This window comes from Aeromonas sp. FDAARGOS 1416 (assembly GCF_019048085.1).
GTDB lineage: Bacteria > Pseudomonadota > Gammaproteobacteria > Enterobacterales > Aeromonadaceae > Aeromonas > Aeromonas veronii.
This window is the reverse complement of record NZ_CP077301.1, coordinates 3,063,071-3,174,775: the sequence shown is the minus strand read 5'-3', so window position 1 is coordinate 3,174,775 and position 111,705 is coordinate 3,063,071. Positions and strand designations below refer to the sequence as shown.

Here is a 111,705-nt window from a genome sequence, read left to right as displayed (position 1 = left end):
TGACGCCTAACCCAACCCATGATTACTATATATCGTTGGACAAGGCTGACATTCAAAACAGACCTGGTTTTACTACCAAGGCATTTGAGTGGAATTTGAGAGGGCAATACTCAGGTATCGTTACCTGCCCAGATAGAAGCATTCCACAATCTCCAGTGTACTATAAAGCAACAATGACGGATGGCTTGCCTCAAGTTGGTGATGGTTTTGTAAAACTGAATGACTTTTTGGATATGAAAGTCGAAATTTGGATAGCCGGTTGGAAGAAAAAATTTGTTACAGCCCCATTTCCGAATGAAAGTAACGATTACCCAAATTACTCTTGTACTAAAGGGAAAGAGACAAGAATAAATAATTTCGAAAGCGGTAGCCGTGGAAAGGTAACTTTTCGCGTGAGAAAACAAATAATTAATGGTGTGCAAATTTCAGATCGTCAAGTGGTAGAAATGTATGGCCGTTTGGGGTCTACCACTACAGATTTTAATAATTTGCCAATGTCTCGAATTACGATTACATCTGCAATATTATATGTTCCTGAAGAGTGTGTGATTAATGGTGGGCAGACTATTGAAGTAGAGTTTGGTGATTTGCCGGGATCAGGATTGGATGGAAATAACTTTGAAAAGACGGTTCCTCTGACATTTCAATGCCGTGGTGGTGTTTTCGAAGGGGATGCTTTGAAGATCAATCTTGGTATTTCTGGAAAACCAACCTCTTTCAGTCAAGACTATCTGCGGACAACTCGGGATGGCTATCAAGGTGGAAATGTTATTTCCGATTTAGGGATAAAATTCAAACAGCTGGATGGTTCTCAGCTGAAATTGAATACCTTCTATCCGGTTTCCATGCAGGGAAATATCGGTGACTGGGGCTTTATCGCGGCACCGGTAACCCCGGCAGGTGCAGATATTCCGGCAGGTGATTTCTATGCGACAGCCACCATCGTTGCCGAGTTCCAGTGAGGATTTGTAATATGTTGCGGACATTGTGGATAGGTTTGGCGCTTTGCCCGATGCTGGCCGTGACGGCGGCTCCTCGTGCCAGCAATGACCTGGAATTGCTTGGCAATACGGTTCATCTCCATGGCAGGATCATCGATCAGCCATGTGTGGTTTCTCCTGAATCCCTTGATCAGGAGGTCGAGATGGGGGTAGTTGACGTGAAGGAACTCTATGCCAACGGAGTCGGACAGCTAGTGCCGTTCTTCATTCGTCTGACCAATTGCAAGCCGGGTATTTTCCGCATGGCCAAGGTGACCTTTACTGGCTCGCAGGATACCGAACTCAGCGGCGGATTGGCATTCACGGCCGGGATTGCCAGGGGGGCAGGCATCCGCCTGTATGACGTGGCTCAATCACCTCTGAATTTGGGTAGTGCCTCCCGCGGCTATCTGCTAGGTGGTGCGGCAGATAATGAGCTGCAATTTTTTGCCAGAGTCGAAGGACATCCTGCGGCATTGACCGCCAAGAACATCCAGCCTGGCGACTATTCTGCTGTCGCCAATTTCATCGTTGCTTATGAATAAACTCAGAAGTCGTTGCGCTGGATGACTTTTGTATTGCCATGGCTGGGCCAGGTGATGACGCCACCTAGATAACTGGAAAGGTAAATACCTCCGGGCAATTGAATGAACTTAGCTTTTTGTTTGGGGGGCGTTAGCGCCGCGACCAGAGTGGCGACCATAGCGTTATTGGTCAGCGCCTGTTGGTCAATGAAATTGACAATGGTATTTTTTATCTCGACCGAAATATCGCCATTATCCCGCTCCAGATCCCCGACGGAATCCAGATTGAACAGCGTCTTTCCCTGATTGTCAGTGGCTATCACGGTGGCCACCACTATCTCTCTGTTCATGGTCACAATATATTTACTTTTTCTGGTCATCTCTACCCAGTTGTCCGGTGCCAGACAATTTCTGTGATATCTGACAGTGGTATCAGGATTATTGTAATAGTTGTTGGAAACATTGTCTCCCTGCTGGTTCATGGTTGTGATGACACATTGTACTTCTTCAGCCACAGGGTGACCGCTACGCAGCAGAAAGATATTCGCAGAAAGTTTTTTACTGTCATTGTCGATGGAAAAATAGCTGATGGCTTCTTTTCCGACCAGAATTGAAACTTGCTTATCAGTCTTGCGTGAAATACGTTGTATCAAGGGTGTCAGCGAATCTATTTTGACATTCAGCGTTTTTTCGGTATCGCTGGTCATATAGAGAGAGGTTTGGCTGAGATTGATAGTGCGCAGCGTATTTGCTGTCGCATAGTTATAAATGACGAGGGCCAGTGAAGTCAGCGAGACCAGCAGCAATGCAAACAGCAAAATACGCTTTGGGCTGAAATATCGGTCATATTTGCGGCGAGTATATTGCCGCCTGGCTTGAGGTTCAGGAGAAGGCGTCGGCGCATGAATTTCTTCCGCTGGTGCTGGTTCTTCAGTTTCCCCTGCGAGCTCAATTGGAGCACAAAACATATAGCCAACCCGTGGGATGGTATCGATCGCATCCATCAAGCCGAAGGATTCCAGCTTTCTTCTCAACGAGAGTATCTGCCGGTTCAAATTGGTATCGGTATTGTCCTGATTTGGCCACAAGGCATCCTGCAGTTTGCTTCTTGGAATGACAGAGCCTGCCTCATCACACAGCATTTCGAGTAGCTCCGCTTCCTTGTTGCTGAGCTTGATGTCCTTGTCCCCTTTCGAGAGCCGGAAAATTGCAGCGGAGAAAAATATATCCTCTGCAATTTTATAAATTCTGTTACTCATGTGTGACTCGCCTTACTGCCAAGGAGAGCATTTTACCACCATGCAGTCTTTGTTCAAATAATGATAAATCGTCAATTTCCTTTGTTATCAAATGGTTGTTTTTCCGCTTAAATGCATGGTGGGGTATATGGTACTACAGCCAATTAATTTGGTTCAAAAAATGTGCAAAAAAAGGCCGTTTATGTAATCGTTCTCACTTATTCAGACTGAGGAGGAGGATTTTGATACCACCAGCATTTTATTTTGAGTCATATGTGTATTTGGATGGCTCCGTGGTGTCAGTTTTTGTCGCATGAATAATTATTGCGACCTAATAATATTCTGAAATTGTTTTCGCTGTGGTTTGAGATTGCCGCCAAGATCGGGCCAGGGGAGCCAGTGGTCGGGCACCATAAAGCCGGGCAGGGTGCTGCGGATCCAGGCTGCCAGCTCGGGGTAGGGAACCGGCTCGCCGTGCCAGTCGATAAAGGCGGCGGGGCGTTGCCCCCACTCGTCGCTCGGTACCGGCACCACCAGCGCCTGGGCGACAGCGGGATGATCTACCAGTCGCTGCTCGATGGTTTCGGGCTGGATGTTTTCGCCACCCGAGATGAAGAGGTTATCGAGCCGTCCCTCTACCAGCAGCTCCCCTGCCGCAGTGAACCTCCCCTTGTCGCGAGTATGAAACCAGCCTTCGTCATCGAGCGGCAGTTCCAGCTCGCCATCTCGGTAGTAACCGGCAAACAGGGTGGCGCCGCGCACGCAGATCTCCTGCTCCCTGATGCACACTTCCCGTCCCGGTAGCGGTTTGCCAACTACGCCTGTATCGCCGGGTATAGCGGTGCAGACCTGACTGCCCATCTCGGAGAGACCATAACTCACCTTGGGTTCGAGCCCCATGGCGCAGAGGCGGCTCACCAGCGGTTGCGGGATGGCGGCACCGCCGAGCAGCAACTCGCGCAGGCGGGTACGGGCGGGATCAAAACCCTCTGCCAGCAGGCGCCAGAGCTGGGTTGGCACCAACGAGAGGTGAGTGATGGGCTGGCACTCCAGCCGCTCCTTGAGGGAGCGTTCACGTTGATCCAGCACCAACGTGGCGCCCGCCAGAAAGACCCGAAACAGGATGGCGTAGCCGCCCACATGGAACAGCGGCAGGGAGAGTAGCCAGCCGCAGGCCTCATCGAGGGGAATGAGGGTGGCAGAGCCGCGTGCCGAGGCCAGGTGGTTGCAGAGCCGGTGCACCACCGCTTTCGGCGTGCCGCTGGAGCCCGAGGTGAGGATCATATTGTTAAGCTGGGTCGATTCCAGCGGCCATGTTTCCTCGCTTGCCGGCAGTTCGTGCGTGAAGTCGAGGCACAAGGGTTGCCAGTTGCCTGCCGGGATCTCCCCTGCCGACCAGAAGGCATCGGCATCGAGTTGCACCGCCAGCTCGCGCTGCTTTTCGAGAGGAAAGGCGGGGTTGAGCGGGCAGAACACCACGCCGCTGCGCACGCAGGCCCACGCCAGCAGCACATCTTCCAGCGCCCCGCGCACCACCGCTGTCAGATGATCGCCACGACGCACTCCGGCTTGTTCCAGCTGTTGGCACAGGCTGTTGAGGCGGGCATCGAGCTGGCGATAACTGAGGGGGGAGACTGCGTGGATGGCAATGCGGTTCGGGGCTGTGATTGCCCGGTGGCGTACCGGGCAAGGTGTCTGTTCGGATGAGCGGGAGGGGTCAATCACGGTAATACAGTTGCTCCAGTCGGCTAAGATCCGGTTTGCCATCCTCCCCCAGCAGATTGCCCGCCATCCAGCGGCGGGTATCCAGCCCCGGCGCCTGTTCCGGCGCCCACTCGCCTGCCAGATGAAAGAGCTGGTTCAGGCCCAGATCCGATTCGAAGCAGGAGGAGATGATCACCTTGAGCCGCAGTTCGCGGGCGCGGGCGATCAGCGCTTCGCAGTTGGCCAGCGAACCGAGCAGGGTAGGCTTGAGCACCAGCGCGCGCAGTTGCGGGATCGGCTCCCACGGCTTGCCCTGCGCCAGCAGTTCGTCCAGCGCCACCGGCATGCCGGTGCGGTTGGCGACAAAGGCGATGTCGGCAAAGTCGGCGCAGGGGTCTTCCAGATACTCGATGCGATTCGGGTCGAGGTGGCCACAGAAGGTCCACGCCTCCTCGCGAGTCCAGCCCTGGTTGGCGTCCAGCACCAGCTTGAGGGAGGGGAGGCGATCGCACAGCAGGCGGATCAGCGCCAGCTCGTCACGCATCGGGTAGCGCGCCACCTTCAGCTTGGCCTTGCCGGGCGTGCGGTGCAGCCACTCTTTCCAGTTGCGCAGCAGCTCCTGGGGGGAGCCTTGAATGAGGGGATAGGGCTCCGGCAGCGGGTTGCGCTGCTCGGGCCATGTCCGGCGCGCGCAGTCGAGGCCAAATTGCACCGACGGCAGCACGGGGTTCGGGGTGTCGCCGGCGGCCAGTGCTGCCAGCGTGGCGAGGGCTTCTGCCTCTGCCTGTTGCAGGCTCTCTTTCGAGAAGCCGGGCAGGGGGGCAATTTCCCCCCAGCCGTCGTTGATGTGCACCAACAGCCCCTCTCGCGCCACCTCCACCTTGCCGTGAAAGGTCAGTGGCTGGGTAAAAGGCAGTTGATAGCGATACAGGGCTAGTGTCATCAGGGGTTCCGCTTGTATTTGGAGAAGTCGGGGCGACGCTTTTCGTTGAAGGCGTTGCGGCCTTCCTGACCCTCTTCGGTCATGTAGAACAGCATGGTGGCATTGCCCGCCAGCTCCTGCAAGCCCGCCTGACCATCACAGTCAGCGTTGAGCGCCGCTTTCAGGCAACGCAGCGCCATCGGGCTGTTTTGCAGCATTTCGCGGCACCAGCGCACGGTTTCACGCTCCAGATCCGCCAGCGGCACAACGGTGTTGACCAGACCCATGTCGAGGGCTTGCTGGGCATCGTACATGCGGCAGAGGAACCAGATTTCGCGGGCCTTCTTCTGGCCGACGATACGAGCCATGTAAGAGGCGCCCCAACCGCCGTCGAAGGAGCCCACTTTCGGGCCGGTCTGGCCAAACTGGGCGTTGTCGGCGGCGATGGTCAGGTCACACATCATGTGCAGCACGTGGCCACCACCGACCGCGTAACCGGCCACCATGGCAACCACAGGTTTCGGGCAGGTGCGGATGTCGCGCTGGAAGTCGAGTACGTTGAGGTGGTGAGTCCCCTCGTCATCCCGGTATCCACCGTAGTCGCCACGGATCTTCTGGTCGCCGCCGGCGCAGAAGGCTTTCTCGCCAAAACCGGTCAGGATGATAGTGCCGATCTGATCGTCATAACGGGCATCGGCCAGCGCCTGCAGCATCTCTTTGACGGTGCGGGGGCGGAAGGCGTTGCGCACCTGGGGACGGTTGATGGTGATCTTGGCAATGCCATCGTTGGACTTGTGATAGAGGATGTCCTCGTAACCGGCGGAGCAATCTTGCCATTCAACAGGTGCATACAGTTCAGCTTCCGTCATTGCTTCAATCATGACTCGTCTCTTCTTGTTGGTTGACCCACTCCGCGAGGAGTCGGGCAAAGTTATCAGGCTGATGGGCGTGCAGATTATGGCCGCCATCCAGCACCAAGTGGTTGATTCTGCGATTTTGGTTCGCCAGCTGGCAAGCCAGCTGATGGAATTTGTGATCCCGCTTGCCACTCACATAAGTAACCGGCAGCTGGCTCGCCATGAGCCAAGGGGCGAGATCCGGCTGCTTGCCGAGCGAAGTGGCGCGTAGCATGGTGGCGATGCCCTGACCGTCGTTGCCAAGGCGGCGGGCGATCTGGCTGGCTCGGGCCGCATCGTCAAGATCGGCAAACACCCCTTGCCGGTACCAGTCAGCCAGCACGTCAGCCAGGGGCTCACGCTCAAAGCGCTGCGCCCACTGTTCATCGTGCTGGATGCGGGCGGCCCGCTCATTGTCTGGTAGCCCCGGGTGGCAGTTCTCCAGCAGCAGCCCCCGCAGCTCGGCGGGCTCGCGGCTGGCGTGATAGAGGGCCAGTCGCCCACCCAGCGAGTAGCCCGCCAGCAGATAGCGTTCAATGTTGCGGCTGGCCAGCTCGGTGACCAGCCACTGGTGGCTCTGCTCAAAGTCGCTGACGTTGAGAGCGCTATGCTGACCATGACCCGGCAGATCGAGGGCGATGCAGCGGATGGCGGGCAGCCGGTCGATCACCGGTTGCCAGTCGCCGCTATCCCCCAGCAGGCCGTGCAGCAGCACCAGTGTCACATTGGCATCTTTATTCGCCACGGATGGCGGCCCCCAGCGCCTTGAGATCATCGGCCACCTGCTCGCTCGGTACCCGGATCTCGATCAAGGTAACGCCATGTTGGAGGGCGGCGCGGTAATCGCGTTCGAACTCGGGCAGGGTGGTCGGCGCCCGATAGGCGAGACCAAACATGGCGGCGGCATGTTCAAAGCTGAGACCGTGGGGCAGCCGGTAGTAGCTCTCCAGCAGCTCCCCTTCGGTGGGCACCGGCAACATACGAAAGATGCTGCCGCCATCGTTGTTGAGCAGGATCACCACCAGCGGTCGGCTCGCCTTGCTGAGCAGGGCCAGGCTGTTGAGATCGTGCAGGGCGCTGAGATCGCCAAGCAGCAGGGTGGTGGGCTCATCGCTGCCTTGCTCGACCGATTGGGCAAACCCGTAGGCGGTGGCGATCAGGCCGTCGATGCCGGAGGCACCTCGGTTGGTCATCACCCGGCTCGGCCCCTTGCCCGTTTCGCCGAGCATATCCATCAGTCGAGCAGGCATGCTGTTGCCGACAAACAGTTGGCCTTCGATCAGGCGGTTGAGGCGATGGCAGACCCCGAGCTCGGAGAAGTGCTCGCAGGCAGCGGCGATCTGCTGACTGGCATTGTGTTGCAGCTTGGCCAATGTGTGCCAAGGGTCTTGTATGGTGGCCGGATGGGCCGCAGCGAAAGCGCTGGCGCTGCAGAGCAGCCGGTTGCGCAGCCGGTAGTCGGGATCGAGCCGCGCCGGTTGCGGATCCACCAGCCAGTAATCCTGCCATGAATGGTGTTTGATGAACTGGCCGAGCCGCTTGGAGACAAGCCGCGCGCCAAATTGCAGCAGCACCTCGGCGCGGCCCAGCTCGGCGACGAATTCAGGGTCGTTGAGCGCCATATCCATGTGGATGAGGTTGCGGCTATCGAAGCGGATCTGGCTCTGCAGATCTGCCAGTAGCGGCCAGCCGAGTTGTTCCGCCAGTGTGGCGGCGATCTGTGCCTGCTTCGGGTCGGTAATGCGACCAGCCACAACGATGCCGCGCTGTTGCCGAAAGTTTTCCCACTCCGCCTGAGGAGAGCAGGTCGGTTCGCTCTGTTGCCACGGACTCCAGGGTGTCTGCGAGTTGAGCCAGTCACCGAGGGGGGCCAGATAGTCGGAGAAATCCTGATAGTGCTCGCCCGGGTAGAGGGGCTCGGGGTACATGCAGTTGAAGTGCACCACCCCGGGGGTGAGCGCCTGTTTGGCCAGCGCCTGATCCACCGAGCTCAGCACAAACGCCGCCGGAATGGTCGGGGTGGGGCTCGGCAGGTTCTGCTGATAGACGGGGTAGCGGCCGAAGATCCCCTGCTGGTCGATGGCCTGGTTGGCCCCGTTGTCGATGAGCTCGGGCGGCCGGTCGGCCGAGAGAATAATCAGTGGCACGCCGGTGAGCTGGGCCTCAGCCACCGCGGGCCAGAGGTTGGCTACCGCGGTACCCGAGGTCATGATCACCGCCACCGGCCGGTTGCTCCCCTTGGCCAGCCCCAGCGCCATAAAGCCGAGACCGCGCTCGTCAAAGTGCAGGTGACGACGAAAGCCCGAATGGGCCGCGGCGGCCATGGTCAGCGGCGCAGAGCGGGAGCCGGGGGCCAGCGCGATGTCGCGCACCCCGAGGCGAAAGAGCTCCTCCAGCAAGAGGGAGGACCAGACGTGATTGAAGGTGGCGTGCTGGCTCGAAAACGGGGGGCAGGCAAACTCTTCGCTGGCAGGCTCTTTACGGGTGGGCATAGGGGCTCTCGTAGCGTGAAAAGGGTGAATGACTATCCCAGCAGGGAGAGCACATTGGCGATCTTGTTGTCGAGTTCGGCCCACTCGGCGACAGGCTCGGAACCGGCGACAATGCCGGCACCGGCAAACAGGGTGACGCTGCCCGGCTGAATGCGGGCGCTGCGAATGGCGACCGAGAACTCGGACGTCTCCCGACTCAGCATGCCGCAGGCTCCGGCGTACCAGCCCCGATCGTAGGGTTCGAACTCGCGGATAAAGGCGAGCGCTGCCTCGCGCGGAGCGCCGCCCACAGCGGGAGTCGGGTGGAGGGCGTCGAGCAGCTGCCAGTCGCAGACCCCGGGCTTGAGCTCGGCTTCGATATCGCACTTGAGGTGTTGCAGCAGCCGCAGTTTCAGAATGCGCGGCTCGGTCAGGGTGGCATCGTGGGTCAGTGGCGCCAGTCGGCTGAGGATGTCGGCGTGTACCAGCCGGTTCTCCAGCCGGTTCTTGCTGTCGGCCAGCAGCTCGGCGGCAAGTTGGGCATCGACCTCTTCATCACCGGAGCGGCGAATGGTGCCCGCCAGCGCCTCGGTAAAGAGGTGGCGATCTTCCCGGCGGTAGAGCCGCTCGGGAGAACAGGCGATAAAGGCCTGCTCGGGGGAGAATTGAAAACCGAAGTGGAAGCAGTCCTGGGCGTGGCGGGCCCACTGGTCGAGCATGGCCCAGGGATTGATATCCGCATCATGGTTCGGACTGGTCAGCACGCTCTCCCGCGATAGCACCACCTTGGGAGTGTGCGCCTGAAAATCGGGGGCGGTGACGCGCTCCACCAGTGTCTGCCACTGGGCGTGGCCGGGGCAATCCTGTCGCTGCCAAGGCTGCTTTTGCAGGGCGGGCAGCGGGGCTTCCGGGCGCAGGGCATCGAGGGCGGCGTCGGCCGCCTGCAGTTCGGCCTCGAGATTGTTTTCATCCAGCCAGAGGTTGAGGCAGAGACTGACGCACTCGCCACGGCGCACCAGCTCGATGCGGGGCAGCACGAAACGGCAGGGGCCAAACCCTTGCCAGCCGGACTGGGCCGGATCAAACGCCAGTCCGCCATAGTAGCGAGGGCTGTCGTCATGATGCTGGTTGGCTGTGTTAGTGCACACCTGCTTGATGGCGTGCGGCTCGGTCAGTTCATGGATGGCGCCAAGCGCGACATACTCGGGACGAGCCTCTCCACGGGCCTGCCAGTAGATGCGGGGATAGAGGGTTTGCGCCGCGAGCCAGCCCAGAAAGGAGCGGATTTCGATCGCCACTCGCAACCGTACGAAGCCGCTGACGTTGCTGTGACGCAGGGCGTCCAGTTGTTGCTTGATATGGGTCTGAGCCAACATGGATTCTTGTCTGAGCCGGGTAGTAACGAGCGATCCGGTAGCTGGATGCCGTAGGTTTATGCCAAAGGGCGATGATTTCCTATATATTATCTGCCCATTCGTCCATGTAAATCGCCCGCGGGAGCTTCACTCTCCGGGGCCAAGTATACCCAAATCCGGTTCGATAACCCTTAACACGATCAATATCCGATTGTTTGGCCATCACAAAATGACAAATACCTTCTCTGTTTGGTTGCTGGCGGCGCGTTTGCGAACACTGCCGCTCGCCTGCTCTTCCATCCTGCTGGGCTCGGGGCTGGCTGCCAGTCGTGGCGCCTTCGATGGCACCATCATGGCGCTCTCCCTGCTGACCGCCATCCTGCTGCAGATCCTCTCCAATCTGGCCAACGATTACGGCGATGCGGTCTCCGGCGCTGACAACGGTGAGCGGATCGGCCCGCAGCGGGCAGTGGTCTCCGGCCTTATCACCAAAAAGCAGATGTGCGTGGCGATGGGGCTGACAGCACTGGCGGCGGTGGCCAGTGGCCTGCTGCTGCTGGGCTGTGCCTTCGGTGGCCAGTGGCTGCAGATTTTGGCGTTTGTGGTGCTGGGTGGCGCAGCGATTGTCGCGGCGGTGACCTACACGGTCGGCAAGACTCCCTACGGCTATCGCGGGTTTGGCGATATCTCGGTGTTCCTCTTCTTCGGTCTGCTGGGGGTGCTCGGCTCCTACTACCTCTTCACCAAGACGCTGGAGTGGGATCTGCTGCTGCCTGCCACCGCTTGTGGTCTGCTGGCCACCGCCGTGCTCAATATCAACAATGTGCGCGATATCGAGACCGACGCCGCCAGCGGCAAGATCACCCTGGCAGTGCGCCTTGGCCGCAACCGCGCCATCGCTTATCACTGGGTACTGTTGGGGGCGGCGTTGCTGGCAACCATCGCCTTTATCCTGATCCAGCCCGCCAGCTTCTGGCCGTGGATCTTCTTGCCCGCCATGAAGCCGCTCAGCGATGCGGCCAAGACTCTTCGCGAAAGCTACGATGGCGAGGTGCTGACCGGTTCCCTCAAGAAGACCGCCATCAGCGCGTTTCTGTTCAGCCTGCTGCTCTCCATCGGGTTGGCGCTCTCCTGACAGCTGGTCGCAGCTCGCCAAGGCGAACAATAAAAAGGGCTCCCGAGATGGGAGCCCTTTTTGGTTTTGGCCGGTTTAGCTGGCTCGAGCCACTTTGAGCGTGCGGCGGGAGAAGAGCAGGTTATCCAGCAGCCAGATGGCGACCATGGAGGTGCCCACCAGCGGGATGGCGATCCCCAGCAGGATCAGCAGGGCGATGGCACCGCGCATTGACGGGAGTTTGGCAGGCAGCGGCGGTGCGGCGAGACGGCCCTGCGGACGACGGCACCACCAGATCCACAGACCACTCATGGCGCTGGCCAGCACCATCAGGCAGATAAGCAGCATGGCGAGCTGGTGGGGCCAGCCGTAGAGCTTGCCCATGTGCAGCATGACGCCACTCTCCACCGTCTTGGCGACCGGGCCGTAATCCTGCCAGCGCACATCGGCCAGCACCTTGCCGCTGTATTGATCGATATGCAGGGTGGCATCGTTGCGTGGATCGTCGGCAAACAGGGCGATGGTGTAGACGCCGGTGTCGCCGACCGGCGGGGTGATGCTGTAACCCGGTTGGACTCCGCGCTCATGGGCGATCTCGACCACCTGTTGCAGCGCAATGCGCTGGCGTGCCATCACCACTCCCTCGTGCTCGCCATGGTTCATGGCACCGTGATCGTGCCCCTCATCAACAGGCTGCGAGCTGGGCATGGGGGTGTTCTCCACCGCCCAGGGAACGGTCTGCTCATGGGCTTGATTCAGGCTGCGGGCCAGCGGTGCCGATTTGGGCACCTCGTTCCACATGGCGGCGGGGAAGCGGTTCCAGACCGCGGCAAATTGGTTACCCCAGAAGCCGGTCCAGGTCATGCCGCTCAGCAGCAATAGCAGCAGGAAACCGGCGCCCCAGAAGCCGACTACGGCGTGCAGATCCCTCCACCAGAGGCGGCCACGCTGGCTGACTCTGGGCCAGAGGATGCCGCCCACCCCGGGCCCCTTGCGTGGCCACCAGAGGTAGAGACCGCTCAGCAGCAGTACCAGCCCCCAGCCTGCAGCCAGTTCGATCAGCCGATCCCCCGTGGTGCCGAGCAGCAGGTCGGCGTGCAGGGAGCGAGCCACCGCTTGTAGATTCCACTTGTTGTCCATGGTGCCGAGCAGGGCGCCGCTGGCGGGATCCATAAACAGGGTCAGCTCGCGATCCCCCTGATTGACGATGAACTGAGCGCTCAGGTCGGGAGCGGCATGCGGCAGGTACTTACGCAGGCTGGCATCGGGCATGGTCATCATCGCCTTGGCCAGCAGTTGGTCGGCACTCAGGGTCTGGCTGGCGGGGGCGACCTTCATCAGCTCGGGGTACATCAGGTTGTCGAGCTGGGGTTTGAACAGATAGACGATCCCGGTCAGTGACAGCAGGATCAGGAAAGGGGCGACAAAGAGACCGGCGTAGAAGTGCCAGCGCCAGATCCGTTGGTAATGACTCGAGTCCCTGTTTTTCATTGCACATCCTTGTTGGGGTGCCAAACCTTTCGGCTGGTGGAATGTTTGTGGCGGCGCGGATAATAACAGTAACGTTTCGTTAACTGCAATCACACATCTCGAGACCGATTCAGTGCGGGATGTCGGTAACATGAGGTGCCGACGGTTTGCTGGATAGGATGACCACACTTTGGGGAAAGCCTGTTTGCTGCTGGACTTTTCCTTATAAATTATTACCTTGTGGTAACAATTTGCAGGCGATGGTGGTGGTAACGGAATGGGAGCAGTCATGCAGCCACATGGGCAATTTGACATGGAGCGCAGGGGTCAGATGCTGATCTGCCGCCCGAGTGGTCCCTTCAATCTGGCAGGCGCCATGGCCTATGAGGCGCGCTTTCGTCACGAACTGGTCGGTCTGATGGATGGCCCCTGGGGGATTGTCGAGGTCGCGACCGAGTTTGAAGCGGCCGGGCCCGAGGTGCTGGCCCGTTTTCGTCGCCAGTTTGGCTGGTGTGCCGAGAGTGGCTGTCAGTTTCTGGCGGTGGTTTTCGTAGGGGGCTTCAAGCGCTATCTGGCGGATAACATCTTCACGGGATTGCCCTTTCGGGCGGTACGTTACTTCGAGCAGGAGGCAGTGGCCATCCAGTGGCTGGGGGAGCAGCTCAACACCGCTCCCTGTGAACCTGCGAGCGCTTGACGATCCCGCCCACCGCTTGGGCGGGCTTCACTCCAGCTTGATAAACCACTTGTCCCGTTCGTCGACGCAGTCGGGTTCACCCATTTCGAATTCGCGGCAGATCAGCGGTCGCACCTCGTAGATACGGCACATCATGGTGTTGCGGTCGAGGGCGGCGCACCAGCCATCGTCCAGCCGGCGCATGACTGGTATCTCGCCATCCCGTTCCAGTACATAACGGTCCGGCACGCCGGTATCGGTAAAGAGCATCACTTCGAGGCGGCAGCAGCAGGCTTCGCAGTTCTGGCAGCTCACTTCGGTTTGGATTGCTTGGGTCATGGTGCCTGTCTTGCCGCATGGCGGCATCGGAGATATGAAACAGGCGCCTGTCAGGCGCCTGTGGTCTGGCTAACGGCTTGCAAAAAACCTTAGCCCAGTTTGCGGGCGCGATAGCTGCGACCCTTGATCTTGCCTTCCTGCAACCGCTTGAGGGCGGCGCTCGCCACGCTGCGCTTCACGGCGACGTAGGAGTACTGCTCGGAGATCTGGATCTTGCCCACATCGGCGCCGGCAATGCCGCCTTCACCGGTCAGGGCACCCAGAATGTCGCCGGCCCGCACCTTGGTCTTGCGGCCTGCATCGATGGAGAGGGTCACCATCTGCGGGGCGATCGGCTTGATGTCGCGACCGATGCTGTCGAGATCACCCAGCGGCATCGGAGCCTGCTGGTACTCTTCGATAAAGTTGACGCGCTGGGCCTCGTTCGGCTGATAGAGGCTCAGGGCCAGACCCTGCTGGCCGGCGCGGCCGGTACGGCCGATGCGGTGCACGTGCACTTCCGGGTCATAGGTGAGCTCGTAGTTGATGACGGCGCCCAACTCTTTGATGTCGAGGCCGCGGGCCGCCACATCGGTGGCCACCAGAATGGTGGCGCTGCCGTTGGCAAAGCGCACCAGCACCTGATCCCGCTCGCGCTGCTCCAGATCGCCGTTCAGTGCCAGCGCCGAGAAGCCCTTGGCGGCCAGGTGGTCGGCCACGTCGTTACAGGCGCGCTTGGTGTTGCAGAACACCACGCAGGAGCTTGGCTGGTAGTGGCTCAGCAACCAGGTGAGGGCGTCGAGGCGCTGACCGGCAGGCACTTCGTAAAGCTTCTGTTCGATGGCGCTCCCCTCGTGCAGGGACTCCACGCTCACCTCGACCGGATTGCGCTGCACGCCGCGGCTCATCTGGGCGATCCCTTCCGGATAGGTCGCGGAGAAGAGCAGGGTCTGACGCTGCTGGGGGGCATAGCTGATGACCCGGTTGATATCTTCGCCAAAGCCCATGTCCAGCATGCGATCTGCTTCATCCAGCACCAGCGTCTTGAGGCCGGATAGCTCCAGCGTGCCTTGCTCCAGATGCTTGAGAATACGACCCGGGGTGCCGACGGCGATGTGGGCACCAAAGCTCAGGGTGGCGGACTGCGGTGCGGTCGGGGTGCCGCCGCACAGGGTGACCAGCTTGACGTTGGGCAGGGCGCGCGCCAGACGACGGATCTCCTGAGCCACCTGATCCGCCAGTTCGCGGGTCGGGCAGAGCACCAGCGCCTGCACTTCGAGGCGGTTGACGTTGAGCTTGGCCAGTAGGCCGAGGCCGAAGGCGGCGGTCTTGCCGCTGCCGGTTTTTGCCTTGGCGATCAGGTCTTTGCCATCGAGCACCAGGGGCAGGCTCTGGGCCTGGATCGGGGTCATCTGCAGGTAACCCAGGCTGGTGAGGTTCTCTTGCAGGGCGGGGGAGAGATTGAGGCTGCTAAATTCGCTGTTGTTCACAAAAGGACTCTATTTCGGAGAAAACGGGGATGCGCGAGCGCTAAGGCCGCGCATCATACCAGAATGTGGCACCGGATGTGGCGGATTTTTGAACGGCTGGCCACGAGGGGCCATTAAAGGTTCATTTGTTGCCAAACCGATCGCGGACGATCACCGACAATGCGATAAGGACTATTTTTCAAACACTCATCTAATTATTTATCATGGATAAACGTTTTCTATTTTCAGTGTTTTAATATAATGATTGGGAAATATTTCACGAACGGTTACTGCGCCACATGGAATGTTGCAAAAATGCTGATGAAATATTTTCAAAGAACATGAAAACGGCGCCAATCTTACTCAATGTGATGTTTTTAAAGGAATTTATATTTTGCATGTTGCGCGATTAATATCAGTTCATTGCACAATTAATTTAAAAACGTTTGTATTATCCCGCCTCCATAATATTGCGCGGGATTGTGATGGTTATCTGATTTTTAAATGTGCAAATGTCTATGATGGCGCCGGTCAAAAATTACAATTTACTCAGGTGCTACAGGTATGGAATACGTTCACTTTGTGCTCGGACTGGTGATGGTCCTCGCTCTCTCTCTGCTGGCTAACCGCCACAACTGGAAACAGATCAAGCTGCGTTATATCGGCCAACTGCTGGTGGTCGAACTGGCGCTGGCCTGGTTCATGCTGAACTCCGAAGTGGGTCTGGCGGTGGTAGGTGGCTTCGCGGCCGGCTTCACCAAGTTGATGGAGTTTGCCAAACAGGGTACCGACTTCGTGTTCGGTGGTCTGGTCAACGAAGGGGCCTTCTCCTTCTTCCTGATGGTGCTGATGCCCATCGTCTTCATCTCCGTGCTGATCGGTATTCTGCAGTACATCCGCCTGCTGCCGCTGGTGATCCGCGGTATCGGTACCGTGCTGGCCAAGATCAATGGCATGGGCAAGCTGGAGTCTTTCAACGCCATCAGCTCGATGATCGTCGGTCAGTCCGAGAACTTCATTGCCCTCAAGAACATCCTGCCGCACCTGAACGAGAAGCAGATGTACACCCTGGCGGCGACGGCCATGTCTACCGTCTCCATGTCCATCGTCGGTGCCTACATGCAGCTGATCGAGCCGCGCTACGTGGTTGCCGCGCTGGTGCTCAACATGTTCAGTACCTTCGTGGTGCTCTCTCTGATCAACCCCTACGAGCCGGATAACTCCGTGACCGACATCAAGGCCATTGCCGAAGGTGACGAGCACCACACCCCGAAGAAAGAGAACTTCTTCGAGATGCTGGGTGAGTACATCATGGCCGGTTTCACCGTTGCCGTGATCGTGGGTGCCATGCTGGTGGGCTTCATCGCCCTGATTGCCCTGATCAACTACCTGTTCGAGATGGCATTTGGCGTGAACTTCCAGTTCGTCATGGGCTACCTCTTCTATCCGATCGCCTGGATCCTGGGCATCCCGAGTGGTGAAGCGCTGCAAGCGGGCTCCATCATGGCGACCAAGCTGGTAACCAACGAGTTCGTGGCGATGATGGATCTGGGCAAGGTGGCTGCCGAGCTCTCTCCGCGCACCGTCGGCATCCTCTCCATCTTCATGGTCTCCTTCGCCAACTTCAGTTCCATCGGCATCATCGCCGGTGCGGTAAAAGCGCTGAACGAAGAGAAGGGCAACATGGTTTCCCGCTTCGGTCTGAAGCTGGTCTACGGTTCCACCCTGGTCAGCCTGCTCTCTGCTGTTATCGCAGGCATCATGATCTGATCCCCTGGCGGCACCCGCCACGGTTTGGGCCCCTGACCTCGTCAGGGGCTTTTTGTTTCTGGCTTACAGCCGCCAGCCGCACCACCAGCCAGCGACCAGCAAGGTGAGAGTGCAAAAGCCGGTTTCGATGGCGCCGCCGCTGCGCAGCGGCCAGCCCGGCAGGCGGTAACGGCGTTTGATGGGCCAGAAGAGCGGAATGCCCGCCGCGGTGAGCCAGTCCCCCAGCAGATGGCTGAGGTAGCCGACGATAAGCGCATCCTTGACCCCCATGGGCAGGGTGCTCGGCGGCAGGCTCTGGTTCAGCCCCCAGACGGCAGCGGCGACTGCCAGCAGACTGTGGGTGAAGCCGCGATGGCCGAACAGCCGCGACAGAGGTTTCGAGATCCACGGTAGTCGTTGCCCCAGCACCGATTTGGGGTGGTCGAGGTCGGGCAACAGGGCGCTGGCCAGCGCGGCAGGGATGGTCTGCCACAGGCTGGCATCGGCCAGTGTCGGAGTGAGCTGCAGTTTATGGGCGATCAGGGTGCAGGTTACGGAGAAGAGCAGGTGCCCTTGGGCGGTCATGATGATTACGGCGTGGACAAGATGGCGGCGCATCTTACCAGCCTGACGGTTGTGGTCAGCTCTTATTTTAAAAATCAGGATGTTACGGCGAAAAAGCGCCCAAGCAGGGCGCCTTTAGGGTCTCTTTACAGCTTGCCTTTGACCAGCCACTTGTCGAGGGCGTTGGCGAAGCGCTGTTTGTCGGCGGCATTGAAGGGGGCCGGGCCGCCGGTCTGCACGCCAGCTGAGCGCAGCTCTTCCATAAAGTTGCGCATGCCTAGCCGCGCCTTGATGGTCTCGCGGGTGTAGATCTCGCCACGGGGATTGAGCGCCTCGCCACCGGCATCGATCACCCAGGAGGCGAGGGGGATGTCGCCGGTGATCACCAGATCGCCGGGCTGAACCTGCTTGGCGATGACATGATCTGCCACATCGAATCCCTTCTCCACCTGCTGGGTTTTGATGAAGGGCGAGGGGGGCACCCGCAATCCCTGATTGGCCACCAGGGTAGTGACGACCTGGGCGCGGTGGGCGGCGCGGTAGAGGATCTCCTTGACCGGAATGGGGCTGGCATCGGCATCAACCCAGATGGGCATGGCATGGTTTCCTGTAGTGAAAGCGGATAGAAAACGAGAGCGGCCATGTTAACACAGGCCTCCCCTTCCAGGCGCGGGGCTGAGTCGGCCCCGCCTTTGGTGTAAGCTGGGGCCAGCACATGAAACGAGAAGGAGACGAGATGGATCGGGTGCCCGGTGAAGTGATTTATGCCCTGACCCTGGATGGCAAGGGTGGCATGGCGCCGCTGATGGCGGGAAGCGAAGTCCCGGCGGCGCATCCCGGCTGGCTGCATCTGGATTACGGCAATCCCGATTCGGCGCGCTGGCTGTTGCAGACACCCTTGCTCAGCGAGGCGGCCAGGGAGTCGCTGCTCGGCCAGAGCAATCGTCCCAAGCTGGTGCGGATGGGGGAGACGGTGCTGCTGATCCTGCGTGGCATCAACCACAACAAGGATCACAGGCCCGAAGAGATGGTGGCGCTGCGTATCTTCATCACCCCGGATCTCATCATCAGCAGCCGTCGTCGTCCGCTGCTCTCAGAACAGGATGTGTTCAACCAGCTCAAGCTGGGGGGCGGCGCCGATACCCCGGCCGACTGGCTGGTGGAGATCTGCGATGCCCTGACCGATCGGGCGGGGGAGTTTGTCGAGGAGCTGCACGACAAGATCCTCGATCTGGAGGAGATGGTGCTGATGCGCGACATGCCCGCCAATGGCCGCTTGGCGCTGATCCGCAAGCAGCTCATCATGATCCGCCGCTACCTCTCCCCCCAGCGGGATCTGGTGGCGCGGCTGGCCAACGAGAAGATCAGCTGGCTGGATGAGGATGATCGCCGTCGTCTGCTCGATATTGCCGATCGGCTGCGGCGCTGGCTCGATGACCTCGATGCCGGGGTGGCGCGCACCGCTGTGCTGGCAGACGAGATCAACAATCTGATGGCGGAGGCGACCAACCGCCGCGCCTACCAGATGTCGGTGATGGCACTGCTCTTTTTACCTGCCAGCTTCCTGACCGGCCTGTTTGGCATCAACCTCGGCGGTATCCCCGGGGCCGAGAACCCGACCGCCTTCTGGGTCTTTTGCGGATCCTTGGTGGCGCTGGCAAGCGGGCTGGCTATCTGGCTCAAGCATCGGCGCTGGTGGTAAGGAGGCATAACCCATGTGGCAATCAATTGGCCTGACCCTGCTGCTGTTGCTGGGGCATACCCTGATCCGGCGGCTGATTCACAAGAGCCTGCTGGCGCTCGGTCAGAGCAGGCAGGTGAGCGAGAACCGGGTGCTCTACGTGGCCCATGTGTTCCACTTCCTGCTCGGCTGCGCCACCTTGCTGGTGCTGGCCGGGGTGTGGGGGCTCGACTTCTCCCGACTGGTGGTGCTCGCCTCCTCCTTCTTTGCGGTACTGGGGGTCGCCATGGTCGCCCAGTGGTCGATCCTCTCCAACATCACCGCCAGCATCACCATCTTCTTCGCCTTCCCCTACAAGATTGGCGACCGGATCCGCATCCTCGACAAGGATGATTCGGTCACCGGCGTCATCACCGAGATCGGCCTCTTCTATGTGCGGGTGCGGGATGACAACGGCGATCTGGTCACCTATCCGGCCAACCTGATCCTGCAAAAGCCGGTCAGGAAGCTGGAGGGCAAGGTGGCGGAACCGCTGCAACCGGAATAACAAAAGGCTCCCTCGGGAGCCTTTTTACTGTGCTGTGGGTGGCGCTAGCGTTCGAAGAAGCGGTAGAGGTGCTCCACCTGAACCGGGCAGTCGGCCACCTGATGCAGATGTTCGCGGGCCTGCTCGACGGTGCCGAAACTGACCGGGCAGCCGAGGGTGTCGGTCAGCTCGTAGAGGGCGCCATCCTTGCCTCTGAATTCGATGCTCCAGCCGGGGATGGCCACGTCGTGGAGGATTTCGGCCTCTTGCAGGATCTGTTGCTGATAGAGCTTACGAAGTTCACTGACTGTCATGATGCTCTCCTGTGGGGAATATCCAGCTCCAGTCTATGCCTGCCCTTTATGTGCGGCAACAGTGGTGCGGCAACGGGATCATCCCCGCAGGACCTCCCATGCCCAGCGGATGCGGACAAAGCTCTCGGCATTGCCGCCCCGATCCGGATGGTGCTGCAGTGCCAGCTCCCGCCAGCGGCGGCGGATTGCCTCCTGACTCTCCCCTTCATTCAGGTCAAACAGTGCCAGCGCCTCGGCTTTGTGCCCCTCACCGTCATAAGCGCGCCAGAAGCGGTTGAGCAGGGCCTCAACTTCGGCACGGTCGGTCTGCCAGAACACCTGCCAGTCGAGATAGTAGCTACGCAGATTTTCGCCAAGGGCAAAGCCGTGGTTGGCCTCCTGGTTCCCGGCCAGCGGTTCGAGCCGGATATCCAGAGTGCTGATCACCAGCCACCAACCCTCTTCATAAAGCTCGGCTTGCAACTGGTAGAGGGCGTTCATGATCAGGAAGTTGACCCGAAACAGCTGCAACTGCTCGTCGTCGGCCAGCCGGGGGATCGCCCCCTGCTGGCGCAGAGCCGCCATCAGTTCATGCACCTTGTAGCTGCCCGCCGCCTGTTGCAGCAGCACCAGCAGAGGGGCGATCAGCGGATTGTGGTTGGCCTCGCTCATTCGGTACCCTGCTCTCTGGGCGGCTGCAGGGCGATCAGCAGCTCACCCGCCTGCGGGGTGACGGGGCCGGTGACGATCTGGGGCTTGCCCTTGCCATCCATGATGAACAGCGGGATGGCGCCGGGATTGGCGGTCTGATACTGGGCCCAGTCGAACGCCTCGCTCAGGCGGGTCGCCTTGAGCTGGCCACCCCGGCTCAACAGGCCGCTCAGCCGGGCATAGTTGATGTCGGGGCCGAACAGGTTCTGGCGAGCGCGAAAGGTGGCGCTCTCCCGGTTGGCCTTGCCGTGCTGCTCGCTGGAGCGCAGGGAGTAGACCTGCTCCTCGCCGTAGAGGTGGGCGAAGTGCAGCACCCCGAGGGCGTTGTTGTGGCGGTTGGGGGAGAGTGCCAGCACGGTACTGATGCTGGTAAGCGGCAGGTGCAGCTCGGCATGTTCCGACTGGGGGTTGCCGAAATAGCAGGGGAGGTTGCTCATCCGCGCCTGTTTGCAGAACTCCCAGGCGGGATCGCAGAGCTGTACCGGCACCCCCTGATCCGCCAGCGCCCGGCCGATGGCCCGCGCCACCGAGTTGGCCCCTATGATGAGCCAGGTATTGGGGGCGCTCTGGCGCATCTTGAGCAGGCTGGCCAGCGGTGCCGAGGTAAGGCTCTGCAACACCACGGTGGAGATGATTACCGCAAATACCAGCGGCACCAGCTTGTCGGCATCGGGGATCTCGGCCTGATGCAGGCTGATGGCGAACGAGGCGCTGACTGCCGCCGCAACGATACCGCGCGGGGCGATCCAGCTCAGCAGGGCGCGAGCCCGCCAGGAGAGATCCGAGCCCCAGGTCGAGACCAGGATGCAGAGCGGTCGTGCCACAAACTGCACCACGCACAGCAGTACCAGCACCATGGGGCCGAGCTGCCAGAGCTGGGCCAGATCGAGGCGTGCCGCCAGCAGGATAAACAGGCTGGATATGAGGATGACGGCGAGATCTTCCTTGAATGCCAGTACCTCCTCCAGATCCAGCCCCTCCTGATTGGCGAGCCAGATGCCGAACACGGTCACCGCCAGCAGGCCGGATTCGTGACTGAGCCAGTTGGAGAGGCTGAAGGTGACCAGCACCAGCGCCAGCACGCCGAACTTGTGCAGGCTGACCGGCAGCCAGTCCTTGCGGATCAGCAGTGTGGTGAGCCAGCCTGCCACCACCCCGATCAGGGAACCGACCAGCACTGTCTTGCCCAGCGCCAGCAGGGTGTGACTGAGCAGATCGCCCTGACTGCCGAGGCGTACCGCCTCGAACACCAGTACCGCAAACAGGGCACCGATGGGATCTATGACTATCCCCTCCCAGCGCAGTATGCGGTCCACTTCCCGGGTGGGGCGGATCACGTTGAGCATGGGGGCGATCACGGTAGGGCCCGTTACCACCAGTACCGCGCCGAGCATGGTGGCGACCCGCCAGTCCAGTCCCAGCAGGAAGTAACTGGCGCTGCCGATGACGGCGAAGCTGACCAGCATGCCGGTGGAGCAGAGGTTGCGCACCACCTTGCCGATCCCCTTGAGCTCGGCCAGATGGAGGGTCAGCGCCCCCTCGAACAGGATGATAGCCACCGACAGGGAGACCAGCGGGAACAGCAGATCCCCGAGCAGGGCATCGGGATCGAGCAGTCCACTGACCGGGCCCAGGGTCAGGCCGGTGAGCAGCAGAAACAGGATGGCGGGTACCCGCAGCGACCAGGCAAGCCATTGGGCCAGCACGGAGACCAGGGCGATCCCGGCCAGAGAGAGGGCAATCATGCAGACCTCGATTCAGGCAGTGAGTATGGAGCTAGTGTAGTGGCTAAGTTGGTCAGATTGACACCCGAAGGAGCGTGCGTCATGGCCGGTATGGGGAGATGTGCGACAGTCGGCGTCATGGTGGCTGGCGCTGGTGTAAAGGGCGCCAGCCAGACGCCAACCGTGGTGACGGGGTGGCCTCGGGGCCGGATTAGATGGGGCTCTCCTTGTGGAGTTCGCCGACACAGTCGGCCAGCGCCAGTACCAGTGCGGAGCGCACCATCTGATCGAGCCGGTTGAGCTGCATCTGGTAGAAGGCCCAATCCTCTTCGCTGGCGGGGGGCTCCAGCTTCATCATGCCGCCCTGATTGACCCCGTGCAGGCGGTCGAGCAGATCGCGGATCGGCTTGTCGCTGAAGCGGTAATCCTTGGGGTCGCGCACCAGAAAGTCGCGGATCTTGATATAGGCTTCGATATCCTGATAGCGCTCGAGTGAGATGAGGCCGAGGGCGAAGATGAGCTTGAGGCGCACCTCCAGCTGGCCAAGGGGGCCGCTCTGGTTGAGCAGGGGTTCGATGGCGTATTTGACGGCATACTCCTCCTGACGGAACGCGCGTCGCATCAGGGAGTCGACCGCCTCTTCCAGGATGGTCACGGCTTCGAGAAAGAAGCCGCGGGGGCCATCCTGCTCGTTCAGTCGTTCCAGTACTTCATCTTCCTGGTGTGTGGTCATAGGTGCATTGGGTCCAGCTGACAGGGAGAGAGTCAGCCTCTCTCCCGGTTTTTATCATATGGGGCACATTCCCTTGCCATTCAAGCGCTTGGCGCGCTATCAGTGGTGGCTGAATGCGCCGCAAGCAGGGTTATTACAGGGTTTCGTAACGGGCGACGATGGCGCGAACCACTTCGCTCTCTGCATCAAGTCCGGTGACGCGGGCCAGCGCTTTGGCCGGGCCAAGCTCCGCCAGCAGGGCTTGCAGCTCCACCGCCTGCGGGTCATCGGCATTGCGATAGTGGAGCGCCGCGGCGATCCCCTCCTGCAACTGATCGCTCGGCAGGCCGTACTCCAGGGTGCCGAGCAGCGGCTTCACCAGTCGATCCCCCGCCGCCAGCTTGCGCAGTGGCTGACGGCCGACCCGGTCAATCTCGTCCACCAGATAGGGGTTGGCGAAGCGGGCCAGGATCTTCTCGATATAGGCGGCGTGCAGGCGCGGGTCGAAGCCATAGCGTTTTACCAGCACGGCACCGCTCTCCTCCATGGCGCGGCGTACCTTGCTGCGGATCACCGGATCCTCGATCGCCTCGCGCACTGTGCGGTAGCCCCTCAGCTTGCCGAGATAGGCGGTGACGATGTGGCCGGTGTTGAGGGTGAACAGCTTGCGCTCGACGAAGGCCATCAGGTTGTCGGTGGGCTCCATGCCCGCCACCTGTGGCAGTTCCCCCTTGAACTGGGTCTGGTCGACGATCCACTCGCTGAAGCTCTCTACCGTCACTTCCAGCGGGTCATCGTTGGCAGCCGCGGCGGGCGGCACGATGCGATCCACCGCCGAGTCGACGAAGCCGATACAGGATTCGAGCGTGGCATGATACGCGACCGGCAGGTACTTGAGTACCTCCCGCTTGAGGTGGCTGGTGCCGCGCACCATGTTTTCGCAGGCGATGACGTTGAGCGGGGTCAGGTTGCCGGCATCGAAACGGGCCTGCAGCCCCTTGGCCAGGGTGCTGGCAATCTTGTCCAGAATGTTGGGGCCTACAGCCGTGGTGACCAGATCGGCGGTGATGATGCGGGCGATCACCTCGTGACCGGCGGAACTGACCGCCGCCACGTTGCGCACCACGTCCAGCTTCTGATCCGCCCCTACTACATGGACCTTGTACTCCTGGCGGTGGTTGAGCTGGTCGATCAGGGTGTCGTTGACGTCGGCGAAGGTGACCTGATGGCTGGCATCCGCCAGCACTTTGCCGATAAAGCCGCGACCGATGTTACCAGCACCAAAATGCAATGTTTTCATGATATTAACCTCTTGAACCAAAGACGATGAAAGATGATTACGCAGCCTGTTCGGCACCCAGCAGATCCAGGAAGGCCTGGGGATCCGTGGTGCTGGCCAGCCGGTCGATGAGACCGGGTTCATCCAGTGCATTGGTCAGGCGGGTTATCACCTGCATGTGTTCGTCGTTGCGAGCGGCGATACCGATCACCAGCCGCGCCACCTCATCGGCAGCTTCGCCAAAGGCGACCCCGGCCGGGTACTGGCAGATGACGATGCCGGTACGCTTCACAAACTCCTTGGCGGCGATGGTGCCGTGGGGCACGGCGATGGATTCGCCGAGGTAGGTGGAGACCAGCTGTTCACGTTCCAGCATGGCGTTGACGTAGTCGGGCGCCACGTAGCCGCGCTCCGCCAGTAGTCGGCCTGCGGTCAGGATGGCGGCCTCCTTGTTGTCTGCTTTCAGTCCCAGATGCACGTCATGACGGCTCAGGGTGAACACTTCGGCCGCTTGCGGCTCATAGCTGTCGTCGTTGGCGGCCACCAGCAGCTGCGGGTTGGCGACATCATCGTTGGCGGCTTGAGTCAGACGCTGTACCAGCTCCTGATAGAGGCCGTTGTCGAGGAAGTTGGTGAGCGAGATATGGTGGGCATGTGGCGCATGGCGACGGGCCCGCTCGGTCAAATCCTTGTGGGTGATGACCCAGTCCACCTGATCGTCGAGCTGATCGATGGCGCGGTTGGTGACGCTGATGTCGAGCCCGGCGGCCTGTACCCGCTTGCGCAGCATGCCGGCGCCCATGGCGCTGGAACCCATGCCCGCATCGCAGGCGACCACGATATTGCGCACTGCCATCAGCTCGCCGCCCGGTTTCTTGGTCGCTGCGGTCTCGGGCTTGCCGCCCTTCATGGCTTTCATCTTGCGAGTGGCTTCACCGAGAGCATCGGCCTCATCGGCTTCCGGCTGCTGGGCGCGGACGAACACGGCGGCGACCAGGAAGGAGACCAGAGTGGCGCTGATGATGGAGAGGGCGACCCCGATCAGGGAGGCTTTCGGCGTCATCAACAGCACGGCGAAAATGGAGCCCGGTGAGGCAGGGGAGACCAGACCAGCATTGAACAGGGTCAGGGTAAAGACCCCGGTCATGCCGCCGGCGATCACAGCCAGAATGAGGCGCGGGTTCATCAGCACATACGGGAAGTAGATCTCGTGGATGCCGCCGAAGAAGTGAATGATGGAGGCACCTGCAGCGGACTGCTTGGCGGCACCGCGGCCGAACACCATGTAGGCCAGCAGCACGCCCATGCCCGGGCCCGGGTTTGCTTCAATCAGGAAGAAGATAGAGCTGCCGTGCTCGGTCGCCTGCTGGATCCCCAGCGGCGAGAAGATGCCGTGGTTGATAGCGTTGTTGAGGAACAGGATCTTGGCCGGCTCGACAAAGATGGAGGTGAGCGGCAGCATGTGGTTATCCACCAGGAAGCCGACGCCACCGGCCAGCACGCCGGAGAGCACCTTGACGAAGGGGCCGATCACGAAGAAGGCGAGGATTGCCAGCAGCATGCCGATGAGGCCGGCGGAGAAGTTGTTGACCAGCATCTCGAAGCCGCTCTTGACGCGACCTTCCATCGCCTTGTCGAAGCGCTTGATGGCCCAGCCACCGAGCGGGCCGACCATCATGGCACCCATGAACATGGGGATATCGGTTCCCACGATGACACCCATGGTGGTGATGGCACCGACCACGCCGCCGCGCTCACCGCCCATCAGTTTGCCGCCGGTGTAGCCGATCAGCAGCGGCAGCAGGTAGGTGATCATGGGGCCGACCAGCTTGGCCAAGGTTTCATTGGGCAGCCAGCCGGTGGGAATGAAGAGGGCGGTGATAAAGCCCCAGGCGATAAAGGCGCCTATGTTGGGCATGACCATATTGGACAGGAAGCGTCCAAAATTCTGTATCTTGACTTTGGTATCCGGTGATAACATGTCGGGACCCCGTTTTAAGCCTGTTTGATTAAAAGTGGTAGTCGGGATGGCCGGTTTTGCCGAACCGCCATCCCGGTCGTCTAAGCAACTTCAATCTACCAGCTTGCGATCAAATTAGGCTGAAAACGGGGTGTCTTGTGATCGAGCTCTCAGATACCCAGCCATACCCCCTCCATAACCAGTGATCCACATCACATACCCATGCTGTAATTCGGCTACATTTCGATCTTTCCTGTTTTGCATGGTCATTTTTTGTGACTTAAATCACTAAAGTTACTTTGTGTCCCTCTTGTGGGATGGTGATTGGCGTCACAAATTCGACTTTTGTATTCGAATGGGACAAATTACTCAGTCACTCATCAGCGGGTGGTGACGATGGATCTATCGAAACACTCCATTGCTTATCAATGAATCAATAAATTTGTAACCCGCTTTCAGTTTTTACGGTTGGTGATGAGGGCTCTTTTGCGGCTGATTGATGGGAATGGGCGCCAACATGCAGGATGTGATTGCGCGGCCGACGTTCGGGGCGCTTGCTTGCCGCGCAGGCCAGACAGCAGATAAAAACAAACCGCCAGCAGGCGGTTTGTCGGTTTTTGCGATCTGGCCCCTGTCGAGGCGGCGGCTCAGTAGAAGCCGGCATCCTCGGGAGAGGGGCGGGTCTTGAAGCGGCGATGGAGCCACATGTACTGCTCCGGCGCCTTGCGCACGGCGGCTTCAATCTCGCGGTTGGCGCGGGCGGCATCAACCATGTCATCCCCGCTGGGGTAGTCGGCGAGCGGCGCGCCGATATGCAGGGTGTAACCCTCGCTGGTGCGGATGTTGTAGCAAGGCAGGGTGACGGTATTCTTCACCCGCGCCAAGGTGGCGGTGCCGGTGATGGTGGCGGCCTGCTCTACCGCGAAGTAGGGCACGAACACGCTGGCGTGGCTGCCGTAGTCGTGATCCGGCGCGTACCAGAGGGCGTCGCCGTTGCGCAGCGCCTTGATCATCCCCTTCACATCCATCCGGTCTACCAGATATTTGTTGGAGGCACAGCGCCCGTGGTACTGGGCATACTCCAGCACCGGGTTGGTGTTGGGGCGATAGACACCGACCCCGGGGCGCACCAGCCCGAAACAGCGGGCGTTGAGTTCAAGCGTCAGGAAGTGGCAGGAGAGCAGCAGCATGCCCTGACCTTTTTCCATGGCGGCGATGACGTGTTCTTCCCCTTCCACCTTCATCAGGTTGCGCATCCGCCAGTCTGGCCAGAACCAGGCGATCCCCACCTCGAACACGGCGCAGCCCACGCTCTCGAAGTTTGCCTTAAGCAGTTTCTCCCGCTCATCCCGGGTCAGTTCGGGCATCGCCAGCTCCAGATTGCGACGGGCAATCTTGACCCGGGACTTCAATATCCTGGCAGCGAGACGACCGAGCTGACGGCCCAGCCACATCTGGCTACGCCACGGCAGCAGGGTCAGCAGCCAGAGCAGGCCGAGGCCGAACCAGCTGGCCCAGTAACGGGGATGAAACAGGCGGGGCTCCAGGCGGGGAGCGTTGTCATGGGCCATGGCTAATCTCTTGTTCGCAAACACAATCGGGGGATTCTAGCCGAAAAGGGGGGGCGGGGGCGAATGGCTGTGTGCTGGTCAGAGGGGCTGCTTGTGTCTTGTCCGTGTGGCGCGAAGGGTAACTATGGGTTTCCTGCCGCGTTCTTAATGGAAACCACAGGTTTGCTTTTTCTCCCTCAAATAAAAGAGTGTGATAAAATCGGCGACTGATTTTTCAGGTTTTGAGAGTCGATACAGATGAAGATCACCCTGCCCGATTTTGAAAAAGCCCGCGTTCTGGTCGTTGGCGATGTCATGTTGGACCGTTACTGGCATGGCCCCACCGGCCGGATCTCCCCCGAGGCACCGGTGCCCGTGGTCAAGGTTGAACACATTGAGGAGCGTCCGGGCGGTGCCGCCAACGTTGCCCTCAACTCCGCCGCCCTTGGCGCTCATGCCGTGCTGCTTGGCCTGACCGGTCAGGATGAAGCGGCCGATGCGCTGGCAGGTCAGATGGCTGGCGTCAAGGTGGCCTGTGATTTCGTTCGTCTGGCCGACTTCCCGACTATCACCAAGCTGCGCGTGCTGTCGCGCAACCAGCAACTGCTGCGCCTCGATTTCGAAGAGGGGTTCCACGCTGTCGACTCCACCCTGCTGGTGAGCAAGGTCGAGCAGGCGCTGCCCAACAGCGACGTGATGATCCTCTCCGACTACGGCAAGGGGGCCCTCAACGATGTGCCCGGCATGATCCAGCGCGCCCGCGCCGCCGGCATTCCGGTGCTGGTCGATCCTAAGGGAACCGACTTCGAGAAGTATCGCGGCGCCACTCTGCTGACCCCCAACATGTCCGAGTTCGAGGCTGTAGTGGGCAAGGTGAAGAGCGAAGAGGAGCTGGTCGCCAAGGGGCTGGATCTGGTCAAGCGCTTCGAGCTGGATGCCCTGCTGGTCACCCGTTCCGAGAACGGCATGACCCTGATCCGCGAAGGTCAGCCGGAGCTGCATCTGCCGGCTCAGGCCCACGAGGTTTATGATGTGACCGGTGCCGGTGATACCGTGATCTCTACCCTGGCCACCTCGCTGGCCGCAGGCAAGAGCCTGGACGAAGCCTGTGCGCTGGCCAATACCGCCGCCGGTATCGTGGTCGGCAAGCTGGGTACCTCTACCGTCAGTCCGGTCGAGTTGGCCAACGCCCTCTACACCGAGCAGGAGACAGGCTTCGGCGTCATGTCTGAAGCCCAGCTGAAAGTGGCAGTTCGTGCCGCCCGTCTGCGTGGCGAGAAAGTGGTGATGACCAACGGCTGCTTCGACATCCTGCATGCCGGCCATGTCTCCTATCTGGCCAACGCGGGCAAGCTGGGGGATCGCCTGATCGTGGCGGTCAACACCGACGAGTCGGTTCGCCGTCTGAAAGGGCCGGGTCGTCCGGTCAACCCGACCGAGCGCCGCATGGCCGTACTGGCTGCGCTGGGCGCGGTGGATTGGGTTGTGCCCTTCTCCGAGGATACCCCGCAGCGCCTGATCGCCGAGATCCTGCCGGATCTGCTGGTCAAGGGCGGCGATTACAAGCCGGAAGATATTGCCGGTTACGCCGAGGTGACTGCCAACGGCGGCGAGGTACGCGTCCTCAACTTCGAGGATGGCTGCTCCACCACCGACATCATCAAGACGATCCGCGAGCGCGGCTAACGCGCTGCTGGCCCCGCAATCTGGCGGGGCTCGCTATCGGCGGCTGCAAGCCGGCAGAAATACGGATAACAAAAAGGCGACCTTGCGGTCGCCTTTTTCATGTCCGATAGCGGCTATCAGCCTTTGGCTTTTGCCGTGGCAGGCATCAGACCCTGGTTCACTTCCACCAGGTCCTGCGCTTCCAGAATACCGGCAGCCTGTTTCAGGCTCAGGATATTGAGAATGTAGTTGTATCGGGCTTCGGAGAGCTTCTGCTTGGCCTCGTACAGCTTGCGAGTGGAGTCCAGCACGTCGACGATGGTACGGGTACCCACTTCGTAACCGGCTTCGGTCGCCTTCAGGGCGCTGTCGGCGGAGACCACAGACTGGCTGTAGGCGCGCACCGAGCCGATGCTGGCGTTCACGTTGTTGTAGGAGGAGCGCACTGTGCTCTGCACCGAGCGGAAGTTCTTCTCAAGCAGTTCGCTGGCCGCTACGTAGTTGTATTGAGCCTGCTTCACCTTGGAGCTGGTGGCGCCACCGCTGTAGATGGGCAGCTTGAAGGTCAGACCGATATTGGCCTGATTGTCATTGCCGCCCGGCATGCTATCCAGCTTGTAATCGGTATTGCTGGTTTGCAGTCCGGCATCCAGATCCAGCGTCGGCTCATGGCCGGTCTTGGCCAGATCGATCTGCTCCTTGGCAATGTCCTTGCTGATGCGGGCACTGTGCAGTTGCAGGTTCTTGTCCAGCGCCAGCTCCAGCCACTTGTCGGAACCGAAGGCAGTCTTTTGCGGGCTGAAGCGATCGGTGTTGAGGATGTCCAGGTTGCGGTGATCAACACCGGTCAGCTCGCGCAGGGTCTCGTAGCTGTTGTCCAGCGAGTTTTCTGCATTGATCTCGTCAGCCAGCGCCTGGTCGCGAGAGGCTTCTGCTTCATGGACGTCGGTGATGGCGGTCAGGCCCACTTCGAAACGCTGCTGGGTTTGCTCCAGCTGACGCTCTACCGCAACCTTGTTGGCACGGACGAACTCCAGGGTATCCATCGCCTTGAGCACATCAAAGTAGGCTTTGGCGGTGCGCACCATCAGGTTCTGGATTTCGAGGTTGTAGGCGACATCTGACTGAGTGGCCTGCTTCTCGCTGATATCCAGATTGACCCAGTTACTGCGACGATAGAGGGATTGCGACAGCGTCACTTCACCCTTGGCGTTGGTATTGCTCTGGGTATCGTTCTTGTTTTGCAGATAATTGAGCCCGGCACCCAGATCGATCTGGGGCAGCAGAGGGGCGCGGGATTCGTTGATCTTCTCGAAGGCCTGGTCGCGAACGGCTTTGGACTGCAGCAACTGCGGGTCTTTGATCTGGGCTTGCTGGTAGATGTCGAGCAGGTTTTCGGCATGGGCACCGGCACTGACGCCCAGCAACACCATGACTGACAAAAGTGTTCTTTTCATAGATCGTTTTAACCTTATGTAGTAACCCAAACTGGTTGCTGGAGAGGCAAATATTGTCACCGACCAAGCTTGATTGCAGCTTAATCACTCTACTATAAGCAAAATTTAATGCTAAGAGTCTCAGGTCCGGTGACGGGAACGTCAAGAACCGGACGCAGTTTTCTCCCCGCGCGCCTAGCCAAATGGTCTGCGGCTGCTAAAATCCACCCCTCATTACCATGGCACGCCGAGTGAATGAACGTTCATTCATGTTCCTCGGATTTTATGGTCAAACTGATACAAGTCAAGCTGACGGGAGCCCCGGATGTCGCAGCAACCCTTGCCGCAAGATCGGCATTACGCCGCCGATGATGTGAAAATCATTGAAAAATCAGCTGGATATAACGGCTTCTTCAAGGTGAATGTCTATCGTTTGCAGCATCGGTTATTTGCTGGCGGCTGGAATCAGCCCATCGTGCGCGAGCTGTTCGAGCGGGGCCATGCTGCCGCGCTGCTGCCCTATGATCCGGTACGCGACCAGATCGTGCTGGTGGAGCAGTTCCGTATCGGCGCCATGGAGACCAGTCCGACCCCCTGGCTGCTGGAGCTGGTGGCCGGCATTATCGACGAAGGGGAGACCGCCGAGGCGGTGGTGCGCCGCGAAGCGGTGGAAGAGGCCGGGATCGAGGTGGCCCGCTGCGAGCATGCCATCAGCTATCTGGTGAGCCCGGGCGGCAGTACTGAACGGATCGAGGTCTTTGTGGGCGAGGTGGATGCCTGCAAGGCCGAGGGGCTGCACGGTCTGGCGGATGAGGGCGAGGATATCAGGGTGCACGTGGTGAGCCGCGAACAGGCCTATGCCTGGCTGAAAGAGGGGCGCATCGACAATGCGGCCTCGGTCATTGCCCTGCAGTGGCTGGCCCTCAACCATGGCGAGCTGCGCGCCCGCTGGCTGGCGGATCGCTGAGGTGGCGCTGACCCTGCAACAGAGCAGGCGCTATGTGCCTGATCTGATGTCCTTGCAGCGTACCTGCGAGGTCAATTACATGGCGTTGATGAAACTGCTGCCGCCAGATGGGGAAGTCGGGGCCGAGCGCCGCTATCGGGTCGGCAACGATCTGCAGTTCCAGCTCACCATCATTGGCGAGAGTCGCTTCACCAATCAGGTGATCCTGAGCCAGCACAACCCCGAATTGCCCGAATATTTACAAGCTCAGATAGAGATTCGTTTGTATCATGATGTGCGGATGGCGGAAGTGTGTGCAGCGCAACAGATTTCCCGTTTGCAACCACGTTATGATTATCCCAATAAAAAGATGCACCAGCGGGACGAAAAGGAGCAGGTAAATCTGTTTCTGGCCGAATGGCTAAAATTTTGTCTCAGACATGGTACCAGCCCGATCAATATCTCCAGTTGAACAAATAAAAAGAAGCGTGATTTTGGAAACAGAGCTCCCCCAGGCGCAGGACGGCAGTGTGCGCCTGTTGCAAATTACCGACACCCACCTCTTCGCGAGTGCCGAAGGGCGGCTGTTGGCTGTGCGCACCGCAGAGAGTCTGGCCGCCGTGCTGGAACAGGTGCAGGCCAATGAACACCCCTACGAGGTGATTCTGGCGACCGGCGATCTGTCGCAGGATCACAGCCCGGAATCCTATCAGCGTTTCGCCTCCATGATGGCGCCCCTGGGCCGCCCCATCTACTGGCTGCCGGGCAATCACGATGACAGCCCGCTGATGACCGAATATCTCCATGCCGCCGGGATCAGCGAATCCAAACAGCTGGTGGGCGACCACTGGCAGGTGATCCTGCTCGACACCCAGGTGCGCGGCAAACCCCACGGCATGATTGGCGATCACCAGCTGGCCGCCCTCGACCGTGCTCTGCGCCAATATCCTGATCGCCACGCCCTTATCACCCTGCACCATCAGGCGGTGCCGGTGGGCTGCGCCTGGCTGGATCAGCATAATCTCAAGAATGCCGATGATCTGTTTGCCGTGCTGGCTCGTCATCCGCAGCAGAAGACCATCCTGTTTGGCCACGTCCATCAGGAGTTTGACGAGGTGCACCGCGGGGTGCGGCTGATTGCCAGCCCCTCCACCTGCATCCAGTTCAAACCGCTATCCGACGGCTTCGCGCTGGATGAATCCGGCCCGGGCTGGCGCTATCTCACCCTCTATCCGGATGGGCGGGTGGCCAGCGAGGTGTGGCGCCTGCCGGTGGGGCAGTTTGTGCCCGACCCCAACGCCACCGGTTATTGAGGAGAGCATTGCATGAAGTCGGTTCTCCTTTATCTGCACGGTTTCAACTCCTCACCGGGCTCCGCCAAGGCGCAGCAGATGGCTGCCTGGGTGGCCGCCAATCGGCCCGACATTGAGGTGGTCATTCCAGCCCAGCCCAATACGCCAGCGGCGGCTTGGGCGGCTATCGAGCAGACCATTGCCGACCTGCAGCGTCGTTATGGTAGTGAATTCAAGCTCGGCGCCGTGGGTAGTTCCCTCGGCGGCTTTATGGCGACCCGGGTGAGCGAGCGGTACGGCTGCCGCGCTGCGCTGATCAATCCGGCGGTGCGCCCCCACGAGCTGCTCTGTGACTACCTCGGCCCCCAGACCAATCCCTATACGGGTGAGCAGTACGAACTGCGGCCTGAACATATGGATGAGCTGCGGGCACTGGCGGTACCGGTGACGGTGCCGGAGCGACTCTGGATCCTGCAACAGCAGGGGGATGAGGTGCTCGACTATCGCAAGGCGCTGGATGAATACCGCTTTGCCCGCCTCTCGCTGGAGTGCGGCGGCAACCACGCCTTTGTGGCGTTCGAGCGCTACCCCGCCCAGATCATCCGTTTCCTCGGGTTATAGTCAGGTTTGAGTCAATAAGGGCGGTCTCGCCCTGCTTGTTCTTCTCCAGATCAAGCTTTCGGTGCGGGGAGTTTGTTCTACCCCCGCCTAGCAGTTAAGATTCCCTCCAAACGTCAATTCGCAAGGCCCTCCATGTCTACTCAATACAATGCGGATGCCATTGAGGTCCTCAATGGCCTTGAGCCGGTGCGTCGCCGCCCCGGCATGTATACCGACACCACCCGGCCCAATCACCTCGGCCAGGAGGTCATCGACAACAGCGTCGATGAAGCGCTGGCAGGTCACGCCCGCAATCTGGAGGTGATCCTGCATGAAGACCAGTCCCTCGAAGTGATCGACGACGGCCGCGGAATGCCGGTCGATATCCACCCGGAAGAGGGGGTCAGCGGGGTGGAGCTGATCCTCTGCAAGCTGCACGCGGGCGGCAAATTCTCCAACAAGAACTACCAGTTCTCCGGCGGTCTGCACGGGGTGGGTATTTCGGTAGTAAACGCCCTCTCCGATCGGGTCGAGGTGACGGTACGTCGCGACGGTCAGGTCTATGACATCGCCTTCGAGCGTGGTGAGAAGGTGCAGGAGCTGACCATCACCGGTACCTGCGGCCGTCGCAACACTGGCACCCGGGTGCGTTTCTGGCCGCAGGCGAGCTACTTCGATTCGCCCAAGTTCTCGGTCACCAAGCTGGAGCACCTGCTCAAAGCCAAGGCCGTGCTCTGCCCCGGCCTCACCATCAAGTTCCTCGACAAGAACACCGGCATCAAGCTGGAGTGGTGCTACGAAGATGGCCTCAAGGATTATCTGGTCGATGCGGTCAAGCAGTTCACCTGCCTGCCGGAGCAGCCTTTTATCGGCTCGTTCAGCTCCGAACAATCGGCGGTAGACTGGGCGCTCTGCTGGTTGCCGGAAGGGGGCGAATGCCTCGCCGAATCCTATGTGAACCTCATTCCCACCGCCCAGGGCGGTACTCACGTCAACGGCCTGCGTCAGGGGCTGCTCGACGCCATGCGCGAGTTCTGCGAGTTCCGCAACCTGCTGCCGCGCGGGGTCAAGCTGACTCCGGAAGATATCTGGGATCGCTGCGCCTACATCCTCTCCATCAAGATGCAGGATCCGCAGTTTGCCGGTCAGACCAAGGAGCGCCTCTCCTCCCGCCAGAGCTCGGCGTTCGTCTCCGGCGTGGTGAAGGATGCCTTCAGCCTCTATCTGAACAGTAACACCGAGCTGGCGGAGCAGATCGCCGAGATCTGTATCTCCAGCGCCCAGCGCCGGATGCGCGCCGCCAAGACGGTGGTACGCAAGAAGATAACCCAGGGCCCGGCGCTGCCCGGCAAGCTGACCGACTGTAACTGCGCCGACCCCATGCAGGGGGAGCTGTTTCTGGTGGAGGGTGACTCCGCGGGCGGCAGTGCCAAGCAGGCGCGGGATCGCGAGTTTCAGGCCATCATGCCGCTGCGCGGCAAGATCCTGAACACCTGGGAGGTGGAGGCTGGTCAGGTGCTCGCCTCACAAGAAGTGCACGATATCTCGGTCGCTATCGGGCTCGACCCCGACTCCGAGGATCTCAGCGGCCTGCGCTACGGCAAGGTGTGCATCCTCGCGGATGCGGACTCGGACGGTCTGCATATCGCCACCCTGCTCTGCGCCCTGTTTGTGAAGCACTTCCGCACGCTGGTGGAGAAGGGGCACGTCTATGTGGCCATGCCGCCCCTCTACCGGATCGATATCGGTAAAGAGGTCTACTACGCCCTCGACGAGGACGAGAAGAACGGCGTGCTGCAGCGGGTTGAGGCCGAGAAGAAGAAGGGCAAGGTGATGGTGACCCGATTCAAGGGTCTGGGTGAGATGAACCCGAAACAGCTGCGGGAAACCACCATGGATCCCAACACCCGCCGTCTGGTGCAGCTCACCATGGATCCGGCAGGGGAGAGTGAAGGGGATGCAGCTGACGAGACCCTGCAGCTGATGGACATGCTGCTGGCCAAGAAGCGGGCGAGCGATCGCCGCGAATGGCTGGAAGAGAAGGGCAACCTCGCCATCATTTAAGCCGTCGGCTGGCCCGCACAGGGCCAGCAAGCATTTAGCCGGAGTCGCCCTGTGGCGGCTCCCGAACCGAAAGAGAAAATCACATGAGTGATGCTATCGAGCTCAGTCTGGACGGGGTAGAGCGCCAGCCAATGCGCACCTTTACCGAACAGGCTTACTTGAACTACTCCATGTACGTCATCATGGATCGGGCCCTGCCGCATATCGGCGATGGCCTCAAACCGGTGCAGCGGCGCATCATCTACGCCATGAGCGAGCTGGGTCTGTCTGCCCTCTCCAAGCACAAGAAGTCCGCCCGTACCGTGGGTGACGTGCTGGGTAAATATCACCCCCATGGCGACATCGCCTGTTATGAAGCCATGGTGCTGATGGCCCAGCCCTTCTCCTACCGCTACCCGCTGGTGGACGGTCAGGGTAACTGGGGTGCGCCGGACGATCCCAAATCCTTCGCGGCCATGCGATATACCGAAGCGCGCTTGTCGCGCTTCTCCGAGCTGCTGCTCTCAGAGCTCGGCCAAGGCACGGTGGAGTGGACGCCGAACTTCGACGGCACTATGAAGGAGCCGGTGGTGCTGCCCGCCCGTCTGCCGCACATCCTGCTCAACGGGGTGACCGGTATCGCGGTGGGGATGGCGACCGACATCCCGCCCCACAACGCGCGGGAAGTGGCCTACGCCTGTGCCGAGCTGCTCGACAACCCCAATGCGGGGCTCGATGTGTTGATGCAGCACATTCAGGGGCCGGACTACCCGACCAACGCCGAGATCATCACCCCGCGTGACGATATCCGCAAAATCTACGAGACCGGCAAGGGCTCCATCAAGCAGCGGGCGGTCTGGAGCGAGGAGGATGGCGACATCGTCATCACCGCGCTGCCCCATCAGGCTTCCGGCGCCAAGATCATGGAGCAGATCGCCGCCCAAATGGTGGCGAAAAAGCTGCCGATGGTCACCGATCTGCGCGATGAATCGGACCACGAGAACCCGACCCGTCTGGTGATCGTGCCGCGCTCCAACCGGGTGGATGTAGAGGGGCTGATGGCCCACCTCTTCGCCACCACGGATCTGGAGAAGAACTACCGGGTCAACCTCAACATCCTCGGCCTCGACAACCGGCCGCAGGTGAAGTGCCTCAAGACCATCCTCAGCGAGTGGATCCAGTTCCGCCGCGAGACCGTGCGTCGCCGTCTGCAGTTCCGCCTCGACAAGGTGCTGACTCGCCTGCACATCCTCGAAGGCTTGCTGATCGCCTACCTCAACATCGATGAGGTGATCGAGATCATCCGCACCGAGGATGAGCCGGGCAAGGTGATGGTGGAGCGCTTCAACATTACCGAGACCCAGGCCGAAGCAATTCTGGAGCTGAAACTGCGCCATCTGGCCAAACTCGAAGAGTTCAAGCTGCGCGCCGAACAGAGCGAACTGGCCGAAGAGCGCGACAAGCTGGAGCTCATTCTGGGCTCCGAGCGTCGTCTCAACACCCTGCTCAAGAAAGAGCTGCTGGCCGATGCCGAGAAGTACGGCGACGATCGCCGCACCCCGCTGGTGGAGCGTGCCACCGCGGTGGCGCTGACCGAGAAAGAGCTGGTGCCTAGCGAACCGGTCACCGTCATCCTCTCCGACAAGGGGTGGGTGCGCGCCGCCAAGGGCCACGACGTGGATGTCGAGGGGCTCTCCTACAAGGCGGGGGACAGCTATCTGGCCCACGCCTGTGGCCGCAGCAACCAGCAGGCGGTGTTCCTCTCCACGTTGGGCCGAACCTACGCCCTCGAATCTCACACCTTGCCATCCGCCCGCAGTCAGGGCGAGCCGCTCACCGGCCGCTTTGCGCTGGGGGCAGGGGAAGAGGTGCGTCATCTGGTGATGGGCAACGAAGGCGAGCCCTACCTGATCGCCAGCGATGCCGGTTACGGCTTTGTCTGCACCTATGACGATCTGATCGGCAAGAACAAGAACGGCAAGGCGCTGCTCACCGTGCCGGAAGGGGGTCAGGTGATGGCACCCCAGAAGATTGGCTCGCCAGAGACCGATCTCTGCATGGCCATCTCCAATGAAGGGCGCATGCTGCTGTTCCCGCTCAACACTCTGCCGGTGCTCGGCAAGGGCAAGGGTAACAAGCTCATCAGCATTCCGTCGGCTCGGGTGAAGGCGCGGGAGGAGTTTGTGGTGATGGCCGCCGTGATCCCGCAGGGCCAGTCCGTCACCCTGTTTGCCGGCAAGCGCAAGCTCACTCTTAAGCCATCTGATCTTGACTACTACCGCGGCGAGCGCGGCCGCCGCGGCGCCAAGCTGCCCCGCGGTTTGCAGCGGGTAGACAGGATAGAAATTGAATCAGTAGTTGTAGATGCACACACTGAGAGTGATGCAAATAATTAAGATAAACTGGGGCAATGTTATTGCCCCTCTTTTTAGGGATAAAAATGGCTAAAACAATTTGCTTTTTTAATAACAAAGGTGGTGTAGGAAAAACAACCACCTCGACAAATGTGGCTGCAGGTCTTTCTACTGGATTAAACAAGCGAGTTTTATATATTGACTTGGATCCTCAATGTAATTCAACGCTACTAATCTTGGGGGGAGATGTAGTTTCAGAAAGATATTGGGATTCCCCACAAAATTACAAGACAATCTTAGATGTTATTCAACCTATACTTGATGATGATCCGTCAATTTTTTTCGAAGAAGATATTGTTTGTAAAGATGTAAATAGATTTGGCGTTCATCTGATAATGGGGCACCCTCAGTTATCTGCATTAGAGGACAGGCTAGGTGAGGCGTGGGTTAAAATATCAGGAGGTGAGATTGGTGCATTCAGAAAAACAAACTGGTTTTCTTCGCTAATTGATAAAGTTGATTCTGACTATGATTATATATTGGTGGATCTTGGTCCAAGCTTAGGCTCTTTGAATCGAAGCACCCTAATTGCCGCCGATTATTTTGTGACTCCAATGTCAATTGATATATTTAGTATCATAGGTTTGCGAAACGTTAGAACTTGGTTTGATACATGGTCTAATAAATATAGAGGCGGGGCTCTATTATTAGAGGAGGATAGGGGGGGCGAGGTATTTGAGCGCTTTAATATCAAAAAAAATATTTCTATTACGAGTGGTTGTCTTGGTTATACAACACAAACATATGCCACTAGAAAAAATGCATATGGTGAGAGAAGGCCTACAAAGGCATATGAGCGTTTATTGACAAGATTTGATGAGGTTTTTTTAGAGTTTCTGGGAGGTTACTTAGTGGATGCGTCGAAAGATGGGCATCATATTTTAGGTAACATACCAAATATGTTTAGTCTTGCCCCCATAGCACAGAGCAGTTCTTCACCGATCCGTGACCTTAAAGCTGAAGATGGTATTTTTGGTGCGCATTATTCACAAGCAAAAGAATTTTCTAGTATCTTTGATAATGTTGCTATTGAGGTCGTAAAAAGACTTGAGGGTCAGTCATGATAGAATGGCCAGAAATTCTTATTGAAGAGCTAGCAGCTAAACGTGCAATTATATTCATAGGTGCAGGTGTATCAGCGAGTTGCCAATCTAGTTTGGACCCTGTTATAAGGCCACCTAGCTGGTATCAATTACTTGAACAGGCGCGAGATCAATTTGTAAATGATGAGATTGAAAAGGCTTTTATTAATCATCTAATCGAAACGGATCAGCTTCTTGATGCAGCGGAAGTAATTTTTGATCGAGTTACATCAGCTCAAAAAAGGAGTTTTTTTACAGATATTTTTGCAAGGCCACGGTTTGTGCCATCAGAGTTACATGCCCTTATTCAAAGAATTAACTCTAAAATTGTGATCACAACAAACTACGATCAAATATATGAAACACAATGTGATGCTTTAACTGCAGGGCAGGGATTTGTTATTCACAAGTATTATGAAAATCGATTGCTTAATAGTGTTAGATTTAAAGACAATCTAATAATAAAAGCTCATGGATGTGTTTCAGATACAACGAAGTTAATCTTGACAAGATCAGATTACTTTCATATGAAAAGTGAGCATTCTGAATTTTATAATGTTTTAAATAGTTTATTGACTGTGCATACAGTTTTATTTCTTGGGTGTGGTATGTCAGATCCAGATATTCAGTTGGTTTTGGAGAATACAAATATTGCAGCATCCTCAGATCATCCACATTATGCTGTCATGCCGAAAGGAAAGCATCCTTCATTAATAAAAGCCATGCAGAAGTCATATAATTTGAATGTCTTAGAGTATGAAGTTGGGGCTGATGGGAATCATTCAGTATTGGTTGAATCATTGCAGGAACTTCAAAGCCAAGTTGATTCGCTCAGGCCAGTTATGATGGGAAGCTGACGATAGGGAAAACGCAGCAACCGGTGCCAGCTTGAAAAGAGCCACAAATCCCGCCAAAAAAGAGGGCCCCGCCATCCATGATGGCGGGGCCCTTCGCATTATCAGCCGCGTTGCTGATTCACCCGTTCGCGCTGGCAGGGGCCACTGAAAAGGCTGGCCCGAGCCCGATCAGACGGGGATAGCTGTCGCCGCCGGTTGCGGGGTGATTTTCGAGGCGATCAGCAGGCGCAGACGGGGCACCAGCAACAGCAGGACGATCCCGCCCGCCATCGAGCCCCAGCCGAGCATGTTGAACACCGAGCTGTAGCCCGGGTTGGTGGCCACCGGAGAGCTGCCGATATTCTGCGGCATGGCGCTGGATACATAGCCCGCCAGTACCGAGGCGACGCCGGTCACCATCATCCAGCAGCCCATCAGCAGGCCTTGCAGGCTGGCGGGGGCCAGCTTGCCAATCATGGCGTAACCGATGGGGGAGATAAGCAGCTCGCCAAAGCTCTGCAGCACATAGCTGATGGCGATCCACTTGAAGGCGACCAGCCCGTCGGCCCCCGCCAGATGGATGCCGAGCGGCAGCACCAGCATGCCGAGCCCCATGCAGAACAGAGAGGCGGCAAACTGGGAGGGGATGTCGATATTCCATCCCTGTTCGCGCAGTCGCTTGAACAGCAGCGCCATCAGCGGGCCACCGATGACGATGACGATAGTGTTGATGTTCTGGATCCACTGGGGGGCGACCCGCAGCCCGAACACGTTGAGGTTGATGTTGTGCTCGGAGAAGAGCATCAGCCCCATGGGCGCCAGCTGGTAGAGCGACCAGAAGATGAGGGAGCCGAGGGCGAGGATCAGGTAGGCCACCATGCGGCTGCGCTCGGCGGCGTCCGGGTGGCGGGCAGTCATCACGCAGAGCAGCACCAGCACCACGGCGCCCAGGATCAGCACGAAGCTGCCGCTGAAACTGGCGTGGGTCAGCAGCAGGCGCAGCGCCGGCACCAGCATGGCCAGAATGGCGATACCTGCCAGCATGCGGCGGTAGAAGCCGCTCCCTTTGACATGGCGCAGTGGGGTGCTGATATCCGCCAGAATGGGCCAGCAGGCGAAGGTGGCGATGATGGCGATGATGTTGCCCAGCGTCGCAAACAGGAACAGGGTGCGGTAATCCTCGGTGAGCTGGAAGTAGCCCGCCACCGTGAAGCCGATAAAGAAGCCCAGATTCATCCCGGCGTAGTTCCACAGGAAGGCGCTCTCGCGGCGGTGATCATCCGGGGCGAAGCGCTGGGTCAGCATCATGTTGAGGCAGGTGACGTTGAGGCCGCTGCCGGTAAGGAACATGGCGAGCCCCCAGTAGAGGCCGGTGATCCCCATCTCGGCGATGAAGTAGCAGCCGATCACCTGCAGCACCATCCCCATCACGAACAGGTTGCGGTTGCTGAGGTAGCGCCCGCCGAGATAGCCGCCAAACAGGTGCAGGCCATAGTTGAAGGCCCCGAAGACCCCCATCATGGCGTTGGCCTGGGATTCACTGAAGCCGAGCCGCTTGGTGGCGTAGAGCACCAGCGTGGAGTAGAGCACGGCAAACCCCAGAGTCGAGAAGGTCTGGATAAAGAACAGCGCCCCGGAGCCGGGGGGAATGGTGGGGTGTTGATTCGAAGCGCTCACGGTCTGTCTCCTGTGAGAGAAGAAAGTCATTACTCGTCCTGAGAGCGTACCGGTCTGCTGCCGGCTAGCCTTGTGCGCTTCCATGCTGGTCTGAAGGCCGGTCTGTCATTTAGCGACCAAGCGGTGCAAATAGCCATACCTGAAATTTAATCCGGCGAGATTAATTGTCTTTTATTGATCTATTCCGGTTTTTTATGCGGTTTTGGCTGCTGAAAAGCTGGCGCTGGCTTGGTAGGTATCAGATTGGCTGGGGTTGAATGGAGCCTGTTTTGGCTTGAACTGATTTGATAGTGAGATCGCCATCCCGCTTTTGGCTGCTCTTTCGCCATCGCTGCCAGCATGTTGAGTGGCAGCTTATTTATTCAGTTTCACTGTTTTAGTGAATAAATATTGAAAATGAGGGCTTGATCAGAACCTGATGGTATGGGGGAATTTTTGAGCGTTTCATCGCAGGGGATAATATATATTCTTGTTGTAATAACGTGGTAAATATTAGTTTCGACAAATAGGTGACTTAAGATAGCCTGATAATATATCAATCAGAGCATTTTGGGGCTGTGAATCGTGATGCTATCTTTTAGGAAAAGATATTTCCTTTGCATGCTTTGAGTATTTTCCTCAGAGATAAAATCTGATTATGGTGAGAAAAGCTCGTAGTCCGGTGTGATAATAGAACCTTTCCGATAGGTCATATACACAATGGTTCCTTCCTCATCGACCATGGCGTATGGCCATTTACCGTTGGCTCCGTACATGGCCACATAGAGTGGGTTGAAATAATCTTGAGTCTGCCCAGTCGGGTCATACGGGAGTCGAACATGATAGATTGGATATTTACCATCGTTACATAACTCGACTTTTTTAAATATAACACCTCGTTCCAGTAATACCCTTCTGGTCGGATGTTGCCAATTTTCCAAATCTACATTTTTACAATTATTGGCAACTTCTCGATAAAGGCGGGTATCTGACAGTAGCGGAGTATTGGCGCTGATAAGCATTAAAAGTGGCAGCAGCATAAAAATCTGACCTGTATTATGACCGGTTTATTCAGCCCTGAATCAGGGGCGCAGTATAGCTGCGAACAAGGTTTGAATGAAGCCATCTGAACTGGTTGCATCCCGATTTGTTAGGTCAATCGTGGGGGCTGATGACGTAGATAGAACAACGCCCGGCGGGCCGGGCGTTGTGGTGCGACTGATGGGCGGCGAAAGCGGCCTTAAAAGTCGTGGTAGAGCGGCCAGCCGAGCAGCGGGTGCTTGAGACCGGCGCGCATCTCGATGTTGTCGAGCTTCTCCGGCGAGGCGTTCTCTTTTTGCAGCAGCTGGTACTGGCGCACAAAGCCGAGGGTGTGCAGCAGGTTGGGCACAAAGCCCGGGCTCAGCTCCTGGCGCAGGGCGGCGGCCATGTCGGCGGGCAGCGCATTCAGCATCAGGGCCAGCTGGGCGGCGAGGTAGTCGGTGTCATACCAGCCCTCGTCGAGCTCAATTTCCCGCGCCAGTTTGCGCTTGAGATCCTGCTTCACCTTGAGCGGGGCGGCGCCACTGCCCTTGCCGCAGAGGATGCGGTAGAGCAGCGCTTCGGCCAGCTTGTCCTCCATGGTGGGGTGATCGCTCTCGCAGGCGAAGAAGTGCTGGTCGATGAGTTCCATCAGGCGGCTCTTGTTGTGCTCGGTCAGCGCCTTCTCGTACTCCTGCCACCCTTGCCACTCCTCCACATCGGGCGGGCTCGAGATCTTGTCCAGCAGGCGGGCATCCACGTCACCGTAGAGGCTGTTGCCAGCCTGCTTGGGGCTGACGGTAATGAGCATCGACCAGCCCTTCTGGAACGGCTTGATGGGGCCTTCCGGTGCTTGCAACAGCGCCAGCGCCTTGGCCGGATCCCGCGCCGAGAGCTCCTGCAGGCCGAGGCTCACCACGCCGATGACGTCGTGGGCCGCCTGCTCCAGCAGGTGCATCTTGTACTTGTTGTAGTACTTGTCGGCGAATTTGAGGCTCATCAGCACCGCCTTGCCCTTGATGGCGGCCAGCTGTTGCTGACTCAAGAGTTCATTGTCGCGGCCAAAGCGCAGCACCTGGGTCAGAAAGGGGCCCTGGTTGGCATCGCGAATGACTAACTGCATGAATGGGCTCCTTAATCCAGAAAGCTGAACATGTCGTCGACGTCGCCGTACTCGTCTTCCTCGACCTTGTTCTTCTCTTTGGCCTGCATCACCAGCTCGGCGGCAAACTTGTTGATGATGCCGTCCCAGGTGGAGTGCTCGTTGCGCAGCAGCGCCTTGATGGCTTTCTCTACCTCGGGGGCCAGCTCGCGAATGAGCATCAAGAGGCTGCGCGGGTCATCCAGCGCATAGTCGTGGACATCCTCGCTCTGCTGGCGCTCGCTGTAGCGCAGGGACTCTTCGAGATCTTCCTCTTCGGCGTGCAGCACGTCGCGATAGCCTTCGTCCTCTTCATAGCGATCGCCGCGATAGAACTCGATAAAGGGGATGGCGAGGTAGAAGAGACCGGCCGGATCTTCGGCCACGCACTCGAGGATCTCGCGCTGCTTGGCTTCGCTATCCTGAGTGCGGATCAGGTAGTTGAGGAAGTCGAAGGTGTGCTGTTGCAGCTCGTCGGCGTTGTTCTTGATCGCCTCTTCCCAATAGAGCGGCTGCTGGCAGACGATGTCGCGGATCCGCTCCGGGGTCATCAGCTCGGAGATGATGGAGGGGAAGGAGATATCGTGCTGGCCGTTAATCTGGGTCAGAGTAACGATATCAATGTTTTCAATCACTTCTGCCAGCTGGTCGTCAGACATGGTCTTGGCGATCAGCTCGAACTTCTCGCTGGCCTGTTTCGGCTCGATAACGGCCAGCTCTTTGATCTCGATGGCGGTAATTTCTATCAGACTGTTGCTCATGCCTTGCCCCAATTAGAAACGGACTTCGTCGTACATATCCTGATCGCCGTCGTCATCACCATAGCGGTCACTGCCGCCATGGTAGTCGGCGTCGGCATCTTCCCCGTCTTCATCTTCTTCGTCGCGCAGCTCATAGTCGTCATCGGCGCGGTGGCTGCCGCGCGGCAGCGGGTTGTCGAGCAGGAACAGCACGGCGCAGGCTTCCATCAGCTGATCTTCGCTCTGGGCCCGCACCGCCTTGACCAGCGGCAGGGCGGCATTGTTGAAGCCGACGCTCACCTTGAACTCGTCCCAGCCCGGCTGCTCGCCGCTGGTGAGCCACTTGTTCCACTGCGACTTGGCCTTGGCCGGGAACTGCACCCGGCCATAGAGGGCCAGCGGCAGATACTCGGGCATAAACTCCAGCATGCTCATATCGGCCAGCAGCAGGCTCTTCATCTGGTCGGTGAACTGTTCCAGCCCCTTGGGGTCGTCCTGATCCCGGTAGGATTCGATGTTTTCGCTGGCATCGCTTTGCAGCGCCTTGAGCCGCGCCTGGTCCCATCTCTTTTGCATAGTTGCTCTTTCTGCCTGCTGTTTCAGGGGTAGAACTGATCCCACATCTCCTGCATGGCGGAGGCGGGGTCGGTCACGATGACGTTGTTGAAATCCTTGATAAAGGCGGCCCGCTGTTTCGGATCGGACAGCACTTCATAGGCCTGCTTTACCTGGTGCAGCTTGATGGCTGCCTGCTCTTTCTCTTCTTCACTGGCCCCGTGCAGCTTGTCGGGGTGGTACTGGTTCGACAGCCGACGATAGGCTTTCTTGATGTCGTTTTCGCTGGCGTTGGACTTGACGCCCAGCACCCGAAAGTAGTTGTTCATGGCAGATCCTGCATCACTGGCATCATAGGATTCACGCTGCGAGTGCCTGATGGTGGGGATTGGCAAACCAGGCACGGCAAAAACCCGTCATTTTAACGGAAACAGCCCGCCAACGCGATGTGTTGGGCGATCAATTAACGGGCTAGATGAAGAGGGGTCAGTTGAGTGCCTATTGTTGCCAGTCGGTCTGGCCAGTGCAAGGGCGGCGGGGCAAAAGCGATGAAAAAACGGGCAGGGAAGGGGCGGGCGGCAGGCCGGGGTGAGGCTGCCGCCGCAGGGGTTACTCCTCCCAGAAGGAGGCGGAGGTGTGGTAGATCATCTTCTTGCTCATCCCGCCATCGACCACCAGATTGGCGCCGTTGATAAAGTCGTTGCGAGGATCCGCCAGAAAGAGGCAGGCGCGGCTGATGTCGTCGGGGCGCCCGACCCGGCCGCTCGGATGCTGGCGGTGATCCGCCTCGGTCAGGGTGTGGTAATCACCCGCCTGGATCCAGCCCGGACTGATGGCATTGACCGTGATGGGATGGTCGGCCAGCGAGTTGGCGAGGGACTGGGTGAGGGCGACTAGCGCCCCTTTGGAGGCGCCGTAGGCATCCCAACCCGGTTCGTTCTGCTGCCAGCGGGTGGAGGCAATATTGATGATGCGGCCATAGGGCAGCTCGCGGTTGGCCTGCACAAAGGCGCGGGCGCAGAGCATGGCGCCGCGCACATTGACCGTCATCACCTGATCGAACTGGGCCGTGCTCAGATCCTCGAAGCGGGTGTGGAACTTGCTGATGGCGCCGTTGTTGATCAGCAAGTGGATGCTGCCATGCTGCGCGCGCACCTCCGTAAAGAGCCGCACGATGGCCTGCTCGTCCCGCAGATCGAGCGGATGAAAGTGGATCTCGGGATGGTCGAAAGCGTGAGGGGCCAGATCGGTGGCGATCACCCGATAACCCGCCTCGGCCAGCCCGATGCAGAGCTGGTGGCCAATCCCGCCAGCGGCGCCGGTGATCAGTGCAATTGGGGTGTGGTTGGTCAACTCGTTCATTGTGCCGCTCCATTGCGTGCCCGCAGCACCTTGATGAGGGCTGACACCTCCTGCTGACCAAACCCTTGCGCCACCCCTTCCTCAAACAGATCGGCGGCAAAGCGCGGGAAGCGGCTGTCGATCCCGGCATCGGTGGCGTGACCGGCGAGGCGGCTGATGGCGGCGCTCCAGGTTTTCAGGCTGGCGTAGGGGTGATCGAAATCGCCGCTCGCCAGCGTCTTGCCAAGGTGGGCCACATCGCCACCCAAAATCGGTGAAAGCTCGCTGAACTGGGCGCACACCTTGGCTACCGGCAAACCTTCCGCCTCGCAGATCAGCGCGCCGTGCAGGGCTCCGAGCAGACCACCGGCAAAGTAGGCTGCGACGGCACAATCTTGCGCCGCAGCGGCACCAACCGCCTCGGCCACATGGTCGAGGGTGGGGGCGAGCAGGCGTAGCACCGGCTCTGCCTCGCTAAAGGCGACGCTGGCCCCCGAGCAGATGATGCTGGCATCAGTGGTGCCGATCTGATCCGGGAAGCAGAGGATGGCGCCATCGAGATAACGGGCGCCGCGGGCGTGGCTCCAGTTCTCCAGCGCTCGGGCCCCCTGTGGGCTGCCGGTAGAGAGCTGCACCAGCAGCTTGCCCGCCACCGCATCGCTCGCCTCATCCAACAACTGCTGGCTGACGGCGTAGTTATCGACGCAGACAAGGGTGATATCGCTTGCGGCGATGGCCGCGCCAACCGAGGGGGCGAGTGTCGCACCCAGCGCTTGCAGCGGGGCGGCCTTGGCGGCGCTGCGATTCCAGACGGTGACCGGATGGTCCGCCTTGAGCAAGGTGGTGGCGAGGGCGGAGCCCATGGCCCCGAGGCCGATGACAGAGAGATGGCGCATGATGGCTCCTGACGGTGTTGATAGACGCTGATATAGAAAATTGAGATGCCTTGTGGCAGGTAAGCCACTATATTTGCCCAGTGTCGCCGTGAAAAATGGCTTTTATGACTGTCTGGTATAGGTGAATTCTATGGATGTGCGAACCCTGCGTGCGTTTGTGGCTGTCTTCGAGGAGCGCAACATCACGGCGGCGGCCACCCGCCTCTTCATTACCCAACCCACCCTCTCCACCACCATCAAGACGCTGGAGGATGAGCTGGGGGTGACCCTGTTTGTGCGACAGGCGCGCGGTGTGGAGGGGACCGAAGCGGCGCACCGGCTCTATCCCCGTGCCAAGCGGCTGATCGCCGACACCGACTCCCTCGCCCGCGAGTTTCGTGAAACCTCCCCCTGCCTCGAGCTGACGGTGGGGATTGAGGCAGACCTTGGCGATGGCGTGGTGGGGACGCTGGTCAACGGGGTACTCGCCCACGAGGAGATCCTGCTGACTCTGGAGGAGGGCTGCTGTGGCGATGTGCGGCTGGGCTGTGAATCCCTGCGCTGCGGCGACGAGCTCTTTATCCCCCTGCTGGAGGAGGAGTTCGTGCTGGTGTTGCCGCCGGATCACCCGCTGGTGGGCAAGGGGACGCTCACACCGGCGGCGCTGGCGAACGAGCCCTGGGTCACCTGCCCGCGCCACGACTCCCACCTGCGGCTGATCGCCATTCTCGGTAATCAGGCGCCCCTCTACCCACGGCGGGCAGGGTCGCTGCGACTGGCGGCGACTATGGTGGCCGCTGGGGCGGGGATCGCCTGGTTGCCCCGTTCGCTTTGTCCGCCCGGTTGTGCGGTCGCCGAGCTGGCGGCCTCTTCCTTCAAGCGGCGGGTGGGGCTCTGCTACGCCCCCGATGCGTTGCGCTCGATAGCGGTAACTGCCCTGCTGGAGCAGGTACGCGGGATGCAGCTCCCCGCCTGATGTCGGGATAAAAATGTCTGCATAAAAAAGGGCCATCCGGTGGGATGGCCCTGTTGCAGGCAACGATGCTGCTTGGCTAGAGCGACGCCCACCAGAGCCGCAACTGCAGGCCCCACTTCGAGCTCCAGCCGGTGGTGCTGCTCACAAGCGTCCCATCCTTGATGACGAGAAAAGTCGGGGTGACCCCTACCTGCCACTTGGCGGCCAGCGCTCCCGACTCGTCGTTGTGGGTCGGGAAGGTGAGCCCCTTCTTGCTCATCCCTTTGCCTAACTGCTCCGAATTGCCGGAGCGCAGCGCCACCGTCAGCACGTTTTCCCTCTCCTGCCAGAGCTGTTGCACGGCCGGGGTGGTGAAACGGCACACCCCGCACCAGCTGGCCCAGTAGTAAACCAGCAGCGGCTTGCCGCGGCTCAGGGTGGCCAGATCCGTGCTGGTGCCATCCTGCAGGGTGACGGGGGCGCTCATCGCCCCCTCCGGCAGGGTCGGGCTGCGCCACAGATCGAGCAGGGTCGAGATGACCAGTGCCAGCAACAGCAGCCAGAGTGCCTCCTTGCCCCAGCGTCGCCAGCGGGGTTGAGGGTTAGTGGTCATCCCTTACCCCAGCTTGGCCAGTTCGGCCTTCACCAGCTGCTCCAGCTCCTCATAGGGAACGGCGCCCGGCACCAGCTGGTTGCCGATCAGGGTTGCCGGTGTGCCTTGCACACCCAGAATAGTGCCGATGCGCAGGCTGTTGCGCAGCTCTTCGGTCGCCTTGGGCGCGGGCTTGAGCGCCACGTTGCCGGTGGCGGCCAGCGCCTTGTTGATATCCGCCTCGGTCAGCATCCCCTGCTTGCTCATCAGCTTGTCATGCAGGGCGAGGAAGCGGGCCGGATCCTGCTGCCACAGGGTCAGACTGTACTGGGCCGCCTTGGCAGAGCTCTGCCCCTTGAACGGCAGCAGCTTGATCACCAGTCCCAGATCGTCGGGATAGGCCTTGAGCAGCTTGGTCAGCCGGGGATCGAACTGCTTGCAGTAGGCGCAGTTGTAGTCGGTGAACAGCACCAGCGTCAGCTTGGGGTTTCTGGCGCCGAGGCGCGGGCTGGTTGGGCTGTTGAACAGCACATCCTTGTTGCCCTTGATGAAGTCGCCCAACTGCGCCTCCTGGGCCGCCGCGTTCTGCTTCTCCCAGGATTCGGCCGCCTCGTCGAGGATTTTGGGGTTGGCGATCAGGGTCTCGCGGATCAGCTCCTTGATACGTGCCTCCTGCTCCGGGGTGAAGGGGGCGGCGTGCAGGGCCGGAGCCAGCAGGGTTGCGGAAAGGGAGGCCAGCAGGGTCAGGGTACTCAGAGTCGGTTTCATGGTTGCTCCTTAAAATCGGGTGGTGCCAGCCTGAAGCAGGCCAGCCTTGTGCAATGTGGTCAGCAGATCGTCCTTGTCGAGCAGGGGTGACAGTGTGACCCCCTGCGGCAACTCCGGGCCGTAAATCTGGTTGAAGGGAACCGCAGCCGCACCCCGTTTACGCAGGAAGGCGGCGATGGTGTCGCTTGGTTTGCTCCAGTCGCCGCGCAGGGCCACCACATCGGGGGCCGAGAGGGCCTGTTGTACCTCATCGCGCAGCAACACGTTGTATTTGTTGGCCTTGCAGGTAACGCACCAGTCGGCGGTGACATCGATAAAGACCCGCTTGTTCTGGGCCAGCGCATCTGTGATGGCGCGTTCGGAGAGCGGCTGCCAGACCACCTTGTCAACGCTGGCCGAGCCCTGCGCGCTAAAGGCGCCGCTCAGCAGCAGGGGGCTGCCAATCAGTGCGGCGAGGGCGATCGCCAGTGTGAAGCCGCGCATGCCGTAACGCCAGATGATGCCAATCAGCAGTGCCAGCAGCATGGCAACCATCAGCCAGCCGGTGGCATAGCTGCCGAGATGGTTGTCGAGTAGGCTGGTGAGCCAGAGGCTGGAGCCCAGCATCATCAAGCCGAGCAGGATGCGCAGATGGTTCATCCAGCGCCCCGGTTTCGGCAGCCAGAGGGCGAGCCGTGGCAGGGCCGCCACCAGCAGCCAGGGCAGGCTCATGCCAATTCCGAGCGCGGTGAAGATCAGCCAGAGCTGGCCGAGTGGCGCCGCCAGCGCAAAGGCCACCGCGGTGCCGAGGAACGGTGCCGAGCAGGGGGTCGCCAGCAGAGTGGCGAAGCTCCCCTGCAGGAAGTGACCGCCGAGGCCGTTGCCGCCGCTGGTGGCGAGGCGGGTGCTGAGGGCGCTGGGCAGGCGGATCTCGAACAGCCCCAACAGGTTGGCGCAAAACAGCAGGGTGACCAGCACCATCAAGCCGATAAAACCGGCGCTCTGGAACTGGATGCCCCAGCCGACGGCCCCTTGCGTGGCGCGCAGCAGGCTGCTCATGGCGGCCAGCACCCAGAAGGAGGCGATGATCCCGGCGCTGGCGGCGAGGAACTGCTTGCGCACCGCTCCCTGTTCACGCTCCTGATGTTGCAACACAGTTCCCAGCTTGAGCGCCAGCACCGGCAGCACGCAGGGCATCAGATTGAGGATAAGGCCGCCGAGCAGCGCCGCTCCCAGCAACCAGAACAGCGAATGACTCTGGTTAGGCAGCGCGAGTGGCGCGCCGATCGTCCCCTTGCCCTGCCACGCCTGTTCGCCACTGGTGAGCAGCAGGCCGAGGGATTGGCCGCGTAGATCCGGCGCATCCCCTTGCCAGCCATCGCTCACCGGCACCCGGGCGATCAGGGTGTTGCCCTCGACCTCAAGCGCCGGTTTGCCAAACTCGGCCCCCTCCAGAGCGTCGATAAAGAGCGCTGGTGATTGCCAGCCCTCTGCCCGCTCGGCGCGCAGTTGCAGTTGGTTGTGCTGATAACCGAGCTCGACCCGGGTGTCGGCAGGCAATTGCTGGGGCAGGGTGCTCATCGCCTTCGCCCAGGCAAAATCGAAGTCGGCTGGGGCCTGCCCATCCACCGCCAGGGTGAAGGGAAAGTCGGTCAGGATGCAGACGTTGCTGCAGGTCGATAGGCGCAGAGTTCCTTTGAGCGGTTGCCCTGCGGGATAGTTGAGGCTGAGGGGGAAGGTCACGTCCCCCTGATAACCCTGGGTGCTGAGCCCGGCTACCTCGAAGTGGCGTGGCACCGGCCAGCGCCACTGAAAGTCACCGACCGGCTTGTCCCACAGGAGCTGGGGAGCAATGCCCCCTTCTCCCGGGCTGTGCCAGTAGGTTTTCCAGCCTGACTCCAGCTCGACATCGAGCAGGATGCGGGTCTGATCTGCCGTGCTGCGGTCGGCCTGCAGCCGTACCCGGGCGTGATCATTCTGTGGGCTGGTGAGCCAGCCCGTGTCGCTGGCCAATCCCATGGATTGCCACAGCAGACCGCCCAGTAGCAGGGCCGCCTTGAAGAGATTTGACATCTTTTTGGTCTCGCAAAAATGAGTGACAGCTAACGAAAGAACGCTGCCGAACTCATTCCCGCCAGACGCACAGGGTGAGATGCAGACGCCGCTCGGGCGGCGAGATGACTCTGGGAGGGGGCAGTGGCGGTGTGTAGCGCCAAAGGGGGGCCAGCAGGGCGATCAGCACCGCCACGGCAAAGAAGAGCTGTTCGACGCAGAGCAGGGTGGCGGCGCTTAGCCACTTGCCGTTGAGCTGGCAGCTGGTGGGCTGCGGGCTGACCGGCTTGCCGTCGTTCTGCTCATCATCGATGCTCTGAACGGGCAGGGCCTGACAGGTGAGGGCGTGATCGAGCAGTGCCAGCCTGGCCAGCGGCTGAGCCGCGCAATTGAGCACCAGCAGGCAGACCAGCAGCAGGAGTCGTTTTGCCACGCGTTGTTGGTGAATCATGCTCGCCCCGTTCATCAAGATGGCCACATCCTAACGGCCAATGGCGGGTGGGGCAAGTTGCCGCCCGTTTTATGAGCGCTGAGGCTGGCGCCGTGTGGTCGGTTCTGTTTGGCGAACGCTTGTTCGCTAAAAGGGGGATCAGTATACTGCGCCGAGTTAAAATTCGAGGTGTTCGATGCTCAAAATTGCCCGTGTGCTGCTGCTTGGTCTGCTGCTCATCTTCTGGTTCCTGTTCGGCCTGCTGCTCTGTCTGGTTCGTCCGCGCCACCCCAACAACGTCTATGTCTTTGCCCGCATGTATCATGCGGTCTGCCCGCTGATCGGGGTTCGGGTCAAGGTGACGGTAGCCGACGAGGTGAAATCGGTCGGGCCTGCGGTCTACGTCTGCAACCACCAAAGCAACTACGACATCTTCACCGTGACCGGTGCGGTGCAGCCCGGCGTTGTCGCGGTCGGCAAGAAGAGCCTGCTGTGGCTCCCCTTCTTCGGCCTCATCTTCTGGCTCTCCGGCAACGTGTTGATCGACCGCTCCAACCGCTCTCGCGCCATTGGCACCATTGGTCAGGTGGTGGAGCGCATCAAGGCGCGCGGCACCTCCATCTGGATGTTCCCGGAAGGGACCCGCTCGCAGGGGCGTGGTCTGCTGCCGTTCAAGGCGGGCGCTTTCCATACCGCCGTGCAGGCTGAAGTGCCCGTTGTGCCCATCGTCTGCTCCAGCTATTTCGGTCAGGTCGATCTCAATCGCTGGGACAACGGCGAAGTGCTGGTGGAAGTGATGGCCCCGGTCTGCAGCAAAGAGCACGGCGCTGCCGGCATTCGCGAGCTCTCCGAGGTGTGCCGTGCCCAGATGGAGGCCAAGCTGGCCGAACTGGACAGCAAGCTGGGCCACAGCCACGCCGCCTGACGGATATCGCAGACGAATCGACAAGGGAGCCACAGGCTCCCTTTTTTATTGGTAAAAATCACCACCTGGTTGGCTATTTTCACCAACAAGCCCTTCTTGAATTTCCTCAGTAAATTCCCATCTATATGTAAAACAACAATAATTTTTCTTGGCACGGCTCTTGTAATGCTATGGGAAGAGATAGCCATCCCATCAACAAGGAGCCAGACCATGAGCGTATTCAGCCGCCTGACCGACGTGATTAATGCCAACCTGCACAGCCTGCTCGACAAGAGTGAAGAGCCGGAGAAGATGCTGCGCCTGATGATCGAAGAGATGGAGCAGGTGCAGGTCGAGATGCGTACCCAGGCCGCCCGCGTGATTGCCGAACAGAAACAGCTGGAGCGTCACCAGCAGGCGTTGCACGCGCAGATTCTGGAGTGGTCGGCCAAGGCCGAGCTCGCCATCCAGAAGGGACGTGAGGATCTGGCCCGCGCAGCCCTCACCGAGAAGCTGGCGGAGGTCAAAAAATGTGAACAGCTGGAGCAGGACAAGGCTCGGGTGGCCGAGGTGTTGGCCCAGCTCACCGCCGACAGCGAGCGGCTGGCGGCCAAGCTGACCGAGGCGCGCGAGAAGCAGAAACTGCTGACCCTGCGCGAGCAGACTGCCCACAGCCGCATTCGTGCCCGCGCCCAGGTGGACAACCAGCGGATGCATGAGCTGATGGCGCGTTTTGACGGTTTTCAGGGCCGTGTCGATCAGCTGGAAGCCCAGCTGGAGGCGGCCACTCTGGGGCAGAATCCCTCGCTGGAGGCCCAGTTCCGCGAGCTGGAGCTCAATGACGAGATCGAGCGCGAGCTGGCTCGCCTCAAAGGCCAGAAGGCGGAGGTGTAATCATGAGCCCCTGGCCCAAGGATCTGGTGCATCGCAAGCTGACCGGGGTCTGCGCCGGTATTGCCAGGCGGTTGGGGGTCTCCAGAGTCACGGTGCGGGTGGTGGCACTGCTCGCCCTGATCCTGATGCCGCCGCTGGCACTGGCCGCCTATCTGCTGGCGGTGCTGGTGATGCCGCCCCGTTATGAATTGAAGCGCTGGCTGGATTGAGCGAAGGGTTGATCAGCCGGCAGACAAGGTACTGATAAGGAGCAAGTTATGCTGGAATTTTTCATATTGCTGGTGGTGCTGCTGGTCATGGCACTGACCGGTTTTACCTTGGTAGCCATGTTGCTGGTGAGCGGCCTGTTCGTGCTGCTTGGGGCACTGGGCGGCATGCTTGCTCTGATCATCAAGCTGGCCCCCTGGTTGTTGCTGGTGCTGGCGGTTTGCTGGCTGATCAGTAACCGCAGCAAGCGTTCCAATACCTACCTCTAACCCGCCTGAGGTTGTGCAATGTTCCCTGATTTCCCCTTTCCGGCCACTCATCGAGTGGCCTTTTTTTGCCTGTCGTCCTCAAGGCTGGGTGGCTGCGGGTAACCACTGGGGGCTCCAGCTCTGCCAGAGTGCCGGGCTGTGGATCAGCTGCTCCTTGAAGGATTTCGGCTGCTGCTTGAGGCGATATTCGATGCGCAGAGCCGCCCCCTTCTCGCCGACTTCCTGTTGCCACGCCAGCGTCAGTGGCCCCTTGCCGCGCAGGGCGCGAGCGCCCTTGCCACTCTGGTGCTGGCGCAGGCGGCGCAGCGGATCCGTGCTGATCCCGGTATAGAGCAGGCCGGTGGCGGTGCGCACCATATAGACAGACCAGCGGGAAGGGGCGGATGGTTGCGGCGCTGGAGTGGTGGTCGCGGGTTCTCTCATTCAAATTCTCTGTGCCAAACTCAGAGGCAGCTCAAGGAGGTGCGATGAGAGTCTGGTTTTGGTTGTGGTTACTGTTGTCGGTCCCGGCCCTGGGGGAGACGATCCGTCTCTACGATTACCATCAGCATCCCCCCTTCAACACCGGAGTGGATGCAGGGCTGAGCCGCGAGCTGGTCAAGTATCTCAATGAAAAGCTGGGGGGTGAACCCAGAATCGAGCTTTGGCTGGTCAATCGCGCCCGGCTGGCGCTGGAGATGGCGGATCCCGACTTTGACGGTCTGGTGGTCTGGGTCAATCCGGCCTGGGTGGGGGATCCCCATCGCGAGCGCTATCTCTGGACTTTCCCGGTGATGCGCGACACCAACGAGCTGGTCTCGAACATTGACAACCCGGTCACCTATCGCGGGCCAGACTCCCTCAAGGGGCTGGTGTTTGGCGGGGTGGAGGGCTACCGCTATCAGGGGATCGATGATGCGGCCAGCCGCGGCGAGCTGGTACGTCAGGATGCCAAGAAGGTGAAGACCAATCTTGAGCTGCTGGTGCGCGGTCGCATCGATGTGACGCTGGTAAGTGGTTCATCGCTGGGCTTTTTCATCGACTCACAGCACTATCAGGGCAAGCTGTTTATCTCGCCCTTCCCCCAATCCAGCTATACCCGCCATATCCTGCTGCCCAAATCTCGCCCAGAGCTGCATGCCACCCTCAACGACATCGCCGAGCAGATGGACAGGGATCCCCGCTGGCACAAAGTGCTGGAGTCCTATCGCGGTACGCCCTGAGGGCGGCGCTTGAGCCGATGCAGTGGCAACAGGCTCACCAGCAGACCTGCCCAGACAAAGGCGAAACCGACTGCCTTGATGGGGTCCGGCGCCTCACCAAACCAGTAGATGGCGAGCAGGAAGGCGAGGCTGGGCTCGATATATTGCAGCAGTCCCACAGTGCTCATCCGGGTTCTCGCCACCGCGTAGCAGAAGAGCCCCACCGGCAGCAGAGTAGCGGGCGCACTGCCCATCAGCAGCAGCTTGTCAGCCAGATCTCCGTTCACGAATGCCCCTTCCCCGTGCCATGCCAGCGTGCCGATGATGATCAGCGCGACGGGCAGTTGCACCATGGCTTCCAGATAGAGGCTGGTGCCGGTGTCGTAGTGGATCTTCTTCTTGATAAGGCCGTAGCAGGCGAAGTTGGCCCCCATGATGAGGGAGAACCAGGGGAGCTGGCCGTAGCAGAAGAGCATGTAGGCGAGACCCGCCAGCGCCAGGGCGACCGCCAGATGCTTTTGCGGGGTGAGCCGCTCTTTTAGGAAGATGACGGCGAATACGATATTGAACAGCGGGGTCATAAAGAAGGCGAGGCTGGTGGTCAGCACTTGCCCTGTAGTAAGGCACCAGGTAAACATGCACCAGCTGATGGACATCACGGGGCCCGCCAGCAGAATGAGGCCGAGCTGGCGCGGCTCGCTGCGCAGTTGTGCCCAGGGCACCTTGTGGCCAAGCAGCAAAAACAGGGCACCCAGCAGCACCACAGACCAGAGCACCCGGTGGGAGATCAGCTCCCACATGTTGACCTCGGGCATGAATTGATAATAGAGCGGCAGCATCCCCCACAGGATGAAGGAGAGGGTCGCGGTGCCGGTACCTAGCCAGTTTTTCATTATTATCCGTTTATTAAATTAAACATCCATGGCGATAGTAGGGGGCGCGCCCTGTTTCCACAAGAGGGAAAACAGGGAAATGCTGGTACTATCAACGTCATGCAGCGAATCGATAAGTTGTTTGGGCAAATCAGGGCCTGCCGTCTGTGCGAGGCTCATCTGCCGCTGGGGCCTCGTCCGGTGATCCGCGGGGCCGAGAGTGCCCGCTTGCTGATCATCGGTCAGGCGCCCGGCACCCGGGTGCATGCCAGCGGTATCCCGTGGGATGACCCCTCCGGTGACAGGCTGCGCCAGTGGCTCGGTGTCGATAAGGCCACCTTTTACGACGAATCCCGCATCGCCATCATGCCGATGGGGCTCTGTTATCCCGGCAGGGGAAAATCCGGCGATCTGCCGCCGCGCCCAGAATGTGCGCCTACCTGGCACGACAAGGTATTGATGCTGTTGCCCAATATCGAACTGACCCTGCTGATCGGCCAGTATGCGCAAGCCTACTACCTGCGGGGGGCGGCCAAAGGGTCACTCACCGAAACGGTGCGCAGCTGGGCCGACTATGGCCCCGGCTGGCTGCCGTTGCCGCATCCCTCCCCGCGCAATACTCTCTGGCTCAGGAAGAATCCCTGGTTCGAAGATGAGATCGTCCCCCATCTGCAGCAAAGGGTCGCCCCTTTGCTGGCACGACCCTGAGTGCTTAAACCGCCGGTTCGGCCAGCGGTTTTGGCTTGCTGCGCGCCATGGCGATGAGCGGCAGGACGATGCAGATACAGCCCAGCAGCAGCGGCAGACCGGGCTGCTCGTCAAACAGCCACACCCCGATGGCCACCGCCATCAGCAGACCGGTGTACTCCGCCGAGGCGATCTTGCTCGCCTCCGCCTTGCGATAGGCCACCACGCACAATCCCGCATAGACCATGATCAGCGCCGAGGAGCCGAAAGCGGGCCACCACATCTGCCACTGCCAGTCGCCCCCTTCCCATAATGCCAGCGCCAGAATGAAGGGCATGCTCAGCACGTTGGTGAAAAAAAGGGTCTGGGCGATGGGCTGCTTGAGCGGGATCCGCTTGATCAGCAGATTGTTGAGCGCCATCGACAGCGCCACCCCAAGCGCCGCCAGCGCGGCCCAGTTCACCTCGGTCGGGCGCAGCACGATCAGTACCCCGATAAACCCGATAACTGCGGTCAGCACCTTCTGGCGCGAGATCGCTTCCCCCGCCATCCACACTGCCAGCGGCACCATCATCAGGGGGGCGGCATAGAAGAGGGCATTGGCAGTGGCGAGCGGCAAGCGGGTGAGGGCCACTACCATCAGGCAGACGCCTACCGCCCAGATATGGGCCCGCAGCAGGTGCCACTTGATGGCCACCGGTGGATTGCGGCGCCATGACCAGAGCAGCCAGGGCATCAGCAGAATGGCGGCCGAGAGCTGGCGGAAAAAGACAAACTGGAAGATGGGCTGATCTGGCTCCAGCACTTTGACCAGCGCATCGGAAAAGACCGCCACCATATTGCCCAACACCAGATAAAGGATGCCGATCCCTACTGCATTCATACCACCTCCCACTTCAGATGAGCGGAGGGTAGCGTGCCGGTTGATATCCAGTAAAATGATAAAAAATGACCACTCATGAGATATTTAGATAATGAAGCTTCCTCCTCTGCGTGCGGTGCAATATTTCGAGGTAGTGGCCCGGCTGCTCAGCTTCTCCCGTGCCGCCCTTGAATTGAACGTCAGTCAGAGTGCGGTCAGCCACCAGATCCGTCTGCTGGAGGATTTTCTGGGTGAGCGCTTGCTGCTGCGTCAGGGGCGGTTGCTCTCGCTGACAACCCAGGGGGAGAGCTACTTCGAAGGGATTGCCGCCGGCCTCAGCCAGATTGCCCAAAGCAGCGAACAGTTGCGTGGTGGTGGCGAGATGCGGCTGCGCCTCGCGGTCTACAGCTCGTTTGCGGTGAAGTGGCTGATCCCGCGGTTGGCCGGATTGCGACAACTCTACCCCGAGCTGGATCTGAGTCTGGAGATGGTGGCGGAAGACCCCGAACTTTCCGATCGGGTGGCGGACTGCTTTATCACAGTCTCACCCCACGGGCGGGGCTACTGCCACGACCTTATCTATCAGGAGCGGCTCTTTCCGGTCTGTAGTCGCCGCCTGTTGCAGCAGATCAGCGGGGAGTGGCCTGAGGCCATCTGGCAGTTGCCGCTGCTCTCGGTGCAGTCCATCTACAAGGCGCGGGGGGAGGATTGGCAGCGCTGGGCCAAGGCCGGCGGGCTGGTTATTCCGGACGAGGCGCGGATGCACCATTTCAGCCATGTGCTGCTGGCGATGGAGGCGGCAGCCTGGGATCAGGGGGTGGCATTTGTGAATGACTACATGCTGCGGCCCGATGATCCCCAGCTGGTGGCCTTGCCGGTACACCAGCTGGAGACGGGGGATGCCTTCTACTTTACCTGCAAGCGCTCGCGGGCCCATGAGCCCGCCATCAGCCGGTTGCGCCAGTGGCTGATGATGGAGACACGCCAGAGCATGCCGCTCTAGCCTGCACCGTTACGCTCTCTTGAACTGGCTCAGCACAAATAGGCTGGTGGCGCAGACGACGACCGAAGGCCCTGCCGGAGTATCTTGATACCAGGAGAGGGTCAATCCACCCAGCACGGCGAGGCAGCCGATCAGCGCGGCAAATCCGGCCATCTGCTCCGGTGTCTGGCTAAAGCGACGGGCGGTGGCGGCGGGAATGATCAGCAGGGAGGTGATAATTAGTGCCCCGACAAACTTCATCGCCACGGCGATCACCAGCCCGATCAGCAGCATCAATACACAGCGCAGCACATCGACCCGGATCCCCTCTACCCGTGCCAGCTCTTCCGAGATGGTCATGGAGAGCAGGGGGTCCCACAGTCGCCACAGGGTGAGCAGCACCAGTGCGCCACCGCCGTAGATCCAGAGCAGATCCATCGGTTGTACCGAGAGCAGGTCGCCGAACAGGTAGGCCATCAGATCCACCCGCACGTTATCCATAAAACTCAAGGTAACCAGACCGAGGGACAGGGCGCTGTGGGCCAGAATGCCGAGCAAGGTATCAGTTGCCACCTGCTGGTTGCGACTCATGATCACCAGCAGCATCGCCATGGCGAGGCAGCAGACCACCACCGCCAGGGTGAGATCGACCTGCAGCAGGATGCCCAGCGCGATGCCGAACAGGCAGGCATGGGAGAGGGTGTCGCCAAAATAGGCCATCTTGCGCCATACCACGAAGCTGCCGAGGGGACCGGCCAGCAGGGCGATGCCGAGACCGGCCGCGAGTGCGTATAACAGAAAGCTGTCCACTTGAATGTCCTGTTGCTTGCGCTATTTGCTGTGAGCGTTGTTGCGAGAAGGCAGGCGGATGATGGGGGCCTGCGGTTCATGATGATGGTGTTCGCCATCGCAGTGGTGATGGTGGGTATAGACCGCCAGCACCTCCTGCTCCGGTCGCCCGAACAGACGGGCAAATTCGGGGTGGCGGGCCACGCTCTCCGGTTCGCCGTGACAGCAGACGTGGCGATTGAGGCAGATCACCTCGTGGGTGCTGGCCATCACCAGATGCAGGTCGTGGGAGACCATCAGCACGGCGCAGTTGAATTCGGCGGCAAGCTTGCCGATCAGGGCATAGAGCTCGATCTGGCCGTTGATATCCACCCCCTGCACCGGTTCATCCAGTACCAGCAGTTCGGGCTTGACCAGCAGAGCGCGGGCCAGCAGTACCCGCTGCATCTCTCCACCGGAGAGCTTCTGCATCCGGTTGTCCAGCAGCCCTTCGGCACCGACTCTGGTCAGCGCCTCTTCGATGGAGATCCGCCCCTTCTTGCCCAGTTGCAGAAAGCGGCGCACGGTGAGCGGCAGGGTGGGATCCAGATATAGGCGCTGGGGTACATAGCCGACTCTCAGGTCGCGGCTGCGGATTATCTGGCCTGAATCGGGGGTGAGCAGACCCAATACCAGTTTGCTCAGGGTGCTCTTGCCCGCCCCGTTGGGGCCGACCAGGGTAGTGATTTTGCCTTTATTGAGGGTAAAGGAGACCTTGTCGAGCACTGAGCGTCCATCGAACGAGAGAGAGACCTCTTTCAACTCTACCAGTTGGGTCATGACAGCTCCGGGGTTTACAGCCAGTGAGAGTTATAATATAACAAAAAACAGAAGCTGTTATATTATCACACAATCACCCGCTGACGAGATTCACCAATGAGAATTATTGCTTTTTTCACTGCCCTGCTGGCGGTGAGTTTGCCTGTTCGTGCCGTGGAGGTGCTGACCACCATCAAGCCCCTCGGCTTTATTGCTGCGGCGATCACGGAAGGTGTGAGCGAGCCGGAAGTCCTGCTGCCAACCGGCGCTTCTCCCCACGACTTCTCTCTGCGTCCCTCCGATGTTCGCAGCATCAGAGAGGCCGATTTGGTGGTCTGGGTCGGCCCCGAGCTGGAGGGGTTCATGAGCAAGCCTCTGGCCAATCACCCCCATGTCTTGACCCTGACCCAGGTGCCGGGTATGCAGCTGTTCAACTACGCGACTCAGGATAGTCACGACTCCCATGATCATGATGATCACGATCATGCCGCCCACGAGCACGGTGATCATGATGAAGGGCATGAGGGACATCATCACGAAGGGGTCGATCCCCATATCTGGCTTGGCCCGACGCAGGCCAAGGTGATTGCCAAGGCGATCGCAAGTGAATTGGGCAAGCTGGATCCGGCCAATCAGGCTCGCTATGACGCCAACCTCGCGGCATTTGATACCAAGGTGGATGCCAAAGACAAGGTGATTGCTGGCCAGATGAAGGCAGTGAATGAGAAGGGGTACTTTGTCTTCCACGAGGCGTATGGCTACTGGGAGCGCCATTACGGCATGAGTTCAAAAGGTCACTTTACCGTGAGCCCTGAGCGTCGCCCGGGCGCCAAGACCCTGGTGGATATCCGCAAGGCACTGGAAGAGAAGCAGGCGAGCTGCATTTATGCCGAGCCGCAATTCTCACCGGCTGTGATCGAATCGGTGGCACGCAATACCGGCGCCAAGGTACTGTTGCTGGATGAGGTGGGTGAACAGGTGCCACTCGGCCCGGATGGTTATCCCCAATTCATGCAACAACTGGCAGACGCATTCGCCCAGTGTCGCTGATCGCCTGCTGAGCCTCTCATCCGGAGGGACTATACTGACCTCCAGCATCTGACATGGAGTGTCCGGTATGAAATGGTTGTTGATCCCGGTCTGCACGTTGGCGCTATGTTGCGCCAACGTGCAGGCTTCGCGTCTTTCCGAATATATTGCCAGTCCGGATCTGCGGGCCAAGCTGCAGGAAGTGTATGGTGGCCGGGCCATCCAGCGGGCCGAGGCATTCTCTCGCCTGCTCACTCCCAGAGCGGGAACCACGGATCAGCAGAAGATCGAGCTGGTGAACAACTACTTCAACAATCTCACCTACAGTGAAGACCCCAAGCTGTGGGGAGATGAGGATTACTGGGCCAATCCGCTGGAGTTCATCGGTGCCCGAGGTGGGGATTGCGAGGATTACAGCATCTCCAAGTACTACACCCTGATGGAGCTGGGGGTGGATGAGAAGAAGCTGCGGCTGGCCTACGTCAAGGCGGTGCGTTACAACCAGTTCCACATGGTGACGCTCTACTTCCCGACACCCAAGGCTGACCCACTGGTGCTCGACAACATCAACAGCCGGATCCTGCCGGGCAGCAAGCGTACCGATCTCATTCCCGTTTACAGTTTCGATGCCAAAAGCATCTGGATCATGAAGTCACGGCGGGAAGGAACGCTGGCGGGGAGTGCCGATCGGTTGGCGCAGTGGACATCGATGAAGACCCGTTTCTCCAGCGAGCAACTGCGCTCTCCTCGTCGTCAGTTATAGCTTGCCCGCCGCCTTCAACTCATCGAAATATTTCGCCGCGCCCGGATGCTGTTCAATACTCAGCACCGGGCCGGTTTTATTGCGTGCCCGGTGAAACATATTGGCGTAGCCATAAGTCTGCTCATTGAACTTGGTCTGCTGGGTCAGCATGGCCTTGGTCAGACGATAGACAGACTCTCCCGGCATGGTGGCATTGGTAACCAGGGTGGCGGCAATGGCAAAGGTGGGAGTTGCCTTCAGATTGCCGGGGTAGATACGAGCGGGCACCTGACTACGTTGGTAATATTTGACCCCTTTGAGTAGCTGATCACGGGTGGCCCCATCGATGGGGAGGAAACTGACCGCGCAGCGTTTGGCGGTGTCGAGCACAATCCGGTTAGGATGCCCCATCACCAGTGCAAATGCGTCGATCTGCTTGCTGCAGAGCGCATCCGGCAGGTTGGCCATGCTCTTCAGATCGAGATCCTGCTCTTTCGCTCCCAAGATGTTGAACAGGGTCAGCGCCGTTTGGCGGGTTCCCGAGTTCTTCAACCCCATGTCGATGGGGGCGAGCTTGAGCTGCTCCAGTGATGTGATATCGCCGTCGGCACGGATCACTATGGTGAATGGCTCGGCATGGGTGGCAAACAGGGCGCGCAGCTCAGGTTGCGGCTGGGTGGTAAAAGGGCCCAAGCCCCGGCTTGCCTGATATAGCCAGTCTGACTGCACCATGGCGTAGGAGGTCTCGCCACTCTTCAGCCGCTTCAGGTTTTCTATTGAACCCGATGAGCTCTGCAATGTGCACGCAAGTTGCTCATCGACCTCATGGGCCAGACGGCAAAACTCTTTGGTTATCTGGTGATAAATCCCCTGCTCACCCCCGGTGGTGATAGTGACGGTTTCAGCCATCAGGCCGGGTTGCCACAGTAGGGGCAACAGCATGGCGAGCTTCTTCATGATTGCGCCTCCTTGGCATAACCATCGATACCCCAGGTCCGCAGTTTGTCGATGTCGCGACACTCTCCCGATTCTGCCAGCAGGGTATAACCGGCGGCATGCATGGTTTGGGAGAGCAGATTCCAGTAGAGCGGCGCATCGGTCAGCTGACAGCTGATAAAGATGGGATTGAGCGGGTCAAGTTGATTGAAGGTATCCGCATTGAGGGGAATGGCGCTGAAAGCGAGCTCACACCCCTGTTCCTGCAACGCAGCCAATGTGGCTTGGCCGTGGGCGGGAAAGGTGACCACATCCCAGCGCCAATCCAGTGTTTTGCCGCGGCCCTGGCTTAGCAGAGGGGCGATCTCGGACCATTGCGGGTGATTGAGCAGGGAGAGGGGCAGCAAGACCCCTTCTATATGAGAGTGCTGCCACTGTTGCAGGGCGCTCTGGATGGTTGCGAGATCGCTGTCGGCACCGAGGGGCTGGCTGGGCAAGAAACGCTGATAGAGCGCGATCTCCCCTTGTGTGGAGACAAATTTTTGCAGTTGCCCGCCTTCCGGCAGCTGGCTCACTCCTTGCGGCGGCTGTGGGGTCGTCAGTGGCAGCTGTTTTCCCAGCTGGGTGATTTTGAGTCGTTGTTGCAGCAGATCCCGTTTGCGTTCGGAAACCAATTGGTTGATGGAAAGTGCCACTTCCTTGAGGTCTTGCAACCAGGGAGTGGGCAGGGTGCTGTTGAACTGGTGTTTGCGGATACGGATCAGCTGCAGGTTGATCTGCTCCAGGGGCTGCAGCAGGCGTTGGCACACCAGGGAGATGATCAGGGTAAATACGACGAGGCCCGCCAGCAGCGCCAGACCGGTGCGACTGATGGCATTCCACAGATGCTGATAGGCGTAGCCGCTATGCCCCTCAAGGGTCAGAGTGCCCAGCATGCGCCAGCCATCGGTCAACTCTTGCTCAATTTTGACGGGCGGCATGCCGATAACCGAGGGAAGCCAGCCGGGGACATTTTGCTGGGTTGAGTGGAAGACCTTCTGAAACAGCACCTGACCATCCGGATCCACCAGAATGACCGAGCTGACGAAGCCGCCGTCGAACATGGCATTGACGATGGTTTCGGCCAGCACATTGTCGTCATTGAGCAGGGTTCCTTGCAGCACCAGCCCGAGAGCGGTGATGGCGGTTTCCAGGTTGGCTGACATCTGGTCGAGGATGGATTGGCGGACTGTCGTGACTTCCAGTGCAAACAGCAGCGCTGCACCGATCAGGAACAGGACGACAATTATTCTGATTAACAGTTTTGCTAACGACATATCCACTCCATGGAAAAGTTATCGCAACATTTCAGGTTTCTATTCAGTATCGAATCCGACCCGGTTCTTAAAAATAGGAAAAAATGGTTAAAAAAGACGATCATTTCTGCCCATCCGGGCGGGTTATGCATAAAATGTGAGGTTCATGCAGATTGTGATGAACTATTTGTAACTATTTGTGTCCAACAAACAGTTTTATACGGTTTTGTCACAACTGACATCGCAACTCACACTCTTTAGATCTAAATACAGGATAGCGGATGAAACGTCTCCGTCCCTTGGTAGTACAGGCTGCCAATTGGGAACCACCGGTTCCCCGCAAACACTTTTACGCCATGCTGATGCTGACGGCCATGACCCTGTCAGCAGTGGCATTATTGCCAGCTCCGGGTGACATCCTCGAGCGGCCGCTGCGTCTTGAGTTGCCCATTGATACCGCCGGTACGGCAACCAACGAAAACAACACCGACTTTAACGAAATTCCCGATCACGAACTGGTTGATCAGAGTGCGCCGGATGACGACATCCCGGTCGACACCACCCCCCAGTGGCAGGATTACCGGGTCCGCAACGGCGAAAACCTGACCGCCATTTTTAACAATCTCGGTCTCTCCACCACCACCCTCTACAAGGTGCTGGACGCGGACAACAAGAACTATCTGGCGCGCCTCAAACCGGGCCAGAATATCGAGCTGCTGATCGATCAGGACAACATCCTGCAGCAACTCAAAATCCGCCTGAACATCAAGCAGACGCTGGTGATGGCGCGCAGCGACGATGCCTATACCGCCTCCATGATCAATGAGAAGGTTGAGTGGCAACCGCAGCGTTACAACGGCGTGATCAACGGCAGCTTCTATGTCAGTGCCCGCAATGCGGGGATTCCAGCCAACCATATCCAGAAAATTGCCAACCTGTTCCAGTGGCGAATGAATTTCGCCAAGGATCTGCAGAAGGGCGACAAGTTCAAAGTGCTGGTACGCCAGGAGACGGTGGAAGGCAAGAGCACTGGCAACAGCCAGCTGCTAGGTGTGGAAGTGACCAGCCAGGGCAAGACGGTGTCGGCCTGGCTCTCCGATGACGGCAACTATTACGATGGTCAGGGCAACAGCCTGGAGCGTGGTTTCCGCCGTTATCCGACCCACAGTCGTTACCGGATCAGCTCAAACTTCAACCCCGCGCGCAAGCATCCTGTGACTGGTGCTATCCGTCCCCACGAGGGGACCGACTTTGCCGTTCCGGTGGGTACCCCGGTACTGGCCACGGGTGACGGTGTGGTCCAGAAGGCGACCAGCCACCCGCTGGCGGGCACCTATATCGTCATCAAGCATGGCCGTACTCTCTCTACCCGTTATCTGCACCTGAGCAAGCTGCTGGTCAAAACCGGTCAGCGAGTGAAGATGGGCGACAAGATCGGCCTCTCCGGCAACACAGGTCGCTCGACCGGTGCTCACCTGCACTACGAGCTGCGGATCAACAACCGCCCGGTCAATGCCATGACCGCCAAGCTGCCTATGGCTGAACCGCTCAGCGGCAAGGAGCGTCGTCAGTTCCTTGCCAAGGTGAAGAGCTACCGCAAGGAGCTGGCCGCGGGTTGATTCCTGTCGTCACAGCCTGAAATGAAAGGCCCCGCCAGATTGGCGGGGCCTTTCTACATGCGCAGTGAGGGTTAGTAACCCTTGTCGAAGTCGATCTTGCCATCCAGTGGCTGGCCATCGATAAAGCGGATGTAGTTGCGCACAAAGATCTGGGCTACATCATCCGGGAAGCTGTAGGCGCTGTTGTGGGGGGTGACGATGAGGTTGGGTTGGCCCCACAGTGGACTGTCGGCGGGAAGCGGCTCCTGCTCGAACACATCCAGCACCGCCATCGCCAGCTTGCCGGTACGCAGTGCGGTGAGCAGATCGCCAGAGTGCACGGCGCTGCCACGGCCGACGTTGAACAGGATGGCGCCCGGTTTGCAGTGTTCGAAGCGGGCGGCATTGAACAGATGACGGGTATCGCGGGTGGCTGGCAGCACGCTGACGATGACATCGGCCTGCGCCAGCATCTTGTTGAGCGCAGGCAGTTGATAAACCTGATCAAATCCGGCCCGCTCCCGACCGCTGCGGCTGATGCCCAGCACCTTCATGCCAAAATGTTTGCCGGTGTGGGCGATATGCTGGCCAATGCTGCCGGTCCCCAGGATCAGCATGGTGCGCCCCTTGAGGCCCTGATAGGGGTGGCTTTGCCACAGACGCTGCTTCTGCTGCTCCCGATAAAGAGGAATTTGGCGCATCAGGCTGAGCAGATGACCAAAGACATACTCGCTCATCAGCGGGCCGAAGATGCCGCGTACATTGGTTAGCTGGTAGTCGCGGCGACTGTCAGGGTCGAGCAGCACATCGACTCCCGCATAGGTGGATTGGAACCAGCTCAGCTTGTTGGCTTTGGGCAGCAGCGGTTTGGCACGGGCCGGTTCGGCCATCAGAATATGGGCTTCGCCGATCAGCTTCTCGGCATCGCTCTGGTTATCGGCTCGCAGAATGCGCAGATGGGGGAGATTGGCGGCCTTGAGCAGCCGTTCGTAGTGAGCATTATCCTGGCTGAGCAAAAGAAGGGTACGTTGGCTCATACTCTTGTTCCTTATCAGAATTTGCGGCGCAACAAGATGCCGCTCTCGACCCATCTTACCTGACTTCATATCGCAACATAGCCGACCAGGGCGCTTTTTCGTTTTCGCCGCGCGCCTCGTGGGCTACAATCTGCCCCACATTTTGCAAAGGATCCGACTCCAGTGTTTGGTGACAAGTTTTATAAGCGACTGGCCGAGCTACAGCCTTGGCAACAGACCGTCTACACCCTGGCGCTGGCAGAGCGCATGTACCCCAACTATGCCCTGTTCTGTCAGGCCTCCGGCTTTGGCAATGCTGGCGCTTTCCGGCATGCGCTGGATCAGATGTGGGTCTACCTCACCGTCAAGGGATCCCGGGTCAATCTGGGGGCCATTCTCGAAGAGTTCGAGTCTCACATTCCGGATCCCCGCAAGTTTGAATCCTACGGTGCCTATCCCGCGCTGGATGCCTGTGTTGCGCTGGGCTGCGCCTACAACTCGGTGATCTGCCGTGTCGGCGAAGAGGCCAACGATGCCAGCCATGCGTCAGTCGGTACCGTGGCCGGTTTTATCGAGCTGCTGGAAGAGCGGGATCTGACCGAAGAGGAGCTCTACGAGCACGAGTACATGGAAGCCGAGCTGGAGTTTCAGGTCGAGTTGCTCAAGCGGGTTGCCCATGAGCGCGACAGCGATCGTATCCTGGCCATCAGAGCATTCGCCTCTCAGGATGGTGTCTCCAATATCGGTATCAGCCTGGAAGAGTAATTATCTCCGGTGCCTGATAGACAAAAGCTCCCAGTCGGGAGCTTTTTTTATGTCTGTCATTCTGTGGCTGTTTAAGCTTGCTCTTCGGTCAGGGGTCTGACGCTCAGCACCGGGGCAGCGTCGATTTCGTCTGCATTCATCATGGTGGAGATGCGTTGCAGGGAGGAGAGCAGCAGGGTCTGCTCCCACGCTTCCAGCGCCTGAAAACGTTGGATGAAGCGCTCTTGCAGCGGGGTAGGGGCCTGAGCCAGCAGGGCGCGGCCTGCGTCAGTCAGTGTCGCGTGAACCTTGCGCTTGTCGGTATTGCTGCGAATGCGCTGCACCAGTTGGCGGCTCTCCAATCGGTCCATGATGGTGGTGGCGGTGGCCTGGCTCATGTTGGTGTGATCGGCCAGCTGGCGCATGGAGATCTGTCCCAGCTCGTCGATCCCTTTGAGCAGCAAGAGTTGCGGAGAGGTGAGCCCGGCTTCTTTGATCAGGCGCCTGGAGTGCATGTCGATGGCACGAATAATCTGGCGCAGGGCGACCAGTACTTCATCATGTTTTTCCATGGGGTGTGCGTCATTGGAGGGCTATGGAGAGGCGCAAAATTTTCCGCCTAATTCGTTACAAGGTCAATATTGTTTTTGTTGTAATCATTTTTGCTCTAATTAATTTTGTGTTAGGTTGACGGGCATTTCACGGAATTCACCCTGACATTTGAGGAGCGAAATGATGAATGACGAGCTGGATATCAAGTCTCTGGTGGCCGAGTTACGTGTGGTCAGAGTGCGCTATGAATTGCCGGATACCTCGGCTTTTGTGCGTTATCAGCCTGCCTATGATGAAGACCCCAACAACCTCAAGGTGCACCACTATGATGGTGAGTTACCCCTCTCTTGCAGTGAGACAGGTACTTTCAACCTAAAGGAGTTGGTGAATGAATTGCGCTACGCCTATGTGCTGGTGCACCTCTTTCCTGATGAAAGTGCCATGAACTTCTATCTGACCGGCCTCGATACCGGCTTGGCCCAGCTGGAGTTCATCGGCGGCTCTTACGACTTCAACCGCCTCTGGATCACCAGCGGTATTTCCAATCTGGGCGTCCCCATGGCGATCTTCCTTGGCAAGCGTCACGCCGTGAACGGCCAGCCCTCGGTTTCGCTGGTGGATCACCGCGAACAGGCAGCCGGCAAACTGGTCTATCGCGCCATCGGCGGTGCCGGTGATCATGTAGGCGAAGACTTTTTCAACAACGACTAAGGAGGCTGGATGCGAGCAAGCAAAGGGCTATTGAAAGGCCTCAACCCCACCATGGCCATGACGGCCCTCACCGTGATCACCCTGTTTTTGCTGTTTGGCGTATTTGTTCCCGATACCGCGGCCGCCTGGTTTGTCGGTGCCAAGGATCAGATTATTGCCGGGTTCAAGTGGTACTACATTCTGGTGGTCGCCCTGTTCCTGTTCTTCGCTGTCTACTTGATGTTCAGCCGTTTTGGCAGCATCCGACTGGGTGACGACGACCAGGTACCGGAGTTCGGCTACTTTGCCTGGTTCTCCATGCTCTTTAGCGCTGGCATGGGGATCGGTCTGGTGTTCTGGAGCATCGCCGAGCCGATGAACCATCTGCAGGGCAATCCGTTCATTACCGAAGGGATGACCCCGGAAGCGGCCCAGATCGCCATGCGCCTCACCTTTTTCCATTGGGGCCTGCACCCCTGGGCCATCTATGTGATCGTCGGCCTGTCACTGGCCTTTTTCAGCTACCGGCGCAAGTTGCCGCTGGCGATCCGCTCCGTGCTCTACCCCATCCTTGGCGAGCGGATTTACGGTTTCTGGGGCCATGCGGCCGATGTGCTGGCGGTGTTCGGCACCGTCTTCGGGGTGGCGACCTCCCTTGGCCTGGGGGTCTCCCAGATGAATACCGGCCTCAACCAGATGTTTGGTATGGCGGTGTCGCAGTCCAACCAGCTCTGGCTGATTGGCGGTATCAGCCTGATCGCCACTCTGTCGGCGGTTTCCGGGGTCGGGCGCGGAGTGAAGATCCTCTCCGAGCTCAATATCTGGCTGAGCGTCTTCGTACTCGCACTCTTTCTGGTGCTGGGGCCGACCACCTATATCCTCAACGCCTATGTACAGAACATCGGTGATTACCTGCAGAACATCGTCAAACTGAGCTTCTGGACCAACACCGAGGCCAACGGCACCTCGGCTTGGCAGTCGAGCTGGACAGCGTTTTACTGGGGTTGGTGGATTGCTTGGGCGCCGTTTGTCGGCATGTTTATCGCCCGCATTTCCAAGGGGCGTACCATCCGCGAGTTTGTGCTCGGTGTGCTGCTGGTGCCCTCGCTGCTCGGCATGTTCTGGCTCACCGTGTTTGGCGGCACGGCGATGAATCTGGAGCTGTTTGGCGGTGGCGGCGTGGTTGCTGCGGTCAATCAGGATGTGACGCTGGCGCTCTACAAGACGGTCGAGCTGCTGCACTGGGATACCTTCGGCTGGATTGCCAAAGCTGTGCTGACCCTGCTCATCTGCACCTACTTCATCACCTCCAGTGACTCGGGTACGCTGGTCATCACGACTCTGCTCTCCATCGGTGATCAGGAGCCGCCGGTTCTGCACCGCGCCGTATGGGGTCTGGGGCAGGGGCTGGTTGCCGCTATCCTGCTGGTTTCCGGCGGCCTGGCAGCCTTGCAGGCGGCCAGCATCATAGCGGCGCTGCCCTTCTCGGTGATCATGCTGGCGATGTGCTATTCGCTGATGCTGGGGCTCAAGCAGGAGAGCCAGCGCCAGTTCGAGTATCGTCAGAACCTCAAGCGCCACGATGGCTCATCCCATATGAGCCTGATGGAGCGAATTGGTCCGGCATAACGGCATCAGCAGGGGTTAGCGACCCCTCACATATCAATCTGGATGCAAAACGGCCGCCCTGGCGATGCTCTCCTTGCGGAGTTCATCATCAGGGCGGCCGTCCGTTATGGGGCCGAGGTTACTCTTCGATAAAGGTCCACTCATCCTTGATGCGGCTGATGGCATCAGTGCGCTTTTTGGCCAGCTGCTCCTTGATCTCTTCTCCTTTGAAACCGGCCGCCACTATCTCTTTCACCGGCACCGCCTGGGCTGCAGCCAGCGCTTCGGCCACATAGTCCGGCTCGGCGTAGACCCGCTCCTCGAAACCGGTGCGGCCATGGAAGTCGGCGCGGCAGGCGTCCAGCAACTGGGCAAAGCGCTCGGGCCGGCGCCAGGCATCTGCCTTGTCGAACACCTTGAGCAGGGTGGCGGGCTTGAGCTCAAAGGCGATATGGATGTGGGTGTGCAGATCGCTCACCAGCAGCGCCAGATCCCGGCACTCGTTGGGAACCCGGAACCGCTCGCACAGGGCGCGAATAAGCGGCAGCCCCTTCTGGCCATGACCGTGATGGCTTGGCCAGAACTCCTTGGGGGTGACTCCCTTGCCAAGGTCGTGGCAGAGGGCAGCAAAGCGTACCGTCAGCTCGGGGGAGATCCGGCACGCCTGCTCCAGCACCATCAGGGTGTGGATGCCGGTGTCGATCTCCGGGTGCCACTTGGCCGGGGCGGGGACGCCGAACAGAGCGTCGATTTCGGGGAAGAGTGCCTTGAGGGCGCCGCACTGGCGCAGCACCTCGATAAAGATCTGCGGGGTTGGCCCCAGCAGCACTTTTTCCAGCTCCTTCCAGACTCGCTCCGGCGTGAGGTGGGCCAGCTCGCCAGCTGCCGTCATCTCGCTCATCAGGGCGAGGGTCTCCGGCGCTATGGTAAAGCCTTGAGCGTGGAAGCGTGCGGCGAATCGGGCGACCCGCAGGATGCGCAATGGATCTTCGGCAAAGGCGGGGGAGACGTGGCGCAGCAGCCGTTTTTCCAAATCGTCAATGCCACCGTAGGGATCGTGGAGCTGGCCCTGATCATCTTCGGCGATGGCGTTGATGGTGAGATCCCGGCGCAGCAGATCCTGCTCGAGCGTCACATCGGGGGCTGCGTGGCAGACAAAACCGGTGTAGCCCTGACCCTGTTTGCGTTCGGTACGGGCGAGGGCATACTCCTGCTGGGTTTTGGGGTGAAGAAACACGGGAAAGTCGCGGCCGACCTGGGTAAAACCCAGCGCCAGCATCTGTTCCACGGTGGCACCGACCACCAGATGATCCCTGTCGCCCTGCGGCAATCCCAGCAGGCGATCCCGCACTGCGCCCCCAACCAGATAAGTCTGCAAACCGTCTCTCCCGTCATCAATCGTGGGGCCGAGTATATCGTCTTTGTTACCGCTTTGCTGCCTGACCACCACCTGCCCGCAGCGCCAGTCAGCGCGGCTTTGACTTGGGCGTGACGAGGCCTTACGCTGCCGCACCAGACAGCTGGCGCTGTGCTGCGGGATGACCTTTATGCCCGCGCAGGCCAGATGAGCCGAAGGAACCGCAGAGTTCCCCATATATCAACGACATGAGAACAACGTGAATCAATCAACCTTCGCAAGCCGGGTTCTGGAGTGGTACGAGCTTCATGGCCGCAAAACCTTGCCCTGGCAGCAGGAGAAGACCCCTTACCGGGTCTGGGTCTCGGAGATCATGCTGCAGCAGACTCAGGTCGCCACAGTCATCCCCTACTACCAGCGTTTTATGGCGCGCTTCCCCGATGTGGTGGCGCTGGCCGATGCCCCTGTCGACGAGGTGCTGCACCACTGGACCGGGCTTGGCTACTACGCCCGGGCCCGCAACCTGCACAAGGCGGCCCAGCAGATCCGCGATCACCACCACGGTCTCTTTCCCGAGCGCTTTGACGAGGTGATGGCGCTGCCGGGTATTGGTCGCTCAACCGCCGGGGCAGTACTGTCGCTCTCTCTGGGTCAGCCTCACGCCATCCTTGATGGCAACGTAAAGCGGGTACTCACCCGCTGGCTGGCGCTGCCGGGCTGGCCCGGCCAAAAACAGGTGGAGAACGAGCTGTGGGAGATCGCCATCCGGCTCACCCCCAAGCTGGGGGTGGCGCAATACAATCAGGCGATGATGGATATCGGGGCCACTATCTGCACCCGCAGCAAGCCAGCCTGTGATCGCTGTCCGGTGCGGGCCGATTGCCAGGGGCTGTCGCAAGGCAACCCCACTGCCTACCCCAACAGCAAGCCGAAGAAGAGCATTCCGGCCCGCGATGGCATCATGCTGCTGATCCGTCACGGCGATGAGTTGCTGCTGGAGAAGCGGCCGCCACAGGGGATCTGGGGCGGGCTCTACTGCTTCCCGCAGGTGGCTTCGCTGGCGGAGGTGGATGGTCTGCTGGCGTCCCTTGGCCTGAGCCATCACGGTTATCGTGAACTGGCCGGTTTTCGCCATACCTTCAGCCACTTCCATCTCGATATTCAGCCGCTGCTGATTGACATTGATGAGGCGCAGCCGCTGCGGCTCATGGAAGCAGATAACCGACTCTGGTATAACTTACGCCATCCTGCCGAGGTGGGGCTGGCGGCCGCCACGGCCCGTCTGCTCGCCTATCCAGAGTTACAACCATAGAGGTCAACATGAGCCGTACTGTATTTTGCCAACGCCTGAAAAAAGAGGGCCCGGGTCTGGATTTCCAACTCTATCCCGGTGAGCTCGGCAAGCGGATTTTTGACAACATCAGCAAGGAAGCCTGGGCCGAGTGGCAGAAGAAGCAGGTGATGCTGATCAACGAGAAAAAGCTCAACATGATGAATCTTGAGCATCGCCAACTGCTGGAAAAAGAGATGGTCAGCTACCTGTTTGATGCAGGTGAAGTGCAGATCGAAGGTTACACCCCGCCTGCCCAGTAAGCTCTCCGGCTGTTGTACGTGTGAACAGGTGCGGGAATGGCGCCACACTGGCGTGACCGCTCCTGAAGTCGCAGCAAATGAATGATGGGCAGCTCTGCTGCCCGGTTTGAGGATCCTATGGGCCGAATTTTTTGGCTGCTGTGCACCCTGCTGTTTCTCTCTGCCTGCTCATCCTCCCCCAAGCCCAGCGGGAGTGAGGATGACGATCTGGTCAACGGCAAGGACATCCGCGGTTTTGAACACATGATCAGCGCGCTCTCCCATAACGTGAACGAGATATGGGGGCGGGAGGCGCTGTTTGCGGGCAAGTTTGACTACGTAAAATACACGGATCAGTACAAGAGCCGGGCCCACATCGACTTCTCCAGCGGCCACATCATGGTGGAGACGGTCTCGGGCATCGATCCCCGCGCTCACCTGCGTCGCGCCATCATCGAGACCCTGCTGACCCCGGACGATCCGGCCGAAGTGGATCTTTACTCCGACCGGGAAATTCTGACCGGCGGCGAGCCCTTCCTCTACGGTCAGGTGCTGGACAATCAGCGCCAGCCAATCCGCGCCTCCTGGCGCGCCGAGCGTTATGCCGATTACCTGCTCAACACGGCGATGAAGAAGCGCACTCTGGGTATTCGCACCATCTTCTTCGTCGATATTCCCATGGTGGCCAACCATGAAGATCGACGGGGCTACAAGTATGCGGGGATCATCCGGGAAGCGTCGCGCAAATACGGCGTGCCGGAGAGCCTGATCTATGCGGTGATCAAGACCGAGAGCAGCTTCAACCCCTATGCGGTGAGCCATGCAAACGCTTATGGGCTGATGCAGGTGATCCCGGCCACTGCCGGCCGTGACGTCTATGTTCGGGTCAAGGGTAAGAACGGTCAGCCGACCCGGGAGGAGCTGTTCAACCCGGCCTACAACATCGATGTTGGTACCGCCTATCTGCACCTGTTGCAGACCGTCTATCTGGCGGATATCGAGGATCCGCGCTCCCGTCGTTATGCGGTGATCTCCGCCTATAACGGTGGCGCTGGCGGGGTGCTCAATACCTTCTCCAGCGATCGCAAGGCGGCGCCGGGCCGGATCAACCGGCTCTCCCCCGAGGCGGTCTATCAGGTGTTGACCGAGCAACATCCCAAAGAGGAGGCGCGCCGTTACCTCTACAAGGTCAATCAGGCCGAGAAGGGGTTCAAGAGAGCCTTTTCCAGTCGGGCCGGTTAAGCGGTGACGCTGGGTTAACCATGCAAAAGGGCGCTTGATATCAAGCGCCCTTTTAACGTCTGGCCAGTTCGTCGTTGAAGTGGCCTTATTTGGCGATAAAGCCGCCCTTGGTCTGCGGGGCCGCGCCCACTTTCTCCAGGGTTTTCACTTCCACTTCGGTCTTGTTCCAGCTGTGGTCCACTTCACCACGGATACGGATCTGATCATCCGGGCCCACTTCGGTGCCACGCCACACATCCTGATCCACTTCGACCTCCACTTCACCGCTGGCGTCGCGGAACAGATAGTTCTCGCCGCCCAGGTGCTTGACCAGTTTCCCTTCCAGGGTGGCCCAGCTGTCATCGGCCAGATCTTTCAGCTGAGCAACGGAAACCTTGTTCTGCTCCTGCGGGCCGGTATAGGCCGCCATGGCAAAAGAGGAGACAGACATCAGGGTCAACAGTCCGATTACGCTTGCGCTTGCCTTGTTCATTTCATACTCCTGTCGTTGGTATGGGGGCATTGTGCCGGGGGGGATGTGAAACAAGCGTGAAAGAAATAGGCTGGTGTGATTGTCTGTTTTGTGAGCGCAAGCGATTTCATCGGTGGCGGAACATGTGTGATTTCATCTGGAACTGTAATCTGTCGCCTTCACCAGAAGTCAGTGGCAGCAGACTCTTCCCGTGCTTGCCGCCATTCGAGGGGAAGTCCGCAGGTCTAACCTGCTTAATCGAAGAGCATAACAATATGAAAAAATGGCTTGTTTGTTTATTGGGGTTAATGGCATTGACCGCGCAAGCGGCAGAGGGACGCCAACCTTTTTCCCGGGTTGTGATGTTTGGTGACAGCCTCTCCGACACCGGCAAGATGTACAAAAAGATGCGGGGGTATCTCCCCTCCAGCCCACCTTACTTCAACGGGCGCTTCAGCAACGGCCCGGTGTGGCTGGAGCAGTTGGGTGACGAGCGTTTCCCCGGTCTGGTCGTGGCCAACGAGGCGGAAGGCGGTGCAACCGCGGTGGCCTATAACCATCTGGGCGCCCTGAACGGCTGGCTCGGTTTCTGGTCCTGGGATCCCAAATATCAGGTGATCAATAATCTCGATTACGAGATCGATCAGTTCCTGAAAAAGGACAAGTTCCGCCCCGATGATCTGGTGGTGATCTGGGTCGGTGCCAACGACTATCTGGCCTATGGCTGGAACACCGAGCGGGATGCGGATCGGGTGATCGATACCATCCGGCTGGCATCCAACCGGTTGGTGCTCAACGGCGCGCAGCAGATCCTGCTGTTCAACATTCCTGATCTGGGGCAGACCCCGTCAGCCCGCAGCATGAAGGTGGTGGAGAAGGTGCGCCATGTGGCCAGCTACCACAACCAGAAGTTGCAGAACCTCACTCGCGAGCTGGCTCCCCTTGGCATCGTGAAGCTGTTCGAAGTGGACAAGCAGTTTGATGAGATGATGCGCGATCCCCAGCAGTTTGGTCTGAGTGACACTGAGCACGCCTGCTACGGTGGTGGCTATATGTGGAAGCCGTTCTCCGGCAGCGCCGCCGAGGTGGCTGCGACCCCGGCTTTGAGTGTCTCCGAAAGAGTGGCTATTGCCAGTAACCCGATCCTGGCGCAGGCGGTGGTGAGCGGGCAGGCAAAAGGGCGAGCAGCGACTCTCAACTGCGATGAGCATATGTTCTGGGATCAGGTGCATCCGACCAAGACGGTGCACAAGGTACTGAGCCAGCGTGTTGCTGACTTTATCGATCAGCACTACGAGTTTGTTCGTCACTGATATCGCTTCGGGCCAGCATGTTGCTGGCCTTTTTTCCCTTTCAGCCCTCATCTGTGCGTCTTTTTGCGTCACATTCAGTTCAAATAACAAACGTTTGTTGCTGTTTTTGTAACGTGGTTGCGTTAGAGTGTTTTTTGTTAATTGATATCAGTGACTTGAAAATAGGCTAACGTTGATATGCTGCGATCGCTTTTGGGTGGTTGCACCTATAAGACGAGGTGATATCAATCAACCTCCTCCTACATAAAGTTGCAGAGGCTCAAACATGAAAAAATCATTGATTACCTTGCTGGTTACCGGCTTTCTGGCGGCCAATGCCCAGGCTGCCGGTCAAGACAATACCTGGTATGGCGGTGCCAAACTGGGTTGGTCCAACTTCTACGGCATTGATGAAAGCAACAGCTTTACCCTCGGCAATGAGACCAATGATGCTCTTGGGGCTGGTGTATTTGCCGGCTATCAGCTTAACAAGAACCTGGGCATCGAATATGGCTACGATTATCTGGGTAAGTACAAATATGATGCCCGCTCAGCCACGGGCGCAGCGTTTCAAGATGAAGTTCAGGCCCAACTTATTCATTTATCATTGAAGCTGGGCTTCCCTGTAACTGATAGCCTCGACCTGTATGGACGTATCGGCGGTGGTTATGCGGCCGCTAACAGTGACCTGAAAGGGGGGGATGGCCGATTCAACTTTGTCAGCGCGCTGGGTGCAGAGTATGCCTTCAATCGTGACTGGGCTGCCCGTCTTGAATATCAATACACTACCCCCTACGGCAGTCGAGACAATACCGGGTTGCGTATGGACAATGGCCTGCTCTCTGTGGGCGCAGTCTATCGTTTTGGTCAGGTTGCCCCTGTGGCGCCCGCTCCGGCTCCGGAACCTGCTCCTGCACCTGTGATGGTTGAGAAGCAGTTCACCCTGAGCTCCGATGTGCTGTTTGACTTCAACAAGGCGACTCTCAAGCCAGAGGCCAGTCAGGCACTGGATAGCCTCTATAGCCAGATTGAAGAAGCACGACCCAAAGATGGCGTGGCAACCGTAATTGGTCACACCGACCGTATCGGTTCCGATGCCTACAACCAGAAGCTCTCCGAACAGCGTGCCCAGACCGTTGCCAACTATCTGGTTGGTAAAGGGATCCCGGCCGCCAAGATCAATGTGGAAGGGCGTGGTAAATCCTCACCGGTTACCGGCGACAGCTGCGTCAGCAAGTCCAAGCGTGAGCTGATCGTCTGCCTTGCTCCGGATCGCCGTGTTGATGTGAAAGTCGAAGGTGTCAGCGAGGTGCAGGAGTAATCCTTCACACTGAGCAGGTTTCCAATGGGGCTGGAATGAACAGCCCCTGTCGGAGCAAGAGAGACCAAAAAGCCAGTCAGTTGATCTGACTGGCTTTTTACATTGGCATTGCGGTCGGGCAGAGTACTAAATCAGGAAGGGAGCGGCATCACCCGGTTGCGCCCCAGCTCCTTGGCCTTGTAGAGCAGCTTGTCGGTACGTTCGACCAGACAGTCTGCACTCTCCTGACCGTTGAACTCACCCACGCCAAACGAGGCTGTGATGTGGTCGATGCGGCGGCCCGATTTGCGATCCAGAATCGACATCCGCTCGATGGCGCGGCGCATGCTCTCCGCCATCTGTCTGGCCAGCGCCAGCGAGCGATGGGGGACCAGCATGGCGAACTCCTCCCCACCCAGCCGATAGGCGGTGACCCCCTCCTTGCAGGCATCGCGCAGCCGTTTGCTGAAGGCGCGCAGCACCTGATCGCCGAGCAGGTGCCCATATTCGTCGTTGAAGTTCTTGAAGCGATCGATATCGGCGAGGATCAGCGAGAAGGGGTGCTGGCTGCGGATCAACCCCTCCAGCTCCAGATCGAAGGCGCGGCGGTTGAGCAGGTTGGTGAGGGCATCCTCGTTGGCCAGCTTGCGCGTCTCGTTGAGCGCCGCCCGCAGCTCTTTGATCTCTTTCTCCGCATTGCTGAGCTGGTTGCGAAAGTGCATGGTGGACATGCGCACATCCCGCGATTCGCGCACCAGCTCTCGCAGGATCCCCATGGTGTCTTCCAGGCTGAAGCCCTCGTCATCAATGCGGCTGAGCTTGTCAAAACTCTTGTCGAGCATCTCCTGAAACATGCCGGTATCGGAGATGGCGTCCTGCATGGAGTGGCCGAGCTCGTTGGCCATGGCGGCGAGGCTCAGTTTCATCGCCTCCATCTGCTTTTCGTCCTGAGCGGCCAGATACTGGTGATAGAGTCGCTCGCAGGTGGTGAGCGAGCAGGTTCCCTGCATTTTGACTGCCTGATCAATCGCCTGATTGAGCTCGGGCATGCTGGCCGAGACATAGTTGTACCACAGGTGGTAATTGTCCGGCGTCGTGGGGATCTGGTACTTGATCATCAAAGGGACCGCCTGTTTGAGATAGGCGGCGGATTGGGCAAATGTGTCCTTACTCATGAGTTCTGTGTCTCATCATGCCGGCGAACTGAAGATAGTATGACAGAGAGATTGGCCAAAAGGCAGCCGATGGATGCCATTCGCCCCCCCCTCCGATATAATGGCACCGTTACCACCTACCCTAAGGCCTGCTTATGTCTCAAAAAGATCCTTTCCTCGAACGCGAGGCCGAAAAATACGATAACCCCATCGCCAGTCGCGAGTTGATCCTGGAACTCATCAAGGGCCATGAAAAGCCCATGTCCCGTGAAGAGTTGGCCAAGGTCCTCAAGCTGAAAGATGAAGAGCCGTTGGAAGCCTTGCGTCGTCGTCTGCGCGCCATGGAGCGTGATGGACAACTGGTATTCACTCGCAACCAATGTTATGCCCTGCCGGATCGCCTGAATCTGGTCAAAGGTTATGTAATCGGCCACAAGGATGGCTTCGGTTTTCTGCGTCCGGAAGGTGGTGGCCCGGATCTGTTCCTCAACAACCGTGAAATGCAGCGTCTGATGCACGGCGACTATGCGCTGGTGCAGCCGACCGAAATCGACCGCAAGGGGCGCCAGGAGGCGCGTCTGGTGCGTCTGCTCAAATCCCGCGAGGCGGATATCGTCGGCCGTTACTTCGTCGAGAACGGCGTCGGTTTCGTGGTGCCTGACGACAGCCGCATCGGCCAGGACATCATCATCCCGGAAGGGGAGAACAAGGGGGCTCGCCAGAGTCAGGTCGTGGTTGTGCGCATCAACCAGCGCGCCACTGCCCGCTTCAACGCGGTCGGTACCGTGCTGGAGGTGCTGGGTGAGAACATGGCGCCCGGCATGGAGATCGAAATCGCCCTGCGTACCCACGGCATTCCGCACACCTGGCCGGAAGAGGTGACCAAAGAGGTCGCCGGTCTCGGCGAGCAGGTGCCGGAGAAGGCGAAAGAGGGTCGTATCGACCTGCGCGCCCTGCCGCTGGTCACCATCGACGGGGAAGATGCCCGCGACTTCGATGACGCCGTATTCTGTGAAGCCAAGCGTGGCGGCGGCTGGCGCCTGTGGGTTGCGATTGCTGACGTCTCCGCCTACGTGAAGCCGGGCACAGCCCTCGACACCGAAGCCTATCAGCGCGGCAACTCGGTCTACTTCCCCGAGTTCGTGGTGCCCATGCTGCCGGAGGTACTCTCCAACGGTCTCTGTTCCCTGAACCCGCAGGTTGACCGCCTCTGCATGGTGTGCGAGATGACCATCTCCGCCTCTGGCCGCATGTCCGGCTACAAGTTCTACGAAGCGGTAATGAACTCTCACGCCCGTCTCACCTACACCAAGGTGGCGGCGATCCTCGACGGGGATCCCAAGCTGCGTCAGCAGTATGACCCGCTGGTGGGCCATATTGAGGAGCTCAACAACCTCTACAAGGCGCTCAAACAGGCTCGTCATCAGCGCGGCGCGGTGGAGTTCGAGAGCGAGGAGACCCGCTTCATCTTCAATGCCCAGCGCAAGATCGACCGCATCGTGCCGCTGGTGCGCAACGACGCCCACAAGATCATCGAAGAGTGCATGATCCAGGCGAACGTGGCTGCCGCCCGTTATATCGAGAAGAACGAAGCCGCCGCCCTGTTCCGGGTGCACGACCGTCCGGGCGAAGAGCGTCTGACCGGTTTCCGTGACTTCCTGGCCGAACTGGGTCTGGAGCTCAAGGGAGGTCTCGAGCCCGAGCCGAAGGATTTCGCCGAGCTGGCTGCCAAGTTTGAAGGGCGCCCGGATGCGGAGCTGCTCTCCACCATGCTGCTGCGCTCCATGCGTCAGGCCATCTATCAGGCTGACAACATCGGTCACTTCGGTCTGGCCCTGAAGTCCTACGCGCACTTCACCTCGCCGATCCGTCGTTACCCCGACCTCATCCTGCACCGCGCCATCAAGTATCAGACCGCCAAGGAGCAGCAGGCCAACCTGCGCCACAAGTGGACCCCGAGCGGTGGTTACCACTACCAGCTGGAAGAAGTGGATCCGATGGGCGAGCACTGCTCCATGACCGAGCGTCGTGCCGACGATGCCACTCGCGATGTGGCCGACTGGCTCAAGTGCGAGTACATGCTGGATCACGTGGGTGACGAGTTCGACGGCGTTATCGCCAGCGTCACCGGCTTTGGCTTCTTCGTGCGTCTGGCCGAGATCCACATCGACGGTCTGGTGCACGTCAGCACCCTCACCAACGACTACTACCAGTTCGACCCGCTGCATCAGCAGCTGATCGGCGAGAACTTCCGCCGCCGCTACCGTCTGGGCGACAAGGTGCGGGTCAAGGTGATGGGCGTCAATCTGGACGATCGCAAGATCGACTTCGTGATGGTGGAAGAGCCCCTCAAGATCACCGGCAAGAACGCCAAGCAGGCGGTTCGCAAGATGGCCGAGATCAAGAAGGAGAAGGCCAAGAGTGCCGAGCGCCACGAAAAGCGCAAAGAGAAAGATGGCAAGGAGAGCGGCAAACCCGCCAAGGGTGGCCGCGCCAAACCCAGCAACAGACGACCGGGCAAAAAAGCTCGCGATAAGGCCAAGAGCACTAAATGAGTACTGAACTGATCTACGGCATTCACGCTGTATCCGCGCTGCTGGAGCGCACTCCCGAGCGCTTCATCGAAGTGTGGGCCCTCAAGGGGCGGGATGACGACCGGCTGCAACCCCTGCTGGCCGAGCTGGAATCCCTCGGCTTGCGCGTGCAGAGTGTGAACCGCAAGACCCTTGATGACAAAGCGGAAGGCAACAATCACCAGGGCATCATGGCCCGGGTGAAAGAGGCGCCCAAGCTCGCCGAGCACGATCTGGCCAGCCTGCTGGACGAGCTGGCGGCACAACAGAGCCAGCCCTTCCTGCTGGTGCTGGATGGCGTGACCGATCCGCACAACCTCGGCGCCTGCCTGCGCAGCGCCGATGCCGCCGGGGTGCATGCGGTGATCGTGCCGCGCGACAAGGCCACGGGTCTCACCCCGATCGTGCGCAAGGTTGCCTGTGGCGCCGCCGAAGTGGTGCCGCTCATTCAGGTCACCAACCTGGCCCGCACCCTGCGCGAGCTGCAGGAGCGCGGCGTCTGGATCGTCGGCACCGCCGGCGAGGCCGATCACGACCTCTATCAGGCCAAGCTGACCGGCCCGATGGCGCTGGTGATGGGCGCCGAAGGCAAAGGCATGCGCCGTCTGACCCGCGAGCACTGCGACGAGCTGGTGAGCATCCCGATGGCGGGGGCGGTATCCAGCCTCAACGTCTCGGTGGCGACCGGCGTCTGTCTGTTTGAAGCCGTGCGTCAGCGTCGCGGTTAATCATGCTGACTGACAGACCCCCCTTCGATTGGGCGCAGGTCGCAGATAAAGAGGAGGCCGCGCGCCTCCTCTCTTTTGCCCGCCCGCTGGCCCTCAGCCCGAAAAGCTGCCTCTGGCACGCCGGCGACAGCCCGGATCTGCTGGTCAGGGTGGAGCAGGGGTTGCTGCGGGCCAAGCTGGTGCTGGAGGATGGCCGCGAGTACATCAAGGAGTTCTACTGGGAGGGGGACGAGTTTCTCGACTTCCACCACCTGCTCAGTGGCGAGCCGGCCCGCTACAGTGTGGAGGCGCTGGAGCCCTGCCGTCTGCAGCTGTTCACTCTGGCCGACTTGCGCCAGTTGCCCGGCTGGCCGCGCTGGTACCAGCACCTGCTGGAGGTGCAGCTGCGCATCAAGGAGGAGAAGGAGCAGTTGCTGCTGACCGGCAGCCCGCAGGCGCGCTATCAGCATTTTCTCGACAGCTTTCCCGCACTCGATGCCAGAGTGCCCGACCACCAGATTGCCGCCTATCTCGGCATTACTCCCATCAGCCTGAGCCGCATTCGCAAGCGACTGAAAGAACTTAACAAAGGTTAATGCAGGGTGCTGGCGCCACGATTATGCTGGCAGGCCGAACTGATAAGGAGTTGCCGATGAACTGGATCCTGAAACCCTGGTCTGAACTGACCACTGACGAGTTGTATGAGTTGCTGGCGCTGCGGGCCGAGGTGTTCGTGGTGGAGCAGACCTGCCCCTTTCAGGATCTGGATGGGCTCGATCGCCGCGAAGGGGTCTGGCACCTGCTCGGCTATCAGGGCGATCTGCTGGCCGCCTATGCGCGGATCATGGCGCCCGGTATCGGCGACGAGAGTGGCGCCGCCATCGGCCGGGTGGTGACCTCACCCAAGGCGCGCGGCGGTGGTCTCGGTCACCAGCTGATCGGCGAGGCGGTCAAAGCGTGCGAGGCGCGCTGGCCGACCCACAGCATCTGGCTGGGGGCGCAGGCCCATCTGCAAGGCTTCTACGGTCAGCACGGTTTTGTGGCCGAGGGAGAGGGATATGTCGAGGACGATATCCCCCATATCGGCATGCGCAAGACGGTGGCCTGACAGGCCGGCAGCATTCGCGTGATTCATTGCCCGGATCGGGCGATGGCCCGACAGGGGGTCTGACGGGCAAATTGATGCCCTGATGATCGGATGAGGTTCACTATAAGTTTTGGTTAGGGCATTTAGCTAAAACCCATAAATTAAATTTATAGTGAGCCGTTCTGGCTGCAAATAGCCCTGCAACGGCGGTGGCGAGCCCGGAGCAATACAGCTCCGATTGGCCAGATAGACAGAATGCAGAAGGGCCATCCCGCGGGATGGCCCTTCTCTTTATCGCCAGGCGATCACTTCTTCTTTTTCTTCTTGGCGGACTTCTTCTTGTCGACCGGCTTTTTCTTCTTCACCGGTACCCGCGCTTCCTTGTGTTTCGGGCGCAGCTCGTCGATCACCCGACGCTTGAGGCGCTCTTCGGTGTAGCGCTCGATCTTGGCGACCATCGCCATGTCGTGGGCTTCTACCAGGCTGATGGCGCAGCCACGGTTGCCGGCGCGGCCGGTACGACCGATCCGGTGGACGTAAACGTCGGCGCCGTAGGGCATGTCGTAGTTGATGACATGGCTGACGTTCGGCAGGTCGATGCCGCGGGCGGCGACGTCGGTGGCGATCAGGAAGGGCACTTCCCCTTCGTGGAACTTGCGGATCGACTCGATACGCTTGCTCTGCTCCATCTCGCCACGGATCCAGGCGCAGGAGATACCTGCCGCCTGTAGCTGGCCGGAGAGCTCCGCCAGACGCTCGCGGGTCTTGACGAAGATGATGGCTTTCTGAGTTTCAGGATCTTTCAGGATATGGGTCAGCAGCGCCAGCTTGTGGGCGGCGTCATCGGCCAGATGGATCCACTGGGTAATGGGGCGACGTTCGCTGCGGGGCGGCTCGGCGTGCAGCTCCACCGGATCCTTGAGGATTTCGTTGGCGAACTTCTCAAGGCCGGCCCCTTCCAGGGTGGCGGAGAAGAGCATGGTGTGCTTGCGGTAGCGCGCCTCTTCCACGATGCGGTTCACATCCTTGATAAAGCCCATGTCCAGCATGCGGTCCGCTTCATCCAGCACCAGCACTTCGATGTCGTGGCTCTCGAACTCCTCTTTCTCGATGTACTCGAGCAGACGGCCCGGGGTGGCGACCACGATGTCGGTGGTCTTGGTCAGAGCAGGCAACTGCTCTTCATGGCTGACGCCGCCGATGATGGTCTCGATGCTGAGGTTGGTGTGAGCCGCCAGCGCCTTGGCGTGTGCGGTCACCTGCAGCGCCAGCTCGCGGGTCGGGGTCAGGATCAGCATGCGGCAGGGGCCCGGCTTGCGGCGCGGGAAGTCCAGCAGGTGCTGGAGTGCCGGCAGCAGGAAAGAGGCGGTCTTGCCGGTACCGGTCGGTGCGGATGCCAGAATATCGCGGCCGTCCAGGGCTGGCTCCAGCACCATCTGCTGGATGGTGGTGGGGCGGGTGAATCCCATCTCGGCCAAGGCCCGGTTGAGGGCTGGGTGCAGGTCGAAATCATCAAAGGACTGGCTCATGGCAATACTCGGTCATTAAGGAAACGGCAGATTATAGGCGATTATCTCGTCGGCTCCTATTGGTGAGTGTGTCTTAGCCGCTATAATCGCCCACCATTTTTGCAGATGACGGGGGCCAGATGGGACGTAGTCGCGGATTTACCTTCAAACAGTTCCATATCAATCACGATCGCTGCGCCATGAAGGTGGGCACCGATGGCATTTTGCTCGGTGCCTGGGCGCCGGTCGAACAGGCGCGACGAGTGCTCGATATCGGCACCGGCAGCGGCCTGATCGCCCTGATGCTGGCCCAACGCAGCAGATCTGACTGCCGTCTTGATGCGGTCGAGCTGGATATTAATGCGGCCAGTCAGGCGCGGGAGAATGCGGCTGCTTCTCCCTGGGCCGATCGGGTAACCGTCATAGAGAGTGCCATTCAGGATTATCAGGCCGCCCCTTACGATCTTGTCGTCTCCAACCCTCCTTATTTCGTGGCAGGCCAGTCATTTAGCGATCCGGCGCGGGCGTTGGCCCGCCATACCGGTGCCCTCGACAGCCCCGCATTACTGGCGGCCTGCGATCGTTTGCTGAGCCCGAACGGGCAGGTGGCGCTGGTGCTGCCGACGGCGATGGCCGATGAAATTTTATGCATTTCGGCGAATTATGATCTGCATGGCATTTGTTATACAGCTGTTATCACCAGAGAGGGTAAAGAGGCAAATCGTGTTTTATTGCTACTTGGCAGAGGATTAAACAGGTGTGAGAGGGGTGAAATTGTGATCCATTCTGCTGATGGGGCCTATTCCGACAGATATATCCAACTGACCAACCCCTTCTATTTGAAGATGTAAATTTTGTCTTGAACTATTTTTTCACGCCATTATGCTGGTTCCAGATCGAGCGCCCGCTCCAGACCAGCTAAAACCACTGGTTGCGATGAAAAAACATGCGGGGCTCTTTTTTTATACCCCCTGAACACACCCGGTCAGCGACCGATAAAAACTATAACAAGCAATAATTTACAAGACAGACGAGGTTGAACTTGACGAAATCACTCACATTGTCCGATGTACTCGGATTAGGGTTTATGACCTTCGCCTTCTATCTGGGCGCCGGTAACATCATTTTCCCGCCGTTGGCCGGTTACATGGCTGGTGAGCACCTCTCCCTGGCGATGTTTGGCTTCCTGGTCACTGCCGTGGGCCTGCCTCTGGTGACCATTCTGGCCGTGGCGAAAGCCGGTAACGGCTGGGCTGGCATGACCAAGCTGCTGCCTGCCGGTGTCGCGACTGCGCTGGCCGTTGCCATCTATATCATCATAGGTCCGGCCTTTGCCGCGCCCCGTACCGGTCTGGTTGCCTACGAGATGGGCCTCAAGCCGTTCATCGGTGACATGGGGCAAGCGGGTCTGGCTGTCTATACCGTGATCTTCTTTGGTGTGGCCATTCTGGTCTCCATGAACCAGGGCAAGCTGATGGACGCCATCGGCAAATACCTGACTCCGGTACTGATGCTGCTGCTGCTGACTCTGGCGATCGGTGTATTCGTAGCACCGCAAGGCTCCATGCCGGATGCGTCCGGTGACTATCAGAACAGCCCCTTCGTCAAAGGGATCCTGGAAGGCTACAACACCATGGACACCCTGGCGTCCCTGATGTTTGGTGCCCTGATCGTCGACCTGCTGCGCCAGAAAGGCATCAACGATTACAAGAGCCAGTTCAAGTATCTGGCCATTGCCGGCCTCATCTCTGCCGTTGGTCTGAGCGTGGTGTACGTCTCCCTGTTCCAGCTGGGTAATACTGCAGCCGGCGTTGCGACCGATGTCAGCAACGGTGGCGCCATCGTCAACGCCTACGTACTGAGCCTGTTTGGTCAGCCGGGTCAGTTCATTCTGGCGGCTATCATCACTCTGGCTTGCTTTACCACTGCCGTGGGCCTGATCTCTGCCTGCTCTGATTTCTTCCACAATCTGACCGGCATGGCTTACAAGAAGCTGGTGGTGTTGCTGGGCGTTATCTGTGCCGTGGTGGCCAACGTGGGCCTGAGCCAGTTGATCAGCCTCTCCATTCCGGTGCTGGTTGCCATCTATCCGGTTGCTGTGGCGCTGGTACTGGTCACCTTCCTGAAGGGTTATTTCGGCCGTCCCCGTCTGGTGTTCCGTGGGGTGTTGATGGTTGCCTTCCTGTTCGGTTGCCTGGATGGTCTGGGTGCTGCCGGTATGAAGATGGATGCGTTTGCCTTCCTGCCGCTGTTCGACAAGGGCCTCGCCTGGCTGATGCCGACCCTGCTGGCCTGCGTAGTTGGCGTGATGGTGCGTCCGACCGAGATGGCTGCCGAAGCTGCCTGATCACACCCGATCTGATATTGCCAAGAGCCTGCCCCGTGCAGGCTCTTTTGTTTTCTGTGAGCCTAGCTTCTCGCCTCGCTTTGCTGCCGTAATTGTCACCGTACGCAGATAGCATCTGAGCCGTCGTATCTTGCCGCTATAACCGGTTTCCCTCTTCTTGCCTCCAATACGCCACGTGTGACACCTGTTTATGGAGCGCCGAGTTGTTCGGCGATTAATTCCACAGCGGTAAATTGTTTCAAGATATTAATTGGTGATTGAGATCGAACTCCTCTTCTTTATGCTAAAGGTGGTGCGCCTCATCCGGTCCGCGGGCCGTGTGGGGGCGAGAGGTATTGTTACCGGTTATCTGCCAGGCAGTGGGTGCAATCAATAACAAGCTGATAAGGCAGATGAGGTTGAGTTTGACGAAATCATTGAAGTTGTCCGACGTATTCGGATTGGGGTTTATGACGTTTGCCTTCTATCTGGGGGCTGGCAATATCATTTTTCCGCCGCTGGCCGGTTTTATGGCTGGTGAGCATCTGTTGGCCGCCATGTGCGGCTTTTTGCTAACGGCAGTGGGCTTGCCGCTGATCACCCTGATTGCGGTGGCCAAGGGGAGTTCGGGGGGCGGCGCGAGTGGCTGGACCGGAATGACCCGCTATCTGCCCGCCGGGGGGGCGACGGCGCTGGCCATCGCCATCTATATCATCATGGGACCCGCCTTTGCCATTCCCCGCACCGGTCTGGTCGCCTACGAGATGGGGCTCAAGCCCTGGCTCGGCGATGTCGGTCATGAGGGGCTGCTGATCTACACCCTGAGTTTCTTTGCGCTGGTGATCCTGGTAGCGCTCGATCGGGGCAAGCTGCTCGATGCGGTCGGCAAGTATCTGACCCCAGCCCTGATGGCGATGCTGCTTATTCTGGCGGTCGGGGTCTTTATGACGCCGCAGGGCACCATGCCTGATGCCAGCGGTGAGTACATAGATGCAGCCCTGACCAAAGGAATGCTGGAGGGGTACAACACCATGGATACCCTGGCCTCCCTGATGTTTGGCGCCCTGATCATCGGGTTGCTGCGCCAGAAGGGGATCGAGGATTATCGCAGCCAGTTCAAATATCTGACCATCGCGGGGTTGATCTCGGCGGTCGGGCTGTCGGCTGTCTATATCTCGCTCTTTCATCTGGGCAACAGCGCCGGTGGGGTGGCGAGCGATATCAGCAACGGCGGCGCCATCGTCAATGCCTACGTCCTGAGTCTGTTTGGTCAACCGGGTCAGTTTATTCTGGCTGCCATCATCACCCTGGCCTGTTTTACCAGTGCGGTCGGCCTGCTCTGTGCCGGTGCCGACTACTTCCATGGCCTGACAGGTTGGGCCTATCGCAACTGGGTGATCCTGCTGGGGGCGCTCTGCGCACTGGTGGCCAATGTGGGGTTGAGCGAATTGATCGGCCTCTCCATCCCGGTGCTGGTGGCCATCTATCCGGTTGCCATCGCGCTGGTGCTGGTGACCTTCCTCAAGGGATGGTTTGCCCAGCCACGGCTGGCGTTTCGCGGCGTGCTGACGGTCGCCTTTCTGTTTGGTTGCCTCGATGGGCTGGGGGCTGCCGGGATGTCGATGGACGGCTTTGCCTTCCTGCCGCTGTTCGACAAGGGGCTTGCCTGGCTGCTGCCGACCCTGTTGGCCTGCATCGTCGGCATCTTGATGCGACCAAGCGGTAAGCTGGCTGCCGAAGCGGCTTGATTCAGAAACAACGAGATAGCAAAGAGGCCAGCTGCTGCTGGCCTCTTCTATTTCTGCCGGATCAGATTTGCGGGCCTGCCGGCTTGGGTTTGCCCTCCAGACCATACCAGTGGGTTTCTACCCGTCCGGCATGCCACTCGAAGGTGCCCCAGGGCTGCTTGGCTTCCCAGCGCGGGAAGTTGATGAGCACCCGGTTATCTTCGTACTTGTAGAGGGAGGTGCTGATCTGAATGTCCGACAGTATCAACAGCAGGGCCCAGCAGATGAAAATCCATTTCAATGCTTTCCACATAGGCTTACTCGAAGCAGATTTCGATAGTGGCGCGACCGAAATCCGATTCGAACGGCATCATGATCTTGGTGCCATCGGCACGGTGAGTAATGGTGTGGTTGGGACCGGAGACGATGATGGGGGTCGCCATGTCAAACTCGTAGCCCTTCTCGCCCAGCATCCGCTTGGCACCGCCGGTCACCATGTTGGTGATTTCACCGACCATGTCGGTCACCTCTTCGTTGATGTTGGCGGGCGCTTCCCCCAGCATGCGGCGCATGATCTCCAGCGCCAGCCCCTTCTCGAAGCTGATTGAGAGGGAGCCACGGGTCTGCGGGCCGACCATGCCGATCAGGCCGGAGACGTCACCGCGCGCCAGCTCATCCATCTTGCGTTTCGGTTTGCCCGGTTTAAGTTCCAGCTGTGCCATGGTCGAGAGCACATTGAGCAGGGATAGCAGGAACGGATTTACAAAATCAGCCTTCATGATGACTTCCTACAGTGGGCGTACAACGGGCACATTGGCCATGTGCCTCTATCGTCTTATTGGTAATAGTAAAACCATGCAAGTGGGCCTGCTCGGAAAACGCGCTATCGATCGCCGCATCGTGAAGCTCGACCACATCGCCACACTCGTCGCAGATCAGCAACTGCATCGGGTGAGCGTGATCGAAGTGGCAACAGAAGATAAACGCGTTGAGAGATTCCACCTTGTGAGCAAAGCCCTGTTCGAGCAAAAAATCGAGTGCCCGATAGACGGTTGGCGGCTTGGCATTGGCTTCGGTTTGTTGCAGCTGGGCCAACAAATCATAGGCGCTGATGGCGTTGCCGTGTGCCGCCAGCAGGCGAAATACCTGACGTCGGGTCGGGGTGAAGCGGATCCCTCGCTGTATACAGAGTCGCTCGGCTCGTTGTAAAAGTTGGTCTTGATTCATGATCGCGCAGATACCCTTTCTATTAGCCGGATACTATCACAGGGCCTCGCATGGCGCGGCGACAAAATTCATTTTCTGGGGCTGCTTCACGTTGTGATAAAATCCGCCCCTTTCTTTAGCCAACCCGGATGATTTTTATGCAGGCGCAGCGTTTTTCCATCGCCCCCATGCTGGACTGGACTGATCGGCATTGCCGTTACTTTCATCGACTGATGAGCCGCCAGACCTTGCTCTATACCGAAATGGTGACCACCGGTGCCATCATCCACGGCAAGGGGGATTATCTGGGTTACAGCGAGCAGGAGCACCCCATCTCCCTGCAGCTGGGTGGCAGCAATCCGGCTGATCTGGCGCGATGTGCCAAGCTGGCCGAGGAGCGCGGCTATGACGAGGTGAACATCAACGTCGGCTGCCCCTCCGATCGGGTGCAGAACGGTCGCTTTGGTGCCTGCCTGATGGGTGAGCCGGCGCTGGTGGCGGACTGCGTCAAGGCGATGCGCGATGTGGTCGATATTCCGGTGACGGTGAAGACTCGTATCGGTATCGACGATCAGGACTCCTACGAATTTCTGCAGGCATTCATCGAACAGGTGCGCGATGCCGGTTGCGACACCTTTATCGTCCATGCCCGCAAGGCGTGGCTGAGTGGCTTGAGCCCCAAGGAGAACCGCGAGATCCCGCCCCTCGATTATCCCCGCGTCTATCGGGTCAAGCAGGATTACCCGGATCTCACCATCGCCCTCAACGGCGGTGTCACCTCCATGGAGCAGACCCTCGAGCATCTGCAACATGTTGATGGCGTGATGATGGGGCGTGAAGCCTATCAGAACCCCTACATTCTGGCGCAGGTGGACAATCTGGTGTTCGGTCAGAACAACGCTGTGCCGAGCCGCCACGAGGTGGTGCGGATGATGCTGCCCTATATCGAACAGGAGCTGGCCAAGGGCAACTACCTCTCTCATATGACCCGCCATATGCTGGGTCTGTTCCAGAACATGCAGGGGGCCCGCGCCTGGCGCCGTCACCTGAGCGAGAATGCCTGCAAACCGGGAGCGGATATTCAGGTGGTGCTGGATGCCATGGCCAAGGTGCCGGAGTTTGCCGCCAGCGAGGCGGCCGAATAAGCCAGTTGTGCCAAGGCAAGAGCAGCCAAAAAGCGCGTCAGTTGACGCGCTTTTTTGATCGCTGTCGCTTCAATGTCTGAACTGGTTGATCAGCCGCGAGAGATCTTGCAGCCGCTCAACCAGCAGGGTGATGCCGTCGAGGGCCTGCCTGCTGTTGTCGGCGGTGTGGCTGGCTAGCTGGTGGATCTGGTGCACCCCTTCATCGAGCGTCGCCGTGACGTCGGCCTGCTGACTCACCGCCTGGGCGATCTCGTCGCTGGTGCGGGTTACCTGCCCCAGCATCCGGTTGATCTGGGTGAGCACGTCGGCGGTGGTGCCTGCGTGCTGCTGGCAGCGCACCGAAGTCTGTGCCCCTTGTGTCATCCCGTCCGACAGCTGTTGTGTAGTCTGTTGCAGCGCCTGGATCATCTCGTGGATCTCGCTGGTCGAGGCTCGGGTCTTCTGGGCCAGCGCCCTCACTTCATCCGCCACCACGGCAAAACCGCGCCCCTGTTCGCCCGCCCGGGCGGCCTCGATGGCCGCATTGAGAGCGAGTAGGTTAGTCTGGTCGGCGATTTGACTGATCACCTCCAGAATGCCGCTGATCTTCTGGCTGTCGCTGGTGAGCTGGGCCAGCACGGCGTGGTTGGCATCCAGCTCCTGATGGAGTTGGTTGACGGCAGATCGGGTGGTCGCCAATGCTTGCAGCCCCTCGTCGGATACCTGCTGTACCTCTATAACCAGATTGCTCGCCTCATGGGCACTGTGGGCCACATCCCGAATGGAGTGGCTCAGTTCGGTGATGGCGGTCGCCAGCTGCTCGCTGTGGGCGCGCTGCTGCTGCAGGTGGGTATCGATGGTCTGGATATTGCCCCGGTCATCTTCGGCTGCCTGCAGGATCTGCTGGTTGGTGTCGGCGCTGCGCCCGACCACGGCCTTGAGCTCGGCCTGCTTCATCCGCAGGGCCAGTTCGACGGCCGCCAGGGTATCGCGCCGTCGGGTGTAGAGCACCTGACAGAGGCGGGTTCCCTTGTCTTGATCGGCAAGGGTGAGCAGATGAGCCAGCCGTTGCTGCAATCGCCAGCCGTGGATTGCCTGTGCCAACAGCAACAAGGCGGTGGGCAGCAGCCATAACAGGTTGCCGGTGGCAAAGGTAGCAAGAGTGGTGAGCAGCGCAGAAACGGAGAGCCAGAGGGTCAGCTGACCCGGTTCAAGGTGAAACCGGCTTAGCCAGGGAAGTGCCTTGCCGCTGCGCAGCAGGCCATAGAGCTGCTCGGCCCAGGCCACATCGCTGGCGGCGGGTTTGGTGCGCACCGACTGGAACTCGACGATCTCCTTCTGCGCATTGAGGATCGGGGTGACGTAAGCGTTTACCCAATAGAACTGACCGCTTTTGGCGCGGTTCTTGACCAGCCCCATCCAGCTTTTGCCCTGTCGCAGCCGCTGCCACATGTCGGCGAAGGCCGCCTTGGGCATGTCGGGGTGTCGCACCAGATTGTGGGGCACCCCTTCCATTTCGGCCGCACCATACCCGGCCACATCACAGAAGTGCTGGTTGGCATAGGTAATATGACTGGCGGGATCCGTGGTCGAGATGAGTGCGATGTTGTCGGGGAAGTGTATCTCCCCCTCCTGATGGAGTCTGGTCATGTGTCGTTCCTGAAAAAGCCAAATAACTGATAAATATATTTTTATTGTCGTTCTCAGTTAATCATTCTAAGGCTCTTCAGTGACCCGAACTTGGCTTGGGTCAATTAATCAACACAATGAATTGATGAAGTGAGGGTCAGCTGGCCGGTGTGAAATCGTGAACTTCGCCGCTTCTCGGTTTAAAGCGCGGATCGCTATCTTTGTAGCTGCGCACCAGCTCCATCGTCTTGCAAAAGCTGGTCTGCTTGTCGTACTCCTGACGAGCCAACTCGATGGCCCGCTCGGCCCGGCGCCGTTCCATCTTGTCAGACTTGCGATCGCTGAACTGTTGCTGCTGATGCAGCATCCAGCCGACAAACTCTTGCTGGCATTGGGATTCACTGTTGGCCTGCGCAGGCAGGGTCCACAACAACGAGAGCAGTATCAAATAACGCATGTCTGACTGGGTATTGAAGATTAATTGAACAGAAGGGGCGGCATTTTAGGCTGGAAATCGAGGTGTGAACAGTATCAATAGCGAGGCCCAGCGGGGCCTCGTATCGTTGTGGCTGGTGTCAGTGTTTGACGAGGTACAGCTGGCGGCTGTAGGCCACATCTTCCGGGTTGTTGATGGGGTAGCCCTTGAGCCATGGCTTGATGAGTCGGGCATTGGTGTACTGGTAGATGGGGGCTATAGGGGCCTGATCCAGCAGGATCGCTTCCGCCTCGCCAAACAGCTTGCTGCGGCTGGCGGCATCCTGAGTGCTGGCCGCCTCTGCCAGCAGCTGGTCATAACGGGCATTGGCAAAGCCTGCCATATTGCCGCTGTGACGAGAGCCCCACAGGCCGAGGAACGCTGACGGGTCGTTGTAATCTGCGACCCAGGAGGAGCGGATCACCTCGAACTGACCACTCTGGCGGCTGTCGAGATAGGTTTTCCACTCCTGATTGGTCAGCTCGACCTCGGCGCCCAGCTTCTGCTTCCACATGCTGGCGATGGCCAGCGCCATCTTCTTGTGAATTTCCGCGGTGTTGTAGAGCAGGGTCAACTTGAGCGGCTTGTCCGGGCCGTAACCGGCCTCCTTGAGCAGGGCCTTGGCCTTGCTGTCCAGTTCCGGCTGGCTGCTGGTGGAGAGCAGGTTGGCGGTTGGGGTGAAGCTGGCGGTCACATCCGGAGTGAAGTGATAAGCCGGTTTCTCGCCGGTACCGAGCACCTTGTCGGCGATCAGGGCGCGGTCGATGGTGTAGGAGAGCGCCTTGCGCACCCGCACATCGTTCAGTGGTGCCTGACGGGTATTGAAGGCGTAGTAGTAGGTGCCGAGCTGATCCGGGGTGTAGACCTCATTCGGGATCTGCTGCTTCAGCTTGTCGTACTGCTCCTTGGGGAAGGATTCGGTGATATGCAGATCGCCCGCCAGATAGCGGTTGGTGGCCGCGCTCTCCTGATTGATCGGCATGAAGATCACCTTGGTCAATACGGTATGGGCCCGATCCCAGTAATAAGGGTTGGGGGTCAGCTCCAGCTTCTCGTTGACCACCCGGTTGTTCAGCACAAAGGCACCGTTGCCCACCAGTTTACCGGGCTGGGTCCACTGGTTGCCGTACTGCTCGATGCTGGCCTGATGGAGCGGCGACAGGCTGGGGTGGCTCAGCAGGTTCAGGAAGTAGGGCACCGGCTGGGAGAGGGTCACCTGCAGGGTGTGGTCATCGAGGGCCTTGACCCCCAGCTCGCTGGCAGGCAATTTGCCAGCGACTATCTCGTCCACCTTGTCGAAACGGGCCAGTTGGGCAAACCAGGCGAAGGTGGCCGCCTCTTTCGGGTCGACCAGCTTGCGCCAGCCGTAGACGAAGTCGCCTGCCTTGACCGGATCGCCGTTGGACCAGCGCGCATCCGGGCGCAGATGGAAGGTAAAGAACTGGTTGCCCTTGTTTGCCCAGCTGGCCGCCACCCCGGCAACCGGTTTGCCATCCGGCCCCTGGGTCAGCAGCCCCTCGAACAGATCCCGCAGTACCTGCAACTCCGGCAGGCCGACCAGCTTGAGCGGGCTCAGGCTCGCAGGTTCATCCTTGAGGTGGCGAACGACAATCTGCTCGGCGGCGAGTTGTGTTCCGGCGGGAATATCGGCAGCCTGGACAGCAGCACAGCCCAGCAGGGCCAGCAAGGGGGTCCATCCTTTCATGGGTCGGATCCTTCAAATAGTGTGAAGCGGGGAGAAAACTCGGCGAGAAAATATCGCCGACAGATGGGAAATCATGATATCCCGTTTGCTGGTCTGACCGCCAGCATTCGACTCTCACTCCCAATCGGGGTAGAAGAGCGTTCCCGGCGTCTGTGCAGTTCAATGTGGTGAGGAGTGTCAAACGATGAAAGCATGGTTATTGCTGGCCTGTGTGTTGAGCCAGGGTGCCTGGGCGTTGGCCCCGTGCCAGAGCGACACGGCGGTGGGCAATTGGTGCGAGATCGGCATCGATGCCTTGCACCCGACTCAGGGGGGCGTCGGCCAGATCCAGGTCGATGAGACCCAGGCCACATTGGCGGGCATGAGCGCAAAGCAGCTCGACAAGTTGATGAAAAAGAAAGATATCCCCGTGGTGATTGCGCCGGATGGCAGCTACTGGCTGGTGGACAGGCACCATCTCACCAAGGCGTTGTGGCAGCAGGGCGTCAAGGATGCCCGGGTCAAGGTGATTGGCCGCCTGCAGGACAAAGCCAACTTCTGGAGCCAGATGCAGAACAACCATTGGGCCTGGCTCAAGGATGAGAAGGGGCAACCGCTGACCCCGGAGCAGTTGCCGACCAGCATCGACAAGCTGCCTGATTACCCCTATCGCACCCTCGCCGGACTGCTGCAGAATGCGGGCTACTTTCGCAAGGACAAACAGGTCTATTTCGTCGAGTTTGCCTGGGCCAGCTGGCTCGGCAAGCAGATGCAGTGGATGCCGGTGGACAGCGCCAATCTGGCGGCCCGCCTGCAACAGGCCAAACGGCTCGCCTGCGGCAGCGATGCCAAGGATCTACCCGGTTATCCCGGCAAGCAGTGCAGCCTCAACCAGTCCAAAAGCGCGCAGTGAGTGGATGTGCGATGACGGCGTCCAGAGCATGCCGGAGATAACAGAGGGCGACCCTGGGGTCGCCCTTCTGCTGTCAGCTACTGGTTAGCGGTGGTCACTCATGGCGCTCCGCCCAGCGGGCAGCCGCCTGTTCAAGCAGGGCGACGTCACCTTGCTGGATCAGCGGTAGCAGATCGTTGACCTGTTGATCCGGCCAATCCCACCAGGCGAGGGCCTGTAGCCGGGCTATCTCCTCCTCGCCAAAGCGCATTCGCAGCATCCTGGCCGGGGTGCCCGCCACCATGGCATAGGGCGGCACATCTTGATTGACCAGCGAGCGGGCGGCGATGATGGCGCCGTCGCCGATGGTGACGCCGGGCATGATCATCGCCTCCATGCCGATCCAGACATCGTTGCCGATGCGGGTATCGCCTGCGGGGCGGTAGCTGCGCTTGAGCGCCTCCAGATCAGCAAACGGATAGGTGCTGATGAAGGCAGTGTTGTGGGTGTGGTTGCCCCCCATGATGATCTTTACCCCGGCGGCAATTTGCACATAGTCGCCGATATGGAGCCGGTCGATATGCCAGAGCGGCTCCCAGCCGGTTTCCGGGCTGCGGCTGAAGGGATCGCCATGGAGGTAGCGCACCGCCACCTCTTCGAAGGGGCCATCCCAGGCACCCGAGTAGTAGCTGTGCTGCCCCTTGAGGCAGATATTGGGATTGGTCACCGTCAGGTGCAGGTATTCGACCTGCGACCAGTGTTGGCAGGTGTTCATGCTGGTACTCCTTTGCTGAATGGATCGGATGGGTTGCGTTCGCGTGAGCGAAGCTAATAGATCCAGACCAGCATGCGGGGCACGCAGAGCAGGGAGCAGCCCAGCATCTGCGGGAGGCGTGGTCGCATTGTGGGGCTCCAAAGAAGGGGAGAAGGGCGCGATCATAAGGTCGGGCGCCGGGTTTGCCAAGGTTGCGCAGAGATCCTGCACTAACCCTCTGGTTGATATTTATTCTCAATTAGCCATGATAACACTCCCACCATGACGGACTCGGGAGAGCGAGATGACACCGCAAAGTTGGCAACGATACATGCTGGAGGCGGAGCGTGCCTGGCAGGCCGGTTCGCTAGGGGCGGCGATCTGCTTTTATCAGCAGGCGCTGGGGGATGTTTACGAGATGACCCAGGTCGAGTTGACCGAACTGGCCACCATGCGAGTCGCCACCTGCCACCGGCTGGCCGACTTCTGGCGGGCGATGGATGAGCCGACTTACGAGCTGCGCTACCTGAAGCTCGCCTCCGAGCTGGTGACGGCGCTGGTGCCACAATGCCCCAACCGGGAGTGCGAGGCACTGATCAGCGAGTTGGGTTGCTGTCGTGGAGCCCTGCTCGCCTTTCTCAAGCGCCACCCGAATCCGGAAATTGCCCGGCTGATCCAGCTGCAGGACAAGGTACAGGGCTGCGAGCTGATCGGCCGTTTTCGCCTCAACTGAACGGATGTGGGCGCGGCTCAGCCCCGCCGTTTGAGTTTCTGGGCGATCCGCTGCTGCGCCTCTTCCCCTTGCAGTGCCTGGGCGAAGGCGCGCGCCTCTAGATCGATGACAAAGTGCACCGCCTGTTTGAGCTCCTGTTTCAGCAGCGCCTTGCTCTTTTGCAGCGCTCTGGGCGGCTTGGCCGCCAGCTTCAGCCCCTGCTCGCGGGCAAAGGCGAGCAAGAGATCTGCCGCCACCACCTTGTTGGCGAGCCCGAGCCGTAGCGCCTCCTCGGCATCCATCGCCTCGGCCAGCAGCAACAGCTCCGCCGCCTTGAGGTGCCCCACCAGACGCGGCAGCAGCAGGCTGGAGGCAAACTCCGGCACCAGCCCCAGCTCGACGAAGGGGAGCTGCAAGCGGGCGTTATCCCCCAGATAGACCAGATCGCAGTGCAGCAAAATGGTGGTGCCAATCCCCACCGCCGGGCCTGCAACGGCGGCGATCACGGGTTTGGGGAAGTCGGCAAGGGTGTGGAGGAACTGCAGGATGGGGTCGTCGGGCTCCAGAGAGCTCTTGCCCATAAAGTCGGCCAGATCATTGCCCGCGGTAAAGCAATCCTGCTGCCCCTGCAACAACAGGACATGCACCTCCTCATCGGCTGCCGCCTCTCGCAGCGCTGCCACCAGTTGCTTATAGAGCTCGGTATTGAGAGCGTTGCGCTTGTCGGGGCGGTTGAGGGTCAGGGTGAGCAAGCCATCCTGCTGCTCGGCAATGAGAATGGGGGCCATGTCTAAATCCTTGTTATTGAAAGGTGCAAAAAAGGTTGCTGCTGGGGTAACCTTGGCGCCGTTTAACAACATCATAAAAGGATTTCAACCATGTTTAAACGTGCGTTTTATTCTCTGCTGGTTCTGGGTATGACGGCGCCTGCACTGGCCAAGGTCGAGGCTGTCGACGGCTATGTGCGGCTGTTGCCGCCGGGCTCCCCCAACACTGCCGCCTTTATGGTGCTCAAGAATGACGCCGACCAGCCGGTCAAGCTGGTGGCGGCGGCTTCTGCTGCGGCCGGGCGTGCCGAGCTGCACACTCACCTGCACGAAAATGGCGTGATGAAGATGCGTCAGGTCGAGAATATCGAGATCCCGGCCAAGGGCGAAGCGGTGCTGAAACCGGGCAGCTTGCACATCATGCTGTTCGAGGTGGGTACGCTCTCCGAGCAGACTCCTTTCCCGCTCACCCTCACCATGGATGATGGTCAGAAGCTGGAGCTGTCACTGCCGGTGAAGCCGATTGAGCCGATGGCAGAGATGAAGCATATGAAGCACTGACATTTGTCGTCGTTTGTTCAGGATTGACGCTGGGTATTTTGGCTGCACCGAGTAAAATAGTGCTCTTTTCCATGTATGCAAGAGGAAGTGACGTAATGAAAAAGACGCTGATTGCCGGTTTTGTGCTGGCTCTGTGCAGCCAGAGTGCCATGGCCGCTGACGACTGGCGTTTTGCCGCCGGTGCCGACGTATGGGCCGCCAAGGGCAGTGGTCAGGCTTATGGCACCAGTGCTGATGGCAGCTATGACGACAGCTACAACTGGAACGGCTATCTGCAACTGGAACACGGCATCATCTTCCTGCCGAACGCCAAGTTTGAAGTCTCCGATTTCAGCACCTCCGGCGGCAACTTCAAAAACGATCTGACTGCCTACGATCTGAGCCTCTACTACCGTCTGTTCAACAACGATCTGTTCAAGATCGATCTGGGTATGACCGGTCGTCACTACGATGGTGAGCAGGTCTACTTCGGTCGCAAGGGTTATGACGAAGATACCCTGATGGCCTATGCCGGCAGCGAAGTGAAGATCCCGGGCACCGGCATCGCCTTCTTCGGCGATCTGCGCACTCACGATGCGGACAACTATGACTACCGTCTGGGTGGTTCCTACAAGTTCTCTTCCATGCCGATCAAGCTGCGTGCCGGCTGGCGTGAAGCCAAGGTCGACTTCGCCAATATCGACCAGTCTGTCGATGGCTGGTTCATGGGCGGCGAATTCACCTTCTAATCTGCCCGTCAGCTGACGGCGAGGAGCAATCATGGGTCACATCATAGTGACAGGTGCCGGTTCTGGTCTCGGCCGTGCCCTGACCATCGGATTGGTTGAGCGGGGCCATCAGGTCTCCATGATGGGGCGCCGTTATCAGCGACTGCAGGAGCAGGAACAACTGCTCGGCAGCGCGGTGATCGGCATCGCGGCCGATCTGGCGCACCATGAAGAGGTCGACGTTGCCTTCGCCGCTGCGGTGGAGTGGGGCGGGCAGCCCGACATGGTGATCCACTGCGCCGGGGTGGGCGAGTTTGGCCCGGTCGGTGTCTACACCGCCGAGCAGATCCGCCGGGTGGTGGAGAGCAATCTCATCTCCACCATTCTGGTGGCCCAGCAGACGGTGCGGCTTATCGGGGAGAAAGGCGGAGTGCTGGCCAATGTGCTCTCCTCCGCTGCGCAGGTGGGCAAGGCCAACGAGAGTCTCTACTGCGCCTCCAAATGGGGGATGCGCGGCTTTCTGGAGTCACTGCGCGCCGAGCTGAAAGGCTCGCCACTGCGGCTGGTCAACCTCTACCCGAGCGGGATCCGCAGCGAATTCTGGGATAACTCGGATCACGTGGACCCGAGCGGTTTCATGACCCCGGAAGATGCGGCGGCCTATATGCTCGACGCACTGGAAGCCAGAAGCAGCTGCCACGTGACTGACCTCTTTATCGGTCGCAATCCCTGAGGCAACCCTTCATCCGGTTGCCGTCGTCAGCACACAGAAACAAAAAGCGCGCCAAATGGCGCGCTTTTTTATATCGGGAAGAGGGCGGAATTAACGGCCCAGCTTGGCCTTGAGCATGGCGATGATGTCGCTGATGGCCACTTCCTGCTTCTCGCCGGTGCGGCGGCACTTGTACTCCACCACGCCGTTGTCCAGACCGCGATCGCCGATGACGATGGCGTGCGGGATGCCCAGCAGCTCCATGTCGGCAAACATCACGCCCGGGCGCTCTTTACGGTCGTCGAACAGCACGTCCACACCGGCTGTTTTCAGCTCGGCGTAGAACTGTTGTGCCTGCTCGGCCACGCGCTCGGATTTGTGCATGTTCATCGGCACGATGGCCACTTCGAACGGGGCGATGGCGTCCGGCCAGATGATGCCGTACTGGTCGTTGTTCTGCTCGATGGCGGCAGCCACCAGACGGGAAACCCCGATACCGTAGCAACCCATCTCCATGGTGACGGACTTGCCAGCTTCGTTCAGCACGCTCGCCTTCATCGCTTCGGAGTACTTGGTACCCAGCTGGAAGATGTGGCCCACTTCGATGCCGCGCTTGAGCAGCAGCTTGCCCTGGCCGCACGGGCTCGGGTCGCCTTCCACCACGTTGCGCAGGTCGGCAACTTCGTAAGAAGTGATGTCGCGATCCCAGTTGGCACCGGTCAGGTGGAAGCCGGTTTCGTTGGCGCCGCAGACGAAGTCCGCCAGATGGGCAGCGCTGCGATCGACGATGATGCGACCGGCAAAGCCGACCGGGCCGATGGAACCTGCGTCGCAACCGGCGGCAGCTTTGATCTGCTCGTCGTTGGCGAAGGTCAGCGGGTTAGCCACGCCAGCCAGTTTCTCAGCCTTGATTTCGTTCAGCTCGTGGTCGCCACGCAGTACCAGCGCAATAACGGCCTGCTTGCCGTGCTCATCTTCCTCTGCCAGTACCAGCAGGGTCTTGGCGATGGCGGTCGGTGCAACGTTCAGGAAAGCGGCTACTTCGTCGATGGTGTGAACGTTCGGGGTGGCAACCTTGGTCAGGGCTGCGGTGGCGGCAGCGCGCTCACCAGCCGGCGCCAGCGCTTCGGCCATCTCGATGTTGGCGGCGTAATCGGAGCTGTCGGAGAAGGCGATCAAGTCTTCACCGCTCTCGGCCAGTACCTGGAATTCGTGGGAACCGGTACCACCGATGGAGCCGGTATCGGCCTGCACCGGACGGAAGTTCAGACCCATGCGGGTGAACGCCTTGCAGTAGGCGGCGTGCATCTTCTCGTAGGTATCGACCAGAGACTCTTTGTCGATGTGGAAGGAGTAGGCATCCTTCATCAGGAATTCGCGGCCGCGCATCACGCCGAAACGGGGGCGCACTTCGTCGCGGAACTTGGTCTGGATCTGGTAGAGGTTGAGCGGCAGCTGCTTGTAGCTGTTCACTTCGTAACGTACCAGCGCAGTGATCACCTCTTCGTGGGTCGGGCCCAGCACGAAGGGACGGTTGTGACGGTCGGTCAGACGGCACAGCTCGGGACCGTAGTCATCCCAGCGGCCGGACTCCTGCCACAGCTCGGCGGGTTGTACCACCGGCATGGAGACTTCGACGGCACCAGCATTGTTCATCTCTTCGCGAACAATGTTCTCGATTTTCTTCAGTACCCGCAGACCGGTTGGCAACCAGGCATACATGCCGGAGGCCAGTTTACGGATCATCCCGGCGCGCAGCATCAGCTGGTGGCTGACAACTTCAGCGTCGGAGGGGGTTTCCTTGAGAGTGGAAAGCAGATATTGGCTGGTACGCATCGCGGTAGACCTTAGCTAGAACGGGCGCGGGGCCCAGGATAATTTCAAGGGCGGAATTTTAACAGGCTGGGCGTTATGGCCCAAGGGCTAAATTTGCCGCAACCCGAAAGGTGGCCACGCCCGGCAGATGGCCAGGAGTAATGACCATTGCAACAAGCAGGCTTTTTATGCCTGCAATTTGGCCGGATCTCCGCTAAACTCTGCCACCTTTTCTCGATGGGCATGGCTCTGCCGCGTTCATCACCCCCCATTTTTAGTACTTTTGGAGCCGCTCATGCCGTTAGTGGGACATCAACACCAGATCGAGATCCTGGAACTGACCGACAAAGGAGATGGCAAAGGACGCCTGTTCGATCGCCCCCTGTTTGTCGAAGGTCTGCTGCCCGGTGAGCAGGCGCTGGTGGAGTTGACCGAGGTCAAGCCGAACTATCTGCACGGCAAGGTTGCCGAGCTGCTCCAACCTTCTGCAGATCGGGTTGCCGATTTCTGCCCCAACACCGAGTGCGGTGGCTGTCAGGTGCGCCCGCTGGCCTATCCGGCCCAGCTCAAGCTCAAGCAGGCACTGGTGCAGAGCGCACTGGAGCAGGCTGGGCTGGGTGATACTCCGGTCAAGGATATCCTTGGCATGGAGAGCCCGTTCGCCTATCGCAACAAGGCGCAATATGCGGTGCGTGGCTGTGACGCCGGTGCCGAGATCGGTTTTTATCGCAAGCACTCCCACGATCTCATCACCGCCGATGACTGTGCGGTGCAGGATCCGCTGCACGTGGAGCTCAACGCCCGGGTGCGCAACTGGATGCGCGCGCACGACATCGCCGCCTATGACGAAGTAAACCACAGCGGCTGTGTGCGTAACCTGATGACCCGCAAGGGCTTCAAGAGCGGCGAACTGATGGTGGTGCTGGTCACTTTGGGTGAGGTGCTGCCGTTCGAAGCCGAACTGTTGGCAGCTCTGAGCGATCTGCCGGTCACAACCTTGGTGCAGAACATCAACGATGAGCGCACCAACCGCATTCTGGGCGCGACCAACCGGGTGCTGCTCGGCGAAGGGGTGATCCGCGACAAGATCCACGAACTCGAGTTCGAGATCTCGCCGCTCTCCTTCTTCCAGAACAACCCGACCCAGACCGATGTGCTCTACTCCAGCGCCCTCGAGTATGCCGAGCTGACCGGTAACGAGACAGTGTTCGACATCTATTGCGGTATCGGCACCATCTCCCTGTTCCTGGCTGGCAAGGCCGCCAAGGTCGTCGGGATCGAGTCGGTGGAGAGCGCCATCAGCGATGCCCGCCGCAACGCCGCCCTCAACGGCATCGAGCACACCGAATTCCACGTTGGCAAGGCCGAGCAGCTGATGCCCGAGCTGCACGCCCAGGGCGTGACAGCTGACGTGGTGGTAATGGATCCGCCCCGCAAAGGCTGTGACAAGGCGGTGCTGCAGACCCTGGTCGCTATGGCGCCCCGCCGTCTGGTCTATGTCTCCTGCAACCCGCAGACCCTGGCCCGCGACCTTGCCTGGCTGGTCAAACAGGGCTTCGTGCTGGACGAAGTGCAGCCGGTCGATATGTTCCCGCACTCCATGCATGTGGAAGCGGTTGCCCGCCTGAGCCTGCCAGCCAAGGCATAAGTCGCCCCCGACTCTTGCCCATAAAAAAACGACGCCAGCTGGCGTCGTTTTTTCTATCTGATGCTCGCAGGTTGATGTGCTCAACCCTGCTTGCGCACCTCGGCGGCGATCTGGTCGAGCAGCTGTTGCCAGCCCTGACCCAGCTCGTTCACCAGTGCGTTGTAGCCATCGGCCGGCAGCACCCGCTCCTGACGGAAGGGGGCATCGCGCAGCACGGTGCCATCTTCCGCCAGCAGGCGCCAGCGGCCGCTCAGCACGGCGCTGCCGTCATGACGGCCCTGAAAGCGCTCCACCAGAATGGTCAGCACCGGCCCCTTGCGGGCGCCATCCTGCCGTACCACCCAGCCCGGCAGGCGGGTGGAGAGGCCATTGAGGGTGAGCTGGTTGAGTTGATCGTCCAGCGCACCGGCCCAGCGATGGTACTCGGTGAAGTGCAGCTCTTGCCCTTCCAGCTGATAGACCAGACTGATCCGGTCGAGCTGGCTGGCCAGCGCCACCGGGCGCAGCACCAGCTGGTGCTGCGGTTGGGCCGGGGCCGTTACGGGTTGCTGGCTGTCGGCATCGAGCGAATAGTAGTGCAGGCTTGGCTGGCTGCTGCAACCCGCCAGCAGGCCCAGCAGGGCCAGCGTCAGGATCTCTTTTTTCATTGTTTGCCTCGCTTGGGCTCAGGGTCCGATGGATGCGCGCGATCGAAGATCAGCGAGCTGGGCTGCTCGTTGAGGGAGTGCACCAGCGGCTGCAGTTCGCGCATCAACTGATTGAGGGTCTGCACCGACTGGCGCAGGTCCTGATTGGTCTGCGACTGGGCATCATAGGCCTGCAAGGTCTCCTGCAACTGCTTGAGGCTCTCGTTGAGCGAGGCGGGCAGCTGCTGGGTGGAATCCTTGGCAGTGAGCTTGTTCAGGTTGGCGCTGACTGCACTGATGTTCTTCAGGGTGCCATCCAGGGTGGTGAGTGACCCGTTGACCTTGGTCAGGGTGGTTGCCATGTCCATGTCGACAAACTTGTCGAGGATGAGGTTCACCTTGCGCTCGATCTGATCCAGCCCGCCCTGAACGGTGGGGAATACCTGATAACCGGCCAGCTTGGCCTGCTCGAAACGTGGCGCGTCCGGATAGAAGTTGAGGTCGATGATCTTGCCGCCGGTCAGCAGGCTTGAGGTCTTGAGGCTGGCACGCAACCCCTCCTTGAACTGCTTGCCGAACAGGGCACGCCACTGATCCTTCTCCGCCTTGGCATAGCGGTGGGAGAGGCGCTGTACCTCGATGCGAGCCAGCACCGGGATCTGGCGGCTCTTGAAGATCTGCACGCCCTTGTCCTCGATGAGGTAGGGGGCGGAGATGACGGTACCGACCCGAATGCCGCGATACTGCACCGCCGCGCCCGGGTGCAGGCCACCCACGTTGTCATCGAACAGGAAGACGTAGTCGATGAACTGATCCAGACTACCGGCCAGCACGCTCGCCTCATCTTGGAACAGGGTGAACCCTTCCATCTGTTTGACCGGTTCGCCAGGCGCCCAGCCGGGTGGCAGACCCATGGTAATGCCGCCATCGATCAGGCTCTCCAGCGAATCCATCTTCACCTTCATCCCCTCGCTGCTCATGGAGACCTCGAAGCCCGGGGTCATCCAGAAGCGGGAGTTGCTGCTCACCAGAATGTCATAGGGGGCGTGGATGAAGATTTGATACTGCATCTCGCTCTTCTCGGGCAGGAACTTCGCCTCTTCCACCTGACCTATGGTGAAGCCCTGATAGTTGATGGGGGAGCCTTCCCCGAGCGCGCGGGTGTCGCGACTGCTGAGGGTGAGACGCAGCCCCTTGGCATCGAGGGAGGCGAGCGGCGGTTTGTCGAGCATGGCGTATTCGTCCCGCGCCCGACCTTTCTTGCCGGGGGCGAGCTCGATATAGGCGCCGGAGAGCAGGGTGCTCAGACCCGATACCCCTTCACGGCCCACTCTGGGCTTGACCACCCAGAACTGGCTGTCACCGCGCAGCATGCCGGAGGCAGCATTGGTCAGCCGTCCTTTCAGCACCGCATGGCTATAGTCATCGCTCAGCTCGACGGCCTCGATGCGGCCGACGTCCACTTCGCGGGAGCGGATCACCGTCTTGCCAGCGACTATGCCCTCGGCAGTGGCGACTGTCAGGGTGAAACTGGGGCCCTGGGAGTACCAGTGCTGGAACAGCATCCAGAGACCGATGAACAGCGCCAGCAGGGGCACCATCCAGATTGCGGCGGCAGAGCTCAGAAAGTCAGAGCCCGGTTTCCACCTTTTTTTACGCTCACTCACGTTCGCGTTCTCCTTGTTGTAAATCCCAGATCAGGCGGGAGTCGAAACTCATGGCGGCGACCATGGTGATCAGTACCACACCTGCAAATGCGACGGCCGCAGGGCCGGGGTAGATGGTCATCAGATTGTCGAGCCGGATCAGGCCCGCCAGAATGGCCACCACGAAGACGTCGATCATCGACCAGCGTCCGACAAATTCGGTCATGCGATAGAGTTTGAGCTTGCCGAGGGGGGAGGTGACATTGCCGCGCTGCACCATATAGCAAAGCCAGAATAGCGCCAGTATTTTCACCAGCGGCACCACCACGCTGGCGAAAAAGATCACCGCCGCTATGGGGTAGGAGCCCATAGCCCAGAGCAGCACCACACCGCCGAGGATGGTGGAGGGGCTGTCATCACCGAGAAACACCGTATCCATGATGGGATAGACGTTGGCCGGAATGTAGAGAATGGCGGAGGTAAACAGCAGCGCCCAGGTACGGTTCAGGCCGCCCGGCTTGCGCGCATGCAGCTTGCCGCCGCAGCGGGAGCAGCTGTGGCTATCCACCTCGCTCAGAGCGCCACAGATGTGGCAGCCCACCAGACCGGACTCCAGCGCGCCCGCTTCCGGGTCGATCTCCCGCGCCTCGGTCGGGCCGAACAGCCGCTGCCACAGCCACATCTGATCCAGCGAGGAGATCATCTTGATGAGCAGCACGGTGTAACCGACGAAAGCCCAGAATGACAGCCCCATCTTGATGTCGGCCATCCCCATCAGCTTGACCAGCGAGATGAGCACCCCCACCAGAAAGACATCCACCATCAGCCAGGGTTTGATCCGGCAGAGCAGACGGCCGAGGGAGCGCAGGGCATTGCTGTGCAGATCTTTATCGACCCGCCACAGCACCAGCATGATGGAGCCCATATAAACCAGCGGCAGGCCGATCAGGGTCAGGCTCAGTACCGCGCCGAGAAACAGATAGCCCTCATCCACCAGGGTGGTGATGCTCTGCAAAAAGGTCATCTCCTGGCCCACCCCTTTGGCCGAGAAGGACATAAAGGTAAAGGCATTGGCGAGCACGAACATGATGAGTGCCGCGAACCCGTAGGAGATCGGCCGCAACTCCTGCTGTGGCAGGTGGCGACTCAAGGTGTGTCCGCAACGGGGGCAGCAGCTGGCCTGTCCCACCTCGAGCGGTGTGGCCGGTATCAGCAGGTCACACTCTTCGCAGGCAGTGGCATCATGGACATAGGTGGTGTGGTGTTGGTGTGAAACCGGATGCAAGATAAAACCCCAGATAAGGCCCGTGGTAGAGCCAGAGCTGGCGATTATCGCAGTTGTGCTGGTCAGCGACCAGCCCCCGGAGGGCGCTATTGCTGGCGGGAGTGAGAATGACTTTGACAAGCTAGTGCCCATTTAGCACAATCAAACGCCACTTTTTTTTCCGCGGGACAATAATTTATGACAACTGAATCCCCCAGCTACTCCACGATTGAGCAAGCCTTCTCCCTCGGGAACGGGCAAGATTCTGCCCTCAACTGGTTGCGCAAGAACCGCAGTCAGGTCGCTATTTTTCTGGTGAGCGGCATCAAGCTGGAAGGCACCATCAGCGGGTTCGACCAGTACAGCGTGCTGCTGACCGATGCTCATGGTAACCAGCAGCTGGTCTACAAGGCCAAGATCTCCACCATCGCCATGCACACCGGCCGCCCGCAGGTGAATATCCAGCGTGCTCGCAAGCCACGTGTCTCCATGGCGCCGCGCTCCCACGGTGCGCCGGGTCGTTATGACGACAATCAGGGCGGCGGCAACAACGAGTAATCGTCTGCCCCGCACTCCCCGTTGATGCGCCCTGCGTCAGCGGCTGACGGAACCTGCTCTCATTTTCATTCATGTCCCGTATGAGAGCCGGTTCCGGTTATCGCCCCTTGCAGGGCGATATTTTTTTCCGCACTACGCCGTTATGCCGACTGGTTGACCCTCTTTGACCATGCAGGTCTGCATACCCGCTGCTTCTCCGGCCTGTACCCCGATACCGGTATCTTCAAACACCAGACAGCCTGATGGCTCGACCCCCAGCTTGCTGGCGACCAGCAGGAAGGTGTCCGGATTGGGCTTGTGCAGCTCCACATCGTCTGCGGTGACCACCACTGAGAAGTAGCGATCCAGCCCGGTGTTGCGCAGCACCGCTTCGGCGTTGACGCGGGGCGAGCCGGTGCCGATCCCCATCGGGATGACGCCATGATAGCGCTCGACCAGCGCCTGCATGGCGGGAAAGACGGTCGCCTTGTGCAGGTTGGCCACATAGTGGGCGGTCTTGCAGCGGGTGACTTCGAGCGGATCAAGGGGGATCTGCTGCTCCTGTGCCACCAGCAGGGCTATCTTGCGGCTCGGCATGCCACCCAGCTCATAGAACCAGTCGGCGTCGAAGTGAAAGCCAAACTCGCGGGCGGTATGTTCCCAGGCGGCGAGGTGCAGCGGCATTGAGTCGACCAGGGTGCCATCAAGGTCAAAGACCAGGCCTTGGAATCCGGAAAGGGTCATGGTGCGGGTCAGTCTCTGAAAAAAGGGAGCCCATTCTAGCCAGTGGCTCCCCGCCTCGCCATCACCTAGCTGGTGAGAAACGCTTGCCCCCACATTTGTGACTGAAAATAGACGGGGGTGAGCTGGGCCGGAGCGAGTTGATATTTGGGGGCAAGCTGTTCCAGCAGGGCCCAGTTGCCCTGTTCATAGGTGCTGACCAGCTGAAACAGATGAAAGAGTGGCCCTTCGTGCAGTTCGATGGCGCGCTGCACGCTCTTGGGCAGGTGAGCCATCAGCGGCTCCGACAGCAGGGAACCATCGAGCACCAGTCCCACCAGAAAGGCCCAGCTGGCCTCTGCTTTACCGAGGGCGGTGAGGGCAATCAACTCGCAGAAGCGGCCGCGGGCGATGGCCATGCGGGTGCAGGCCTCCGGCATGTGCTGGCTCACCCGGGCCAGACCGTTGATCAGCACGAACTTGCGGATCTCCTGCTCCCCCAGATAGGAGAGGGCGCGGGGTACCGAGGTGATGGGGGCGGCATGATCGAAGCCGGGGGCGTTGACGTAGGTGAGCAGCAGGCCGGGCAGCCAGGCATCCTGCTCCAGCAGGCGGGCTACCTGGGCGAAGGAGAACTCTTCGTGGCAGATGAGCTGGAGGATCTGCTGCACCAGCGCCATGTCGGGCTGGTTGGCCCGCTGATTGACCAGCTCCGGACGGGCGAGAAAGCCGCCGGCAAAGAAGTCGACCCCCGCCTCCCGCAAGGGGAGAAAGTCCTGCCATGCCTCGACGTTGAGCGCCATCCGCTTGTGCTCGGTGGGCTGGCAGATACCCTCTTCTCCCATCCAGTACACCAGCAGGCGGCTGGCGCCGAGCCAGCGTGGATCCCGGTTGGCGCCATGCACCGCCAGTCTGCGCCGGCTGTCGCGCCACTGCTCCAGCACCGGGAACGAGTTGGGCTGGCGTTCGCTGGAGGCTTCAACCAGCGGGATCGCGTCCTGATCCAGCAGCAGGGGACGTTGTTCATCGAGCTGTTCGTGGGTGAAGGGAACCAGATATTGACGCCCCTGCGCCAGCAGGCGGCTATGTTGGGCCAGTGCGGGCCATTCGGCCGGTGAGCTGAGCTGATAGTCGATTCCGTAGGCCACCAGAGCCAAGCGACGATTGAAGATAGGGTAGCGACGCAACAGCATGGGATCACCGATAGGCCAGAGTGCGGGCCCTCCCTTGTGACTTGGCGTGGTAGAGCGCCTGGTCAGCCTGTTCGGTCAGGGTCTGCCATGCTCCGTCCTGGGAGGGAACCAGATAGCTAAAGCCTATGCTAACCGTAATGAAATCAGCAACCCGCGAGGCGGGATGGGGCATTTTCAAGCGGGCAAGACCATCGTGGATCCGTCCGGCCAGCTGTTCGGCCTCACCGGGTTGGGGGGCGCAGAGCAGAATGACGAACTCTTCCCCGCCGTAACGGGCGACCAGATTGGTGCAGCGCCGCTCTGCATCCCGCAGCACATGGGCCACCTGTTGCAGGCAGAGATCCCCCTTGGCATGGCCGAAGTGGTCGTTGTAGGCCTTGAACTCGTCGACGTCGATCATCAATACCGCCAGCAGGTTCTGGGTGCGCCGTGCCCACTCCCACTCCCGCTGCATGGTGATGTCCCACTGGCGCCGGTTGGCGATGCCGGTGAGGGGATCTTCCAGCGACAGAAGGGAGAGGCGGTGATTGGCCTCCTCCAGCGCCCGGTTGGTCTCGGCCAGTTGCATGGTGCGCTCGGCGACCCGGGCCTCCAGCTGGCGGTTGAGGGTTTCCAGCTGCTCCTGGGTGCGCTGGCGGATCAGCAGTTGTGACAGGATGGCGGCGTACTGTTTGAAGATCTCGCTCTGATAGGCTTTAAGCGGACGGTGCCAGAGCAGGTTGTCGGCGGCGATCCAGCCGATGGGGGTGGTGCCATCCCACAGCGATACCATGGCGTTCCAGCCACGGCCCACCTGCTGCTTCTCGTAGTAGAGAGGGGTATCCTCCATCACCAGCACGTAATCCTTGCGTCTGAGCGCCTCTTGCACCGTGGGGTGATCCGGAATGGGGCTGATGAAGTTGTGTTCATCCATCAGCTCGCCCTCTTCGCTGGTGCCCCAGGTGCCGCGCATGGTCTTGCCATCGGGTTCGATCAGGAAGATGGCGACCCGATCGAATTGCAGCTCCTTGCGGGCCAGCAGCACGGCATCCCGCAGCAGATCGTTCTCGCTGCGACTGCGGGAGAGGGTGACGCTGACCATGTGCAGCGCCTGCAACATGGTGAGGAAGGATCCTTGCAGTGCCTGACTCTGTACCAGATCGGTCTGGGTATGGAGCCGCTGGTCCCGCTCCTGATTGACCTGGCTGGAGAGCAGGTGATTGCTGAGCTCGGCAGTCAGATAGTGGATAAGGAGCTGGATGCCCTGACGCTGGTGGGAGGAGAGGCGGTCGATGCGGCGGCGGGTCTCCAGATAGATGACCCCTTCCAGTTTCATGTGACGCTTTAGAGGGAAACAGGCGCGTAACTGCGGCTGGGCGGGCTCAACATTTTCGCCGGGATCCGGCGGTGGCTGGAGCTGCTCGATCACCAGTTGTCCCTTCTCCATCGCCTTGTCAATCAGGTGGTGGGGCAGGGTCAGTTGACCGAGATGGGCGAGATCAAGCGTGGTCAGCCCGTGATCGAGCTGAAAACTGTAGAGCTGCGGTTCGGGGGCTTTCAGCCAGAGGTAGAGGCGTTCGGCATCGGTCTTTTCACGGATGGTGGCGAGGCTCACTTCGCATAACTGAGCGAAGTTGGTGAAGTGTTCCGGGTCCCATTCCTGCATACCAATATCCCTTGGATTGTACCCAAGCGAGTATAGACATATTTCTCCTTGATTAATATGTCAGAAAGGAGAGGTGGCGCACATAATGGTTGCATTAAGCCATTCTGGTGGAGACATTCACTGCGTTCTCTGC

110 protein-coding genes (1 of these 110 running past the window's edge) are annotated in these 111,705 nt (G+C 59.6%); 50 read left to right on the top strand and 60 right to left on the bottom strand.

Annotation, left to right across the window (positions count from 1 at the left end):
- Nucleotides 1-962 carry the 3' portion of a fimbrial protein gene (locus I6L46_RS14245; RefSeq protein WP_216976066.1) on the top strand. Its footprint begins 67 nt before the window's first position, so 962 of the gene's 1,029 nt are visible here — the last part of the coding sequence; the start codon falls outside the window, past its left edge; the stop codon is at nt 960-962.
- An 11-nt stretch (nt 963-973) separates the two neighbouring features.
- Nucleotides 974-1,525: a fimbrial protein gene (locus I6L46_RS14240; RefSeq protein ID WP_019445472.1), complete on the top strand. Its 552-nt coding sequence runs from the start codon at nt 974-976 to the stop codon at nt 1,523-1,525.
- Nucleotides 1,526-1,527: 2 nt separating this feature from the next.
- On the opposite strand, the gene I6L46_RS14235 is transcribed toward I6L46_RS14240, so the two are convergent.
- From I6L46_RS14235 to I6L46_RS14205, 7 genes are all read right to left on the bottom strand, one after another.
- Nucleotides 1,528-2,763 carry a helix-turn-helix domain-containing protein gene (locus I6L46_RS14235; protein ID WP_216976064.1) on the bottom strand — a complete coding sequence of 412 codons (1,236 nt, stop codon included), beginning with the start codon at nt 2,761-2,763 and terminating at the stop codon, nt 1,528-1,530.
- A 300-nt stretch (nt 2,764-3,063) separates the two neighbouring features.
- The gene (gene menE / locus I6L46_RS14230) at nt 3,064-4,467 is read right to left on the bottom strand and encodes an o-succinylbenzoate--CoA ligase (protein ID WP_216976062.1); all 1,404 of its coding nucleotides are present in this window, start codon (nt 4,465-4,467) and stop codon (nt 3,064-3,066) included.
- Nucleotides 4,460-5,389, bottom strand: coding sequence for an o-succinylbenzoate synthase (gene menC, locus I6L46_RS14225; RefSeq protein WP_181497056.1), 930 nt, complete (start codon nt 5,387-5,389; stop codon nt 4,460-4,462). Before menC ends, menE begins: the two co-directional genes overlap by 8 nt.
- Entirely contained in the window at nt 5,389-6,237 is an 849-nt protein-coding gene (gene menB / locus I6L46_RS14220) for a 1,4-dihydroxy-2-naphthoyl-CoA synthase (protein ID WP_197724797.1), read from the bottom strand. The genes menC and menB overlap by 1 nt, the downstream gene beginning before the upstream one ends.
- Before the next feature lie 4 nt (nt 6,238-6,241).
- A complete protein-coding gene (gene menH / locus I6L46_RS14215) occupies nt 6,242-7,039 on the bottom strand; it encodes a 2-succinyl-6-hydroxy-2,4-cyclohexadiene-1-carboxylate synthase (protein ID WP_216976060.1) in 798 nt (265 codons plus the stop codon).
- Complete coding sequence (menD, locus tag I6L46_RS14210) at nt 6,999-8,756, bottom strand: 2-succinyl-5-enolpyruvyl-6-hydroxy-3-cyclohexene-1-carboxylic-acid synthase (protein WP_216976058.1); 1,758 nt, start codon at nt 8,754-8,756, stop codon at nt 6,999-7,001. Before menD ends, menH begins: the two co-directional genes overlap by 41 nt.
- Before the next feature lie 32 nt (nt 8,757-8,788).
- The gene (locus I6L46_RS14205; protein ID WP_216976056.1) at nt 8,789-10,111 is read right to left on the bottom strand and encodes an isochorismate synthase MenF; all 1,323 of its coding nucleotides are present in this window, start codon (nt 10,109-10,111) and stop codon (nt 8,789-8,791) included.
- Between the two features lie 208 nt (nt 10,112-10,319).
- On the opposite strand from I6L46_RS14205, the gene I6L46_RS14200 reads away from it, so the two are divergent.
- Nucleotides 10,320-11,225: a 1,4-dihydroxy-2-naphthoate polyprenyltransferase gene (locus I6L46_RS14200; RefSeq protein ID WP_005363134.1), complete on the top strand. Its 906-nt coding sequence runs from the start codon at nt 10,320-10,322 to the stop codon at nt 11,223-11,225.
- Nucleotides 11,226-11,300: 75 nt separating this feature from the next.
- On the opposite strand, the gene I6L46_RS14195 is transcribed toward I6L46_RS14200, so the two are convergent.
- Nucleotides 11,301-12,695, bottom strand: a complete 1,395-nt coding sequence (locus I6L46_RS14195; protein WP_216976054.1) for a PepSY domain-containing protein — start codon at nt 12,693-12,695, stop codon at nt 11,301-11,303.
- A 268-nt stretch (nt 12,696-12,963) separates the two neighbouring features.
- On the opposite strand from I6L46_RS14195, the gene I6L46_RS14190 reads away from it, so the two are divergent.
- Nucleotides 12,964-13,371, top strand: a complete 408-nt coding sequence (locus I6L46_RS14190; RefSeq protein ID WP_216976052.1) for a hypothetical protein — start codon at nt 12,964-12,966, stop codon at nt 13,369-13,371.
- 27 nt (nt 13,372-13,398) lie between these two features.
- Here the strand turns inward: I6L46_RS14190 and I6L46_RS14185 are convergent, their stop codons facing one another.
- Nucleotides 13,399-13,689: a YkgJ family cysteine cluster protein gene (locus tag I6L46_RS14185; RefSeq protein WP_113739883.1), complete on the bottom strand. Its 291-nt coding sequence runs from the start codon at nt 13,687-13,689 to the stop codon at nt 13,399-13,401.
- Nucleotides 13,690-13,778: 89 nt separating this feature from the next.
- Complete coding sequence (dbpA, locus tag I6L46_RS14180) at nt 13,779-15,158, bottom strand: ATP-dependent RNA helicase DbpA (RefSeq protein ID WP_005335919.1); 1,380 nt, start codon at nt 15,156-15,158, stop codon at nt 13,779-13,781.
- A 543-nt stretch (nt 15,159-15,701) separates the two neighbouring features.
- Here dbpA and I6L46_RS14175 point away from each other — a divergent pair.
- Nucleotides 15,702-16,907 (top strand): NupC/NupG family nucleoside CNT transporter, encoded by a 1,206-nt coding sequence (locus I6L46_RS14175; RefSeq protein ID WP_005363118.1) that lies wholly within the window; start codon nt 15,702-15,704, stop codon nt 16,905-16,907.
- A 63-nt stretch (nt 16,908-16,970) separates the two neighbouring features.
- Here the strand turns inward: I6L46_RS14175 and I6L46_RS14170 are convergent, their stop codons facing one another.
- Nucleotides 16,971-17,471, bottom strand: a complete 501-nt coding sequence (locus tag I6L46_RS14170) for a metal-dependent hydrolase (RefSeq protein ID WP_216978057.1) — start codon at nt 17,469-17,471, stop codon at nt 16,971-16,973.
- Between the two features lie 125 nt (nt 17,472-17,596).
- The gene (locus tag I6L46_RS14165) at nt 17,597-18,046 is read right to left on the bottom strand and encodes a YaiI/YqxD family protein (RefSeq protein WP_216976050.1); all 450 of its coding nucleotides are present in this window, start codon (nt 18,044-18,046) and stop codon (nt 17,597-17,599) included.
- Between the two features lie 140 nt (nt 18,047-18,186).
- On the opposite strand from I6L46_RS14165, the gene zntB reads away from it, so the two are divergent.
- Nucleotides 18,187-19,152, top strand: coding sequence for a zinc transporter ZntB (gene zntB / locus I6L46_RS14160; RefSeq protein WP_021231682.1), 966 nt, complete (start codon nt 18,187-18,189; stop codon nt 19,150-19,152).
- A 13-nt stretch (nt 19,153-19,165) separates the two neighbouring features.
- Nucleotides 19,166-19,678 carry a mechanosensitive ion channel domain-containing protein gene (locus tag I6L46_RS14155; RefSeq protein WP_005354921.1) on the top strand — a complete coding sequence of 171 codons (513 nt, stop codon included), beginning with the start codon at nt 19,166-19,168 and terminating at the stop codon, nt 19,676-19,678.
- 44 nt (nt 19,679-19,722) lie between these two features.
- Here the strand turns inward: I6L46_RS14155 and I6L46_RS14150 are convergent, their stop codons facing one another.
- The 7 genes from I6L46_RS14150 to lpxL form a co-directional block, all read right to left on the bottom strand.
- Nucleotides 19,723-19,971 (bottom strand): hypothetical protein, encoded by a 249-nt coding sequence (locus tag I6L46_RS14150; protein WP_216976048.1) that lies wholly within the window; start codon nt 19,969-19,971, stop codon nt 19,723-19,725.
- Nucleotides 19,972-20,049: 78 nt separating this feature from the next.
- Nucleotides 20,050-20,622: a DNA-J related domain-containing protein gene (locus I6L46_RS14145; RefSeq protein ID WP_216976046.1), complete on the bottom strand. Its 573-nt coding sequence runs from the start codon at nt 20,620-20,622 to the stop codon at nt 20,050-20,052.
- Entirely contained in the window at nt 20,619-22,406 is a 1,788-nt protein-coding gene (locus I6L46_RS14140) for a sodium:proton antiporter (protein ID WP_216976044.1), read from the bottom strand. The genes I6L46_RS14145 and I6L46_RS14140 overlap by 4 nt, the downstream gene beginning before the upstream one ends.
- A gap of 190 nt (nt 22,407-22,596) precedes the next feature.
- On the bottom strand, nt 22,597-23,118 hold the full coding sequence (locus I6L46_RS14135) for an MltR family transcriptional regulator (protein ID WP_005335907.1): 522 nt from the start codon (nt 23,116-23,118) through the stop codon (nt 22,597-22,599).
- 133 nt (nt 23,119-23,251) lie between these two features.
- Entirely contained in the window at nt 23,252-24,397 is a 1,146-nt protein-coding gene (locus I6L46_RS14130) for a mannitol-1-phosphate 5-dehydrogenase (RefSeq protein WP_216976042.1), read from the bottom strand.
- Between the two features lie 37 nt (nt 24,398-24,434).
- Nucleotides 24,435-26,357, bottom strand: a complete 1,923-nt coding sequence (locus I6L46_RS14125) for a PTS mannitol transporter subunit IICBA (RefSeq protein ID WP_216976040.1) — start codon at nt 26,355-26,357, stop codon at nt 24,435-24,437.
- Nucleotides 26,358-26,983: 626 nt separating this feature from the next.
- Nucleotides 26,984-27,907, bottom strand: a complete 924-nt coding sequence (gene lpxL, locus I6L46_RS14120; RefSeq protein ID WP_021231687.1) for an LpxL/LpxP family Kdo(2)-lipid IV(A) lauroyl/palmitoleoyl acyltransferase — start codon at nt 27,905-27,907, stop codon at nt 26,984-26,986.
- Between the two features lie 237 nt (nt 27,908-28,144).
- Here lpxL and hldE point away from each other — a divergent pair, with 237 nt between their 5' ends.
- Nucleotides 28,145-29,572, top strand: a complete 1,428-nt coding sequence (hldE, locus tag I6L46_RS14115) for a bifunctional D-glycero-beta-D-manno-heptose-7-phosphate kinase/D-glycero-beta-D-manno-heptose 1-phosphate adenylyltransferase HldE (protein WP_216976039.1) — start codon at nt 28,145-28,147, stop codon at nt 29,570-29,572.
- Nucleotides 29,573-29,688: 116 nt separating this feature from the next.
- Here the strand turns inward: hldE and tolC are convergent, their stop codons facing one another.
- Nucleotides 29,689-31,008 carry an outer membrane channel protein TolC gene (gene tolC, locus I6L46_RS14110; protein ID WP_216976037.1) on the bottom strand — a complete coding sequence of 440 codons (1,320 nt, stop codon included), beginning with the start codon at nt 31,006-31,008 and terminating at the stop codon, nt 29,689-29,691.
- 304 nt (nt 31,009-31,312) lie between these two features.
- Between tolC and nudF the strand changes: the two genes are divergently transcribed.
- The 8 genes from nudF to I6L46_RS14070 all read left to right on the top strand — a co-directional run bounded on the left by nudF (nt 31,313) and on the right by I6L46_RS14070 (nt 40,221).
- On the top strand, nt 31,313-31,954 hold the full coding sequence (nudF, locus tag I6L46_RS14105; RefSeq protein WP_216976035.1) for an ADP-ribose diphosphatase: 642 nt from the start codon (nt 31,313-31,315) through the stop codon (nt 31,952-31,954).
- 1 nt (nt 31,955) lies between these two features.
- Nucleotides 31,956-32,405: a DUF1249 domain-containing protein gene (locus I6L46_RS14100; RefSeq protein WP_005335899.1), complete on the top strand. Its 450-nt coding sequence runs from the start codon at nt 31,956-31,958 to the stop codon at nt 32,403-32,405.
- A 22-nt stretch (nt 32,406-32,427) separates the two neighbouring features.
- Nucleotides 32,428-33,246 carry a 3',5'-cyclic-AMP phosphodiesterase gene (gene cpdA, locus I6L46_RS14095; RefSeq protein WP_041202814.1) on the top strand — a complete coding sequence of 273 codons (819 nt, stop codon included), beginning with the start codon at nt 32,428-32,430 and terminating at the stop codon, nt 33,244-33,246.
- A 12-nt stretch (nt 33,247-33,258) separates the two neighbouring features.
- On the top strand, nt 33,259-33,846 hold the full coding sequence (locus tag I6L46_RS14090) for a YqiA/YcfP family alpha/beta fold hydrolase (protein ID WP_167557664.1): 588 nt from the start codon (nt 33,259-33,261) through the stop codon (nt 33,844-33,846).
- A 132-nt stretch (nt 33,847-33,978) separates the two neighbouring features.
- Nucleotides 33,979-35,889 carry a DNA topoisomerase IV subunit B gene (parE, locus tag I6L46_RS14085; RefSeq protein ID WP_167557663.1) on the top strand — a complete coding sequence of 637 codons (1,911 nt, stop codon included), beginning with the start codon at nt 33,979-33,981 and terminating at the stop codon, nt 35,887-35,889.
- Nucleotides 35,890-35,972: 83 nt separating this feature from the next.
- Nucleotides 35,973-38,264, top strand: coding sequence for a DNA topoisomerase IV subunit A (parC, locus tag I6L46_RS14080; protein WP_216976033.1), 2,292 nt, complete (start codon nt 35,973-35,975; stop codon nt 38,262-38,264).
- Between the two features lie 44 nt (nt 38,265-38,308).
- On the top strand, nt 38,309-39,346 hold the full coding sequence (locus I6L46_RS14075; protein WP_254203102.1) for a ParA family protein: 1,038 nt from the start codon (nt 38,309-38,311) through the stop codon (nt 39,344-39,346).
- Nucleotides 39,343-40,221 (top strand): SIR2 family protein, encoded by an 879-nt coding sequence (locus I6L46_RS14070; RefSeq protein ID WP_216976028.1) that lies wholly within the window; start codon nt 39,343-39,345, stop codon nt 40,219-40,221. The genes I6L46_RS14075 and I6L46_RS14070 overlap by 4 nt, the downstream gene beginning before the upstream one ends.
- Nucleotides 40,222-40,389: 168 nt before the next feature.
- Here I6L46_RS14070 and I6L46_RS14065 read toward each other — a convergent pair whose 3' ends face one another.
- From I6L46_RS14065 to I6L46_RS14030, 8 genes are all read right to left on the bottom strand, one after another.
- Nucleotides 40,390-41,877, bottom strand: coding sequence for a peptide MFS transporter (locus I6L46_RS14065; protein ID WP_234933262.1), 1,488 nt, complete (start codon nt 41,875-41,877; stop codon nt 40,390-40,392).
- 635 nt (nt 41,878-42,512) lie between these two features.
- A complete protein-coding gene (locus I6L46_RS14060) occupies nt 42,513-42,896 on the bottom strand; it encodes a hypothetical protein (RefSeq protein WP_216976025.1) in 384 nt (127 codons plus the stop codon).
- Between the two features lie 200 nt (nt 42,897-43,096).
- On the bottom strand, nt 43,097-43,999 hold the full coding sequence (locus I6L46_RS14055; RefSeq protein ID WP_005343118.1) for a hypothetical protein: 903 nt from the start codon (nt 43,997-43,999) through the stop codon (nt 43,097-43,099).
- A gap of 11 nt (nt 44,000-44,010) precedes the next feature.
- Nucleotides 44,011-44,778 carry a hypothetical protein gene (locus I6L46_RS14050; RefSeq protein ID WP_005335887.1) on the bottom strand — a complete coding sequence of 256 codons (768 nt, stop codon included), beginning with the start codon at nt 44,776-44,778 and terminating at the stop codon, nt 44,011-44,013.
- 12 nt (nt 44,779-44,790) lie between these two features.
- A complete protein-coding gene (locus I6L46_RS14045) occupies nt 44,791-45,333 on the bottom strand; it encodes a hypothetical protein (protein ID WP_216976024.1) in 543 nt (180 codons plus the stop codon).
- A 23-nt stretch (nt 45,334-45,356) separates the two neighbouring features.
- Nucleotides 45,357-45,641, bottom strand: a complete 285-nt coding sequence (locus I6L46_RS14040) for a DnaJ domain-containing protein (RefSeq protein WP_005343121.1) — start codon at nt 45,639-45,641, stop codon at nt 45,357-45,359.
- A 280-nt stretch (nt 45,642-45,921) separates the two neighbouring features.
- Nucleotides 45,922-46,674 carry an SDR family NAD(P)-dependent oxidoreductase gene (locus I6L46_RS14035; protein WP_216976023.1) on the bottom strand — a complete coding sequence of 251 codons (753 nt, stop codon included), beginning with the start codon at nt 46,672-46,674 and terminating at the stop codon, nt 45,922-45,924.
- Nucleotides 46,671-47,549, bottom strand: a complete 879-nt coding sequence (locus I6L46_RS14030) for an NAD(P)-dependent oxidoreductase (RefSeq protein WP_216976021.1) — start codon at nt 47,547-47,549, stop codon at nt 46,671-46,673. Before I6L46_RS14030 ends, I6L46_RS14035 begins: the two co-directional genes overlap by 4 nt.
- Before the next feature lie 130 nt (nt 47,550-47,679).
- Here I6L46_RS14030 and I6L46_RS14025 point away from each other — a divergent pair, with 130 nt between their 5' ends.
- A complete protein-coding gene (locus I6L46_RS14025) occupies nt 47,680-48,504 on the top strand; it encodes a LysR family transcriptional regulator (protein ID WP_216976019.1) in 825 nt (274 codons plus the stop codon).
- A 76-nt stretch (nt 48,505-48,580) separates the two neighbouring features.
- Here the strand turns inward: I6L46_RS14025 and I6L46_RS14020 are convergent, their stop codons facing one another.
- From I6L46_RS14020 to I6L46_RS14005, 4 genes are read right to left on the bottom strand one after another with little or no spacing between them, the layout of a single operon-like run.
- Nucleotides 48,581-49,096, bottom strand: a complete 516-nt coding sequence (locus I6L46_RS14020; RefSeq protein WP_216976017.1) for a protein disulfide oxidoreductase — start codon at nt 49,094-49,096, stop codon at nt 48,581-48,583.
- Between the two features lie 3 nt (nt 49,097-49,099).
- Entirely contained in the window at nt 49,100-49,843 is a 744-nt protein-coding gene (locus tag I6L46_RS14015; protein WP_216976015.1) for a DsbA family protein, read from the bottom strand.
- A 9-nt stretch (nt 49,844-49,852) separates the two neighbouring features.
- Nucleotides 49,853-51,895 (bottom strand): protein-disulfide reductase DsbD, encoded by a 2,043-nt coding sequence (locus I6L46_RS14010; RefSeq protein WP_216976013.1) that lies wholly within the window; start codon nt 51,893-51,895, stop codon nt 49,853-49,855.
- A 52-nt stretch (nt 51,896-51,947) separates the two neighbouring features.
- The gene (locus I6L46_RS14005) at nt 51,948-52,325 is read right to left on the bottom strand and encodes a hypothetical protein (protein ID WP_216976011.1); all 378 of its coding nucleotides are present in this window, start codon (nt 52,323-52,325) and stop codon (nt 51,948-51,950) included.
- A gap of 175 nt (nt 52,326-52,500) precedes the next feature.
- Between I6L46_RS14005 and I6L46_RS14000 the strand changes: the two genes are divergently transcribed.
- The 4 genes from I6L46_RS14000 (at nt 52,501) to pspG (ending at nt 54,578) form a co-directional block, all read left to right on the top strand.
- On the top strand, nt 52,501-53,229 hold the full coding sequence (locus I6L46_RS14000; RefSeq protein ID WP_216976009.1) for a 1-acylglycerol-3-phosphate O-acyltransferase: 729 nt from the start codon (nt 52,501-52,503) through the stop codon (nt 53,227-53,229).
- A gap of 210 nt (nt 53,230-53,439) precedes the next feature.
- A complete protein-coding gene (gene pspA / locus I6L46_RS13995; RefSeq protein ID WP_216976007.1) occupies nt 53,440-54,102 on the top strand; it encodes a phage shock protein PspA in 663 nt (220 codons plus the stop codon).
- Between the two features lie 2 nt (nt 54,103-54,104).
- Nucleotides 54,105-54,311 carry a PspC domain-containing protein gene (locus I6L46_RS13990; RefSeq protein ID WP_005335873.1) on the top strand — a complete coding sequence of 69 codons (207 nt, stop codon included), beginning with the start codon at nt 54,105-54,107 and terminating at the stop codon, nt 54,309-54,311.
- A 48-nt stretch (nt 54,312-54,359) separates the two neighbouring features.
- Nucleotides 54,360-54,578, top strand: coding sequence for an envelope stress response protein PspG (gene pspG / locus I6L46_RS13985; RefSeq protein ID WP_005335871.1), 219 nt, complete (start codon nt 54,360-54,362; stop codon nt 54,576-54,578).
- Between the two features lie 78 nt (nt 54,579-54,656).
- Here pspG and I6L46_RS13980 read toward each other — a convergent pair whose 3' ends face one another.
- Nucleotides 54,657-55,001, bottom strand: a complete 345-nt coding sequence (locus I6L46_RS13980) for a GIY-YIG nuclease family protein (RefSeq protein ID WP_123172323.1) — start codon at nt 54,999-55,001, stop codon at nt 54,657-54,659.
- A 44-nt stretch (nt 55,002-55,045) separates the two neighbouring features.
- Here I6L46_RS13980 and I6L46_RS13975 point away from each other — a divergent pair, with 44 nt between their 5' ends.
- The gene (locus I6L46_RS13975) at nt 55,046-55,780 is read left to right on the top strand and encodes an ABC transporter substrate-binding protein (RefSeq protein WP_216976005.1); all 735 of its coding nucleotides are present in this window, start codon (nt 55,046-55,048) and stop codon (nt 55,778-55,780) included.
- Here the strand turns inward: I6L46_RS13975 and rarD are convergent.
- On the bottom strand, nt 55,762-56,652 hold the full coding sequence (gene rarD, locus I6L46_RS13970) for an EamA family transporter RarD (RefSeq protein ID WP_042052465.1): 891 nt from the start codon (nt 56,650-56,652) through the stop codon (nt 55,762-55,764). The genes I6L46_RS13975 and rarD overlap by 19 nt on opposite strands.
- Before the next feature lie 99 nt (nt 56,653-56,751).
- On the opposite strand from rarD, the gene I6L46_RS13965 reads away from it, so the two are divergent.
- Nucleotides 56,752-57,339: a uracil-DNA glycosylase family protein gene (locus tag I6L46_RS13965; protein WP_216976003.1), complete on the top strand. Its 588-nt coding sequence runs from the start codon at nt 56,752-56,754 to the stop codon at nt 57,337-57,339.
- 4 nt (nt 57,340-57,343) lie between these two features.
- Here the strand turns inward: I6L46_RS13965 and I6L46_RS13960 are convergent, their stop codons facing one another.
- The gene (locus I6L46_RS13960) at nt 57,344-58,201 is read right to left on the bottom strand and encodes a DMT family transporter (RefSeq protein WP_040067030.1); all 858 of its coding nucleotides are present in this window, start codon (nt 58,199-58,201) and stop codon (nt 57,344-57,346) included.
- Between the two features lie 91 nt (nt 58,202-58,292).
- Here I6L46_RS13960 and I6L46_RS13955 point away from each other — a divergent pair, with 91 nt between their 5' ends.
- Nucleotides 58,293-59,183: a LysR substrate-binding domain-containing protein gene (locus tag I6L46_RS13955; protein ID WP_040067029.1), complete on the top strand. Its 891-nt coding sequence runs from the start codon at nt 58,293-58,295 to the stop codon at nt 59,181-59,183.
- 9 nt (nt 59,184-59,192) lie between these two features.
- Here the strand turns inward: I6L46_RS13955 and znuB are convergent, their stop codons facing one another.
- Both znuB and znuC read right to left on the bottom strand, forming a co-directional pair.
- Nucleotides 59,193-59,972: a zinc ABC transporter permease subunit ZnuB gene (znuB, locus tag I6L46_RS13950; protein ID WP_005354863.1), complete on the bottom strand. Its 780-nt coding sequence runs from the start codon at nt 59,970-59,972 to the stop codon at nt 59,193-59,195.
- 21 nt (nt 59,973-59,993) lie between these two features.
- Nucleotides 59,994-60,770: a zinc ABC transporter ATP-binding protein ZnuC gene (znuC, locus tag I6L46_RS13945; RefSeq protein WP_216976001.1), complete on the bottom strand. Its 777-nt coding sequence runs from the start codon at nt 60,768-60,770 to the stop codon at nt 59,994-59,996.
- Nucleotides 60,771-60,866: 96 nt separating this feature from the next.
- On the opposite strand from znuC, the gene znuA reads away from it, so the two are divergent.
- Together znuA and I6L46_RS13935 are read left to right on the top strand one after the other, a co-directional pair.
- Complete coding sequence (znuA, locus tag I6L46_RS13940) at nt 60,867-61,799, top strand: zinc ABC transporter substrate-binding protein ZnuA (RefSeq protein WP_216975999.1); 933 nt, start codon at nt 60,867-60,869, stop codon at nt 61,797-61,799.
- A 67-nt stretch (nt 61,800-61,866) separates the two neighbouring features.
- Nucleotides 61,867-62,541, top strand: a complete 675-nt coding sequence (locus I6L46_RS13935; RefSeq protein WP_058057961.1) for a transglutaminase-like cysteine peptidase — start codon at nt 61,867-61,869, stop codon at nt 62,539-62,541.
- Here the strand turns inward: I6L46_RS13935 and I6L46_RS13930 are convergent.
- Together I6L46_RS13930 and I6L46_RS13925 are read right to left on the bottom strand one after the other, a co-directional pair.
- Nucleotides 62,536-63,477 (bottom strand): TAXI family TRAP transporter solute-binding subunit, encoded by a 942-nt coding sequence (locus I6L46_RS13930; RefSeq protein WP_216975997.1) that lies wholly within the window; start codon nt 63,475-63,477, stop codon nt 62,536-62,538. The two genes, I6L46_RS13935 and I6L46_RS13930, sit on opposite strands and share 6 nt — an antisense overlap.
- Complete coding sequence (locus tag I6L46_RS13925; RefSeq protein WP_216975994.1) at nt 63,474-64,772, bottom strand: LapD/MoxY N-terminal periplasmic domain-containing protein; 1,299 nt, start codon at nt 64,770-64,772, stop codon at nt 63,474-63,476. The genes I6L46_RS13930 and I6L46_RS13925 overlap by 4 nt, the downstream gene beginning before the upstream one ends.
- A 260-nt stretch (nt 64,773-65,032) precedes the next feature.
- Between I6L46_RS13925 and mepM the strand changes: the two genes are divergently transcribed.
- Nucleotides 65,033-66,370, top strand: coding sequence for a murein DD-endopeptidase MepM (mepM, locus tag I6L46_RS13920; RefSeq protein WP_216975992.1), 1,338 nt, complete (start codon nt 65,033-65,035; stop codon nt 66,368-66,370).
- Between the two features lie 71 nt (nt 66,371-66,441).
- Here the strand turns inward: mepM and I6L46_RS13915 are convergent, their stop codons facing one another.
- Nucleotides 66,442-67,386 carry a D-2-hydroxyacid dehydrogenase gene (locus I6L46_RS13915; protein ID WP_005363043.1) on the bottom strand — a complete coding sequence of 315 codons (945 nt, stop codon included), beginning with the start codon at nt 67,384-67,386 and terminating at the stop codon, nt 66,442-66,444.
- Between the two features lie 162 nt (nt 67,387-67,548).
- On the opposite strand from I6L46_RS13915, the gene I6L46_RS13910 reads away from it, so the two are divergent.
- The gene (locus tag I6L46_RS13910) at nt 67,549-68,130 is read left to right on the top strand and encodes a YjaG family protein (protein WP_021231718.1); all 582 of its coding nucleotides are present in this window, start codon (nt 67,549-67,551) and stop codon (nt 68,128-68,130) included.
- A 71-nt stretch (nt 68,131-68,201) separates the two neighbouring features.
- Here I6L46_RS13910 and I6L46_RS13905 read toward each other — a convergent pair whose 3' ends face one another.
- Nucleotides 68,202-68,681 (bottom strand): MarR family winged helix-turn-helix transcriptional regulator, encoded by a 480-nt coding sequence (locus tag I6L46_RS13905; protein WP_005343146.1) that lies wholly within the window; start codon nt 68,679-68,681, stop codon nt 68,202-68,204.
- A 163-nt stretch (nt 68,682-68,844) separates the two neighbouring features.
- On the opposite strand from I6L46_RS13905, the gene I6L46_RS13900 reads away from it, so the two are divergent.
- The gene (locus I6L46_RS13900) at nt 68,845-69,372 is read left to right on the top strand and encodes a hypothetical protein (RefSeq protein ID WP_005335836.1); all 528 of its coding nucleotides are present in this window, start codon (nt 68,845-68,847) and stop codon (nt 69,370-69,372) included.
- Between the two features lie 9 nt (nt 69,373-69,381).
- Nucleotides 69,382-70,980, top strand: a complete 1,599-nt coding sequence (locus I6L46_RS13895; protein WP_005335834.1) for a BCCT family transporter — start codon at nt 69,382-69,384, stop codon at nt 70,978-70,980.
- 118 nt (nt 70,981-71,098) lie between these two features.
- Here the strand turns inward: I6L46_RS13895 and I6L46_RS13890 are convergent, their stop codons facing one another.
- The gene (locus I6L46_RS13890; protein ID WP_216975990.1) at nt 71,099-72,337 is read right to left on the bottom strand and encodes a multifunctional CCA addition/repair protein; all 1,239 of its coding nucleotides are present in this window, start codon (nt 72,335-72,337) and stop codon (nt 71,099-71,101) included.
- A 238-nt stretch (nt 72,338-72,575) separates the two neighbouring features.
- Here I6L46_RS13890 and mutY point away from each other — a divergent pair, with 238 nt between their 5' ends.
- From mutY to mltC, 3 genes are all read left to right on the top strand, one after another.
- Nucleotides 72,576-73,628, top strand: coding sequence for an A/G-specific adenine glycosylase (gene mutY, locus I6L46_RS13885; protein WP_069554633.1), 1,053 nt, complete (start codon nt 72,576-72,578; stop codon nt 73,626-73,628).
- Between the two features lie 8 nt (nt 73,629-73,636).
- Nucleotides 73,637-73,909, top strand: a complete 273-nt coding sequence (locus I6L46_RS13880; protein ID WP_005335828.1) for an oxidative damage protection protein — start codon at nt 73,637-73,639, stop codon at nt 73,907-73,909.
- A gap of 117 nt (nt 73,910-74,026) precedes the next feature.
- The gene (mltC, locus tag I6L46_RS13875) at nt 74,027-75,130 is read left to right on the top strand and encodes a membrane-bound lytic murein transglycosylase MltC (protein ID WP_064335415.1); all 1,104 of its coding nucleotides are present in this window, start codon (nt 74,027-74,029) and stop codon (nt 75,128-75,130) included.
- An 85-nt stretch (nt 75,131-75,215) separates the two neighbouring features.
- On the opposite strand, the gene I6L46_RS13870 is transcribed toward mltC, so the two are convergent.
- Nucleotides 75,216-75,602 carry a YgiW/YdeI family stress tolerance OB fold protein gene (locus I6L46_RS13870; RefSeq protein WP_005335826.1) on the bottom strand — a complete coding sequence of 129 codons (387 nt, stop codon included), beginning with the start codon at nt 75,600-75,602 and terminating at the stop codon, nt 75,216-75,218.
- 254 nt (nt 75,603-75,856) lie between these two features.
- Here I6L46_RS13870 and I6L46_RS13865 point away from each other — a divergent pair, with 254 nt between their 5' ends.
- Nucleotides 75,857-76,894, top strand: a complete 1,038-nt coding sequence (locus tag I6L46_RS13865) for an SGNH/GDSL hydrolase family protein (RefSeq protein ID WP_216975988.1) — start codon at nt 75,857-75,859, stop codon at nt 76,892-76,894.
- A gap of 265 nt (nt 76,895-77,159) precedes the next feature.
- Nucleotides 77,160-78,194, top strand: a complete 1,035-nt coding sequence (gene ompA / locus I6L46_RS13860; protein ID WP_216975987.1) for a porin OmpA — start codon at nt 77,160-77,162, stop codon at nt 78,192-78,194.
- A gap of 131 nt (nt 78,195-78,325) precedes the next feature.
- Here ompA and I6L46_RS13855 read toward each other — a convergent pair whose 3' ends face one another.
- The gene (locus I6L46_RS13855) at nt 78,326-79,348 is read right to left on the bottom strand and encodes a GGDEF domain-containing protein (RefSeq protein WP_019445736.1); all 1,023 of its coding nucleotides are present in this window, start codon (nt 79,346-79,348) and stop codon (nt 78,326-78,328) included.
- 134 nt (nt 79,349-79,482) lie between these two features.
- On the opposite strand from I6L46_RS13855, the gene rnr reads away from it, so the two are divergent.
- The 4 genes from rnr to I6L46_RS13835 are packed head-to-tail and all read left to right on the top strand — an operon-like array spanning nt 79,483 to nt 83,715.
- Nucleotides 79,483-81,882, top strand: a complete 2,400-nt coding sequence (rnr, locus tag I6L46_RS13850) for a ribonuclease R (RefSeq protein ID WP_216975986.1) — start codon at nt 79,483-79,485, stop codon at nt 81,880-81,882.
- The gene (gene rlmB / locus I6L46_RS13845; RefSeq protein ID WP_216975985.1) at nt 81,879-82,628 is read left to right on the top strand and encodes a 23S rRNA (guanosine(2251)-2'-O)-methyltransferase RlmB; all 750 of its coding nucleotides are present in this window, start codon (nt 81,879-81,881) and stop codon (nt 82,626-82,628) included. The genes rnr and rlmB overlap by 4 nt, the downstream gene beginning before the upstream one ends.
- A gap of 2 nt (nt 82,629-82,630) precedes the next feature.
- Nucleotides 82,631-83,203 (top strand): Crp/Fnr family transcriptional regulator, encoded by a 573-nt coding sequence (locus I6L46_RS13840; protein ID WP_216975984.1) that lies wholly within the window; start codon nt 82,631-82,633, stop codon nt 83,201-83,203.
- 56 nt (nt 83,204-83,259) lie between these two features.
- The gene (locus I6L46_RS13835; protein WP_043849689.1) at nt 83,260-83,715 is read left to right on the top strand and encodes a GNAT family N-acetyltransferase; all 456 of its coding nucleotides are present in this window, start codon (nt 83,260-83,262) and stop codon (nt 83,713-83,715) included.
- Between the two features lie 284 nt (nt 83,716-83,999).
- Here the strand turns inward: I6L46_RS13835 and srmB are convergent, their stop codons facing one another.
- The gene (gene srmB / locus I6L46_RS13830; protein ID WP_005335816.1) at nt 84,000-85,223 is read right to left on the bottom strand and encodes an ATP-dependent RNA helicase SrmB; all 1,224 of its coding nucleotides are present in this window, start codon (nt 85,221-85,223) and stop codon (nt 84,000-84,002) included.
- Nucleotides 85,224-85,342: 119 nt separating this feature from the next.
- Between srmB and I6L46_RS13825 the strand changes: the two genes are divergently transcribed.
- The 3 genes from I6L46_RS13825 to brnQ (I6L46_RS13815) all read left to right on the top strand — a co-directional run bounded on the left by I6L46_RS13825 (nt 85,343) and on the right by brnQ (I6L46_RS13815) (nt 89,276).
- Nucleotides 85,343-86,053 carry a tRNA1(Val) (adenine(37)-N6)-methyltransferase gene (locus I6L46_RS13825; RefSeq protein ID WP_139402735.1) on the top strand — a complete coding sequence of 237 codons (711 nt, stop codon included), beginning with the start codon at nt 85,343-85,345 and terminating at the stop codon, nt 86,051-86,053.
- 191 nt (nt 86,054-86,244) lie between these two features.
- Complete coding sequence (gene brnQ / locus I6L46_RS13820; protein WP_202005785.1) at nt 86,245-87,549, top strand: branched-chain amino acid transport system II carrier protein; 1,305 nt, start codon at nt 86,245-86,247, stop codon at nt 87,547-87,549.
- Nucleotides 87,550-87,998: 449 nt separating this feature from the next.
- Complete coding sequence (gene brnQ, locus I6L46_RS13815; protein ID WP_254203163.1) at nt 87,999-89,276, top strand: branched-chain amino acid transport system II carrier protein; 1,278 nt, start codon at nt 87,999-88,001, stop codon at nt 89,274-89,276.
- Nucleotides 89,277-89,337: 61 nt separating this feature from the next.
- Here the strand turns inward: brnQ (I6L46_RS13815) and I6L46_RS13810 are convergent, their stop codons facing one another.
- From I6L46_RS13810 to zur, 3 genes are read right to left on the bottom strand one after another with little or no spacing between them, the layout of a single operon-like run.
- Nucleotides 89,338-89,568 carry a hypothetical protein gene (locus I6L46_RS13810; protein WP_151287431.1) on the bottom strand — a complete coding sequence of 77 codons (231 nt, stop codon included), beginning with the start codon at nt 89,566-89,568 and terminating at the stop codon, nt 89,338-89,340.
- 4 nt (nt 89,569-89,572) lie between these two features.
- The gene (locus tag I6L46_RS13805) at nt 89,573-90,034 is read right to left on the bottom strand and encodes a chemotaxis protein CheX (RefSeq protein WP_005335807.1); all 462 of its coding nucleotides are present in this window, start codon (nt 90,032-90,034) and stop codon (nt 89,573-89,575) included.
- Nucleotides 90,024-90,482, bottom strand: a complete 459-nt coding sequence (gene zur / locus I6L46_RS13800; protein WP_074042686.1) for a zinc uptake transcriptional repressor Zur — start codon at nt 90,480-90,482, stop codon at nt 90,024-90,026. The genes I6L46_RS13805 and zur overlap by 11 nt, the downstream gene beginning before the upstream one ends.
- 137 nt (nt 90,483-90,619) lie before the next feature.
- On the opposite strand from zur, the gene dusA reads away from it, so the two are divergent.
- Nucleotides 90,620-91,606 (top strand): tRNA dihydrouridine(20/20a) synthase DusA, encoded by a 987-nt coding sequence (gene dusA / locus I6L46_RS13795; protein WP_204385036.1) that lies wholly within the window; start codon nt 90,620-90,622, stop codon nt 91,604-91,606.
- 69 nt (nt 91,607-91,675) lie between these two features.
- Here the strand turns inward: dusA and I6L46_RS13790 are convergent, their stop codons facing one another.
- The 3 genes from I6L46_RS13790 to I6L46_RS13780 all read right to left on the bottom strand — a co-directional run bounded on the left by I6L46_RS13790 (nt 91,676) and on the right by I6L46_RS13780 (nt 95,394).
- A complete protein-coding gene (locus I6L46_RS13790; protein ID WP_216975982.1) occupies nt 91,676-93,235 on the bottom strand; it encodes a PAS domain-containing methyl-accepting chemotaxis protein in 1,560 nt (519 codons plus the stop codon).
- 136 nt (nt 93,236-93,371) lie between these two features.
- Nucleotides 93,372-93,671 (bottom strand): hypothetical protein, encoded by a 300-nt coding sequence (locus I6L46_RS13785; RefSeq protein WP_005335795.1) that lies wholly within the window; start codon nt 93,669-93,671, stop codon nt 93,372-93,374.
- Between the two features lie 118 nt (nt 93,672-93,789).
- Nucleotides 93,790-95,394, bottom strand: a complete 1,605-nt coding sequence (locus tag I6L46_RS13780; protein ID WP_216975980.1) for an ABC transporter substrate-binding protein — start codon at nt 95,392-95,394, stop codon at nt 93,790-93,792.
- 184 nt (nt 95,395-95,578) lie between these two features.
- On the opposite strand from I6L46_RS13780, the gene I6L46_RS13775 reads away from it, so the two are divergent.
- A complete protein-coding gene (locus tag I6L46_RS13775) occupies nt 95,579-96,286 on the top strand; it encodes a ParB-like protein (RefSeq protein WP_203118420.1) in 708 nt (235 codons plus the stop codon).
- A gap of 94 nt (nt 96,287-96,380) precedes the next feature.
- On the opposite strand, the gene I6L46_RS13770 is transcribed toward I6L46_RS13775, so the two are convergent.
- Complete coding sequence (locus I6L46_RS13770; protein ID WP_216975978.1) at nt 96,381-97,040, bottom strand: CatB-related O-acetyltransferase; 660 nt, start codon at nt 97,038-97,040, stop codon at nt 96,381-96,383.
- Nucleotides 97,041-97,323: 283 nt separating this feature from the next.
- Between I6L46_RS13770 and I6L46_RS13765 the strand changes: the two genes are divergently transcribed.
- The gene (locus tag I6L46_RS13765) at nt 97,324-97,752 is read left to right on the top strand and encodes a DUF2753 family protein (protein WP_005335785.1); all 429 of its coding nucleotides are present in this window, start codon (nt 97,324-97,326) and stop codon (nt 97,750-97,752) included.
- A gap of 17 nt (nt 97,753-97,769) precedes the next feature.
- Here the strand turns inward: I6L46_RS13765 and I6L46_RS13760 are convergent, their stop codons facing one another.
- Nucleotides 97,770-98,519, bottom strand: coding sequence for an enoyl-CoA hydratase-related protein (locus I6L46_RS13760; protein ID WP_216975976.1), 750 nt, complete (start codon nt 98,517-98,519; stop codon nt 97,770-97,772).
- A 90-nt stretch (nt 98,520-98,609) separates the two neighbouring features.
- Between I6L46_RS13760 and I6L46_RS13755 the strand changes: the two genes are divergently transcribed.
- The 3 genes from I6L46_RS13755 (at nt 98,610) to I6L46_RS13745 (ending at nt 100,499) form a co-directional block, all read left to right on the top strand.
- Nucleotides 98,610-99,059 (top strand): copper chaperone PCu(A)C, encoded by a 450-nt coding sequence (locus tag I6L46_RS13755; protein WP_058059691.1) that lies wholly within the window; start codon nt 98,610-98,612, stop codon nt 99,057-99,059.
- A gap of 95 nt (nt 99,060-99,154) precedes the next feature.
- Nucleotides 99,155-99,787 (top strand): TIGR04219 family outer membrane beta-barrel protein, encoded by a 633-nt coding sequence (locus I6L46_RS13750; protein ID WP_005354809.1) that lies wholly within the window; start codon nt 99,155-99,157, stop codon nt 99,785-99,787.
- Nucleotides 99,788-99,818: 31 nt separating this feature from the next.
- Nucleotides 99,819-100,499 carry an SDR family oxidoreductase gene (locus I6L46_RS13745; protein WP_042052437.1) on the top strand — a complete coding sequence of 227 codons (681 nt, stop codon included), beginning with the start codon at nt 99,819-99,821 and terminating at the stop codon, nt 100,497-100,499.
- A gap of 90 nt (nt 100,500-100,589) precedes the next feature.
- Here the strand turns inward: I6L46_RS13745 and I6L46_RS13740 are convergent, their stop codons facing one another.
- Nucleotides 100,590-102,314 carry a proline--tRNA ligase gene (locus I6L46_RS13740; protein ID WP_216975974.1) on the bottom strand — a complete coding sequence of 575 codons (1,725 nt, stop codon included), beginning with the start codon at nt 102,312-102,314 and terminating at the stop codon, nt 100,590-100,592.
- A gap of 274 nt (nt 102,315-102,588) precedes the next feature.
- Between I6L46_RS13740 and rlmD the strand changes: the two genes are divergently transcribed.
- Entirely contained in the window at nt 102,589-103,941 is a 1,353-nt protein-coding gene (gene rlmD / locus I6L46_RS13735) for a 23S rRNA (uracil(1939)-C(5))-methyltransferase RlmD (RefSeq protein WP_204385043.1), read from the top strand.
- An 80-nt stretch (nt 103,942-104,021) separates the two neighbouring features.
- Here the strand turns inward: rlmD and I6L46_RS13730 are convergent, their stop codons facing one another.
- From I6L46_RS13730 to I6L46_RS13720, 3 genes are read right to left on the bottom strand one after another with little or no spacing between them, the layout of a single operon-like run.
- A complete protein-coding gene (locus tag I6L46_RS13730) occupies nt 104,022-104,588 on the bottom strand; it encodes a membrane integrity-associated transporter subunit PqiC (protein ID WP_075116002.1) in 567 nt (188 codons plus the stop codon).
- Entirely contained in the window at nt 104,585-106,234 is a 1,650-nt protein-coding gene (gene pqiB, locus I6L46_RS13725; RefSeq protein ID WP_005335774.1) for an intermembrane transport protein PqiB, read from the bottom strand. Before pqiB ends, I6L46_RS13730 begins: the two co-directional genes overlap by 4 nt.
- Nucleotides 106,227-107,498 (bottom strand): paraquat-inducible protein A, encoded by a 1,272-nt coding sequence (locus I6L46_RS13720; protein WP_216975971.1) that lies wholly within the window; start codon nt 107,496-107,498, stop codon nt 106,227-106,229. Before I6L46_RS13720 ends, pqiB begins: the two co-directional genes overlap by 8 nt.
- A 177-nt stretch (nt 107,499-107,675) precedes the next feature.
- Between I6L46_RS13720 and hfq the strand changes: the two genes are divergently transcribed.
- Nucleotides 107,676-108,035 carry an RNA chaperone Hfq gene (hfq, locus tag I6L46_RS13715; RefSeq protein WP_216975969.1) on the top strand — a complete coding sequence of 120 codons (360 nt, stop codon included), beginning with the start codon at nt 107,676-107,678 and terminating at the stop codon, nt 108,033-108,035.
- A gap of 132 nt (nt 108,036-108,167) precedes the next feature.
- Here the strand turns inward: hfq and I6L46_RS13710 are convergent, their stop codons facing one another.
- From I6L46_RS13710 to I6L46_RS13700, 3 genes are all read right to left on the bottom strand, one after another.
- On the bottom strand, nt 108,168-108,758 hold the full coding sequence (locus tag I6L46_RS13710; RefSeq protein ID WP_005335771.1) for an HAD family phosphatase: 591 nt from the start codon (nt 108,756-108,758) through the stop codon (nt 108,168-108,170).
- Nucleotides 108,759-108,823: 65 nt separating this feature from the next.
- Nucleotides 108,824-109,927 carry an EAL and HDOD domain-containing protein gene (locus tag I6L46_RS13705; protein ID WP_216975967.1) on the bottom strand — a complete coding sequence of 368 codons (1,104 nt, stop codon included), beginning with the start codon at nt 109,925-109,927 and terminating at the stop codon, nt 108,824-108,826.
- 4 nt (nt 109,928-109,931) lie between these two features.
- A complete protein-coding gene (locus tag I6L46_RS13700) occupies nt 109,932-111,572 on the bottom strand; it encodes a sensor domain-containing diguanylate cyclase (protein ID WP_106844101.1) in 1,641 nt (546 codons plus the stop codon).
- Nucleotides 111,573-111,705 lie beyond the last annotated feature (133 nt).

Bases quoted from the DNA above. Each gene is read 5' to 3' on its own strand.
- I6L46_RS13840 (WP_216975984.1), top strand. From the start codon at position 82,631: ATGCTGACTGACAGACCCCCCTTCGATTGGGCGCAGGTCGCAGATAAA.
- I6L46_RS14185 (WP_113739883.1), bottom strand. From the start codon at position 13,689: ATGACCCAAGCAATCCAAACCGAAGTGAGCTGCCAGAACTGCGAAGCC.
- I6L46_RS13750 (WP_005354809.1), top strand. From the start codon at position 99,155: ATGAAAAAGACGCTGATTGCCGGTTTTGTGCTGGCTCTGTGCAGCCAG.
- pspA (WP_216976007.1), top strand. From the start codon at position 53,440: ATGAGCGTATTCAGCCGCCTGACCGACGTGATTAATGCCAACCTGCAC.
- I6L46_RS14205 (WP_216976056.1), bottom strand. From the start codon at position 10,111: ATGTTGGCTCAGACCCATATCAAGCAACAACTGGACGCCCTGCGTCAC.
- I6L46_RS13730 (WP_075116002.1), bottom strand. From the start codon at position 104,588: ATGAAAAAAGAGATCCTGACGCTGGCCCTGCTGGGCCTGCTGGCGGGT.
- I6L46_RS14005 (WP_216976011.1), bottom strand. From the start codon at position 52,325: ATGATTCACCAACAACGCGTGGCAAAACGACTCCTGCTGCTGGTCTGC.
- I6L46_RS13700 (WP_106844101.1), bottom strand. From the start codon at position 111,572: ATGCAGGAATGGGACCCGGAACACTTCACCAACTTCGCTCAGTTATGC.
- I6L46_RS13805 (WP_005335807.1), bottom strand. From the start codon at position 90,034: ATGAAGGCTGATTTTGTAAATCCGTTCCTGCTATCCCTGCTCAATGTG.
- parE (WP_167557663.1), top strand. From the start codon at position 33,979: ATGTCTACTCAATACAATGCGGATGCCATTGAGGTCCTCAATGGCCTT.
- mltC (WP_064335415.1), top strand. From the start codon at position 74,027: ATGGGCCGAATTTTTTGGCTGCTGTGCACCCTGCTGTTTCTCTCTGCC.
- I6L46_RS13870 (WP_005335826.1), bottom strand. From the start codon at position 75,602: ATGAACAAGGCAAGCGCAAGCGTAATCGGACTGTTGACCCTGATGTCT.
- rlmB (WP_216975985.1), top strand. From the start codon at position 81,879: ATGAGTACTGAACTGATCTACGGCATTCACGCTGTATCCGCGCTGCTG.
- I6L46_RS14175 (WP_005363118.1), top strand. From the start codon at position 15,702: ATGGAATACGTTCACTTTGTGCTCGGACTGGTGATGGTCCTCGCTCTC.
- I6L46_RS13760 (WP_216975976.1), bottom strand. From the start codon at position 98,519: ATGGCCCCCATTCTCATTGCCGAGCAGCAGGATGGCTTGCTCACCCTG.
- I6L46_RS14145 (WP_216976046.1), bottom strand. From the start codon at position 20,622: ATGAGCGAGGCCAACCACAATCCGCTGATCGCCCCTCTGCTGGTGCTG.
- I6L46_RS14020 (WP_216976017.1), bottom strand. From the start codon at position 49,096: ATGACCACTAACCCTCAACCCCGCTGGCGACGCTGGGGCAAGGAGGCA.
- I6L46_RS13785 (WP_005335795.1), bottom strand. From the start codon at position 93,671: ATGCGTTATTTGATACTGCTCTCGTTGTTGTGGACCCTGCCTGCGCAG.
- I6L46_RS14135 (WP_005335907.1), bottom strand. From the start codon at position 23,118: ATGACCACACACCAGGAAGATGAAGTACTGGAACGACTGAACGAGCAG.
- I6L46_RS14010 (WP_216976013.1), bottom strand. From the start codon at position 51,895: ATGTCAAATCTCTTCAAGGCGGCCCTGCTACTGGGCGGTCTGCTGTGG.
- zntB (WP_021231682.1), top strand. From the start codon at position 18,187: ATGGATCGGGTGCCCGGTGAAGTGATTTATGCCCTGACCCTGGATGGC.
- I6L46_RS14240 (WP_019445472.1), top strand. From the start codon at position 974: ATGTTGCGGACATTGTGGATAGGTTTGGCGCTTTGCCCGATGCTGGCC.
- I6L46_RS13955 (WP_040067029.1), top strand. From the start codon at position 58,293: ATGAAGCTTCCTCCTCTGCGTGCGGTGCAATATTTCGAGGTAGTGGCC.
- I6L46_RS13895 (WP_005335834.1), top strand. From the start codon at position 69,382: ATGCGAGCAAGCAAAGGGCTATTGAAAGGCCTCAACCCCACCATGGCC.
- I6L46_RS13935 (WP_058057961.1), top strand. From the start codon at position 61,867: ATGAAATGGTTGTTGATCCCGGTCTGCACGTTGGCGCTATGTTGCGCC.
- I6L46_RS13855 (WP_019445736.1), bottom strand. From the start codon at position 79,348: ATGAGTAAGGACACATTTGCCCAATCCGCCGCCTATCTCAAACAGGCG.
- znuC (WP_216976001.1), bottom strand. From the start codon at position 60,770: ATGACCCAACTGGTAGAGTTGAAAGAGGTCTCTCTCTCGTTCGATGGA.
- rnr (WP_216975986.1), top strand. From the start codon at position 79,483: ATGTCTCAAAAAGATCCTTTCCTCGAACGCGAGGCCGAAAAATACGAT.
- I6L46_RS13865 (WP_216975988.1), top strand. From the start codon at position 75,857: ATGAAAAAATGGCTTGTTTGTTTATTGGGGTTAATGGCATTGACCGCG.
- I6L46_RS14075 (WP_254203102.1), top strand. From the start codon at position 38,309: ATGGCTAAAACAATTTGCTTTTTTAATAACAAAGGTGGTGTAGGAAAA.
- ompA (WP_216975987.1), top strand. From the start codon at position 77,160: ATGAAAAAATCATTGATTACCTTGCTGGTTACCGGCTTTCTGGCGGCC.
- I6L46_RS13975 (WP_216976005.1), top strand. From the start codon at position 55,046: ATGAGAGTCTGGTTTTGGTTGTGGTTACTGTTGTCGGTCCCGGCCCTG.
- I6L46_RS14125 (WP_216976040.1), bottom strand. From the start codon at position 26,357: ATGTTATCACCGGATACCAAAGTCAAGATACAGAATTTTGGACGCTTC.
- I6L46_RS13775 (WP_203118420.1), top strand. From the start codon at position 95,579: ATGAAAGCATGGTTATTGCTGGCCTGTGTGTTGAGCCAGGGTGCCTGG.
- I6L46_RS13900 (WP_005335836.1), top strand. From the start codon at position 68,845: ATGAATGACGAGCTGGATATCAAGTCTCTGGTGGCCGAGTTACGTGTG.
- I6L46_RS14070 (WP_216976028.1), top strand. From the start codon at position 39,343: ATGATAGAATGGCCAGAAATTCTTATTGAAGAGCTAGCAGCTAAACGT.
- I6L46_RS13710 (WP_005335771.1), bottom strand. From the start codon at position 108,758: ATGACCCTTTCCGGATTCCAAGGCCTGGTCTTTGACCTTGATGGCACC.
- I6L46_RS14150 (WP_216976048.1), bottom strand. From the start codon at position 19,971: ATGACAGTCAGTGAACTTCGTAAGCTCTATCAGCAACAGATCCTGCAA.
- I6L46_RS14035 (WP_216976023.1), bottom strand. From the start codon at position 46,674: ATGAACGAGTTGACCAACCACACCCCAATTGCACTGATCACCGGCGCC.
- I6L46_RS14140 (WP_216976044.1), bottom strand. From the start codon at position 22,406: ATGATTGCCCTCTCTCTGGCCGGGATCGCCCTGGTCTCCGTGCTGGCC.
- lpxL (WP_021231687.1), bottom strand. From the start codon at position 27,907: ATGGCCCATGACAACGCTCCCCGCCTGGAGCCCCGCCTGTTTCATCCC.
- I6L46_RS14040 (WP_005343121.1), bottom strand. From the start codon at position 45,641: ATGAACAACTACTTTCGGGTGCTGGGCGTCAAGTCCAACGCCAGCGAA.
- I6L46_RS14030 (WP_216976021.1), bottom strand. From the start codon at position 47,549: ATGCGCCATCTCTCTGTCATCGGCCTCGGGGCCATGGGCTCCGCCCTC.
- I6L46_RS14050 (WP_005335887.1), bottom strand. From the start codon at position 44,778: ATGAGCAACAGTCTGATAGAAATTACCGCCATCGAGATCAAAGAGCTG.
- I6L46_RS13905 (WP_005343146.1), bottom strand. From the start codon at position 68,681: ATGGAAAAACATGATGAAGTACTGGTCGCCCTGCGCCAGATTATTCGT.
- I6L46_RS13745 (WP_042052437.1), top strand. From the start codon at position 99,819: ATGGGTCACATCATAGTGACAGGTGCCGGTTCTGGTCTCGGCCGTGCC.
- menD (WP_216976058.1), bottom strand. From the start codon at position 8,756: ATGCCCACCCGTAAAGAGCCTGCCAGCGAAGAGTTTGCCTGCCCCCCG.
- I6L46_RS13915 (WP_005363043.1), bottom strand. From the start codon at position 67,386: ATGAGCCAACGTACCCTTCTTTTGCTCAGCCAGGATAATGCTCACTAC.
- brnQ (WP_254203163.1), top strand. From the start codon at position 87,999: ATGACGTTTGCCTTCTATCTGGGGGCTGGCAATATCATTTTTCCGCCG.
- I6L46_RS14235 (WP_216976064.1), bottom strand. From the start codon at position 2,763: ATGAGTAACAGAATTTATAAAATTGCAGAGGATATATTTTTCTCCGCT.
- I6L46_RS14000 (WP_216976009.1), top strand. From the start codon at position 52,501: ATGCTCAAAATTGCCCGTGTGCTGCTGCTTGGTCTGCTGCTCATCTTC.
- I6L46_RS13980 (WP_123172323.1), bottom strand. From the start codon at position 55,001: ATGAGAGAACCCGCGACCACCACTCCAGCGCCGCAACCATCCGCCCCT.
- nudF (WP_216976035.1), top strand. From the start codon at position 31,313: ATGTCGCAGCAACCCTTGCCGCAAGATCGGCATTACGCCGCCGATGAT.
- I6L46_RS13740 (WP_216975974.1), bottom strand. From the start codon at position 102,314: ATGCGTACCAGCCAATATCTGCTTTCCACTCTCAAGGAAACCCCCTCC.
- I6L46_RS14045 (WP_216976024.1), bottom strand. From the start codon at position 45,333: ATGCAAAAGAGATGGGACCAGGCGCGGCTCAAGGCGCTGCAAAGCGAT.
- I6L46_RS14170 (WP_216978057.1), bottom strand. From the start codon at position 17,471: ATGACCGCCCAAGGGCACCTGCTCTTCTCCGTAACCTGCACCCTGATC.
- I6L46_RS14200 (WP_005363134.1), top strand. From the start codon at position 10,320: ATGACAAATACCTTCTCTGTTTGGTTGCTGGCGGCGCGTTTGCGAACA.
- parC (WP_216976033.1), top strand. From the start codon at position 35,973: ATGAGTGATGCTATCGAGCTCAGTCTGGACGGGGTAGAGCGCCAGCCA.
- menB (WP_197724797.1), bottom strand. From the start codon at position 6,237: ATGACGGAAGCTGAACTGTATGCACCTGTTGAATGGCAAGATTGCTCC.
- I6L46_RS14155 (WP_005354921.1), top strand. From the start codon at position 19,166: ATGTGGCAATCAATTGGCCTGACCCTGCTGCTGTTGCTGGGGCATACC.
- hldE (WP_216976039.1), top strand. From the start codon at position 28,145: ATGAAGATCACCCTGCCCGATTTTGAAAAAGCCCGCGTTCTGGTCGTT.
- zur (WP_074042686.1), bottom strand. From the start codon at position 90,482: ATGAATCAAGACCAACTTTTACAACGAGCCGAGCGACTCTGTATACAG.
- I6L46_RS14055 (WP_005343118.1), bottom strand. From the start codon at position 43,999: ATGCAGTTAGTCATTCGCGATGCCAACCAGGGCCCCTTTCTGACCCAG.
- pspG (WP_005335871.1), top strand. From the start codon at position 54,360: ATGCTGGAATTTTTCATATTGCTGGTGGTGCTGCTGGTCATGGCACTG.
- I6L46_RS13770 (WP_216975978.1), bottom strand. From the start codon at position 97,040: ATGAACACCTGCCAACACTGGTCGCAGGTCGAATACCTGCACCTGACG.
- I6L46_RS13790 (WP_216975982.1), bottom strand. From the start codon at position 93,235: ATGACCAGACTCCATCAGGAGGGGGAGATACACTTCCCCGACAACATC.
- I6L46_RS14165 (WP_216976050.1), bottom strand. From the start codon at position 18,046: ATGCCCATCTGGGTTGATGCCGATGCCAGCCCCATTCCGGTCAAGGAG.
- I6L46_RS13765 (WP_005335785.1), top strand. From the start codon at position 97,324: ATGACACCGCAAAGTTGGCAACGATACATGCTGGAGGCGGAGCGTGCC.
- I6L46_RS13880 (WP_005335828.1), top strand. From the start codon at position 73,637: ATGAGCCGTACTGTATTTTGCCAACGCCTGAAAAAAGAGGGCCCGGGT.
- I6L46_RS13990 (WP_005335873.1), top strand. From the start codon at position 54,105: ATGAGCCCCTGGCCCAAGGATCTGGTGCATCGCAAGCTGACCGGGGTC.
- mepM (WP_216975992.1), top strand. From the start codon at position 65,033: ATGAAACGTCTCCGTCCCTTGGTAGTACAGGCTGCCAATTGGGAACCA.
- dusA (WP_204385036.1), top strand. From the start codon at position 90,620: ATGCAGGCGCAGCGTTTTTCCATCGCCCCCATGCTGGACTGGACTGAT.
- I6L46_RS13930 (WP_216975997.1), bottom strand. From the start codon at position 63,477: ATGAAGAAGCTCGCCATGCTGTTGCCCCTACTGTGGCAACCCGGCCTG.
- I6L46_RS13705 (WP_216975967.1), bottom strand. From the start codon at position 109,927: ATGCTGTTGCGTCGCTACCCTATCTTCAATCGTCGCTTGGCTCTGGTG.
- I6L46_RS13810 (WP_151287431.1), bottom strand. From the start codon at position 89,568: ATGTGGAAAGCATTGAAATGGATTTTCATCTGCTGGGCCCTGCTGTTG.
- rlmD (WP_204385043.1), top strand. From the start codon at position 102,589: ATGCCGTTAGTGGGACATCAACACCAGATCGAGATCCTGGAACTGACC.
- I6L46_RS13755 (WP_058059691.1), top strand. From the start codon at position 98,610: ATGTTTAAACGTGCGTTTTATTCTCTGCTGGTTCTGGGTATGACGGCG.
- srmB (WP_005335816.1), bottom strand. From the start codon at position 85,223: ATGAGCCAGTCCTTTGATGATTTCGACCTGCACCCAGCCCTCAACCGG.
- I6L46_RS14130 (WP_216976042.1), bottom strand. From the start codon at position 24,397: ATGAAAACATTGCATTTTGGTGCTGGTAACATCGGTCGCGGCTTTATC.
- I6L46_RS14190 (WP_216976052.1), top strand. From the start codon at position 12,964: ATGCAGCCACATGGGCAATTTGACATGGAGCGCAGGGGTCAGATGCTG.
- I6L46_RS14060 (WP_216976025.1), bottom strand. From the start codon at position 42,896: ATGCTGCTGCCACTTTTAATGCTTATCAGCGCCAATACTCCGCTACTG.
- I6L46_RS14025 (WP_216976019.1), top strand. From the start codon at position 47,680: ATGGATGTGCGAACCCTGCGTGCGTTTGTGGCTGTCTTCGAGGAGCGC.
- tolC (WP_216976037.1), bottom strand. From the start codon at position 31,008: ATGAAAAGAACACTTTTGTCAGTCATGGTGTTGCTGGGCGTCAGTGCC.
- znuA (WP_216975999.1), top strand. From the start codon at position 60,867: ATGAGAATTATTGCTTTTTTCACTGCCCTGCTGGCGGTGAGTTTGCCT.
- I6L46_RS14195 (WP_216976054.1), bottom strand. From the start codon at position 12,695: ATGAAAAACAGGGACTCGAGTCATTACCAACGGATCTGGCGCTGGCAC.
- rarD (WP_042052465.1), bottom strand. From the start codon at position 56,652: ATGAAAAACTGGCTAGGTACCGGCACCGCGACCCTCTCCTTCATCCTG.
- I6L46_RS13825 (WP_139402735.1), top strand. From the start codon at position 85,343: ATGGGACGTAGTCGCGGATTTACCTTCAAACAGTTCCATATCAATCAC.
- I6L46_RS13835 (WP_043849689.1), top strand. From the start codon at position 83,260: ATGAACTGGATCCTGAAACCCTGGTCTGAACTGACCACTGACGAGTTG.
- hfq (WP_216975969.1), top strand. From the start codon at position 107,676: ATGACAACTGAATCCCCCAGCTACTCCACGATTGAGCAAGCCTTCTCC.
- I6L46_RS14090 (WP_167557664.1), top strand. From the start codon at position 33,259: ATGAAGTCGGTTCTCCTTTATCTGCACGGTTTCAACTCCTCACCGGGC.
- I6L46_RS14015 (WP_216976015.1), bottom strand. From the start codon at position 49,843: ATGAAACCGACTCTGAGTACCCTGACCCTGCTGGCCTCCCTTTCCGCA.
- I6L46_RS13965 (WP_216976003.1), top strand. From the start codon at position 56,752: ATGCAGCGAATCGATAAGTTGTTTGGGCAAATCAGGGCCTGCCGTCTG.
- I6L46_RS13960 (WP_040067030.1), bottom strand. From the start codon at position 58,201: ATGAATGCAGTAGGGATCGGCATCCTTTATCTGGTGTTGGGCAATATG.
- menH (WP_216976060.1), bottom strand. From the start codon at position 7,039: ATGATCTCAAGGCGCTGGGGGCCGCCATCCGTGGCGAATAAAGATGCC.
- I6L46_RS13925 (WP_216975994.1), bottom strand. From the start codon at position 64,772: ATGTCGTTAGCAAAACTGTTAATCAGAATAATTGTCGTCCTGTTCCTG.
- I6L46_RS13780 (WP_216975980.1), bottom strand. From the start codon at position 95,394: ATGAAAGGATGGACCCCCTTGCTGGCCCTGCTGGGCTGTGCTGCTGTC.
- menC (WP_181497056.1), bottom strand. From the start codon at position 5,389: ATGACACTAGCCCTGTATCGCTATCAACTGCCTTTTACCCAGCCACTG.